Here is a 115,343-nt window from a genome sequence, read left to right on the forward strand (position 1 = left end):
GATACCGGTGAGAACCTGACCTTCAACGCTGGCGACGCCGGTGCTATCGCAGGCGTCAAGGTTGCCACCCTGGATGGTACCGGTACTGCCGGCACTGCCGTTGCTCTGGCTAACACCGCTATCATCGCAACCGGCGCAGTTTCCCTGAACTCCTCCAGCAGCTACTCGCTGAGCGGCGCTGGCGTGACGGGTCTGTTCGCAGCTACCGGTACTGCTGCCAACTCCACCAAAACCACCGTCAACAACACTGACATCACCACTGCTGCCAACGCACAGAACTCGATCGACGTGATCACTCAGGCGATCTCCGACATCGACTCCCAGCGTGCCGGCCTCGGTGCTGTACAAAACCGTTTCGACAACACCGTTGCCAACCTGCAGAGCATCTCCGACAACTCCAGCGCCGCTCGCGGTCAGATCCAGGACGTTGACTACGCTGCAGAAACTGCTCAGCTGACCAAGCAACAAACCCTGCAACAGGCTTCCACTGCGATCCTGTCCCAGGCCAACCAACTGCCATCCGCTGTACTGAAGCTGCTTCAGTAATAGCCATCGGTAGATGACTGACGGAAGGGCGCGTTTACGTGCCCTTTTGTCTTTTGCGTGATGAGGAGATTGGACATGGACATGAGCGTCAAGTTGAACCTGTCTTATCCAGCAGCGGCGCCGCAGAGCGCGCCTGCCCCTGTGACAGCCGACCCGCAGAAAACCAAGGTAGACCCCACGGTTGCCACGGGCGAGCCCAAGCAAGACTCGAAATCCTCCGACCTTGAACAGGCGGTAACGGATATTCGCAAATTCGTCCAGGCTGCCCAGCGCAACCTGGATTTTTCCATTGATGACTCCACCCATCAGGTGGTGGTCAAGGTCATTGCGACCGACAGTGGCGAGGTCATTCGTCAAATCCCTTCGGAAACGGCATTGAAACTCGCACAAAGCCTTCACGATGCCAGCAGTGTGTTGTTTGACGCTAAAGTCTGAGCTGGCATGAATTTTGTTGCTGTAGCTGCTTTAGGCGTCGTCCGTCAATAAAGCGCCAGCCCCGGATCAGGAGAAGAATCATGGGTGATATATCAGTTAGCGGCCCCGTTACGGGCATTGATACCCAGCAGATCGTGACGGCATTGGTGAACGCGGAACAGGCGCCGAAGCAGTCGCAGATCAACAAGCAGACGCAAACGTCGACTGCCCAGCTGTCCTCGATCGGCAAGATTCAAGCCGCGCTGGATGCCTTCCGTGGTGCCATGGACAACATGACCAAGGACGCCAGTATCGGCGGCCTGACCGCGACGACGTCGGATGCCAACGTGTCTACCGTTACCCTGGGTGCCGGTGCCTCCGCGGGCAGCTACCAGCTGATAGTCAACCAGTTGGCGACCGCCTCGAAGGTTGCTACCCAGAATTATCCAACCGGCGCGAAGACCGTCGTCAATACCGGCACCACCGCGACGACCCTGGAAATTTCCCAGTCAGGTCAGAGTTACGGGGTCAGTGTTCCGCCAGGCGCGACGCTGCAGCAAGTGCGTGACTCGATCAACGCGCAATACAGCAGTGCTGGCCTGAGTGCCAACATTCTGACTGATGCCACCGGTTCTCGCCTGGTGATGACGTCGACCAATACCGGCGCCGGCACGGACATTACCCTGGGGGGTAACTCCGGCCTGGAAGCGGGTTCGTCGGTTGTGGGTGAACCACCGCAAAACGCTAAATACACCATTGACGGCACGGCTCAGGAATCCAAGAGTAATACCCTGACCGAGGCGATCAGTGGTGTGAGCATCAAGTTGACGGCGGTGTCGCCTCTGCCGGCCGGGATCACTGGGGCGCTCCCTGACGGCATGACGCGCGTGGCCTCGACCATTACGGTCACCCGCAGCAACGACACCCTCAAAAGCTCGGTAAAGGGTTTTGTCGACACCTACAACGCCTTGATGACTGCGATGAACACCGAAACTGCAGTGACTAACAACGCAGACGGTTCCACCACGCGCGCTGCGCTGACAGGTGATGCCACCATGCGCTCCCTGCAGACGGCTTTGCGTAGCGAGTTGAACGCGTTGACGGGCACGGGCACTTTGAAGTCTCTGGCCCAATTCGGAGTGAACACTGACTCGGGCACCGGCAAGTTGAGTATTGACGACAAGGTGTTCGGTGCGGCCATCTTGACCAACCCTACCGACATCGGCGGTATTTTCAACGGTGACAATGGCCTGTTGGCGCGCATGAAAACCGCGACCGACAGCTACGCGCTGAGCAACACCGGCGTGCTCGCCACGCGTTCGTCGACGCTGTCGGCCAACATCAAGGACCTGCAGAACCAGCAGGACACCCTGACCGCGCGCATGGCCGCGCTGAAAACCAGCCTGACCGCCAAATACACGACGATGAACAACCTGGTGGCCCAGCTCACCAGCCAGCGTTCCAGTGTCATGAGCACGCTCAACGCGCTGAACAAGTCGTCCTCGGACAGCTGATCCCGATGAAGCCGCCCGGTGGTGAATACCGCCACCGGGTGCCGCCTTCGACCGACTTGCGGGTTAAAGTTTTTTGCGACCCAGTCGACATATTAGTCATAGCCCATCCAATTTAGTTGTTGCCTGTCACGAGGTAGAAACATGAATCCCATGAGAGCCCTTCGCCAATACCAGAAGGTCAATTCCCATGCCCAGATCTCCGAAGCCAGCCCGCACCGTCTGGTGCAGATGCTGATGGAAGGCGCGTTGGACCGCATGGCTCAGGCCAAGGGCGCCATGGCTCGTGGTGATATCGCACAAAAAGGCCTGTTGCTGGGCAAGGCGATCGACATTCTGATCGGTTTGCGTGACGGCCTGAACCCGGAAAAAACCGATGATCCGGCCGCGTTGCAGCAATTGGATAACCTGTATGCCTACATGACCACGCGCTTGCTGGAAGCAAACAGCAAAAGCGATGTCGCCATGATCGACGAAGTAGCCGGCCTGATGATTACGCTTAAGGAAGGCTGGGACGGTATTGCAACACTGTAGGCCTTTGGCCTGAGGATGATGTCATGAGCCACGCCCTGCAACGGATTGACGAGACCCGCGAAGCCCTGGTTGACGCATTGGCCCACCGTAACTGGGACGCTATCGGCGAACTGGACATGGGGTGTCGTGCGGTGATCGATGAGGCGCTTAATAATGCGCCGGTGGACGAGGGTGCCCTGCGGGAAAAGCTGGAAAGATTGCTGGCGGTGTATCAGCAGTTGCTTGAAGTGACGACTGGCGAACGCCAGGCGATTTTCGAAGAGATGTCGCAGATCAACCGAGCGGAAAGTGCGTCAAAGGTTTACCATCTGTTCGGCTGAATGGGCTCAGTTAATCCGAACGGCGCGTCATATATTTGACTGTGCCAGCATTTTTGACTTAACTAGTGCTGTTTTCAGATTTCAGACGTCTAGTAGGGTAAGAAATCTTACAAACGTCTAGATTGCCCTCACTCTGGGGCAGAGCGTTTTACTAGGGAAGTTGCTATTGCATGTGGCGTGAAACCAAAATTCTGCTGATTGATGACGATAGCGTCCGCCGCCGCGATTTAGCGGTAATTTTGAATTTTCTTGGTGAAGAAAATTTGCCCTGCGGTAGCCATGACTGGCAGCAGGCGGTCAGCTCTTTGTCGTCGAGCCGTGAAGTCATCTGTGTGTTGATCGGGACGGTAAACGCTCCTGGCGCAGTTCTGGGCTTGTTAAAGACACTGTCAACCTGGGATGAGTTCCTTCCGGTGTTGCTGATGGGCGATATTTCTTCCGTGGACCTTCCGGAAGACCAGCGCCGCCGCGTGCTCTCCACCCTGGAAATGCCGCCCAGCTACAGCAAATTGCTCGATTCCCTGCACCGTGCCCAGGTCTACCGCGAGATGTATGACCAGGCTCGCGAGCGCGGTCGTCATCGCGAACCCAACCTGTTTCGCAGCCTTGTCGGCACCAGCCGTGCGATCCAGCACGTGCGCCAGATGATGCAGCAAGTGGCCGATACCGACGCCAGTGTATTGATCCTCGGCGAGTCCGGTACCGGCAAGGAAGTGGTCGCACGCAACCTGCACTATCACTCCAAACGCCGCGACGGGCCTTTCGTGCCCGTCAACTGCGGGGCGATCCCGGCAGAATTGCTCGAAAGCGAACTGTTCGGCCACGAGAAGGGCGCCTTTACCGGGGCGATCACCAGCCGTGCCGGGCGTTTCGAGCTGGCCAATGGCGGCACCCTGTTTCTTGACGAAATCGGCGACATGCCGCTGCCGATGCAGGTCAAGCTGTTGCGCGTGTTGCAGGAACGCACCTTCGAGCGTGTGGGCAGCAACAAGACCCAGAGCGTCGATGTGCGCATTATCGCGGCCACGCACAAAAACCTCGAAAGCATGATCGAGGTCGGCAGCTTCCGCGAAGACTTGTACTACCGCCTCAACGTATTCCCTATCGAGATGGCTCCGCTGCGCGAGCGCGTGGAAGACATCCCGCTGCTGATGAACGAACTGATTTCGCGCATGGAGCACGAAAAGCGCGGCTCGATTCGCTTCAACTCCGCCGCGATCATGTCCCTGTGCCGTCACGGCTGGCCGGGCAACGTCCGCGAGCTGGCCAACCTGGTCGAGCGCATGGCCATCATGCACCCGTACGGGGTGATTGGCGTGGTTGAGCTGCCGAAGAAATTCCGCTACGTCGACGACGAAGACGAGCAGTTGGTCGATAGCCTGCGCAGCGACCTGGAAGAGCGCGTGGCCATCAACGGCCATACGCCGGACTTCGGTTCCACCGCCATGCTGCCGCCCGAAGGCCTGGACTTGAAGGACTACCTCGGTAGCCTCGAACAAGGCCTGATCCAGCAGGCGCTGGACGATGCCAATGGCATTGTCGCGCGCGCCGCCGAGCGCCTGCGCATCCGTCGCACCACCCTGGTAGAGAAAATGCGCAAGTACGGCATGAGCCGTCGCGAAGGTGATGAACAGGCGGATGATTGACGCCTGTTTTTCAACTGACTGATATATAGGTCTATTTTTTTCGGCACGGGTATTGCTACAGCCCTCGCAACGTTCCGTTTAACTGACGGTCAGCCAGCGAGAGAGCATGATGCCCCACGCCGCCAAACTTTCTTCAGCCCCTGCTATTCCTGGGCTGGTTCCGTGTGCAGAGCCGTTGACCCGGCAGGGTCTTGAACAGGCGTTCTCGCAGTTCAACCAGATGTCGAGCCAGCTGACCGACTCCTACAGTCTGCTGGAGGCGCGGGTTTCCGAGCTTAAAGGCGAACTGGCAGTGGTCAGCGCCCAGCGCATGCAAGAGCTGGCCGAGAAAGAGCGTCTGGCCAACCGCCTACAAAACCTCCTCGACCTGTTGCCCGGCGGCGTAATCGTCATCGATGAAATGGGCCGTGTCCGCGAAGCCAACCCGGCCGCGCGTGATTTGCTGGGCGAGCCGCTGGAAGGCGAGTTGTGGCGCCACGTGATTACACGCTGCTTTGCGCCACGCGAAGACGACGGCCATGAAATTTCCCTCAAGGATGGCCGGCGCCTGTCCATCGCCACCCGTTCCCTGGACGCCGAGCCCGGCCAACTGGTGCTGCTCAACGACCTGACTGAAACCCGTCACTTGCAAGACCAGTTGGCGCGCCATGAGCGTTTGTCGTCGCTGGGGCGGATGGTCGCTTCTTTGGCGCATCAGATCCGCACGCCATTGTCGGCAGCGTTGATCTACGCCAGTCATTTGACTGATGAGCAACTGCCAGCCGCCACCCACCAGCGATTTGCCGGGCGCCTCAAGGAGCGCCTGCATGAATTGGAGCATCAGGTGCGCGACATGCTGGTGTTTGCCCGCGGCGAATTGCCGCTGACCGACCGCGTCACGCCATCGGCGCTGATGCAGTCGCTGCAAGCGGCAGCCGCCATGCATATCCAGGACGTCAATGTGCGCTGGCAGTGCGACAGCCACTTGGGCGAGTTGCTGTGCAACCGCGACACGCTGGTCGGCGCCTTGCTCAACCTGATCGAAAACGCCACCCAGGCCAGCGGCCCGGGTGCGCGGCTCAAAGTGCACCTCTACACCCGCGACCAAACCCTGCGCCTGTGCATCAGCGACAGCGGGAGCGGCATCGACCCGGTCGTGCTGCAACGCCTGGGCGAACCCTTTTTTACCACCAAGACCAACGGGACGGGCCTGGGCCTGACCGTGGTCAAGGCAGTGGCGCGTGCACATCAGGGAGAATTGCAACTGCACTCCCGGTTGGGGCGTGGCACCTGTGCATTGATGACCTTGCCGCTGTTTTCCAGCGCGGCAAGCGCGGAGTAAAAGGACTATGGCTATCAAGGTTTTATTGGTCGAAGACGACCGCGCCCTGCGTGAAGCATTGGCTGACACGCTGCTGTTGGCGGGCCATGACTACCGCGCGGTCGGATCTGCCGAGGATGCCTTGGAGGCCGTTGAGCAAGAGTCCTTCAGCCTGGTGGTCAGTGACGTGAACATGCCCGGCATGGACGGCCACCAGTTGCTTGGCCTGTTGCGCGCACGTCAGCCGCAACTGCCGGTGCTGCTGATGACGGCGCATGGCGCCGTCGAGCGGGCGGTGGACGCCATGCGCCAAGGGGCGGCGGATTACCTGGTCAAACCCTTCGAGCCCAAGGCGCTGATCGAGCTGGTCGCCCGGCATGCGCTGGGCGTGGTGTCGAATGCCGAGGGTGAAGGCCCGATTGCCTTCGAGCCGGCCAGCGCGCAGTTGCTGGAGCTGGCAGCCCGGGTGGCGCGCAGCGACTCCACCGTGTTGATTTCCGGCGAGTCCGGCACCGGTAAGGAAGTGTTGGCGCGTTACATTCACCAGCAGTCGGGCCGCGCCAAACAACCGTTTATTGCGATCAACTGCGCGGCGATTCCCGACAACATGCTCGAAGCCACGCTGTTCGGCCATGAAAAGGGCTCGTTCACCGGCGCTATCGCGGCGCAGGCCGGCAAGTTCGAACAGGCCGACGGCGGCACCATCCTGCTCGACGAAATTTCGGAAATGCCCCTGGGCCTGCAAGCCAAGCTGCTGCGGGTGCTGCAGGAGCGCGAAGTCGAGCGCGTCGGCGCACGCAAGCCCATCCAGCTGGACATCCGCGTGGTCGCCACCACCAACCGCGACCTCGCGGGTGAAGTGGCGGCAGGGCGCTTTCGTGAAGACTTGTTCTACCGGCTCTCGGTGTTCCCGCTGGCCTGGCGCCCGCTGCGTGAGCGCCCGGCGGACATCATTCCGCTGGCCGAGCGCTTGCTGAACAACCACGTCAAAAAAATGAAGCATGCCCAGGCGCGGCTGTCGGCTGAAGCCCAGGCCTGCCTGATCGGCTATCCATGGCCAGGCAATGTGCGGGAGCTGGACAATGCCATCCAGCGCGCGCTGATTTTGCAGCAGGGCGGGTTGATTCAGCCGCAGGACTTCTGCCTGGCCATGGGCAGTGGCGCGGCGCCGTTGCCGAGCCTGGCGCCGGCACCGGTGGTCGTGGCCGAAGCCGAGTCTGGCGGTGCCCTGGGCGACGACCTGCGTCGCCGCGAATTCCAGATGATTATCGACACCCTGCGTGCCGAACGCGGCCGCCGCAAGGAAGCCGCCGAGCGCCTGGGCATCAGCCCGCGCACCTTGCGCTACAAGCTGGCGCAGATGCGCGACGCGGGGATGGATGTCGAAGCCTACCTGTTCGCGACCTGACAAATCGCTGTCTTAGAAATACTCAGGCTGACAGGGTTTGTCGCCTTTTCTTACGAATAGCCACGGAGCTGGCACCCTTGTTGCTACCACCCCTAGTAACCGCTGCGTAGTGTCAAAAAATTGCGGGTCGTCGGAGAGAGAAGGTCATGAGCCAGGGTATTGAGTTCAATCGGTTGATGTTGGATATGCGCTCCATGCAAATGGATGCCATGGCTCAACCGAAATCCGTCGCGCCAGCGCCGGAATTGGGCCAAAGCAGTTTTGCCGACATGCTCGGTCAGGCAATCAACAAAGTCAGTGATACCCAGCAAGCCTCGAATCAGTTGGCTACCGCCTTCGAGATCGGCAAAAGCGGCGTGGACCTCACCGATGTGATGGTCGCTTCGCAAAAGGCCAGCGTTTCCTTTCAGGCCTTGACCCAAGTGCGTAACAAGTTGGTTCAGGCTTATCAAGACATCATGCAGATGCCGGTTTAAGGACGAGATTTAAGTCATGGCAGAAGCAGTCGTGGACAACGTACCCGCCAAGGCAGACGGCAAGCCGCCGCTGTTTGGCCTGTCGTTCCTGGAAAACCTTTCCGAAATGACCATGTTGCGTCAGGTGGGCCTGATGGTCGGCCTGGCTGCCAGCGTGGCGATTGGTTTTGCCGTGGTGCTGTGGTCGCAGCAACCTGATTACCGCCCGTTGTACGGCAGCCTGGCCGGGATGGATTCCAAGCAGATCATGGAAACCCTGGCCGCCGCCGACATCGCCTACACCGTGGAGCCCAATTCCGGGGCCTTGCTGGTCAAGGCCGATGACGTGGCGCGTGCGCGCATGAAGCTGGCGGCCGCCGGCGTTACGCCGTCCGACAGCAATATCGGTTTTGAAATTCTCGACAAGGACCAGGGCCTGGGCACCAGCCAGTTCATGGAAGCCACGCGCTACCGTCGTGGCCTGGAAGGCGAACTGGCACGCACCATCTCAAGCTTGAATAACGTCAAGGGCGCCCGCGTGCACCTGGCGATTCCGAAAAGCTCGGTGTTCGTGCGCGACGAGCGCAAGCCAAGCGCCTCGGTATTGGTCGAGCTGTTTTCCGGCCGCTCACTGGAGCCTGGCCAGGTCCTGGCGATCATCAACCTGGTGGCCACCAGCGTTCCTGAATTGAGCAAGTCGCAAATCACCGTGGTGGACCAGAAGGGCAACCTGCTGTCCGACCAGGCCGAGAACTCCGCGCTGACCCAGGCCGGCAAGCAGTTCGACTACAGCCGCCGCATGGAAAGCATGCTCACTCAGCGTGTGCATAACATTCTGCAGCCGGTGCTGGGCAACGACCGCTATAAAGCTGAGGTGTCTGCCGACGTGGACTTCAGCGCCGTCGAGTCGACCTCCGAGCAGTTCAACCCGGACCAACCGGCCCTGCGCAGCGAGCAATCGACCAGCGAACAACGCACCGCCAGTAATGGCCCGCAAGGTGTGCCGGGTGCCCTGAGCAACCAGCCACCGGCCCCGGCCACGGCGCCGCAAACCACCGGTGGCGCGGCCGCGACGGCGGCTGCGATTCAGCCTGGTCAGCCACTGTTGGACGCCAACGGCCAGCAGATCATGGACCCGGCCACCGGCCAGCCGATGCTCGCGCCGTACCCGGCGGACAAGCGTAACCAGTCCACCAAGAACTTCGAACTCGACCGTTCCATCAGCCACACCAAGCAGCAGCAGGGCAAAATCAATCGCCTGTCGGTGTCGGTGGTGGTCGATGATCAGGTCAAGGTCAATGCCGCAGACGGCGCCGTCACCCGTGCGCCATGGAGCGCCGACGAATTGGCGCGCTTCACCCGCCTGGTGCAGGACGCTGTCGGTTTCGACGCCAGCCGTGGCGACAGCGTCAGCGTGATCAACATGCCGTTCTCCGCCGAGCGCGGCGAAGTGATCGCCGATCCGGCGTTCTACACGCAGCCGTGGTTCTGGGACATCGTCAAGCAAGTGCTGGGTGTGTTGTTCATCCTGGTGCTGGTGTTCGGCGTGCTGCGCCCGGTGCTCAACAACATCACCGGCCATGGCAAGAAGCAGCTGGCATTGGCTGGCAGTGACGTCGAGCTGGGTGGCATGGGCGGCCTGGACGGCGAACTGGCCAACGACCGCGTCAGCCTTGGCGGCCCGCAAAGCATCCTGTTGCCAAGCCCGAGCGAAGGCTATGACGCTCAGTTGAACGCAATCAAGAGTCTGGTAGCAGAAGACCCGGGCCGTGTGGCTCAGGTCGTGAAAGAGTGGATTAACGCAGATGAATGATCGAGCCGCTGTTGCCAAGCTCACCAAAGTCGACAAAGCCGCCGTGTTGCTGCTGTCTTTGGGTGAGACCGACGCCGCACAAGTGCTGCGCCACATGGGCCCCAAAGAGGTTCAGCGCGTAGGCGTGGCCATGGCGCAAATGCGCAATGTGCACCGTGAGCAAGTCGAGCAGGTGATGAGCGAGTTCGTCGAGATCGTCGGCGACCAGACCAGCCTGGGCGTCGGCTCCGACAGCTACATTCGCAAGATGCTCACCTCGGCCCTGGGCGAAGACAAGGCCAACGGCCTGATCGACCGCATCCTGCTGGGCGGCAACACCAGTGGCCTGGACAGCCTCAAATGGATGGAGCCGCGCGCCGTTGCCGACGTGATCCGCTACGAGCACCCACAGATCCAGGCCATCGTCGTCGCCTACCTGGACCCGGATCAGGCCGGTGAAGTACTCGGCCACTTCGACCATAAGGTGCGCCTGGACATCATTCTGCGCGTGTCGTCGCTGAACACGGTGCAGCCGGCGGCATTGAAAGAACTCAACACCATCCTCGAGAAGCAGTTCTCGGGCAACTCGAATGCCTCGCGTACCACCTTGGGTGGCATCAAGCGCGCGGCCGATATCATGAACTTCCTCGACAGCTCGGTCGAAGGCCAGTTGATGGACTCGATCCGCGAGATCGACGACACCCTGTCCGGCCAGATCGAAGACCTCATGTTCGTGTTCAACAACCTCTCCGATGTCGACGACCGTGGCATCCAGGCGTTGCTGCGCGAGGTGTCTTCCGACGTGCTGGTGCTGGCCCTCAAGGGGTCGGACGAAAACGTCAAAGAGAAGATCTTCAAGAACATGTCCAAGCGCGCCTCCGAGCTGTTGCGTGACGACCTGGAAGCCAAGGGCCCGGTGCGTGTCAGCGACGTGGAAACCGCCCAGAAGGAAATCCTCACCATTGCCCGCCGTATGGCCGAAGCCGGAGAAATCGTTCTCGGCGGGAAGGGCGGCGAAGAAATGATCTAAGGCGCTGCCCATGTCGAACAAAGATGAGACGCCCAGCGATCTGATTCGCGCACGGGATGTCGGCGGGTTCGACATCTGGTCGTTGCCCAGTTTCGATCCGCATGTGCCGGAACCTGAGCCAGAGCCGGTGATTGAAACACCGGCCGAAATGGAAGAAGTGCCGCTGGATGAAGTCCAGCCACTGACCCTCGAAGAATTGGAAGCCATCCGCCAGGAGGCCTACAACGAGGGCTTCGCGGCGGGTGAAAAAGATGGTTTTCGCAGCACCACCCTCAAAGTTCGCCAAGAGGCCGAGGAGGCGCTGAGCGTCAAGCTGGCCAGCCTGGAGCGCTTGATGGGCAACCTGTTCGACCCGATCGCCGAACAGGATTCGCAGCTGGAAAAATCCATGGTCGGGCTGGTCGAGCACATCGCGCGCCAAGTGATCCAGCGCGAACTGGTGCTTGATTCCAGCCACATCGAAAGCGTGATGCGCGAAGCCCTCAAGCTGCTGCCATTGGGCGTCGGCAATGTGCGGCTGTACATCAACCCGCAGGATTTCGAACAGGTCAAAGCCCTGCGCGAGCGCCATGAAGAAACCTGGCGCATTGTCGAGGACGCGGCGCTGCTGCCCGGTGGTTGCCGCGTCGAAACCGAGCACAGCCGCATCGATGCCACGGTGGAAACCCGCATCAGCCAGATCATGGCGAAAATGTTCGATCAATTGCATGAACAGTCCCTGCACCCGGCCGAGCCTGATATGAGTGTGGACCTGGACGCCGCCGATGCGCCTTGAACGCACCAGCTTCGCCAAGCGCCTGAGCGGCTACACCGAAGCCACCGAACTGCCCGGCCAGCCGATCCTCGAAGGGCGCCTGCTGCGCATGGTCGGCCTGACCCTTGAAGCCGAAGGCCTGCGTGCCGCCATGGGCAGCCGCTGCCTGGTGATCAACGACGACAGCTACCACCCGGTGCAGGTCGAAGCCGAAGTGATGGGCTTTTCCGGCAGCAAGATTTTCCTGATGCCGGTCGGCAGCCTGGCGGGCATCGCCCCCGGCGCCCGCGTGGTGCCACTGGCCGATACCGGCCGCCTGCCGATGGGCATGAGCATGCTCGGCCGCGTGCTGGACGGCGCCGGTCGCGCGTTGGACGGCAAAGGCGGCATGAAGGCCGAAGACTGGGTGCCGATGGATGGCCCGACCATCAACCCGCTCAACCGCAACCCGATCAGCGTGCCGCTGGACGTGGGCATTCGCAGCATCAACGGTTTATTGACGGTCGGCCGCGGCCAGCGTCTGGGCCTGTTTGCCGGTACCGGCGTGGGTAAGTCGGTGTTGCTCGGCATGATGACGCGCTTTACCGAGGCCGACATTATCGTGGTCGGGCTGATCGGCGAGCGGGGTCGTGAAGTCAAGGAATTCATCGAGCACAGCCTCGGTGAAGAAGGCCTCAAGCGTTCCGTCGTCGTCGCCTCGCCAGCGGACGATGCGCCGCTGATGCGTTTGCGCGCGGCCATGTACTGCACGCGCATTGCCGAATACTTTCGCGACAAGGGCAAGAACGTCCTGTTGCTGATGGACTCGCTCACGCGCTTCGCCCAGGCCCAGCGGGAAATCGCCCTGGCCATCGGCGAACCGCCGGCCACCAAAGGCTACCCGCCGTCAGTGTTCGCCAAGCTGCCCAAGCTGGTTGAACGCGCCGGTAATGCCGAGGCCGGCGGCGGTTCGATCACGGCGTTCTACACCGTGTTGTCCGAAGGCGATGACCAGCAAGACCCGATTGCCGACTCGGCGCGCGGCGTGCTCGACGGCCACATCGTGCTGTCGCGGCGTTTGGCCGAAGAAGGGCATTATCCGGCCATCGATATCGAAGCGTCGATCAGCCGGGTGATGCCGGCGGTGGTCACGCCGGAGCACATGGCCCGCGCGCAGCACTTCAAGCAACTGTGGTCGCGCTATCAGCAAAGCCGCGACTTGATCAGCGTTGGCGCCTACGTGGCCGGCGGTGATCGCGAAACCGACCTGGCGATTGCCCTGCAACCGCAGCTGGTGACCTACCTGCGCCAGGGCCTCAACGACAAGATCAGCATGGGCGAAAGCGAAGCGCATCTGGGCTCCATCTTTGCCCCGGCGCCAGGCGGTTAAGCCATGGCCAGCACCCGTTCCTCGCGCCTGGCCCCAGTGGTGGACATGGCGGAGAAGGCCGAAAAAACCGCCGCGCAACGCCTGGGCTACTTTCAGGGGCAGGTGCGCCTGGCGGAAAGCAAACTCGGCGACCTGGAGCGCTTTCGCAGCGAATACCAGCAGCAATGGATCGAGCGCGGCAGCAAGGGCGTTTCCGGCCAATGGCTGATGGGTTACCAGGGCTTTCTCAACCAGCTGGAAACCGCCGTAGGCCAACAGCGCCAGAGCCTGGCCTGGCACCAGAACAACCTCGATAAAGCCCGCGAGGCGTGGCAGGCGGCGTTTGCCCGGGTCGAAGGTTTGCGCAAACTGGTGCAGCGCTACATCGATGAAGCACGGGCGATTGAAGACAAGCGCGAGCAAAAGCTGCTCGACGAGCTGTCACAGCGACTACCGCGCCAATCACAGTACTAACGGCCACCACCGGCCTGTTGTGGGCGCCGGGCTTGCCCGCGACGCAGGCACCGAGGTGGATCAGGCACCCCGCAGTGATGCTCTCGCAGGCAAGCCAGCCCCCACATTTGATTTGCTGTGTTGCCCATACCCCGTTCACCTGCTAAACCTTGTTGCACATTGCCAATGACAAGGAAGCAGTCGCATGTCAGTCGTGTCAGAAGTGTCCCTGGATGGGAAAAAATTGACGATTACCGTCAAAGGGCGATTCGATTTCGGTAGCCACCAGGCCTTTCGTGATGCCTACGAGCGGTTCTACAAGGTGCCCGAGGTCTACGTGGTGGACCTCAAAGACACCACCTACATGGACAGCTCGGCCCTGGGCATGTTGCTGCTGTTGCGTGACCATGCCGGTGGCGACAATGCCGAAGTTCAGGTGATCAACAGCAACTCCGATGTGCGCAAGATCCTCGCCATTTCCAACTTTGACAAACTGTTCGATCTCAGTTGAGCAGCCTGGCCCCGGTCCTGGAACCGCTGACCATCCTGATCGCCGAAGACAGCGCTGCCGACTTGCTGTTGCTGTCGACCATCATTCGGCGTCAGGGGCATCAAGTACTTACCGCCACCAACGGCGCGCAAGCGGTCGAGCTGTTTACCCGCGAGCGCCCGCAACTGGTGTTGATGGACGCGTTGATGCCGGTGATGGACGGCTTTGAAGCCGCGCGGCGCATCAAGCAGCTTGCCGGTGAGGCGCTGGTTCCGATCATCTTCCTGACCTCGCTGCGCGAAAGCGAGGCGCTGGCCCAGTGCCTGGACGCGGGCGGCGATGACTTCCTGCCCAAGCCCTACAACCAGTTGATCCTGGCGGCGAAAATCAACGCCATGGACCGCCTGCGCCGGCTGCAGGCCACGGTGTTGCAGCAGCGTGACCAGATCGCCAGGCACCACGACTACCTGCTGCACGAGCAGCGCGCGGCCAAGGCGGTGTTCGATAAGGTGGCGCATTCGGGCTGCATCAATGCGGCGCCGAACATTCGTTACCTGCAATCGCCCTACGCCCTGTTCAATGGCGACCTGCTGCTGGCGGCGTACACACCCTCCGGCGACATGCATGTTTTGCTCGGCGACTTCACCGGCCATGGCCTGCCTGCGGCCGTGGGGGCCATGCCCCTGGCGGAAGTGTTCTACGGCATGACCGCCAAGGGCTACGGCCTGGCGCAGACCCTGCGCGAGATGAACGCCAAGCTCAAACGCATCCTGCCGGTGGACATGTTCTGCTGCGCCACGCTGCTGTGCCTGAGCGCCCAGCGGCGCGTGGTGGAGGTGTGGAACGGCGGGATGCCCGAAGGCTATGTGCATGAAGTCGCCACGGGCAAGCGCACGCCGCTGGTGTCGCGGCACCTGCCACTGGGTGTGTTGTCGGCACAGGCGTTCGATGACGGTACCGAGGTCTGGCCCATGGCGCTGGGCGATCGGGTGTTTTTGCTCTCCGACGGCGTGCTCGACACGGCTGACGCCAATGACCAGCTGTTTGGCGCCGAGCGCTTGCAGCAGGTGTTCGCGGCCAACCGCGAGCCCGACCGGTTATTCGAAGACATCGAGCGGGCGCTGGCGGCGTTTCGCGGCCAGGCGCGCGATGACGTCAGCATGGTGGAAATCACCTTGCAGGCCGGCCAGCCGTTGCGCGCGGCCGAGCCCCTCTACGCCGACAGCGGGCAGTCGTGCCCGCTGGATTGGTCGGTGAGTTTCGAATTCCGTGCGCAGACCCTCAAAAGCTACAACCCGCTGCCGTATCTGCTGCAGTTGCTGCTGGAGATTCACGGTCTGCGCGGGCAGAGCGGGGCGCTTTACAGTGTGATGGCCGAGTTGTATTCCAACGCGCTGGAGCATGGTGTGCTGGAGTTGGATTCGCGCCTCAAGCGGGATGCCCAGGGTTTCGCCGACTATTACCGCCAGCGCAATGAGCGGCTGGGGCAGTTGAACAGCGGTTACGTGCGGGTGCATGTGCAGGTGGTGCCGACCGCCACGGGCGGCAAAATGACGCTGCGCATTGAGGACAGCGGTCCGGGGTTTGACGTGGAACAGGTGCTGGCGCGGCCGATGGATGTTGACCGTCTGTCTGGCCGCGGCTTGAGCCTGGTGCGCCAGTTGAGCAGCGATGTACGCTGGTCCGATGGCGGGCGCAGTGTGTGCGTGGAGTTTTGCTGGGGGGCTCTGGCATAATCCGCCGATTCTTGATCAAGGAGCGAACAAGTGGCTGAGATTCATCTGGACCCCGATGTGTTGTCGGGTTTGCAGGAAGTGATGGAAGGCGAGTACCCGAAACTGCTGGATACCTTCCTTGACGATTCGCAGAAGCGTGTCGAAGCGTTGCGCAAGGCTCGCGACGATGCCAAGGCGCTGGGACGGATCGCGCATAGCTTCAAGGGCAGTAGCGGTAACCTGGGGGCGGTGCGGTTGGCAGAACTTTGCCGCCGGCTCGAAGACGGCTCTGCGCAACTGACACGCGTGGACCTGGATGAACTGGTAGACGAAATCGACCAGGAGTTCGCGCTGGTTCGGCCTTTATACGAACACGAGCGTCAGCGTTTTCAGCTGTGATTGAGGGTTCGAGGTAAACCTGGCCCAACTCTTGCTCTACCTCTGGTTACTGCATCCCCGATCCCAGTGCAGTGGAGACCCTTACCTATGCCAGTCGCCCCCAATTCGCTTCTTCAGGCTGCCGCTGCGGCCAAGCCTCAAGCGCCGGCCGCCACCCCCTCGGTAGCGGCTGCGGACCCACGAGGCAAGGGCCCTGGCTTCGCGCAAGTGTTTGCAAACCAAAGCCCGAAACCGACGCTCAAGAGCGACGATGCCCCGGCCAAAGTCACGCGTGACAAGCCCTCGGACACCCCATCCAAGCCGGCTGCAGGCAACGATAAGCCTGCCGCCAGCAAGCCGGCCGTTGCCGATAGCGGCAATCCCTTGCCTGCCAAGCCGCCGGCCAAATCCGACGACAGCGCCAGCAATGACGACGACAAAACCGCCGACCCGGCGGTGGCGCAGCAGCCTCCGGTTGATCCCGTGGTTGACCCGGCAGTGGTTGCCGCGGTCACACCGGTCCCCGTGCCGGTGCCGGTGCCGGTGGAAACGCCGGCACCTGTAGCCGCCAAGGACGACAAGGCCCAGCCAGTCGTCGCGCCCGCAGTGGCAGCCACCGATGACGCCAAACAGCTGGCTTTCGACCCGGAGGCGGATCCGCTGGACGCGATGCCTGCCGTGCGCCTGGCGATGGAGCAGGGCGGTCACGTCTCGGCCAGTAGCCAGACGCCGCAGAAAACCGCACCGACCACCACGCAGGATCAGCCGACCGCTGCGCAGAGCTTTGCTGCGGGCCTGGCGACTATGGTCGATCAGCAAGCCACCAAGGACAGCACCGACCAGGGCGGCGACAAAGCCTTCAGCGGGTTGATCGAAGGTGGCCTCAAGGATTTGAAAGACGCCAGCAGCGACACCCGCGTGGATGATTTCGCCAACCGCCTCGCTGCACTGACCCAGGCCGCCACGCCGAAAACCGCGAATGCCTTGCCACCGGTTGCGAATGCGCCGCTGGCCATGCACCAGAGCGGCTGGACCGAGGAAGTGGTCAACCGCGTGATGTACCTGTCCAGTGCCAACCTCAAATCGGCAGAAATTCAATTGCAGCCGGCAGAGTTGGGGCGCCTGGACATCAAGGTCAACATGACCGCGGACCAGCAGGCCCAAGTCACGTTCATGAGCGGTCACGCCGTGGTGCGTGAAGCACTGGAAAGCCAGTCCGGCCGTCTGCGCGAGATGTTTGCCCAGCAAGGCATGGGGCAGGTCGACGTCAACGTCTCGGATCAGTCGCGTGGGTGGCAGGGTCAGGGCCAGGATCAACAGCAGCAGAACCAGGCGCGCGGTGTGAGTGGCGGCGGCGGGCGGGGTGATGGCGGGGATGCCGGTGATCACGCTGAGGTGGCGGCAGCGGTCGCGCCAGTGACCCAGACAGTGATCGGCTCCAGCGCCGTTGATTACTACGCCTGACCCCTGTTGAAACCCGATTAATGTGGGGGCTGGCTTGCCTGCGATGGTGGTGTATCAGTCACACAGATGTGAGCTGAGCCACCGCCATCGCAGGCAAGCCAGCTCCCACATTTGATATGGGGTGTTCGCGCTTACCGGGTTAGCTGACAACTCTGGCATAACACTTGCTCTTGCCTTTCCGTAGATCTATGAATCCCAGAATAGTGACGGATTATTGGCATGGCGAAGAGCGACGACGCAGCAACTCCCCCCGCAGGCAAAGGCAAGCTCAAGCTGATCCTGCTGATCGTGCTGGGCCTGCTCCTGGCCATCGGCGCCTCGATTGGCGGCACCTGGTTCATCATGCACAGCAGTGCAAGCAAGCCGGCACCCGCCGCCGAAACCGCCAGTAACGTCAAGCAACCGGCAATCTTCGAACCGATGCTGCCGGCCTTTGTTGCCAACTTCAATCAGAACGGCCGTCAACGCTACCTGCAGGTGAGCATCACCTTGCTGGCGCGTAACCAGGCGGACCTGGATGCGCTCAAAGTGCACATGCCGGTGATCCGCAACAACCTGGTGATGCTGTTCTCCGGGCAGAGCTTTGACAGCCTGGCGACCCCGGTCGGCCAGGAAATGCTGCGCCAGAAGGTCACTGCCAGCGTGCAGGAAGTGGCCCAGAAAGAGCTCGGCAAAGTCGTGGTCGAGCAGGCGCTCTTCACTAACTTCGTATTGCAGTAGGATCACGACATGGCCGTGCAAGACCTGCTGTCCCAGGATGAAATCGATGCGCTGTTGCATGGCGTCGACGATGGTCTGGTACAGACCGAAATGGCTGCCGAACCCGGCAGCGTCAAAAGTTATGACCTCACCAGCCAGGATCGCATCGTCCGTGGACGCATGCCGACGCTGGAAATGATCAACGAACGTTTCGCCCGCTACACCCGTATCAGCATGTTCAACATGCTGCGCCGTTCGGCGGACGTGGCGGTGGGCGGTGTGCAGGTGATGAAGTTCGGCGAGTACGTGCACTCGCTGTACGTGCCCACCAGCCTCAACCTGGTCAAGATCAAGCCGTTGCGCGGCACCGCGTTGTTCATCCTCGACGCCAAGCTGGTGTTCAAGCTGGTGGACAACTTCTTCGGCGGCGACGGCCGTCACGCCAAGATCGAAGGCCGTGAATTCACCCCGACCGAATTGCGCGTGGTGCGCATGGTGCTCGAGCAAGCCTTCATCGACTTGAAGGAAGCCTGGCAGGCGATCATGGAAGTCAACTTCGAGTACATCAACTCGGAAGTGAACCCGGCCATGGCCAACATCGTCGGCCCCAGCGAAGCCATTGTGGTCTCCACCTTCCACATCGAACTCGATGGCGGCGGCGGCGACCTGCACGTGACCATGCCGTACTCGATGATCGAGCCGGTGCGCGAAATGCTCGACGCCGGTTTCCAGTCCGACCTGGACGACCAGGACGAGCGTTGGGTCAAGGCCCTGCGCGAAGACCTGCTCGACGTCGACGTACCTCTGAGCGCCACTGTGGCCCGTCGCCAGCTACGTCTGCGGGATATTTTGCACATGCAGCCGGGGGACGTGATTCCCGTGGAATTGCCGGAAGAGCTGATCATGCGTGCCAACGGCGTGCCGTCATTCAAGGTCAAGCTGGGTTCGCACAAAGGCAACCTGGCGTTGCAAGTGATCGAACCGATCAACCGCCGCTGATCAACAATTATTTTTGCTTCGCCGAGGACATGTAATGGCTACCGAACACGAAAACACTTCCGCCGAAGACCAGGCCCTGGCTGACGAGTGGGCTGCAGCGCTGGAAGAAACCGGCGATGTCGGCCAGGACGACATCGACGCGCTGCTGGCCGCCGACGCCGCCACCGCGCCGGCCGGCAAGCGCCTGCCGATGGAAGAATTCGGCAGCGTGCCGAAGAACAACGACCCGGTGACCCTCGACGGTCCGAACCTGGATGTGATCCTCGACATTCCGGTGTCGATTTCCATGGAAGTGGGCAGCACCGAAATCAACATCCGCAACCTGTTGCAGCTCAACCAGGGTTCAGTGATCGAACTCGACCGCCTGGCCGGTGAGCCGCTGGACGTGCTGGTCAACGGCACCCTGATCGCCCACGGCGAGGTGGTGGTGGTCAACGAGAAGTTCGGCATCCGCCTGACGGACGTGATCAGCCCAAGCGAACGCATCAAGAAGTTGCGCTGATATGAAGTATTCGATGGCGGGACTGTTTCTGGCGCTGCCATTGAGCGCCCTGGCGGCTGAGCCGGTTGCCCAAGCGGCGGCTGCGGCCCCCGTGGTCAGCAGCGGCATCGGCGGGCAATTGACCCAGTTGGTGCTGGGCCTGTTGCTGGTGGTCGGTCTGATTTTCGTGCTGGCCTGGTTGATGCGCCGCGTGCAGCGTATCGGCCCGGGCAATGGCCAGGTCATCGAGATGATCGGCTCGCGCGCCCTCGGCCCGCGTGATCGTCTGGTGCTGGTGCAAGTCGGCGAGGAACAGATTCTGCTCGGCATCACGCCTGGCCGTATCACCCCGTTGCATGTGCTCAAGTCGCCGGTGGAAGTGGCCAAGACCGAGGCCGCCACGCCAGAATTCGCCCAGCGCCTGATGGAGTTGCTGGGCAAGGATCAGAAGGATAAGAAGTAATGCGCGTTTTATTGACGCTCATGCTGTTGCTGGCCGCGCCACTGGCGTTTGCGGCCGACCCGTTGTCGATCCCGGCAATCACGCTGGGCACCAACGCCGCCGGCGCTCAGGAATACTCGGTCAGCCTGCAGATCCTGCTGATCATGACTGCGCTGAGTTTTATCCCGGCGTTTGTCATGCTGATGACCAGCTTTACGCGGATCATCATCGTCTTTTCGATTTTGCGTCAGGCCCTGGGCCTGCAGCAGACGCCGTCGAACCAGATCCTCACCGGCATGGCATTGTTTTTGACGCTGTTCATCATGGCGCCGGTGTTCGACAAGGTGAACCAGCAAGCCCTGCAACCCTACCTGGCGGAAAAACTCAGCGCCCAGGATGCGATCGACAAGGCCCAGGGCCCGATCAAGGACTTCATGCTGTCGCAAACCCGCTCCAGCGACCTTGAGCTGTTCATGCGCTTGTCCAAGCGCACCGACATCGCCACGCCGGATCAGGCGCCGCTGACCATCCTCGTGCCGGCGTTTGTCACTTCCGAGCTCAAGACCGCGTTCCAGATTGGCTTCATGATCTTCATCCCGTTCCTGATCATCGACCTGGTGGTGGCGAGCGTGCTGATGGCCATGGGCATGATGATGCTCTCGCCACTGATTATTTCGTTGCCATTCAAGATCATGCTGTTTGTGCTGGTGGACGGCTGGGCGCTGATTATCGGCACGCTGGCCAGCAGTTTCGGCGGAGTGTAGCGCCATGACCCCAGAAGTAGCGGTCGACCTGTTCCGTGAAGCGCTGTGGCTGACCACCATGATGGTCGCCGTGCTGGTGGTGCCGAGCCTGTTGGTCGGCCTGCTGGTGGCGATGTTCCAGGCGGCCACGCAGATCAACGAACAGACCCTGAGCTTCCTCCCGCGGTTGCTGGTGATGCTGATCACCTTGATCGTCGCCGGCCCGTGGCTGGTGCAAACCTTCATGGAATACATCCTGCAGCTGTACGGCAGTATTCCGCAGTTGATCGGCTGACCCCATGCAATCTGTGCTGGCACTGACCGACACCCAGATCAGCACCTGGGTGGCGTCTTTCATCTTGCCGATGTTCCGCGTCACGGCGGTGCTGATGACCATGCCGGTGTTCGGCACCACCCTGGTTCCGCGGCGTATCCGCCTGTATTTCGCCTTTGCCATTACCGTCGTGATCGTGCCCGGCCTGCCGCCGATACCGCCGGTGCATGCGCTGGACCTGAGTGCCTTGCTGCTGATCGCCGAGCAGATATTGATTGGCGCGCTGCTGGGCTTTTCGCTGACATTGTTCTTCCAGGCGTTTGTAATCGCCGGGCAAATTATCTCGATCCAGATGGGCATGGGCTTTGCGTCCATGGTCGACCCCACCAACGGCGTGTCGGTGGCGGTGATCGGGCAATTCCTGACCATGCTGGTGACCTTGCTGTTCCTGGCGATGAACGGCCACCTGGTGGTGTTTGAGGTCATGACCGAAAGCTTCACCACCTTGCCGGTGGGCTCGGGGTTGGTGGTCAGTCACTTCTGGGAACTGGTGGGGCGCCTGAGCTGGGTGTTGGGCGCGTCGCTGTTGCTGGTGTTGCCGGCGATCACCGCGCTGTTGGTGGTCAACATCGCGTTCGGCGTAATGACGCGCGCGGCGCCGCAACTGAACATTTTCTCGATTGGTTTCCCGCTGACCCTGGTGTTGGGCATGGGGATTTTCTGGATCGGCATGGCCGACATTCTCAATCAGTATCAACCGCTGGCGACCGACGCCCTGCAGTTCTTACGTGATCTGGCACGGGCGCGTTGAGCCATGGCCGAGAGCGAGAGTGGTCAGGACAAAACAGAAGACCCCACGGAGAAACGCAAAAAGGACTCCAGGGAAAAGGGTGAGATTGCGCGCTCCAAAGAGCTCAATACCCTTGCAGTGATGCTTGCCGGTTCCGGTGGGCTGCTGATTTACGGCGGTGGACTGGCGCTGGACATGATGGAGTTGATGAAGCTCAACTTCTCGCTGCCGCGTGAAGTGCTGCTCAGCCCCGGCGCCATGGGCCAGTACCTGCTGCACTCGGGCAAGATTGCGATTCTGGCGGTGCAGCCGGTGCTCATCACCTTGTTGCTGGCGGCGTTGATCGGGCCGGTGTCCCTCGGTGGCTGGCTGTTTGCTGCCGGCAGCATGGCGCCCAAGTTCAGCCGCATGAACCCCGGGCCTGGGCTCAAGCGCATGTTTTCCACCAAGGCGCTGGTGGAACTGCTCAAGGCGTTGGCGAAATTCATCCTGATTCTGTTTGTGGCGCTGACGGTGTTGTCGTCCGACATCGACGACTTGCTGCGCATCGCCCATGAGCCGCTGGAGTCGGCGATCATCCACAGCGTGCAGGTGGTGGGCTGGAGCGCGCTGTGGATGGCCTGCGGGCTGATCATCATTGCGGCGGTGGATGCGCCGATCCAGCTGTGGGAAAGCCACAAGAAACTGCTGATGACCAAGCAAGAAGTGCGCGACGAGCACAAGGACCAGGAAGGTCGCCCCGAGGTCAAGCAGCGCATTCGCCAGCTGCAGCGCGAAATGTCCCAGCGCAAGATGATGGCCGCGGTGCCGGATGCCGACGTCGTCATCACCAACCCGACTCACTACGCCGTGGCCCTCAAGTACGACCCGGAGAAGGGCGGCGCGCCGATGCTGTTGGCCAAGGGCAGCGACTTTACGGCGCTGAAAATCCGCGAAATTGCCGTGGCCAACGACATCCTGTTGCTGGAGTCGCCGGAATTGGCGCGGTCGATCTTCTACTCCACCGACCTCGACCAGGAAATTCCGGCGGGCTTGTACCTGGCCGTGGCGCAGGTGTTGGCCTATGTCTATCAGATCCGCCAATACCGCGCGGGCAAGGGCAAGCGGCCTGACCCGCTCAAGGATCTGCCGATCCCGCCGGATTTGCGCCGCGATTCCTGATTCTGAATGGTTAGCGAGCGGCTTCTTGTGGCGAACGGGCTTGCCCCGCGTTGGGCTGCGCAGCCGCCCCAATAGGCCACCGCATTCCCTCGGACCCACCGCAGCATCCGGTTTCAGGGCCGCTTCGCAGCCCAGCGCGGGGCAAGCCCGCTCGCGACAAAAACGTCTGCTCGCCACGATACGTTCGTCGCGCCATCGGCTACCACTCGTCGTTAACCCCCGTCTACCTGTCAACTCTGACAGTAGCCAGCGCCGCCTGCTCGCGGTTCCATGGCGGCACACTGCACACAGGTCGTTGTAAAGATGCAGAGGGAGCGGTAATGGAAGCGGTAACGGGCACGATCAAATCCTATAGCCGGAGAACCGGGGAAGGCTTGATTGCACTGGATGGCGGCGATGAGCCGGTGCACGTGGATCTCAAGAGTTCGTGCGGGGTTTGGTTGAGAAAGGGCCTGCGGGTGCAATTTGCGAGGATCCATCGGCCCAAGGGCGTCTTCGCGGCGCATATCAGGATTATCTAGCGACCCGTGCGGGTCGTGGAACCCGATCCAAGGAGAGCGGCAATGGCAACAGGCACAGTGAAGTGGTTTAACGCGGAGAAGGGGTTTGGTTTCATTACTCAGGATGGGGGCGGGTCTGACGTGTTCGTTCACTTTTCGGCCATCGTCAGTGAAGGGTTCAAGACGCTTGAGGAAGGTAAAAAAGTGAAATTCGACGTCGCTCAAGGGGCGAAAGGGCCGCAGGCTGAGCACGTTGAAGTCCTTTAGGCGCAGGTTTTCGGTGCTGATGCTGTCGGCGAGGGTGAAGAATACGGTGGGGGAGCGGTGTACGAAGACTAGAAAGCGAGTCTCCTAGGGACAACCTCAAAACCGTCTCGGAAATTTCCTCGATACCAGCAGATGTACACAGATCCAAATGTGGGAGCGGGCTTGCTCGCGAAAGCGGTGTGTCATTCAGCAATGTTCAAGCTGAACCACCGCCTTCGCGAGCAAGCCCGCTCCCACATTTCTGAATCGATTGACACCCGGTAGGCGCGGTCGCTTGTTCGGTCATCTGAGCCTCAAAGCAAAAGTTGGAAGGCTTCTTGCAATACCGCCTTCAGGACGCGCTTCAGCGTCAAAACTTTGCTTCAAGGAACACGAGGAATACCGGTGGTAGATCGCTCTCAAATGCTCAACACGGCCCGTGGCACCCTGACTGATCTGTCGCGGGGCAACCTGGGTGTGCCGTTGTTGTTGCTGGTGATGCTGGCAATGATGATGTTGCCGATGCCGCCGTTCCTGCTCGACGTGTTTTTCACCTTCAACATTGCCCTGTCCGTCGTCGTGCTGCTGGTCTGCGTGTATGCCCTGCGGCCGCTGGATTTCGCGGTATTCCCCACCATCCTGCTGATTGCGACCCTGCTGCGCCTGGCGCTGAACGTGGCGTCCACGCGGGTGGTGATGCTCCACGGCCAGGACGGCCATGCCGCCGCCGGTAAGGTGATCCAGGCGTTCGGTGAAGTGGTGATCGGCGGTAACTACGTGGTCGGTATCGTGGTGTTCGCGATCCTGATGATCATCAACTTCGTGGTGGTGACCAAGGGTGCCGGGCGGATTTCCGAGGTGAGCGCGCGCTTTACCCTCGACGCCATGCCCGGCAAACAAATGGCGATCGACGCCGACCTCAACGCCGGCCTGATCGATCAGGGCCAGGCCAAGGCCCGTCGTCTGGAAGTGGCGCAGGAAGCCGAGTTCTACGGTTCCATGGACGGCGCGAGCAAATTCGTGCGCGGTGACGCCATCGCCGGCCTGTTGATTCTGTTCATCAACCTGATCGGCGGCATGGCCGTCGGTATCTTCCAGCACGGCATGACCTTCGGCGATGCGGGCAAGGTGTACGCCTTGCTGACCATCGGTGACGGTTTAGTGGCGCAATTGCCATCACTGTTGTTATCCACAGCCGCCGCGATCATGGTGACCCGTGCTTCGGGCTCCGAAGACATGGGCAAACAGATCAGCCGTCAGATGTTTGCCTCGCCCAAGGCGCTGGCCGTGGCCGCCGGCATCATGGCGATCATGGGTATCGTGCCGGGCATGCCGCATATCTCGTTCCTGAGCATGGCGGCCATGGCCGCTGGCGGCGCGTACCTGTTCTGGCGCAAGCAAAACCTGGTCAAGGTGCAGGCCCAGCAGGAGATCGCCCGCCAGCAGGACCTGCTGCCATCGCCGGCCCGCGCCCAGGAAACCAAGGAGCTTGGCTGGGATGACGTGACTCCGATCGACATGATCGGCCTGGAAGTCGGCTACCGCCTGATTCCGCTGGTAGACCGCAACCAGGGCGGCCAATTGCTGGCGCGGATCAAGGGCGTGCGCAAGAAGCTGTCCCAGGACCTGGGCTTCCTGATGCCCACCGTACACATTCGCGACAACCTCGACCTGGCGCCCAGCGCCTACCGCCTGACCCTGATGGGCGTGATCCTCGCCGAAGCCGAGATTTACCCCGACCGCGAACTGGCGATCAACCCCGGGCAGGTGTTCGGCACGCTCAACGGCATAAACGCCAAAGATCCGGCTTTTGGCCTGGAAGCGGTGTGGATCGAAGTCAGCCAGCGCAGCCAGGCGCAATCGCTGGGTTACACCGTGGTAGACGCCAGCACGGTGGTCGCCACGCACCTCAATCAGATTCTGTACAAGCACTCCCACGAGCTGATCGGCCACGAGGAAGTCCAGCAATTGATGGGTTTGCTGGCCAAAGCCTCGCCAAAACTGGCCGAAGAACTGGTGCCGGGCGTGCTCTCGCTGTCGCAATTGCTCAAGGTGTTGCAGGCCTTGCTCGCCGAACAGGTGCCGGTGCGCGACATTCGCAGCATCGCCGAGGCCATCGCGAACAACGCCGCCAAGAGTCAAGATACCGCCGCGCTGGTGGCGGCGGTGCGGGTCGGATTGTCCCGTGCAATCGTGCAAAGCATTGTAGGGATTGAGTCTGAGCTGCCTGTGATCACCTTGGAGCCAAGGTTGGAACAAATATTGCTCAATAGTATTCAGAAGGCAGGACAAGGCCAGGAAGAGGGCGTTCTGCTGGAGCCAAGCATGGCGGAAAAACTGCAGCGTTCATTGATTGAAGCCGCGCAGCGCCAGGAAATGGCGGGTCACCCGGTGATTCTGCTGGTGGCGGGCCCGGTCCGCGCGATGTTGTCGCGGTTTGGACGTCTGGCAGTGCCGAATTTGCACGTTTTGGCTTATCAGGAAATTCCTGACAACAAGCAAGTGACTATTGTCGCGACAGTAGGGCCCAACGGCTGAGGTAGTGGGTTATGCAAGTTAAGCGTTTTTTCGCCGCCGATATGCGTCAGGCCATGAAACTGGTACGTGATGAGCTGGGCGCCGATGCCGCGATTATCGGAAACCGTCGTATTGCCGGCGGTGTCGAGCTGACGGCTGCCCTGGATTACACCCCCTCGGCGCTGGCGCCGCGTGTGCCGAACATGGAGCTCGAAGACGAGCTGCGCAAGACGGCCTCGCGGATTGTCTCGGCCCAGGCTGAATTGAGCATGCGTGGCGACAGCGATGCCAGCACCAACCGCCAGTTGTTCGCCGGCCTGCCGCTGACCGCTGCCGAGCCGCTGGTTGAACCGACCTTCAAAGAACCGCCACGTCCTGCAGCGCCGGCACCGGCTGCGGCAGTCGACCAGCGCGTGTTCGACTCGATGCGCTTTGAACTCAACGGCCTGCGTGAGCTGCTCGAAGTGCAGCTGGGCTCGCTGGCGTGGAACCAGTTGCAAGGCAGCAAGCCGCAACAAGCCAACCTGTGGCGTCGCCTGCAACGCATCGGTCTGTCTGGCCCGTTGTCCCGCGACCTGCTGGCGCTGACCGCCGAAGTTGAAGAACCACGCCAGGCCTGGCGCATGTTGCTGGCGCACCTGGCACGCATGATCGTCACCCCGGAAATCGAACCCCTGGAAGAGGGCGGTGTGATTGCCATGGTCGGCCCGGCCGGCATGGGCAAGACCACCACCCTGGCCAAGCTGGCAGCGCGTTATGTGCTCAAGTACGGCGCGCAGAATATCGCGCTGGTGAGCATGGACAGCTACCGCATTGGCGCCCAGGAGCAGCTCAAGACCCTGGGCCGCATCCTCAACGTGACGGTGACCCACGTTGACCCGGGCCAGTCGCTGGCCAATGCCCTCGACCCGCTGCTGCGCAAGCGCGTGGTGCTGATCGACACCGCCGGCCTGCAAGCCAGTGACCCGGCGCTGCGCATGCAGCTCGAAAGCCTGGCCGGGCGCGGTATCAAGTCAAAAAATTACCTGGTGCTTGCAACCACCAGCCAGAAACAGGTTCTTACCGCTGCATATCACAGCTACAAGCGTTGCGGCCTGGCCGGTTGCATCCTCACCAAGCTCGATGAAACCGCGAGCCTGGGTGAAGTGCTGAGCCTGGCCATCAGTCATGAATTACCGGTCGCCTACCTGACCGACGGGCCGCGGATCCCGGATGATCTCCATCTGCCGCGCCGTCATCAGTTGGTCAGCCGTGCTGTCAGCGTGCAAATGCAAGAAGAGCCTAGCGAGGAAGCGATGGCCGATATGTTCGCCGACCTTTACCACAACCCCGCCAAACGGGTCGGTTAAGGCCAGGATGAACACCATGAAATGTATCTACATCGATGGTCTGCAAGCGATTCACGCGGCCAAGCCATGTAGCCTGCGTCTAAGCAAGACAAGGTAAAGAAATAAAATGGGCAGCATGCATCCCGTACAGGTGATCGCGGTGACCGGCGGCAAAGGTGGCGTCGGGAAAACTAACGTGTCAGTGAATTTGTCCCTGGCCCTGGCAGAGCTTGGCCGTCGCGTCATGCTGCTGGATGCTGACCTGGGCCTGGCGAACGTCGACGTTCTGCTGGGGCTGACCCCCAAACACACCCTTGCCGATGTGATCGAGGGCCGCTGCGAGCTGCGCGATGTGCTGCTGCAAGGCCCCGGTGGCATTCGCATCGTGCCGGCCGCCTCGGGCACCCAGAGCATGGTGCACCTGAGCCCGGCGCAGCACGCCGGCCTGATCCAGGCGTTCAGCGATATCGGCGATAACCTCGACGTGCTGGTGATCGACACCGCCGCCGGCATCGGCGAGTCCGTGGTCAGCTTCGTGCGCGCCGCCCAGGAAGTGCTGCTGGTGGTCTGCGACGAACCCACTTCGATCACCGACGCCTATGCCCTGATCAAACTGCTTAACCGTGACTACGGCATGAACCGCTTCCGCGTGCTGGCCAACATGGCCCAAAGCCCGCAGGAAGGGCGCAACCTGTTCGCCAAGTTGACCAAGGTCACGGATCGCTTCCTGGATGTCGCCTTACAATATGTAGGCGCAGTTCCCTATGACGAGTGTGTACGCAAGGCTGTGCAAAAGCAGCGTGCGGTCTACGAAGCGTTCCCTCGTTCGAAGTGCGCACTGGCGTTCAAGGCTATTGCCCAGAAGGTCGATACTTGGCCGTTGCCCGCCAACCCTCGGGGGCATCTGGAGTTTTTCGTCGAGCGATTGGTGCATCAGACGAGCGCAGGACCGGTGCTATGACATCCAGCGGCTACAACCTTTACAAAAAGTCGGCACGTGACAGCCAGGGCGAATTGATCGAGCGCTATGCGCCCCTGGTCAAGCGCATTGCCTATCACTTGCTGGCACGCCTGCCGGCCAGCGTGCAGGTCGAAGACCTGATCCAGGCCGGCATGATCGGTCTGCTCGAAGTGTCGACCAAATACGACGCGAGCAAAGGCGCGAGTTTCGAGACGTATGCGGGTATCCGTATCCGTGGTGCGATGCTCGATGAAGTGCGTAAAGGGGATTGGGCGCCGCGTTCGGTACACCGCAATACGCGCATGGTCAGTGACGCAATTCGCGCAATTGAAGCAAAAACCGGTCGTGACGCTAAAGATCATGAAGTTGCGGCCGAACTCCAATTGAGTCTCGACGATTACTACGGGATTTTGAACGATACCTTGGGCAGCCGCCTGTTCAGTTTCGACGACCTGTTGCAGGACGGCGAACACGAAGGGCTGCACGAGGACGGCGCGAGTGCTCATCTCGAACCGTCACGCGACCTGGAGGACGAACGTTTCCAGGGTGCGCTGGCGGAAGCGATTGCCAATTTGCCGGAGCGTGAGCGACTGGTGTTGGCGCTGTACTACGACGAAGAGCTGAACCTCAAGGAAATCGGTGAGGTCCTGGGGGTCAGCGAATCGCGTGTCAGCCAGTTGCACAGCCAGTGCGCAGCCCGCTTGCGGGGGCGATTGGGAGAGTGGCGCGCGCGCTGACAGGCAGTGTGGGGACACTGCAGACGCTACCGCGAAGGCTTCATGCCTTCGCGGGTTCGTACCGTGGTGCCCTGGGCAGTCCTTTTTGTGTAACGCCTGTTGATTGAAATGGCGCGTCCAGGTGCTGGGCGCGTTTAAGACTGCTTGGAGGTCGAATTGGACAAGAACATGAAAATCCTCATCGTTGATGACTTCTCAACGATGCGGCGGATCATAAAAAACCTGTTGCGTGACCTTGGGTTCACCAACACGGTCGAGGCGGATGACGGCATTACGGCGATTCCGATCCTCAACAGCGGGAGCATCGACTTTCTGGTAACCGACTGGAACATGCCGGGCATGACCGGTATCGACTTGCTGCGTCACGTGCGCGCCGATGAAAAACTGCGCAGCCTGCCTGTGTTGATGGTGACCGCCGAAGCCAAGCGTGAACAGATCATCGAAGCCGCCCAAGCCGGGGTAAACGGCTACGTGGTCAAGCCATTCACTGCACTGGCCTTGAAAGAGAAGATCGAAAAAATCTTCGAACGCATCGGTCATTGATGCTGCCACGGGGGAGCTATGGAGCATAAAGAAACGTCACAGGGCGACTTTGAGTCGACCCTGAAAAAGCATGCTCACCAGTTGGTCGAAAGCCTTGAAAAAGGCCAGTTCGGCGACGCGGTGCAGTTAATCCATGAGCTTAACCAGACCCGTGACCGCGGCCTGTACCAGGAAGTGGGCAAGCTCACACGCGAGCTGCACAGTGCGATCGTCAATTTTCAGATTGACCCGCACATGCCCCAGGCCGAAGAAATTTCGCAAATCACCGATGCCACCGAACGCCTGTCCTATGTGGTCAGGCTGACTGAGGCGGCGGCCAACCGCACCATGGACCTGGTGGAAAACGCCACGCCGCTGGTCAATGGCATGGCCACCGAAGCTCAGGCGCTCAGCGTTGACTGGGGCCGCTTCATGCGTCGTGAAGTGGGGGCTGAAGAGTTTCGTGAGTTGGCGCGTCGGGTTGACGCTTTTCTGTCACGCAGCGAGCAGGAAAACCGCACGGTTTCCAGCAACCTCAATGACATTCTGCTGGCCCAGGATTACCAGGACCTCACCGGTCAGGTGATCAAGCGCGTGACCCAATTGGTCACCGAAGTGGAAAGCAACCTGCTCAAACTGGTGCTCATGGCCGGCCAGGTAGACCGTTTTGCCGGCATCGAACATGACCGCGAAGCGATCCTCTCGGAAAAAGATCCACAAAAACATCTCGCCAAGGGTGAAGGTCCGCAGATTCATGCCGATAAACGTGAAGACGTTATGTCAGGTCAGGATGACGTAGATGACCTGTTATCCAGTTTAGGCTTCTAAGGAGCACCCACATGAGCTTCGGCGCCGATGAAGAAATCCTTCAGGATTTCCTTGTAGAGGCCGGCGAAATTTTAGAGCAACTGTCCGAGCAACTGGTCGAGCTGGAAAGCCGACCGGATGATGCGAACCTGCTCAATGCAATTTTTCGCGGTTTTCACACTGTAAAAGGGGGCGCCGGCTTCCTCCAGCTCCATGAGCTGGTGGAGTGCTGTCACATCGCCGAGAACGTGTTCGACATCCTGCGCAAGGGTGAGCGGCACGTCGACTCGGAACTGATGGACGTGATTCTCGAAGCACTGGATGCGGTCAACGGCATGTTCAGCGAAGTGCGCGAACGTGCACCGATCACTGCGGCCACGCCGGAACTGCTGGCGGCCCTGGCACGCCTGGCAGAACCGGCCACGTCGGCGGCACCTGTGGCAGCGGCGCCTGAGCCGGCTGTCGAGGCTGAGCCGGATGTGACCGACAGCGAGTTCGAGCAGTTGCTCAACTCCCTCAGTGCGGTGAAGGCCGAAGCTGAAGCACCGCAAGCGCCCATTGCGCCTGCGGCGCCGACCAGCGAAGACATTACCGACGCCGAGTTCGAGTCCCTGCTTGACCAGTTGCATGGCAAGGGCCAGTTTGCCGCCGACGCCGTGGCACCTGCCGCTGCGCCGCAGGCACCAGCGGCGTCTGCCAACACCGACATTACCGACGACGAATTCGAAGCGTTGCTCGACCAGTTGCATGGCAAGGGCACCTTTGCGGCCGAAGCCTTGCCGGAAGTCGCGGCCACCGCCGCCGCACCTGCTGCCACGGCAGCACCGGCTGGCGACGGGCTGATCTCCGATCACGAATTCGAAGCCTTGCTGGATGAATTGCACGGCAAAGGCAAGTTCACCGAAGTGGCCCCGGCCGCCGCGGCGACTGCCACCCCGGTAGCCGCGAAACCTGCCCCAGCCAAAGCCGCCGCACCGGCCGCCGCCAAACCCGCTCCGGCCCCCGCAGCCGCCCCGGCGCCTGCACGGGCTGCCGCGGCGCCAGTGGCCGAGAAGCCTGCCAGTGAAGCCGAAACCACCGTACGGGTTGATACCGCACGCCTGGACGACATCATGAACATGGTCGGCGAACTGGTGCTGGTGCGTAACCGTCTGGTGCGCCTGGGCCTGAACAGCGGCGATGAAGCCATGCAAAAGGCCGTGTCGAACCTCGACGTGGTCACCGCTGACTTGCAGACCGCCGTGATGAAAACGCGGATGCAGCCGATCAAGAAAGTCTTCGGCCGCTTCCCACGCCTGGTTCGCGACCTGGCTCGTCAGCTCAAGAAAGAAATCAACCTGGAACTGGTGGGTGAAGAAACCGACCTCGACAAAAACCTGGTCGAGGCCCTGGCCGACCCGCTGGTCCACTTGGTGCGCAACGCCGTCGACCACGGCGTCGAAACGCCGGAAGAGCGCGAAGCCTCGGGCAAGTCCCGCAATGGCAAGGTGATTCTGGCGGCCGAGCAAGAAGGCGACCATATCCTGCTGTCGATCACCGATGACGGCAAAGGCATGGACCCGACGATTCTGCGCAATATCGCGGTCAAGCGTGGCGTGATGGACAAGGACGCCGCCGACCGCCTGACCGACACCGAGTGCTACAACCTGATCTTCGCCCCGGGCTTCTCGACCAAGACCGAGATTTCCGACGTGTCCGGCCGTGGCGTGGGCATGGACGTGGTAAAGACCAAGATCAGCCAGCTCAATGGTTCGATCAATATCTACTCGACCAAGGGCCAAGGCTCGAAGATCGTCATCAAGGTGCCGTTGACCTTGGCGATCATGCCAACCCTGATGGTGATGCTGGGCAACCAGGCGTTCGCCTTCCCGCTGGTCAACGTCAACGAGATCTTCCACCTCGACCTGTCGCGCACCAACGTGGTGGACGGCCAGGAAGTGGTGATCGTGCGCGACAAGGCATTGCCCCTGTTCTACCTCAAGCGCTGGCTGGTGGCTTCGGCCAAGCATGAAGAGCAGCGCGAAGGCCATGTGGTGATCTTGTCCGTGGGCACCCAGCGCATCGGCTTTGTTGTCGATCAACTGGTTGGCCAGGAAGAAGTGGTCATCAAGCCTTTGGGCAAAATGCTGCAGGGAACCCCGGGCATGTCGGGTGCGACCATCACCGGTGACGGTCGGATCGCGCTGATTCTCGATGTTCCGAGCATGCTCAAGCGTTACGCCGCACGGCGTATTTGATTCTGGTGGGGCAGGGCGGTAATGCCCGCCCCGCCTAACGGAGTGTTTATGGCAGTCAAGGTCCTGGTGGTGGACGATTCGGGTTTCTTCCGCCGCCGCGTCTCGGAAATTCTTTCCGCCGATCCAACGATTCAGGTGGTCGGCACGGCCACCAACGGCAAAGAAGCGATTGATCAAGCCATTGCGTTGAAGCCGGACGTGATCACCATGGACTACGAGATGCCGATGATGGATGGCATCACGGCTGTTCGGCACATCATGCAGCGCTGCCCGACTCCGGTGTTGATGTTCTCCTCGCTGACGCACGAAGGCGCCCGGGTCACCCTGGATGCGCTGGACGCGGGTGCCGTGGACTTCCTGCCGAAGAATTTCGAAGACATCTCGCGCAACCCCGAGAAGGTCAAGCAGATGCTGTGCGAGAAGGTGCACAGCATTTCGCGCAGTAACCGTCGCAGCCTGTTCAGTGCGCCGGCGCCGGCCCCGGTGGCAGCGCCTGCTGCGCCGACGTCGTCATTTGCGCGGCCGGTCCCTGCGCCCGTGGCACGCCCTGCGGCGCCGCCGGTGCGCGCCGCTGCACCGAGCGCGCATTCGCCTGCGCCCAAGCGCAAAGCCTACAAGCTTGTCGCTATCGGCACCTCTACCGGCGGCCCGGTGGCCTTGCAGCGGGTATTGACCCAACTGCCGGCCAACTTCCCTGCGCCGATCGTGCTGATCCAGCACATGCCCGCGGCTTTTACCAAAGCGTTCGCCGAGCGCCTGGACAAGCTGTGCCGCATCAGCGTCAAGGAAGCCGAGGATGGCGACATCCTGCGTCCTGGCCTGGCGCTGCTGGCCCCGGGTGGCAAGCAGATGATGGTCGATGGCCGTGGCGCGATCAAAATCCTGCCGGGGGACGAGCGCCTCAACTACAAGCCGTGCGTGGACATCACCTTCGGCTCGGCGGCCAAGTCCTACGGCGACAAAGTTCTGGCGGTGGTGCTCACCGGCATGGGCGCCGACGGCCGTGAAGGCGCACGCCTGCTCAAGCAGGGCGGCAGCGCCATTTGGGCCCAGGACGAAGCCAGTTGCGTGATTTATGGCATGCCCATGGCCATCGTCAAGGCTGACCTGGCCGACGCCGTTTACAGCCTGGACGACATCGGCAAGCATCTGGTGGAGGCCTGCCTCTGATGGATGTCTTGAGCCTGATTGGCATCACCATGGCGTTTGTCGCGATTATCGGCGGCAACTACCTTGAAGGCGGCCACCTTGGCGCCTTGGCCAACGGCCCGGCGGCACTGATCGTGATCGGCGGCACCGTGGGCGCCGCGTTGCTGCAGTCGCCCCTGAGTTCGTTCAAGCGCGCCATGCAGATTCTGGTGTGGATCATTTTCCCGCCACGCGTCGACCTGCCAGGCGGTATCGACCGCGTGGTCAACTGGAGCCTCACCGCGCGCAAGGAAGGCCTGCTGGGCCTGGAAGGCGTGGCCGATGCCGAGCCCGACAGCTACGCGCGCAAAGGCCTGCAATTGCTGGTGGACGGCGCCGAACCGGAGGCGATCCGCAGCATCCTCGAGGTGGATTTCTACACCCAGGAAAGCCGTGACATCAATGCCGCCAAAGTCTTTGAAAGCATGGGCGGCTACGCGCCGACCATCGGCATCATCGGTGCGGTGATGGGGTTGATCCACGTGATGGGCAACCTGGCCGACCCGTCGCAGCTGGGCAGCGGCATTGCCGTGGCGTTTGTCGCCACCATCTACGGCGTGGCGAGTGCCAACCTGGTGTTGCTGCCGGTGGCGAGCAAGCTCAAGTCGATTGCCATGCGCCAGTCGCGTTACCGCGAAATGTTGTTGGAAGGCATCTTGTCGATTGCCGAGGGTGAAAACCCGCGCTCCATCGAATTGAAGCTTCAGGGCTTCATGGATTGATGGGCATGCTTTGTGTAGGAGGGAGTTTGTGAGCCGTCGCCGCCGCGAGCCTGAAGAGCACGTCAACCATGAACGCTGGCTGGTGTCCTACGCCGACTTCATTACCTTGCTGTTCGCGTTTTTCGTGGTGATGTACTCCATCTCGTCGATCAACGAAGGCAAGTACAAAGTCATTTCCCAAGCGCTGATCGGCGTGTTCAACGACGCCGACCGTGCCCTCAAGCCGATCCCCATTGGCGAAGAGCGGCCCAAGACCGTGACCCCGGCCAAGCCGCTGGTCAACGACAGCGACGAAACCGCCGCCGGCATCGGTGGCACCAGTGACCCGCTCAAAAGCATTGCCGACGACATCAGCGCTGCGTTTGGCGACCTGATCAAATCCAACCAGATGACCGTGCGCGGCAACGAGTTGTGGGTGGAAATCGAATTGAACTCCAGCCTGCTGTTCGCCAGCGCCGATGCGATGCCGAGCGACCAGGCCTTCACCATCATCGACAAGGTGGCGGCGATCCTCAAACCGTTTGAAAACCCGATCCACGTGGAAGGCTTTACCGACAATTTCCCGATTGCCACCGCGCAGTACCCGACCAACTGGGAACTGTCCTCGGCGCGCGCCGCGAGCATCGTGCGCATGCTCGCGATGCAGGGCGTGAACCCTGGCCGGCTGGCGTCGGTGGGCTACGGTGAATTCCAGCCGGTGGCCAATAACGCCACTGCCGAAGGCCGCGCGCGCAACCGTCGTGTGGTGCTGGTGGTGTCGCGCAACCTGGATGTACGCCGCAGCCTGACCGGCACCGGCACAGCCAATGCAACACCGGACGCGGCACTGAAGCGGGCTGGCACACAAACTGCACCGCCAACCGTTAAGCCGTCGGTTCGTCAGAGCGCCGTCAATTCTCCGTCACCGGCTCAATAACTTATGCAATGTCTCGGTCGCGCCATCGCCTGCCGGGAGGAACCAACCGAATGAGAGTCTGGGCAGTTGCCAATCAAAAGGGTGGAGTCGGCAAGACCACCACCTCCATCGCCTTAGCCGGCTTGCTGGCCGAGGCGGGCAAGCGTGTGGTCGTGGTCGACCTCGACCCGCATGGCTCGATGACCAGCTATTTCGGCTACGACCCGGATGCGCTGGAACACAGTTGCTACGACCTGTTCCTGCACAAAGGCAGCGTGCCCGCCGACTTGCCGGGGCAATTGCTGCTGCCCACCAGTAACGAAAGCATTTCCCTGCTGCCGTCCAGCACTGCGCTGGCGACCCTGGAGCGGCAGTCGCCTGGGCAGAGCGGTTTGGGCCTGGTGATCGCCAAGACCCTGGCGCAGCTGTGGCAAGACTTCGACTACGCGATCATCGACAGCCCACCGTTGCTGGGCGTGCTGATGGTCAACGCCTTGGCGGCCAGCCAGCAGTTGGTGATCCCGGTGCAGACCGAGCACCTGGCGGTCAAAGGCCTGGAGCGCATGGTCAGCACGCTGGCGATGATCAACCGTTCGCGCAAGCAGGCGCTGCCGTTCAGCATCGTGCCGACGTTGTTCGACCGTCGTACCCAGGCGTCCCTTGGCACCTTGCGGGTATTGCGCGATGCCTACCCGGACACCATCTGGAATGGCTACATCCCGGTCGACACGCGCCTGCGCGACGCCAGCCGCGCAGGCCTGACGCCTTCGCAGTTCGATGGCAAAAGCCGTGGCGTGCTGGCGTACCGCGCGTTGCTCAAGCATTTGCTGTCGCAACAGCTTGTGGCGCAGGTGGCGTGATGAACCGTCCCGTTGAACTCAAGACCCGGCCGCAACTGGCGCTGGAATCCTACCTGGATGCCTTGCTGCAGGACGCGACCGCGGAGCAACTGCCGGAACCGATTCTGCTGCTTGAACCGGTGGTAGAAGCCGAAAGCGCGCTGGATGAGTTCCAGTTGGCAGTGCTCGAAGAACAAGCCCGCGATGCGCACCTGGCGCCTGTGGTTGAGCCGATAGAACCGATTGCGCCAGCGGTGATGGCGCCCGTGGTGGTCGAGCCGGTGGTGGAAGTCCATCTGCCGCCGAGCATCACCCCGCCGCCAGTCACCGGAGATGGCCGCCCGGCGTGGGCCGCCGAGCCGTTCGAATGCCTGTTGTTCGATGTCGCCGGGTTGACCCTGGCGGTGCCGCTGGTGTGCCTGGGCTCGATCTATTCGCTGGAAGGCCAGGAGCTGACGCCGCTGTTCGGGCAACCGGAGTGGTTTCTCGGCATCCTGCCAAGCCAGGCCGGCAACCTCAAGGTGCTGGACACCGCGCGCTGGGTAATGCCCGACCGCTACCGCGATGATTTTCGCCAGGGTTTGCAGTATGTGATTTCTGTTCAGGGCTACGAGTGGGGGCTGGCGGTGCATCAAGTCAGCCGCTCGTTGCGCCTGGACCCCAATGAAATCAAATGGCGCAGCCACCGGGGCCAACGGCCGTGGTTGGCCGGCACCGTGATTGAACACATGTGCGCGTTGCTCGACGTCGCCGAGCTGGCTGAGTTGATCGCCAGCGGCGCGGTAAAAGCGATGCCGCAGAACAAACGCAGTTGATTGAACAATAAGGCCCGCATGCAAGTGCGGTCAGCGAAGTACATACGCCGTGAAAACGGTATTTGAAGGGGTCCGAGGAATGAACAAGTCAGCATCCGCACAAGGTTTGGTCGATGATCCAATCCTGCAATGGGTAACCTTCAAACTGGACAACGAGTCCTACGGCATCAACGTGATGCGCGTGCAGGAAGTGTTGCGCTACACCGAGATCGCGCCGGTACCGGGTGCGCCGAGCTATGTGCTGGGCATCATCAACCTGCGCGGCAACGTGGTGACCGTGATCGACACCCGTCAGCGTTTTGGCCTGGTGCCGACCGAGGTTAACGACAACACGCGCATCGTCATCATCGAGGCCGACAAGCAAGTGGTCGGGATCATGGTCGACAGCGTGGCCGAAGTGGTTTACCTGCGCCAATCGGAAGTCGAAACCGCGCCGAACGTGGGCAACGAGGAATCGGCCAAGTTCATCCAGGGCGTGTGCAACAAGAACGGCGAACTGCTGATTCTGGTTGAGCTGGACAAGATGATGAGCGAAGAAGAATGGCAGGACCTGGAGAACATCTGATTGTTTCTTGAAGCGGCGGTGATTGTCCTGGCCCTGTTGTGGGCCGGGACCTTGGCGTTTCTGCTGCGCTATATGCGCCAGCAACGCGAATTGGCCCAGCAACAGGCCGAGCGCGATGCCGTGCGTGACCGGCGCATTCTTGACTTGGTCAAGCGCGTGGATCACTTCCAGCAGACTGCGGTAAAGGTCGGGGACGAGGTGCATGAACTGCGCGCGATTCTCGGGCCGCTGCCGGACAAACTGGCGCAGATCGAACAACGCGACCCTTCGAGCCTGTCGTTCGCCCAGGCGGCGAAGCTGGTGGGCATGGGCGCGACCGTGGATGAGCTGACGCAGTCGTGTGGCTTGACCCAGGCTGAAGCGCAATTGATGAGTAAGTTGCACAAAAGCTGACGCAGGTTGCTGCACCTGCCCGACGTTGCTGGCAGGCTTTGCTGTGGGAGCTGGCTTGCCTGCGATGCGGATACCTCGGTACACCAGGCACACTTGATAGATGCCATCTGACATTTGTGCCTCGCCCTGAGACGGATTAGAGAGTGCAGGCGAGCATTTGCGCCGACTGTTCAATCCAGCGGCATGCGCTGTCTGCCGACGGCAAGCAATGGGATGCCGTAGAACCTGTGTCCAACGGCAAGGTATCGATGTGCAACGCGATGGATAACTTCCAGGCGGCCAATAAATTTGCGTCTCCGATGGCTTTTTTTCCTCCGGCCAAGGTCCACATCCTTCAAGCACCTTTGAACCCAGGAGAATCCCCGCATGACCACCCCCAAGGCACTGTTGATCCTGCACGGCAAGCAAGCCCTCAACGAGGACGTGCGCGCCGCCGTGCAGGCCCGTCGTGAGCAGGGCTGGGAGCTGGCGGTGCGGGTCACTTGGGAGGGCGGCGACGCCCAGCGCATCGTCAATGAGGCCCTGGCCGACGGCTATACCCACCTGATCGCCGGTGGCGGCGACGGCACGTTGCGCGACGTGGCCGAAGCCATGGCGCTGGCCGAGACCGACGCCAGCCTGGTGCTGATGCCGTTGGGCACCGCCAATGATTTTGCCCGCGCCGCCGGTGTGCCGCTGCAGCCTGCGCATGCGCTGGCGCTGCTGGACGTACCGCCCAAAGCCATCGACCTCGGCCAGGCCGGTGGGCAAATGTTCCTCAATATGGCCACTGGCGGGTTTGGCAGCCAGGTCACGGCCAACACCTCCGAAGACCTGAAAAAAGTCCTCGGCGGCGCGGCCTACCTGTTCACCGGGTTGACGCGTTTCAGTGAGCTGAAGGCTGCCTATGGCGAGCTGGAAGGGCCGGGCTTCCATTGGAAGGGCGACCTGCTCGCGCTGGGGATCGGCAACGGTCGTCAGGCGGGCGGCGGGCATGTGCTGTGCCCTGGCGCGTTGGCCGACGATGGCTTGCTGGATATCAGCATTCTGCCGGCACCTCAGGAGGTGGTTGGCACGCTGATGACGCTGATGAGCGACGGCTGGGGCCTGGATAACATGTTCGTGCGCGCGCGCCTGCCGTGGGTCGAGATCAAAGTGGCCGAAGGGCTGTATATCAACCTGGACGGTGAACCGTTAAAAGGCGATGACCTGCGGTTCTCTGCACTGCCCAAAGCCTTGCGTGTGCACTTGCCGTTGAACTCGCCGCTAATCGTCCAGGCTGATGATCTGCTCGCGAACGGCGAATAGCACCAGGCCTGCCACGTCGAATATCTGCAGGCGCTTCATGATTTGCGAGCGATGCGCCTCCACGGTCTTGATGCTCAGGCCCAGGCCGTGGGCGATCTCCCGGGTGGATTTGCCGCGCACGATCAGGCGCAGAATTTCCAGCTGACGCGCCGTAAGGTTGTGGCTGTGGGCGACGGGGGACGTCGGTCCCTGGCTGCGGATCAGCGCCTGATTGATCACGGTGTGGGCAATCGCCGGGCTCAGGTAGCGCTCGTTGTTGCGCAAGGCGAGCAGGGCGTGTTCCAACTCGTTGGCGGTGGTGTCCTTGAGCAGGTAGCCATGGGCGCCGGACTCCAGCGCCCGCATGATCAGCTCCGGGTCGGTGTGCATCGACAGGATCAGTACTTTGCTTTTGGGGTAGGCCGCCTTGAGTTGCTGCAATGCGTCCAGGCCACCGACGTGCTTCATCGACAGGTCCAGCAGCACGATATCCGGCTGCAGTGCGCTGAATTTTTCCAGTAACTGCGCGCCGTCACTGGCTTCACCGATCACGGTGTAGCCGGGAATATCCTGGATCAGCGCGCGCACGCCGGCCCGAATCAGTGCGTGGTCATCCACCAGAAGTAAATTGCAGGTCACTCGAGAACCTTAGGGGAACTGGCCCGTTCGAGGGCGCGCGGCGCCCAGGGGAAAAGCGCGTCGATCCGGGTCCCTTTGCCAGGTTGGCTGTTGACGGACAAAGTGCCCCCCAACTGATCTATCCGCTCGGACATGCCGGCCATGCCCCGTTGGCCTTCCAGGCCGGGGTTGATGGCAGGCGAGAAGCCCAGGCCGTCGTCGCAGATCATCAGCGACAGGCCTTCGGGCAGGCGTTGCAGGCGCACCAGCAGGTTGTGCGCCTGGGCATGGCGAAGCATGTTGGTCACCGCTTCCTGGGTGATCCGAAAGGCCGCCACGGCCATCTCTTCGGGAATGCCGGTCAGCCGTTGCTGGCATTCCAGGCTCCAGTGCACCGGGGTGTTTTCCAGGGTCTTGAGCAGGTGCGCGCGCAGGCTGGCTTCCAACCCAAGGCTGGCCAGCTGCCTCGGGTTGAGAATGGCCGAGACGTCGCGCACTTTGGCCAGGGTTTCATTCAAGGTGTTGCACAGCACCGTGCACTGGCTTTGCAGGTCTGGCGGCAAGCGGCGCTTGAGCCATTCGCTTTGCAGCTTGGCGGCAGTGAGCAGTTGGCCGATGTCGTCATGCAATTCGCGGCTGAGGCGATGCCGTTCGTTTTCTTGCACTTGCAGCAAGCGATCGGCCAGTTCCTGCGGCTGGAATTTTATCGATTTGCGCGAGCGCCACTGTTGCACGCCCACCACCAGCAACGTGGCCAGGTTGAGCAAAGGGATCAATAACGGCAATGGTGCGGAACGGGTATAGGCCCACAGGCTGACCAGCAAGGAGCAAAGGCACAGGGCGAGAACGATGCGGCGGGCATTGCTGCGGGACACGGCTCTTGCGATGAGTGACTTTAGGCTGGCGTACATAGCGGATGGAGCCAATGAAGGTTCGCTGCGGGAAGACCGGTCACGGCGGCTGACGGGGCTCTGTTTGGAATGCGGTGCCGAAACATCTTTTATACATCATGAAGTTGAGTCACTTCGAGCGGGGCATAGTACCACCACTATTACCGTTGGTCGCCTGGCGACTCGCCTCATGGGTTATTAACCACGCATAAACTCCCAGGGCCCTAATCTGCGCGTTAAAGGGTCCCGGAGTTGAAACAGCAGGCCGTTGTATTAAGGAAGTGGGTGGGCAGAGTTATAGCGCTGATGGCTAATTGATATGTTGCTGTCGTTATTAGATAACTCACTGATTAAATACGACCTCTACGCTCATCACGAGGTGTGATGTAAGCGTTGCTGCGGTTTATAACCGAAGTCTTTTTGCGGGATCTGCAAGGTGACTGTCGCAATCAATTTAGTTTGTTCGCTTTCATCCAGGGCCAGTTCGCCGGTGCGGGTGTCGATCAATTCCAGTTGCCACGCCAGCAGTGTCAGGCAGTCATGCAAGGCATTGAGCGCCTGATCATGCAGTTCCATGGGGCAGGCGGCGTTGGCAATCAGGTATTGAATATGCCGAGAGAATTCGCTGATCGCCTGCAGGGCCAGGCCCTCGGCCTTTTCAGCCAGGTTGCTCAAACTGATTTTCATGCAGTCGATGGCATCGCTGTCGTTGCGGATCAGATGCAAGTGGTTCAAGCACTCTTGCGACTTGGCCAGGAGCATCTCGGCCTCAAGCAGGAATTCGGGAAGTGCAGTTTGCCATTCGTTTGCGTTATTCATCATGCATGTCTCCGTAACATAAGCTCGGGTGATGAGATGCCGCACCGGGTGAATGGCGTAAACCTACCGCTGAAATATGACTGAAATCTGTAGCCCGCTTCCGAAATTCCAGTAGGACCGTTATTTGAATGATCACGATAGCCGTGAGTGGCCCTGGTCATTCGGGTCGCTTGCACAACTTTGGATGCCGCCACGGCAATCTCTAAAAGACCCGTGGGCCGAGGGCTTGGGATGGCAAACAAAAGCGTGACTCCATTCATGCAATGAGAATGGCGTCACATTAATGGCTATTAGATATCGCGAATATCAGGTTGGGCCTGATTGTGCATAGGGGATTCCCTTACGCAGCGGAACCTCGCGTCGATTTGAAGGTCGCGCGACGTTGCTTGAGTGCCGTTTGAAGAGGCCGTTGCAGTAAACCATGATGTCAGTGTGACATCAATGAATTTACGTGGCATTTTACCGGGGTCAAGCTCTGGCGATCGCCGCCGATAACGAGCATAGGCGCAAGCGTGCTCGCGAACAATTCAAAGACGGCGCGTTGGTCGGCAGGGTCGCGATACCCGACCCGCTTGAACCAGCCGCACACACACCACATCAGGAGCTTTTAATGGCCGGCATTCTCGACACGGTAGATCAACGCACGCAACTGGTGGGTGAGAATCGCCTGGAGATTCTCATGTTTCGCCTGGCCGGGCGGCAGCTGTTCGCGATCAACGTGTTCAAGGTGCAGGAAGTCCTGCAGTTGCCCAAGCTGACCCTGATGCCCCAGCGTCACCCGTTTGTGTGTGGCGTGGTCAACCTGCGCGGCCAGACCCTGCCGGTGATCGACCTGTCGCAGGCGATTGGCATGCGTCCGCTGGTGCCGGGGCCCAACAGCACGATTATCGTCACCGAGTACAACCGCTCGGTGCAGGCATTCCTGGTGGGCGGTGTGGACCGCATCGTCAACATGAACTGGGAAGCCATCCTGCCGCCACCGGCCAGCGCCGGTCGCCAGCATTACCTCACCGCCATCAGCAAGGTCGATGACCAGTTGGTGGAAATCATCGACGTGGAAAAAGTCCTCGCCGAAATCGTGCCGTACAACGCCAAGGTCTCCCGCGAGAAACTCGAAGACCCGGTGCTGGAGCGCGCCCGTGGCCGCGAAGTGCTGTTGGTGGACGACTCCAATGTGGCACTGTCGCAACTGCGCGACACCCTTGGCCAGCTTGGGGTGAAGATGCACATCGCCAGTGATGGCCTCAAGGCGCTGAACATGCTCAAGGCCTGGGCCGACAGCGGCCAGGTGATGACCGACAAACTGCTGATGATCTTTACCGACGCCGAAATGCCCGAGATGGACGGCTACCGCCTGACCACCGAAATTCGCAACGATCCGCGCCTGCGGGGGCTTTACGTGGTGCTGCACACCTCGCTGTCGGGCAGCTTCAACGACTCGATGGTGAAAAAGGTCGGTTGCGATAACTTCCTGTCCAAATTCCAGCCCGACAAGCTGGTGGATGTGGTGCGCCAACGCCTGATGCTGGATGAAGTGCCGGCCTGATTCTTTGTGAGGAACTTAGGGTTGGGTGAGCCGGCTCTTTATGGTGAGCAGGCTTGCCCTGCGTTGGGCTGCGCAGCGGCCCCTTAAGGACGCTGCGGTGTCTCAGCAGAACTGCGGGGTCTGGCTTTGGGGCTGCTTCGCAGCCCAACGCGGGGCAAGCCCGCTCGCCACGGTAAGTTCGCTCGCCACAGTAAGTCGCTGGCCAGAGTAAGTCTGGGGGGCGCGGTGAGTCTGCGCGTTGCACCTGCTTGTTGACTGTGGGGGCGTCGCCCTTTGATTCCGGGGCTGCCTGCTATAGGGTGGCGCTTTGTCCCCTCAGGAACGCAGGCTCATGCTTCGTCTCAGCGCGTTGTACCGTTACCCCTTGAAGTCCGGCAAGGCCGAAGCCTTGCAGCAGGTCGGTCTGGATCAACTCGGGCTGGACGGGGATCGACGCTGGATGTTGGTCGACGAAGCCAGCGGGCGATTTCTGACGCAGCGGGCGGTGGCGAAAATGAGCCAGTTGTCGGCGTTGTGGAACAGCGCCGGTGGCTTGACCCTGAGTACGCCAGGCATGGCGCCGCTGGAGGTGGCCTTGCCTGGCAGCGACGCCGAACTGCGCGGGGTGACGATCTGGCGCGATACCCTGCGTGTGCCGGATGCCGGCGATGCGGCGGCGGCCTGGGTCAGTGACTTTATCGGCAAAGCCACGCGGCTGGTGCAGATGCCGCTGGCCCGTGCACGCACCACCGAGGCCGGTTTCGGCAAAGATGCCGACCAGGTGGCGTTTGCCGACGGCTACCCGCTGTTGTTGATCGGCCAGGCGTCCCTGGACGACCTTTCCCGGCAGGTTGGCCGGCCTATGGAAATGCTGCGCTTTCGTCCCAATCTGGTGATCGAAGGCAGTCAAGCGTATGCCGAAGATGGCTGGAAGCGCCTGCGTATCGGCGACGTTGAGTTCCGAGTGGTCAAGCCCTGTGCTCGTTGCATTCTCACCACGATCGACCCGGCGACCGGCGAACGCAGTGCCGATCGCGAACCCTTCGCCACGCTCGATGCCTATCGCAAGACGGAACACGGCGCCCTGTTCGGCCAGAACCTGGTCAACGATGACCTGGGCCTTCTGCAAGTGGGCATGCCCGTGACCATCATCGAGTAACACGTTCGCGCATAAAAAATGCCCGTCTCCTGCGAGACGGGCATTTTTTTGACCGGTGCAACCCTTAGCCGCGGTATTCGCACAGGTAAGCAGTGTCTACCGCGACCTTCAGCTGGAACTTGCTGTTGGCCGGTACGTTGAACTGGCTGCCGGCAGCGAAGGTTTCCCAGTCGGCGTCGGGCAGTTTCACGGTCAGGGCGCCGGACACCACGTGCATGATTTCACGCTGGGCGGTACCGAATTCGTATTCACCCGGGGCCATCACGCCGATGGTCGCCGGACCTTCTGCGGTGCCGAAAGCGATCGACTTGACGGTGCCGTCGAAGTATTCGTTGACTTTGAACATGGGTGAATCCTCGAAAAGTGGATTAAGGCTTCCTGCTCTGTATGGACGTGCTTGCCGGCGATGAGGCCCTTGGGCCTGGCTTCGCTCAGGCGCACGCCAAGACCGGCACGCCGGCCCCTACAGAACAGCAGGATATTGGAAAAGGCCGGCCAGTATGCCCAAGCCTTTGCGCGCTGCCTAGACCGGCAAAATCAACGGCAGCAGGCGCGCGGTGTTGCGCGCATCTTCCAGCGCCCGGTGTTGCTGACCCTGAAACTGCATCCCCGCCAATTGCAGCGCGCCGTTGAGACCCAGCGGCTTATCCAGGCGCCGGGCCTTGGCGAAGCGCTGCTTGAGGTTCACATGCGGCGTTTGCGCGAGCGCGCTGGCCAGGCCATGGCGTTGCCATTCGAGTTCAAGCTGCTTGCGATCGTAGTCGCCCCAGCTGGCCCAGCCTTCCAGGCGCGTGTGATGCTGGCCCAGCCAGCGTTCGAACAGTGGCCACACGTCGGTCATCGGTGCAGCGGCGTCGATGTTGGCCTGGGTGATGTGGGTGAGCTGTCGGCAGAACGGCGTCAGCAACGGCCGACGCAGCGGCCGCACAAAGCGCTGGAAGTGATCCAGTTCACGGCCTTGTCGGTTCACCAGGCTCGCGCCGATCTCGATGACTTCCATCTCCGTCACGGGCCAGCCGCCTTCATCCGTTGTGGCTTCAAGGTCAATAATCAGCCAATGAGGCATCGCGCAGGTTCCCGTACTCGTCCCTTCCTGATGGGGATAGAGCGTAGCCGGGCCGTGTAGTTCCGCCTAGGCCTTTTCGATCTCCAGTAAAACCTGGCGATTGTGCACTTGAGCGCCTGCAATCACCTGCACGTTTTTGATCACGCCGTCGATGCCGGCCGTCAGCGGATGCTCCATCTTCATCGCTTCGAGCACCAGCAGCAATTGGCCCTGGGTGACGCGCTGACCGGCGCTGACCCGAATGTCGACAATGGCACCGTCCATCGGCGCCTTGACGGTGCCGCTGCCGGCATCGACCTGGCGGCTGGCGACCTGCTGGGTACGGTTGATCACCCGCACGCCGGGCAGCCAGAGCTGGGCATCGTCGAGGTGGTAGGCGACGCGGCGGCGCACGCCGTTGATCTCCAGCGTGGCCCGGCGGCCATCGGTGCTGAGGTTGCGAATGTCGATGCCGTTGGCCTGCAGGTGGTTGGCGTGCAGCACGCTCACGGCGACCTCGTGGGGTGCGTCGTTAATATCCAGGCGATAAGTCCAAGGCACGCTGGCGTTGTTGCGCCAGCCCGTTAAACCTGAGTGGTGGGTACCGGCGCTGTGGTGATAAAACAGCGCGGCGGCCAGGGCGATCTGTTCATCTGTGGCTGCCTGACGGGGAATCTCGCTGAAGTGCTTGGCGATGAATCCGGTGCTGAAATCGCCGGCGATAAAGTCCGGGTGTTCAAGCAGATCGGCGAGCAGTCGCTGGTTGGTCGTTACGCCCAGCAATACCGTGTCTTGGACTGCTCGCAGCAGTTTGCGCCGAGCTTCTTCACGGGTGGCGCCGTGAGCGATGATCTTGCCGAGCATGGCGTCGTAGAACGGGCTGATGCGTTGGCCTTCGAGTACGCCGTGGTCGGTCCGCACGCCGACGGCAGGCTCCCAGCGCAGCACGTCACCGGTTTGCGGCACAAAGCCCTGCGCCGGGTCTTCGGCGTACAGGCGCACTTCCAGGGCGTGACCGCTTAAGGTCACGTCGGCCTGTGTAAGTGGCAGCGCTTCACCGGCTGCGATGTGCAGTTGCCAGGCCACCAGGTCGAGGCCGGTGATCAGCTCGGTAACGGGGTGCTCCACTTGCAGGCGCGTGTTCATTTCCAGGAAATAGAATTGGCCGTCGCGGTCGAGCAGGAATTCCACCGTGCCGGCGCCCACGTAATTGACCGCCCGCCCGGCTTTCAGGGCGGCTTCGCCCATGGCTTGGCGCAGTTGCGGGGTCATCACGGGGCAGGGGGCTTCTTCAATGACTTTCTGGTGGCGGCGCTGGATCGAGCAATCGCGTTCGCCCAGGTAGATGAGCTGGCCGTGGCTGTCGCCGAACAATTGAATTTCGACATGGCGCGGGTCGATCAGCGCGCGCTCGAGGATCAGTTCGTCGCTGCCGAAGGCGTTCATCGCTTCAGAGCGGGCGGTGCGCAGTGAGTCGAGCAGTTGGCTGCTGTCGTGCACCAGGCGCATGCCGCGCCCGCCACCGCCGGCGCTGGCCTTGATCATCAGAGGGTAGCCAATGCGCTTGGCTTGCTCTTGCAGGGTGGCGTCGTCTTGGCGGCCGCCTTGGTAACCGGGTATGCACGGCACGCCCGCCTCGAGCATGGCCAGTTTGGACAGGCGTTTGCTGCCCATCAGTTCGATGGCCTCAACGCTTGGGCCGATGAAGGTGATGTTCGCGTGTTGGCAGGCGCGGGCGAAGTCGGCGTTTTCGGAGAGAAAGCCATAGCCGGGGTGGATGGCGTCGGCGCCTGTGATGTTGGCTGCGTTGAGAATGGCGGCGATGTTGAGGTACGACTGCTGAACGGGCGCCGGGCCGATGTTGACGGCTTCGTCGGCCATCTGCACATGCAGGGCCTGGGCGTCGGCATCGCTGTAGACCGCCACGGTGCGGTAGCCCAGGGCCTGGGCGGTGCGCTGGATGCGACAGGCAATTTCGCCGCGGTTGGCGATCAGGATTTTGCTGAATGTGGGCATTGGTTTATCCCTTGGCGCACGGGGTGAATGTTCTGGCCCCATCGCAGGCAAACCAGCTCTCACCATGTGAAAGGCGTTCTCCCGGTGGCAGCTGGCTTGCCTGCGATGGCGTCATTTGCACCAACCTGGCTTACGCTTTTGCACAAAAGCCTGCGTCCCCTCTATCCCTTCCATGCCCGTCACCGCCTCGGCAAACCACTGCGCTCCGCGATCCAGCACCGCCTCAAGCGGCTCGTCGGCACTGGCGAGCAACAGCGCTTTAGTCCGCCCATTCGCGCCCGGCGCACACTGCAGCACTTGTCCCAACACCTCATCCAGGCGCTGTGCCAATGCCTGCGCATCGCTCTCGGCAAAATGCACCACGCCCAAGCGCTGCGCCTCAAGCCCATCAAACCGCGCCGCAGTCAGCGCCAGCCGGCGCGCCTGGGTCAGGCCGATCCGCTTGACCACAAACGGCGCAATCTGCGCCGGCAACAAGCCTAAGCTGGTTTCCGGCAAGCCGAATCGCGCCTGGTGATCGGCGATCGCAATGTCACTCACACACGCCAGCCCAAACCCACCCCCCAGCACTGCACCTTGCAGCACCACGATCACCACTTGCGGCACCGCTTCAACTTCTTGCAGCAAGGTGCCAAACGCGCGGTTCAGCGCCTGCAACTGCGCCGTGCCGCCGGCGGTGACCATGTCTTTCACATCCGCCCCCGCGCAGAAATGCCCACCCGCGCCGCTGATCACCAGCGCGCGCACCTGGCCGTCGAGCTGCGCCAACACCGCCCGCAGTTCGTTGACCATCTCCAGGCTCATGGCATTGCGATGCGCCGGGCGATTGAGGGTGATGTGCAGCACACCGTTATGCGGTTCGAGCAGCAAGGTGTTCATGATTTTTTCCCGGGCAGCGTGCCCATCAATTTGCAGATGATGCCCAGCATGATTTCGTCGGCGCCGCCGCCAATCGATACCAGCCGTACGTCGCGGTAGGCGCGGGCCACCGGGTTGTCCCACATAAAGCCCATGCCGCCCCAGTATTGCAGGCAGCTGTCGCTGACCTCGCGGCCCAGGCGCCCGGCCTTGAGCTTGGCCATGGAAGCCAGGCGGGTCACGTCCTGGCCTTTGATGTATTGCTCGGTGGCCTGGTAGACCAGCGCGCGCAGGCATTCGATTTCAGTGGCCAGCTCGGCGAGGCGAAAGTGAATGACCTGGTTGTCGATCAGCGCTTTGCCGAAGGTCTGGCGTTCTTTGCAGTACTCAATGGTGCTGTCGATGCAGTACTCCAGGCCCTTGATCATGTTGGCCGCGCCAAACAGACGTTCTTCCTGGAACTGCAGCATTTGCATCATGAAACCCGCCCCTTCGTGGCCGATGCGATTGCGCTGCGGCACGCGCACACCGTCGAAGAACACCTGGGCCGTCTCGGAACTGTGCATGCCGAGCTTTTCCAGCGGTGGGCTGACGCTGATGCCTGGCGTGTTCATCGGCACCATGATCAGCGACTTGTTGATATGCGGCTTGTCGTCGGAGGTGTTGGCCAGCAGGCAAATGAAGTCGGCGCTGGGCGAATTGGTGATCCACATTTTGCTGCCGTTGATCACGTAGTCGTCGCCGTCCTTGCGGGCATGGGTTTTCAGCCCGGCGACGTCGGAGCCGGCGCCGGTTTCCGAGACGCCGATGCAGCCGACCTGCTCGCCGTTGATGGCCGGGCGCAGGAACTCGTCGCGCAGTTCATCGCTGCCGAAGCGGGCGAGGGCGGGGGTGCACATGTCGGTCTGCACGCCGATGGACATCGGGATGCCGCCGCAGCGAATGGTGCCGAATTCTTCAGCTGCCACAATGGAATAACTGTAATCCAGGCCCATACCGCCGAATTGCTCCGGCTTGGAAATGCCCAGCAGGCCGAGATCGCCGGCCTTGCGAAAGATTTCGTGAATGGGGAAGCGCCCGGCTTTTTCCCATTCGTCCACATGCGGGTTGATCTCGCGATCGACGAAGGCGCGCACGGTGCGGCGCAGTTCCTGATGTTCCTGGGTAAAAATCATTGTGGTTGTTCTCCTTTAGAAACGCGCCACGCCGAAGCTGTTGGGTTGCAACTGCCGCATCTGGGCCTCATGGCAAATATCCAGCAGGTAACCCAGCAGCGTGCGGGTATCGCGTGGATCGATCAGCCCGTCGTCCCACAGATTTGCGCTGCCATAGAGCGCGGTGGACTGGCTGTCGAGCTTCTGCGCGGTGACCTGTTCGAGCATGTCGAGCACCTTGGGGTCGGGCACCAAACCCGCCTTCAATTGCTTGGCCTCGGTGACGATGCGCAGCACCTTGCCCGCCTGCGCGCCGCCCATCACCGCCGTGCGGCTGTTGGGCCAGGCGAAGATAAAGCGCGGGTCCAGGCCGCGGCCGCACATGGCGTAGTTGCCGGCGCCGTAGGAGCCGCCGACCACGACCGTGAGTTTCGGCACCCGCGCATTGGCCACCGCCTGGATCATCTTCGCGCCGTGCTTGATCACGCCGTGTTGCTCCGACTCGGTGCCCACCATGAAACCGGTGGTGTTGTGCAGGAACAGCAGCGGCGTGCGGCTCTGGTCGCACAGCTGGATAAATTGCGCGGCCTTGCTCGCGCCTTTGGGCGTGATCGGGCCGTTATTGCCGATCACGCCGACGGCGCGGCCCTGGATGTGCAAATGGCCGCAGACGGTGTGGGCGTCGAACTCGCCCTTGAATTCGAGGAAGTTGGAACCGTCGGCCAGGCGCGCGAGGATTTCGCGCACGTCGTAGGGCTTTTTCGGGTCGTCGGGGATCAGCCCCAGCAATTCTTCGATGGGGTACAGCGGTTCTGTATAAGCGCGTTTTGGCGCACGCGGCAGGCGCTCATCCCAAGGCAACAGGCTGACGATCTCGCGCACGATGCGCACGCCGTCGGCATCGTTTTCGGCCAGGTATTCGGCGGTGCCGGCGGTTTGCGCGTGCATCTGGGCGCCGCCGAGTTCCTCATCGGTGGCCACTTCGCCGGTGGCGGCCTTGAGCAGCGGCGGTCCGGCGAGAAACAGCTTGGCCTTGCCGCGCACCACCACCACGTAATCCGACAGCCCCGGCTGATACGCACCGCCGGCCGTGGCCGAGCCGTGTACCACGGTGATTTGCGGCAGGCCCATGGCCGACATGCGCGCCTGGTTGGCAAAGCTGCGGGCGCCCTCGACGAAAATCTCGGCGGCGTAGTTGAGGTTGGCACCGCCGCTTTCGGCGAGTGTCACCACCGGCAGTTTGTTTTCCATGGCGATCTGTTGCAGGCGCAGGGATTTTTTCAGCCCCGTGGGGGAAATGGTGCCGCCCTTGATCGCGCTGTTATTGGCCACCACCAGCATGCGCACGCCGCTGACGTAGCCAATGCCGGCGATCAAGCCGCCGCCGGCCGCGCTGCCGTCTTTGTCGTCGTGGAGTTTGTAGCCGGCCAGGCTGGCCAGCTCCAGGAACGGCGCGCCAGGGTCCAGCAGCAGGTTGAGGCGCTCGCGGGGCAGCAGTTGGCCGCGCGTGTCGAACTTGGGTTTGGCTTCCTGCGCCTTGCTTAGCAGGGCGTGCTCCAGCTGGCGCAGCTGCGCGATGGCGGCCAGCATCGCCTCGCGGTTTTGCGCGAACTGCGGGCTGTGGGCGTCGATCAAGCTTTCAATTGCCGGCATGGTTTATTGCTCCGCCTTGAGCACATCGGGCAGGTAGGCGCGGTGGAAACCATTGAACGGCTCGCTCGGCGGTTGCGCCTTGGGCAGCGGCCAGGCGCGGCTGCCCAGGCTGGCGGCGCCGTCGATGCGCAAGGTGCTGCCGCTGATGAACGCGGCGGCGGGGCTGAGCAGGAACACGATAGCCGCGCTGACCTCCGATTCGGTGCCGATACGCTTGAGCGGCACGTGCTCGCGCAGGGTCGGGATCACCGCCTTGAAGGCGCCTTCGTAGGTGTCCATGCCGCTGGAGGCAATCCAGCCCGGCGCCACGGCGTTGACGCGCACCCCGGCGTAGCCCCATTCGAAGGCGGCGGTCTTGGTGAAGTTGTCCATGCCCGAGCGCGCGGCGCCCGAGTGGCCCATGCCGGGCATGCCGCCCCACATGTCCGCGAGCATGTTGACGATGGCGCCGCCGTGCTTGCTCATCGACTGGTTGAACACTTCCCGCGCCATCAGGAAACCGCCGACCAGGTTAGTGCGCAGCACCGTTTCAAAGCCCTTTTGATTGATCGAGGCCAGGGGCGACGGGTATTGGCCGCCGGCGTTATTCACCAGCCCGTGAATCGACCCGTGTGCGTGGAGGAGCTGCGTGACCAGCGCCTTCACCGCCTCTTCATCGCGTATATCGCAAGCCTGCCAATGCGCCGTGCCGCCGTCTTCGGCGATTTCCGCGGCCACCGTTTGCAGTTTTTCCGGTTTGCGCCCCACCAGAATCACTTGAGCGCCGAGGGCCGCGAGTTCATGCGCGGTGCAGCGGCCAATGCCACTGCCGCCCCCGGTGACGATCACGGTTTGCCCGTGGAACAGGTCGGCTTTGAAGATTGAGTCGAAGGCCACGGCAACGCTCCTTTTATTTGAGTTGATCGGCGATGTGTTGCGGCACGGCAATGGGAATTTCCAGCAGTTGCTGGGCGAAGGCTTTGCCCTGCGGGTCGATGCGCAGGCTGGCGATACCGCCGCCGCCCAGGGCGTTTTCCAGCAGAAAATTCAGGCTGTGGCTGCCGGGCAAGTACCAGCGTTCAACGCGGCCGTGGAGGGGGTCGAGCACGTGGCTCATCCAGTCGACGATCACTTCCGGGGTCAACGCTTCGGCGATCCACGGCAGGTAGTCGGGGTGGCGGGCGATCACGCCGATATTGCTGTGGTTGCCCTTGTCGCCGGAGCGCGCCACGGCCAGCTTTACCAGCGGCACGTTGGCGTCGGCGCGGCCTTGGGGCTTGGGCGGGTCAATCGGCGCGGCCGGGGTGACCAGTGGCGCAGAGGCGGGCAGTTCAATGGCGTGACGCTGGCCTTGGAAGTCGATCACCAGCTCACAGGATGATTTATCGATCAGGAACGAAAACAGCCGAATCAGCGGATACACCGTCGGCCGCCCGCCAACGATGCCGGTCAAGCCGGGCGCCATGCCAGTGGCCGCCTGGGCGATCTCGCGGGCGAACAGCACCAGCGCCTGTTTGCTCGGGTGCCGCACCGCCAGTTTCATCACCACTTCGCGGCAATCCTGACGCTGGGCGTGGGCGCCGTAGGTGGCTTCGCTGCCGAGCAACTCGATGTTGAACTCGGTGTAGGGCGCCCAGCCGCGCTGGCTGAACAGTTGGGAGGTCTTGTTGATGATCGCCTGGCTGACGCGCTCGGCCTTGGCCACCGCGTCGATCCCGGCGATCAGGCAACTGGCGGTGCAACGAAAACCGTCCGGGTAGGTGGCGCTGACCTTGTACTGATCGGTGGGCGGCAAACCTTTGGCGCCGTGCAGGCGCACTTGGTTTTTGCCTTGCTGCTGCAGTTTGACCTGGCTGAAATCGCAGATCACATCGGGCAGCAGGTAGGCGCGCGGGTCGCCGATTTCATACAGCAGCTGTTCGGCCACGCTGAGTTCGCTGATCAGCCCACCCGTACCGTCGACTTTATTGACGGTGAACTGGCCGTCGGCACTGACCTCGACGATGGGAAAACCAATGTGCTCGTAGTCCGGCACGTCACGCCAATCGGTGAAGTTGCCACCGGTGCACTGTGCGCCGCATTCGATGATGTGCCCGGCGAGGGCGGCTTGGGCGAGGCGGTCATAGTCCTGCCATGACCAGTTGAATTCGTGCACCAGTGCGGCGCTGACCACCGCACTGTCGACCACCCGGCCGGTGATCACGATGTCGGCGCCCAATTCAAGTGCCTTGGCAATGCCTGGCGCGCCGAGGTAGGCGTTGGCCGACACGCACATCGGTGGCAGCGGCGCGCCGTTGAACATATCGGTGACGCCGTGCAGATGCTTGAGCTGCGGTTGCAGGTCATCGCCCAGCAGCACGGCGATTTTCAGCGGGATTTGCGCCTTGTCGCAGGCCGCTTGCAGGGCGGCGACGCAAGCGTGCGGGTTGATGCCGCCGGCATTGCTGATCACGCGGATGCCCTGGCGCTGGATGTCGCCCAGCAGCGGCGTGAGCACTTCGACGAAATCCGTGGCGTACCCGGCTTGGTGATCTTTCATCCGCGCACCGGCGAGAATCGACATCGTGACTTCCGCCAGATAGTCGAACACCAGGTAATCCAGCGCCCCGCCATGCACCAGCTGGGCGGCGGCGGTGCAGGTGTCACCCCAGAAGGCGCTGGCGCAGCCGATACGTACCGTCTTGCTCATGAGAAATCCGTCCTCGAATGGCTGGCGTCGAGACTACCAAGCAAGCGCTTGGTTTGTAAACTGCGTGCACAAGTTTTGCCCAAGCGCTTGCTTGGGTGGCGGCCACGGCCTAAATTGCCGCCCACGACGTCAGCACACGTGAAGGAGAGAGGCATGGATGAGCAAAAAGCCCTGAGGGTGATGCGCACCATGGTCGATGCCGGCCAATTGACCGACCCCGACAGTGCCCGGGGCAAATTGCTGCAAACCGCAGCTCACCTGTTTCGCAACAAAGGCTTTGAGCGTACCACCGTGCGTGACCTGGCCAGCGCGGTGGGCATTCAGTCCGGCAGCATCTTTCATCACTTCAAGAGCAAGGACGAGATCCTGCGCGCGGTGATGGAGGAAACCATCCACTACAACACTGCGTTGATGCGCGCTTCACTCGAGGAAGCGAGCAACGTGCGTGAACGCGTATTGGCGCTGATTCGTTGTGAATTGCAGTCGATCATGGGCGGCAGCGGCGAAGCCATGGCGGTGCTGGTTTATGAATGGCGTTCGCTGTCGGCCGATGGCCAGGCCCAGGTGCTGGCGCTGCGTGATGTGTACGAAGACATCTGGTTGCAGGTGCTGGGCGAGGCCAAGGCCGCCGGTTACATCAGGGGCGATGTTTTTATCACCCGGCGTTTCCTTACCGGCGCGTTGTCCTGGACCACCACGTGGTTCCGCGCCCAAGGCAGCCTGACCCTGGAGCAATTGGCCGAAGAAGCCCTGCTGATGGTGCTGAAGGCCGATTGAGGCGCAAGCCATTAATTTGCCGATGGAAAGTTGTCTCACCTGACAAAAACGCCTAGCTTATCGCCATCAGAGTATTAAACGGTGTGTGCCTCAATGTTTTCGCCATGGCGGCTGGCTGCAGGACTAACTTTATGGGCACTGGGCACCGCGGGGTGGATGCCGGCTTCGGCTGCGCAATTGGTGAGGATCGGCGCCGCGCATTTTCCGCCCTACACCGTACGCCCGGAGCAGGGTGCCGACACCGGTTTACTGCCGCAACTGGTCGAGGCGCTGAACGCCTCGCAAAGCGATTACCAATTTGTACTGGTGCCGACGTCTATCCCGCGGCGTTTTCGCGATTTCGAGCAGGGCCGGGTCGACATGGCGATCTTCGAAAACCCCGACTGGGGCTGGCAGAACATTGCCCACACTGCCGTGGACATGGGGCTTGAAGACGCGGAAATTTTCGTCGCCCAACGTGAGCCCGGTCGCGATCAGCGCTATTTCGCCGACCTAAACGGCAAGCGCCTGGCCGTGTTCAGCGGTTATCACTACGCCTTTGCCAACTTCAACCCCGACCCCAAGTACATGACCGAGCATTTCAACGCCACGTTGACCTATTCCCATGACAGCAACTTGCTGATGGTGGCGCGCGGGCGTGCGGACATCGCGCTGGTCACGCGTTCGTACTTGAGTGATTTCATGGTGCGCAACGCGGACATGGCCGGGCAGTTCCTGGTCTCGGAGCGGATTGACCAGGTGTACCACCACTACGCGTTGCTGCGGCCAAAGGCACCGATTACCGGGGCGGCGTTTGCCGAGATGCTCAAGCGCCTGCGTGATAACGGGCAGCTGTTGAAGATCTTCGAGCCGTATCGCATTGATGTGATGCCCGCGTCCTGAAGTCTTTTGTTGAGAGGCTGTTGTGGCGAGCAGGCTTGGTGTGGCGAGCAGGCTTGCCCTGCGTAGGGCTGCGAAGCGGCCGCGCTAAAGCCACCGCAGTTTTTCAGTCAGACCGTAGTGTCTGGTTCAGGGCTGCTGCGCAGCCCAACGCGGGGCAAGCCCGCTCGCCACAACAAGCCCGCTCGCCACACCAAGCCTGCTCACCAGAACAAGCTCGCTCACCACACCAAGCCCTTTCCCCACACTCAGACTCGCCGCGCAAACGTATCACTGTGGCTGCCCGACACCTTGCGGCAATGCACCAGCGCATCACGAATCATGAAGTTCACCAGGGTCGGCGAGACGCCGAGTTCCTTGGCGATGTCCTTTTGCGGCACGCCGTGCAGGCGATACATCTCGAACGCATAACGGGTGCGTTGGGGCAATTGCGTCAGGGCGTCGGCGATGTTTTCCAGGGTGTTGAAATTGATGTGCGAGGTTTCCGGTGAAGCGCCGTGAATGACCACATTCAAGCCTTCCTCCTCGGTCCCGGAGTATTTGAGTTCCAGGGCCTGCTTGCGGTAGTGATCGATCGCCAGGTTGCGCACGATCTGGAACAGATAACTCAGTTGGGCCTTGAACGATGAGGTGATCGTCGGCGCCGATTGCAGTCTGAAGTAGGCGTCCTGAACCACGTCTTCGGCGCGCGAGCGGCAGCCGGTAATGCGTGCCGCGATCTTCACCAGAATCAAACGATTGTCGACGAATGCCTGGAGAAGCGGTGAGTCGCACCTGCCTGTGGATACTTGTTCCGTCATGGAAATCACCTTGTCGCAAAAGAGGTTAGGGGAGGGCGTCCGTGCTGAGGCCTCCTACACATCGGGCAACAAATTATGCTTAATGATAATGATTGTCAAATGAGAAGACGAACTAATCTTATGCCTCTCTGAAAGGTGTGAACCCGGTCTCGCGCTTGCCCGCAGACTAATTATTTGCCGGCACCGTCCGTTCTCATGGGTGACAGGTCCGTTAACAAACGGCCAAGGATCAGCGCCCGCAGGAGGACGACATGGGTTTGTACGGTGCATACAGCATGTTTCAGTTTGGAGCCTTTAGCCTATCGGGCACCCTCAGCCTGATGAGAGCGCTCAACCGATGAGTGCCGCCACGCGACTGCGCCTGTTTTGCCTGCCCTATTCGGGGGCCAGCGCCATGGTCTATGCGCGTTGGCGTCGGGCTCTGCCGGAGTGGTTGCAAGTGTGCCCACTGGAATTGCCGGGGCGCGGCATGCGTATGGATGAGCCGTTGCAGCGCGACATCAAGGCTTTGGCAGCGCAGTTGGCAGATGAAATCAGCCGTGACCTGAACGGCCCGTATGCCCTGTTCGGCCACAGTCTCGGCGGCCTGCTCGCCTTCGAATTGGCCCACGCCCTGCGCGAGCGCGGTGTGCCTGAGCCGCTGGCGTTGTTTGCCTCCGGCACTGCCGGCCCGGCGCGCCGTGATGTGAGTGACTACGCCATTGAAAAAACTGACCAACAACTGATCGCCCGCCTGCGCGAACTGCAGGGCACTGCTGAAGAGGCCCTGGCCAACCCCGAATTGATGCGGTTGATGCTGCCGATTCTGCGCGCCGACTTCCTGCTCTGCGGCAGCTTCACTTACGGCCAGCGCGAACCGCTGGGCATGCCGATCCACGTGTTTGGCGGCAAGCAAGACAGCGTACGCGCCGACCAGTTGCTTGACTGGCAGGCCGACGCCGCCAGCGGCTTCTCTCTGGACATGTTCGACGGCCACCACTTCTTTCTCGTGCAGCACGAAAGCGCCGTGCTGCGTTGCCTGCGGCGCTACGCCGAGGAGCACCTCGCACGCTGGCGCAATGGCGCGGCGCGGCAGCTGGCCGCCGGCTAAGCGCTCTCTATTTCTCGATTTTCCCGTAAGCCGATTTCAGGCAGGAACCCCATGATGGACGCCTTCGAACTTCCCCGCACTCTGGTCCAGTCCCTTCAACGTCGCGCCGCGCAGACCCCGGACCAGGTGGCCCTGCGCTTCCTCGCCGACTGCGCCGAGCAAAACGTTGTGCTCAGCTACCGTGACCTGGACCAGCGCGCCCGCACGATCGCCGCCGCCTTGCAGGCCAATGTGGCGTTGGGCGAGCGCGCGGTGCTGTTGTTCCCCAGCGGCCCGGACTACGTCGCGGCGTTTTTCGGCTGCCTGTACGCCGGGGTCATCGCAGTGCCGGCGTATCCGCCAGAGTCCACGCGCCGGCATCACCAGGAGCGCTTGTTGTCGATCATCAGTGACGCCGAACCGCGCGTGCTGCTGACCATCGCCAGCCTCGGCGACGGCCTGGCGCAGATCGAAAACGCACCCCCGGTGCTGAGCGTCGACACCCTGGAGGCACAGCTCGCCGAGGGCTGGGTCGAACCCGAACTGCACGCCGATGACATCGCCTTCCTGCAATACACCTCCGGTTCCACCGCATTGCCCAAAGGCGTGCAAGTCAGCCACGGCAACCTGGTGGCCAACGAAGTGCTGATCCGTCGTGGCTTCGGCATCGACCTCAACCCGGATGACGTGATCGTCAGCTGGCTGCCGCTGTACCACGACATGGGCCTGATCGGCGGCCTGCTGCAACCGATCTTCAGCGGCGTGCCGTGCGTGTTGATGTCGCCGGCGTACTTCCTTGGCCGGCCGCTGCGTTGGCTGGAGGCAATCAGTGAATACCGCGGCACCATCAGCGGTGGCCCGGATTTCGCCTACCGCCTGTGCAGCGAGCGGGTCAGCGAATCAGCCCTGGAGTGCCTCGACTTGAGCACCTGGCGCGTGGCCTATTCGGGCTCTGAGCCGATCCGCCTCGATACCCTGGAACGCTTCGCCGAGAAGTTCGCGACGTGTGGCTTCACCCCGAACAATTTCTTCGCCTCCTACGGCCTGGCCGAGGCAACCCTGTTCGTCGCTGGCGGCACCCGCGGCCACGGCATCCCGGCCTTGCGCCTGGATGAACAGGCGTTGGCCGCCAACCGCGCCGAACCGGGGCAGGGCAACGCGATCATGAGCTGCGGCACCAGCCAGCCGGAGCACGCGGTGTTGATCGCCGACCCGCACACGCTGAGCGAACTGCCGGATAACCACGTCGGCGAACTGTGGGCCAACGGCCCGAGCATCGCCCACGGCTACTGGCGCAACCCGCAAGCGTCGGCCAAGACGTTTGTACAGCACGCCGGCCGTACCTGGCTGCGCACCGGCGACCTGGGTTTTATCCGTGAGGGCCAGGTGTACATCACCGGCCGCCTCAAAGACCTGCTGATCGTGCGCGGCCATAACCTGTACCCGCAGGACATCGAACACACCATCGAGCGCGAAGTGGAAGTGGTGCGCAAGGGCCGCGTCGCCGCTTTTGCAGTGAATGACCAGGGCCTGGAAGGCATCGGCATCGCCGCCGAAATCAGCCGCAGCGTGCAGAAAATCCTGCCGCCCGACGCGCTGATCAAAGCCATCCGCCAGGCCGTGGCCGAGGCGTATCAACAAGCCCCGAGCGTGGTGGTACTGCTCAACCCCGGCGCCTTGCCGAAGACGTCCAGCGGCAAGGTGCAGCGTTCAGCCTGCGCGATCCGCCACGCCGACGGCAGCCTCGACAGCTATGCGCAGTTCCCCGAGCTGCAAGCGCACGTGAGCGATGCGGTGTTGGAATCCGGCCTGCAAAACCAGATCGCCGCCATTTGGTGCGAGCAGTTACAGCTCGCAACCGTCGCGGCGGATGACCACTTTTTCCTGCTCGGCGGTAACTCCATCACCGCCACCCAAGTGGTCGCGCGCCTGCGCGAAACCTTGGGGCTGGAGCTGAACCTGCGCATGCTGTTCGAAGCGCCGACCCTTGCGAGCTTTGCCGCAAGCGTTGCGCAATTACAGCAGGACGGCGGCGTTGCTCAAGGCGCGATTCATGCCTTGTCGCGCCAGGACGACCTGCCGCAATCCCTGGCGCAAAACCGCCTGTGGATCACCTGGCAACTCGACCCGCAGAGCAGCGCCTACACCATCCCCGGCGCCTTGCGTTTGCGCGGCGAGTTGGACGAAGACGCCGTGCGCGCCAGCTTCCAACACTTGATCGAGCGTCATGAAGCCCTGCGTACGCGTTTCTACGAGCGCGACGGTCAGGCCTTCCAGCGTGTGCAGGCAAGCGCCGAATTCGACCTGCAAATTATCGACCTCAGCGACCTGCCTGACGCCGAGCGTGAGGCTCGCGCGCAGCAGATCCGCGAAGACGAAGCGCGCACCCAGTTCGACCTGGAAAAAGGCCCGCTGCTGTGGGTGACCCTGGTGCGCCTGGACGATGAAGACCACCAATTGCTGGTGACGCTGCACCACATCATCGCCGACGGTTGGTCGCTGAATATTCTCATCGACGAATTCTCGCGCCTGTATGCCGCCGCGACGCAAGGCCAGACTTTGGAGCTACCGCCACTGGCCCTGCAATACGCTGACTACGGCAGCTGGCAGCGCCAATGGCTGGCTGAAGGCGAAGGCCAGCGGCAACTGGCGTACTGGAAAACCCAGTTGGGCGAGGAGCATCCGAGCCTGAGCCTGGCCACCGACCATCCGCGCTCGGCGCAACAACGCCACAGTGCGTCGCGCCATAGCGTGCGCCTGGATGCCGGCCTCAGTGCAGCCGTTCGCCAGGCCGCCCAAGACCACCAAGCCACGCCGTTCATGCTGTTGCTGGCGGCGTTTCAAAGCCTGCTCTACCGCTACAGCGGCCAGCGCGATATCCGCATCGGCGTGCCGAATGCCAACCGGCCGCGCCAGGAAACCCAAGGCTTGATCGGTTTCTTCATCAACACCCTGGTGCTGCGCGCCGAGCTGGACGGGCGCCTGCCGTTCAATCAATTGTTGGCGGCCACCCGTCAGGCTGCGCTGGGCGCCCAGGCGCATCAGGACCTGCCGTTCGAACAACTGCTGGAAGCCTTCCCGCACGCCCGCGAACAGGGCCTGTTCCAAGTCATGTTCAACCACCAGCAACGCGACCTGAGTGCCTTGCGCCGCCTGCCGGGCATGCTCGCCGATGAGTTGCCCTGGCACAGCCGCGAAGCCAAGTTCGACCTGCAACTGCACAGCGAAGAAGACCGCAACGGGCGCTTGAGCCTGTCGTTCGACTACGCCGACGAATTGTTCGACCGCGCAACCATTCAGCGTCTCGCCGAGCACTACATCAACGTGCTGCACGCCGTGTGCGAGCAACCGCAACAGGCCATCGGCGACTTGCAGCTGATGCAAACCGACGAACAACAGCCGTGGAGTGGGGCGCCGTGCACGCCAGCGCAGCAGTGGCTGCCCGAGCTGCTCAGCCAACACACCGCGGACAACACCGCGCTGGTCTGGCACGACGGCAACCTGAGCTTCGCCCAACTGCACACCCAGGCCAATCGCCTGGCCCATTACCTGCGCGACAAGGGCGTTGGCCCGGATATGTGCGTGGCCATCGCCGCCGAACGCTCGCCGCAACTGTTGATCGGCCTGCTGGCGATCATCAAGGCCGGTGGCGCCTATGTGCCGCTCGACCCGGATTACCCCGCCGACCGCCTGGCCTACATGCTCCAGGACAGCGGCGTGCACCTGCTGTTGACCCAAACCGCACTGCTCGAGTTGCTACCGGCACCCGAAGGCGTGTGCGTGATCGCCATGGACAGCCTGCACCTCGACAGCTGGCCGACCCAGGCACCGGGTTTGCATCTGCAGGGCGACAACCTCGCCTACGTGATTTACACCTCCGGCTCCACCGGCCAACCCAAGGGCGTGGGCAATACCCATGCGGCGCTGGCCGAGCGTTTGCAGTGGATGCAAGCCACGTATCAACTCAACGACACCGATGTGCTGATGCAAAAAGCGCCGATCAGTTTCGACGTGTCGGTATGGGAGTGCTTCTGGCCATTGATCACCGGTTGCCGCCTGGTGCTGGCCGGCCCCGGCGAGCATCGCGACCCGCACCGCATCGCGCAGTTGGTGCAGGAACACGGCGTAACCACCCTGCACTTTGTGCCGCCGCTGTTGCAGCTGTTTATCGATGAGCCGCTGGTGGCCGATTGCACCAGCTTGCGCCGCCTGTTCTCAGGCGGTGAAGCCTTGCCCGCCGAACTGCGCAACCGCGTCTTGGCACAGTTGCCGGCGGTGAAATTGCACAACCGTTATGGCCCGACGGAAACCGCGATCAACGTCACCCACTGGCAGTGCCAGGCCGAAGACGGCGAACGCTCGCCGATTGGCCGGCCGCTGGGCAATGTGATCTGTCGCGTGCTGGACGAACACCTCAACCCATTGCCGGCCGGTGTGCCGGGCGAATTGTGCATCGGCGGCATCGGCCTGGCGCGCGGTTACCTCGGCCGCGCCGGGCTGACCGCCGAACGTTTCGTCGCCGACCCATCGGGCGAGGCGGGCACACGCCTGTACCGCACCGGTGACCGCGTGCGCTGGAGCGCTGACGGCGTACTCGAATACCTCGGCCGCCTCGATCAGCAGGTCAAGCTGCGTGGCTTTCGCGTGGAACCGGAAGAAATCGAAGCACGCCTGTTGGCCATGGACGGCATTGCCCAAGCCGTGGTGCTGGTGCGTGACCAGCAGTTAATCGGCTACTACACCGCCAGCACCGCACTGGACGAGCAGCAGGTAAAAACTGCCCTGGCCGCCGAGCTGCCGGAATACATGGTGCCCGCGCAACTGATGCGTCTGGATGCGATGCCGCTGAGCCCCAGCGGCAAACTGGACCGCCGTGCATTGCCGGCGCCGGTGTGGCAAACCCGTGAACACATCGAACCCCAGACTCCGTTGCAGCAGCAGATTGCGGCGATCTGGCGCGAAGTCCTCGGCCTGCCTCGCATTGGCCTGGGCGACGACTTCTTCGCCCTCGGTGGCCACTCGTTGCTGGCCACGCAAATCATCTCGCGCACCCGCCAGGCCTGCGACGTCGAGCTGCCGCTGCGCACCTTGTTCGAAGCCAGCGAGCTGGGCGCCTTTGCCGAGCAAGTCGGCCTGATCCAGGCCACAGGCCAGCGCAACCAGCAAACCGCTATCGCCAAGGTCGACCGCAGCGCGCCGGTGCCGCTGTCCTATTCCCAACAGCGCATGTGGTTCCTGTGGCAGATGGAGCCGGACAGCCCGGCCTACAACGTGGGCGGCATGGCGCGCCTGCGTGGCGTGCTGGACGTGGGGCGGTTCGAGGCGGCGTTGCAAGCCCTGATCATGCGTCACGAAACCTTGCGCACAACCTTCCCGAGCGTCGACGGCGTGGCCCAGCAAAAAGTCGCCAGGCAAACCGGACTGCGCATGGATTGGCAGGATTTCTCGGCGCTCAATGAAGCCGAGCGTCAGCTGCGCCTGCAACAACTGGCCGACCACGAAGCCCATACGCCTTTCAACCTGGAAACCGGGCCATTGCTGCGCGCGTGTCTGGTCAAGGCCGGCGAGCAGGAACACTACCTGGTGCTGACCCTGCACCACATCGTCACCGAAGGCTGGGCGATGGACATCTTCGCGCGTGAACTCAGCGCGCTGTACGAGGCCTTTATCGACGAGCGCGACTCGCCGCTGGCGCCGTTGCCGGTGCAGTACCTCGACTACAGCGTGTGGCAGCGCCAATGGCTGGAGTCCGGTGAGCGCCAGCGCCAACTGGACTACTGGATCGGGCAGCTTGGGCATGAGCATCCACTGCTCGAACTGCCCGGCGACCGCCCGCGTCCGCCGGTGCAAAGCCATCAGGGCGAGCTGTACCGCTTTGACCTGAGCGATGAACTGGCCGCCCGCGTGCGCGCCTTCAATGCCGAACGCGGCCTGACCCTGTTCATGACCATGACCGCCACCCTGGCCGTGTTGCTCTACCGCTACAGCGGCCAGACCGACCTGCGCATCGGCGCGCCGGTGGCCAACCGGATTCGCCCGGAAAGCGAAGGGCTGATCGGCGCGTTCCTCAACACCCAGGTGCTGCGTTGCCAGCTCAATGGGCAGATGAATGTCGCTGAATTGTTCGAGCAGGTACGCCACACCGTGATCGAAGGCCAGTCCCATCAGGACCTGCCGTTCGATCATTTGGTGGAAGCCCTGCAACCCCCGCGCAGCGCGGCCTACAACCCGCTGTTCCAGGTGATGTGCAACGTGCAGCGCTGGGAATTCCAGCAGAGCCGCCAACTGGCCGGCATGACCGTCGAGTACCTGGCCAACGATGCGCGCGCGACCAAGTTTGACCTCAACCTGGAAGTCACCGACCTCGACCATCGCCTGGGTTGCTGCCTGACCTACAGCACCGACCTGTTCGACGCGCCGCGCATTGCGCGCATGGCCGAGCATTGGCGCAACCTGCTGGAAGCGTTGATTGCCAACCCGCAACAGCTTCTCAGCGAACTGCCTCTGCTGACGGCCACCGAGCAGCGCGCGCTGCAAAACAGCTTGGGCATCGAGGCCGGTGAGCACCGCCTCGACCAGTGCATCCACCCGCTGTTCACGCAACAGGCGATTAATCGTCCCGATGCGCCCGCGCTGACCTTTGCCAGTGAAACCCTTACCTACCGCGAACTGGACGCCCGCGCCAATCGCCTGGCGTGGATGCTGCGCGAGCGTGGCGTCGGCCCACAGGTGCGCGTCGGCCTGGCGTTGCCGCGTTCTCTGGAAATGGTGATTGGCTTGTTGGCGATTCTCAAGGCCGGTGGCGCCTATGTGCCGCTGGACCCGGAATACCCGCTGGACCGCTTGCACTACATGATCGAAGACAGCGGCATCGGCCTGCTGCTCAGTGATGCGGCGATGTTCGAAGCCCTCGGTGAACTGCCGGCGACGGTGGCGTGCTGGTGCCTGGAAGATGACCTGCCGGTGCTCGCCAATTACCCGGCCGACGAGCTGCCCTTTATCAGCTTGCCGCAGCATCAGGCGTACTTGATCTACACCTCAGGTTCCACCGGCAAGCCAAAAGGCGTGGTGGTGTCCCACGGTGAAATCGCCATGCATTGCCAGGCGGTGATCGAGCGCTTTGGCATGCGTGCGGACGATTGCGAACTGCACTTTTATTCGATCAACTTCGACGCCGCCACCGAGCGTTTGCTGGTGCCGCTGCTCAGCGGTGCGCAGGTGGTTGTGCGGGCCCAGGGCCAGTGGGATGCCGAAGAAATCTGTGCGCTGATTCGCACCCATCGCATCAATATCCTCGGCTTCACCCCAAGCTATGGCAGCCAGTTGGCGCAGTGGCTGGCGACTCAGCAGCAAACCTTGCCGGTGCGCATGTGCATCACCGGCGGCGAGGCGCTGACTGGCGAACACTTGCAGCGTATCCGCGCAGCGTTCCAGCCCGAGGTGTTTTTCAACGCCTACGGCCCGACCGAAACCGTGGTCATGCCGCTGGCCAGTCTGGCGCCGGAGCAGTTGGAAGAGGGCGCTGGCAGCGTGCCAATCGGCAGCATCATCGGCGCCCGCGTGGCCTACATTCTCGACGCCGACCTGGCGCTGGTGCCGCAAGGTGCGACCGGCGAGTTGTATGTCGGCGGGGCCGGTCTGGCGCAGGGTTACCACCAACGCCCGGGCATGACCGCAGAGCGTTTTGTCGCCGACCCGTTTGCTACGAATGGCGGGCGTTTGTACCGCACCGGCGACCTGGTGCGCCAACGCGCCGACGGCCTGGTGGAGTACCTGGGCCGTATCGACCACCAAGTGAAAATTCGCGGTTTCCGCATTGAGCTGGGAGAAATCGAAACCCGCCTGCTGGAACACCAAGCGGTGCGCGAAGCGGTGGTGCTGGCACTGGATTCGCCGAGCGGCAAACAGCTGGTGGCTTACCTGGTCAGCGACGCCGACCACGCCACGCTGCGCGACGCGCTCAAGGCACACCTCAAGACGCAACTGCCGGACTACATGGTGCCTGCGCACCTGATCGTGCTGGACAGCATGCCGCTGACCGCCAACGGCAAACTCGACCGCCGCGCCTTGCCGCAACCGGACCCGGAGGCGAACCGCCAACACTACGTGGCGCCCCGCAACGAACTGGAGCACACCCTGGCCGCGATCTGGTGCGCCGTGTTGAACGTGCAGCAAGTCGGCCTGGACGATAATTTCTTTGAACTGGGCGGCGACTCGATTCTGTCGATCCAGGTGGTCAGCCGTGCGCGGCAGGCCGGGATTCACTTCAGCCCGCGCGACCTGTTCCAGCATCAGACCGTGCAAACCCTGGCGGCCGTGGCCACGCGGTCCGAGCGGGTCAGCGCCGAACAAGGGGTGCTGACGGGCAGCTCGGGCCTGACGCCGATCCAGCATTGGTTCTTCGATACCGCGATGCCGAATCGTCAGCACTGGAACCAGGCGTTACTGCTCAAACCGCTGCAATTGCTCGACCCTCATCGCCTGGAGCAAGCGCTGTTGGCGGTACTGGAACACCACGACGCCCTGCGCCTGAGCTTTACGCCGCGCGATGCCCAATGGCACGCCGAGCACATGGCCGTGCCGCAAGGTGGCGTGCTGATGCAGGCGCAAGTGCGCGATATGGCGCAGTGCACCGCGCTGTTCACCGACACCCAACGCAGCCTCGACCTCGAACACGGCCCGCTGCTGCGCGCTTTACTGGTAGATGGCCCGCAGGGTCAGCAACGCCTGCTGATCGCGATTCACCACTTGGTGGTGGATGGCGTGTCGTGGCGCGTATTGCTTGAAGACCTGCAAGCGGCCTATCGCCAACTGAGCGACGGCCAATCGGTCAGCTTGCCGGCCAAGACCAGCGCCTTGCGCGATTGGGCTGCGCGTTTGCAGGCCTATGCGAGCAGTGAATCCCTGCGTGAAGAGTTGAGCCTCTGGCAAGACCGGTTGGCCGGTCCTGCGGCGGTATTGCCGGTGGATCGCCCACACGGTTCGCTGCTCACTCGTGATGCCGACACGGTCAGCGTGCGCCTGGACGCGCAACATACCCGCCAGTTGCTGCAACAGGCGCCAAGCGCTTATCGCACTCAGGTCAACGACCTGCTGCTGACGGCCCTTGCCCGTGTGCTGTGCCGCTGGAGTGGTCACGATTGCGCGCTGATCCAGCTGGAAGGCCATGGCCGTGAAACCTTGTTTGATGACATCGACCTGACCCGCAGCGTCGGCTGGTTTACCAGTGCTTACCCACTGCGCCTGACCCCGCAAGCAGAGCAGGGCGCTTCGATCAAGGCGATCAAGGAGCAACTGCGCGGCGTGCCGCACAAAGGTTTGGGCTATGGCGTGCTGCGTTACCTGGCGGACGATCTGTGCAAGCAGACCATGGCTGCACTGCCAAGCGCCGACATCACCTTCAACTACCTCGGCCAGTTCGACCAGAGCTTCGGTGCCGATGCGCTGTTCCACCCGCTGGATGAGCCCGCCGGCCTGGCGCATGACTCAGAGGCGCCGTTGCCCAATGAGTTGAGCGTCGACAGCCAGGTGTACGGCGGCGAACTGGTGCTGCGCTGGACCTTCAGCCGCGAGCGCCACGATCAACAGACCATTCGCGAGCTGGCCCAGGCTTACCTGGACGAACTGCAAAGCCTGATCGCGCATTGCCTGAGCGACGCTGCCGGCGGCCTCACGCCGTCGGACTTCCCGCTGGCGCACCTGACCCAGCCACAACTCGACAGCCTGCCGGTGCCGGCCAGCGCCATCGAAGACGTGTACCCGCTGACGCCGATGCAGGAAGGCCTGCTGCTGCACACCCTGCTGGAGCCCGGCACGGGCCTTTACTACATGCAGGACCGCTACCGCATCAACAGTGCGCTCGACCCGCAGCGGTTTGCCCAAGCCTGGCAGGCGGTGATCGCGCGTCACGAAGCCTTGCGCGCATCGTTCTGCTGGAACGTCGGCGAAGACATGCTGCAAGTGATCCATAAGCCGGGCAGCACGCCGATCGAGTACCTGGACTGGAGCGCCGATCCGCAAAGTGAGCATGAACCCCGTCTGCAAGCCTTGCTCAAGGCCGAGCGGGAAGCCGGTTTCGATCTGCTCAACCAGGCGCCGTTTCACCTGCGCCTGATCCGCGTCGGTGAAGCGCGCTACTGGTTCATGATGAGCAACCACCACATCCTCATCGATGCCTGGTGCCGTTCGCTGCTGATGAATGACTTCTTTGAGATTTACATGGCTTTGGGCGAAGGTCGCGAAGCACAGTTGGCCACACCGCCGCGCTATCGCGATTACATTGCCTGGCTGCAACGCCAGAACCTCGCCCAGGCACGCCAGTGGTGGCAGCACAACCTGCAAGGTTTCGAGCGCACCACACCGATCCCGAGCGACCGGCCGTTCCTGCGTGAACATGCGGGCCACAGCGGCGGCATGGTGGTGGGCGACTGCTACACCCGCCTTGAGGCACGCGACGGTGCGCAACTGCGTGAACTGGCGCAGGCCCATCAACTGACCGTCAACACCTTCGCCCAGGCGGCGTGGGCGTTGGTGCTGCGTCGCTTGAGTGGCGAGCGTGACGTGTTGTTCGGCGTTACCGTGGCCGGGCGCCCGGTGGACATGCCCGAGATGCAACGCACTGTCGGCCTGTTCATCAACAGCATCGCGCTGCGGGTAAAACTGCCTGAAGACGGTCAGCGCTGCAGCGTGCGCCAGTGGTTGAGCGGCTTGCTAGACAGCAACATGCAGCTGCGCGAGTACGAGTACCTGCCGCTGGTGACCATCCAGGAACACAGCGAATTGCCCAAGGGCCAACCGCTGTTCGACAGCCTGTTCGTGTTCGAGAACGCGCCGGTGGAGGTCTCGGTGCTGGACCGCGCGCAAAGCCTGAACGCCACCTCGGATTCCGGCCGCACCCACACCAACTTCCCGTTGACCGCAGTGTGCTACCCGGGCGATGACCTCGGTTTGCACCTGTCCTACGACCAGCGTTACTTCGACGAAAGCACCGTGCAGGGCATGCTCGGCGAGTTCAAGCGCTTGCTGCTGGCGCTGGTGCAGGGCTTTCATGGCGACATGGCCGACCTGCCGCTGATCGGCGAGCAAGAGCGTGAATTCCTGCTGGAGGGGTGTAACCAGAGCGCGCATGACTACCCGCTGGAGCGCAGCTATGTCGAGCTGTTCGAGGCGCAGGTGGCCGAGCATCCGGAGCGCATCGCCGCCAGCTGCCTTGACCAGCAATGGACCTATGACGAGTTGAACCGTCGCAGTAACGGTTTGGGTCACGCGCTGATCGCAGCAGGCGTTGGCCTGGATCAACCGGTGGCGTTGCTGGCCGAGCGCAACCTCGACCTGCTTGGCATGATCATCGGCAGCTTCAAGGCCGGCGCCGGTTACCTGCCGCTGGACCCAGGCCTGCCCAGCCAGCGCTTGAGCCGCATCATCGACTTGAGCCGTACGCCGTTGCTGGTGTGCACCGAGGCGTGCCGCGAGCAGGCGATTGAGCTGCTGGACGGTACCGACTGCCAGCTGTTGGTCTGGGAGGAAGTGCCGGGCCGTGGGGAAAATCCAGGTGTCTACAGCGGCCCGGACAACCTCGCCTACGTGATCTACACGTCGGGCTCCACCGGCCTGCCCAAGGGCGTGATGGTCGAACAGCGCGGCATGCTCAATAACCAGTTGAGCAAGGTGCCTTATCTGGACCTGAGCCCGACGGATGTGATCGCCCAGACCGCTTCGCAAAGCTTCGATATTTCCGTGTGGCAGTTCCTCGCTGCGCCGCTGTTTGGCGCGCGGGTCGATATCGTGCCGAACACCCTTGCCCATGACCCGCAAGGTTTGCTGGCCCATGTACAGGCCCAGGGCATTACTGTGCTGGAAAGCGTACCGTCGCTGATCCAGGGCATGCTCGCCCAGGAACGCATGAGCCTGGACGGCCTGCGCTGGATGCTGCCGACGGGCGAAGCGATGCCGCCGGAGCTGGCGCACCAATGGATGCTGCGTTATCCAGACATTGGCCTGGTCAATGCTTATGGCCCGGCGGAATGTTCGGATGACGTGGCGTTCTTCCGCGTCGATCTGGCGTCAACCCAAGGCACTTATTTGCCGATTGGCACCCCGACCGACAACAACCGGTTATACGTGCTCGATGGCGCACTGGAGTTGGTGCCACAGGGCGCGGTCGGCGAGCTGTGTGTGGCAGGTACCGGCGTGGGCCGTGGTTACGTCAGCGACCCGTTGCGCACGGCGCAGGTGTTTGTGCCCAACCCGTTTGGCGCACCGGGCGCGCGTCTCTACCGCACCGGCGACCTGGCACGTCGGCGCAGCGATGGCGTGTTGGAATATGTGGGGCGTATCGACCACCAGGTGAAGATTCGCGGCTACCGCATCGAGCTGGGTGAAATCGAAGCGCGTCTGCATGAACAGCCGCAGGTGCGTGACGCCGCGGTGGGGGTACAAGAGGGCGTCAACGGCAAGCACTTGGTGGGTTACCTGGTGGCGGCGGATGAAAGCCTCAACCCGAGCGAGCGCCTGGACCGCATCAAACAACGCCTGCGTGCTGAGCTGCCGGAATACATGGTGCCACTGCACTGGTTATGGCTCGAGCGCCTGCCGCTGAACGCCAACGGCAAACTCGACCGCAAGGCTTTGCCGACCCTGGAGATCGGCCAGTTGCACAGCCAGGACTACCTGGCGCCGCGCAACGCACTGGAAACCACGTTGGCGGCTATCTGGGCCGAGGTGCTGAAAGTCGACAGGGTGGGCGTACAGGACAACTTCTTCGAGCTGGGTGGGCACTCGTTGCTGGCCACACAGATTGCCTCCCGGGTGCAGAAAAGCCTGCAGCGGGATGTACCGTTGCGGGCGATGTTCGAGTGCAGCACGGTGGCGGAGTTGGCCGAGTACATCGAGGGGTTGGCGGCGAATGAAATCAGCGCCGAGAAGGTGGATCGGTTGAGTGATTTGATGGCGGAGTTGGAGGGGCTTTAAGGAAACCCGGAGCGCCTGGCGGTGAGCGTGCTGTGAGTCGAAACGAAAACGACTTCCAGCATTGCTCAACGCAGCATCCACATCAGCGCCGATAGGGGCCTTTAGCCAGGTGGCACGTGGGTCTGCTGCCTCTCAGGATCACGCTGGCCTGCCGCATTCTTGGGTGAGTTGGGAGCATGAGTAATTGCGGCATCGACGAGGGTGCCTTGGCGCGGGCGCCGATCTGTCTCGCCGCCAGGCCAATGCCTCATCGCATGCACACGAGCATCACTTAGGAGAGGGCAAAGGCGATTTTGATCGAAAGTGTGGTTATTTGCGCCTTGATTTGTAGGAAATTGCCCTCTAGTTGCGTAGGTTATTTCCATAATACTGTTTTTATATACAGTGTTTTGGGGGTGGTCGTCTCATCAGAAGAAAATGAGCGAGAAACGGGCCGGTGGAAAAAAAAAGCAGCTTCGTTAGTTTGAGGTTCTCTCCTTCAAGAAAGGAGAGTTCTTAATCAAATCAATGGAGTCAAAAATGAACCAACCACAAACCCAGACACCTCTTCGTCATGGTCGTGTCACGTCCCCTTCCAGCCGTGGCGCCGTCGCCGTGGATCTCGGCCTGCTGGCTACCTGGCAGGTCAATGAAATGGAAGGCGGCAAGAACTTTCCGGCACTGATTGCCGGTCCGTTCCCGGCGCCTTATCAAACCGACAGTGACAGCGTCACCCCACCAGCCGACGGCTTCATCCTCAGCGGCGGCAAGACCGATGCCCGTGACTGCGTCAACTTCACCAACGAGGAAATGGCCAAGAAACTCAACCGCGCCTTCACCTGGCCGCTGCTCAATGTCGACCCGGGTCAGACCTTCAAGGTCACCTGGGAATACACCGCGCCGCACACTACCCGTGGCTATCGCTGGCTGATCACCAAGGATGGCTGGGATCCGAAACAGCGCATCACCCGCGCACAACTGGAAACCCAGCCGTTCGCCGAAGACTTCTATACCCAGGTGCCGTACTTCAGCCATGCAGGTGAACTGAAGGCCAAGGTCAATCACGAAGTGAAACTGCCGGCCAACAAGAAGGGCAAGCATGTGATCGTGTTGATGTGGATCGTCGCCAACACCGGCAACGCGTTTTATCAAGCCTTCGACGTGGACTTCAAATAAGCCCGCGCCGTTAAACCCATACGTTCTGAAGGATTAGAACATGACCAAGATTGACTTCACCTTATTGAAATCGCCGCTGAACGATGTCGCTTCGCTGATGCCGAGCATTGCCGGCAAAAAGATCCTCATGGGCTTCTGGCACAACTGGCCTGCCGGAGCGAGCGACGGCTACCAGCGTGGCCAATTCGCCAATATGAACCTGTCGGACGTGCCGAAGTATTACAACGTGGTGGCTGTGGCCTTCATGAAAGGCAACGGTATCCCGACGTTCAAGCCGTACAACCTTTCCGACGCCGAGTTCCGCCGTCAGGTGGGCGTGCTAAACAGCCAGGGCAGGGTGGTGCTGATTTCCCTTGGCGGCGCCGATGCACACATCGAGCTGCATAAAGGCAACGAACAGCCACTGGCCAACGAGATTATCCGCCTGGTGGAAACCTATGGCTTTGATGGCCTGGACATCGATCTTGAACAGAGCGCGATTGATTTCGCCGACAACAAGACTGTCCTGCCCGCCGCGTTGAAACTGGTCAAGGACCATTACGCCAGTGAAGGCAAACACTTCATTATCAGCATGGCGCCGGAGTTTCCTTACCTGACCACCGCCGGCAAATACGTCGGTTACATCCAGGCGCTGGAAGGCTACTACGACTTCATTGCCCCGCAGTATTACAACCAGGGGGGCGACGGGATCTGGGTGCAGGAGGTCAACAACGGCAACGGTGCCTGGATTGCCCAGAACAACGACGCGATGAAAGAGGATTTCCTGTTTTACCTGACCGAGAGTCTGGTGAGCGGAACGCGAGGGTTTACCAAAATCCCGGCGGACAAGTTCGTCATTGGTCTGCCGGCCAACGTCGATGCAGCCGCCACCGGTTATGTGATCAACCCTGCAGCCGTGACCAATGCATTCAAGCGTTTGTACGACAAAGGGTTGCCGATCAAGGGCCTGATGACATGGTCGGTGAATTGGGACAACGGGATCAGCAAAGACCATGTGCCCTACAACTGGGAATTCAGCCGCCGTTATGGGCCGTTGATCCAAGGCACTCATCTGTCTGGCCTCGGTGAGGATGAGGCGGATCTCGACGTCGCCAATCGGCGGTAGCGCAAAGAGACATCTGGCAGACGTGCCTGATCTCAAACAGCTGTGTTTATGATCTGATCGTTGGCTTTACGAAATAGAATCCGATGCCTGTTTGGGCATCGGATTTTCTGCGTCAAGGCTCAAGTCTTCATCAGTTTTTTATGAATTTGCGTTGCTCGTTTTATGTTGCGCAGGCCTGAAGCATTCTCAGGAAAACGCCGATTACTTCGGCCCCAGAATCTTCGCCAGTTTGTCCGGCGACGGCGCGCCTTGCTGTTGCTGCAACCCGCCCTTGTCATCCAGATAGAAAATCGCCGGCGTCGCCGACAATTCCAGCTCTTCCATCAACTTCATGTTGGCATCGAGCTTGGCTTCGATGTCCGCCGGGATCTTGTCCAACGCCTGCAATTTGCTGCCTTTACCGGCGGCTTCGTGTTCTTCCAGAGCTTTTTGCGGGTCTTTGGCGGCGAACAGCGCAGCCGACTTGCCCGGGCTGTCCTCACGGATAATGCCCACCATGATGTGGCGCAACTGCACCTTGCCGGCTTTTACCCACGGCCGTGCCTGTTCCCAGAACATGTTGCAGTACGGGCAGTTTGGGTCGCTGAACAGGTAGATGATACGTGGCGCGTTTTTATCGCCGTCCTGAATCCAGTTGCTGTGTTCCATCTTGGCCCAGACTTCCTTGGCCATCGGCGCGTACACCAGTTTTTCCAGGGGCGCGCTGCTCAGGTCTTTACCCTCGGCGTCGTACAGGTTGCCGGCGATCACACTTTTACCGTCGGCGGTCAGGTACAGCGCCATGCCACGGTTCTGGTATTGCGCGGCGTAGCCGGTGAGACCGCTGGGCGCATCGAACTTGCCAAGAATCTTGGCGCCTTTGGCTTCGATCTGTTTGATCGGTGCCGGCCAGTCTTCGGCCTGGGCCAGGGTGGCCGCGAGCGTCAGCGGCAGCAGGGTCAGCAGGTGGCGGAGGCTTGGCATGTCGGTTTCCTTTCAGGGGCGGTGTCGAAGGGTTCCATGGCGCGGGCCAGGCTGGCTTGGGACAGCTCACCGAGGTGGCTGTTGATCAGGCGCCCATCGGCTTGGTAGAACAGCGTGGTCGGCAAGGCCATGGAGCCCACGGCCTGGCCGAGTCGGCCGCTGGCGTCAAACAATACGTTGTCGAGGGTCAGGCCTTGGGTCGCGAGGAAGGTGCTGACGCTTTGCATGCTTTCGGCCTGGTTGACGAACAGGAAGGTCACGTCGGGGCGCTGGTGCTGGGCGCGCTCCAGTACCGGCATTTCCCGGCGGCACGGTGGGCACCAGGTGGCCCAGAGGTTGATCACCAGCGGGCCGCCTTTGTAGTCGGCCAGTTGCACCACGTCGCCATTGGCGTTGCGCAAGGTGATATCCGGCAGTTGCGCGCCTTTGTCGTACAGGCTCAGGGATAAGCTGGTCAGGCCCCAGAACACTAAACCGGTGACCACGCCGGCGCTCAACGGTTTGCGCAGGGCAGGGCGGCGCCAGCCGTATAACAGCGCGCCGAGTACCAGTGCAATCACGCCGGGCCAGGCGAGGAAACCGCCGTCGCGCAGGTCGACCATCTGCAGGGGATCGCGGCTGTAATCGCTCCAGTACATCACGACAAAGCTGACGCGCGCGGCCAGCATGCCCAGCAGGAACAGGGTGAACAGCACCGATTCTGGGTTTTCGCCGCCACGCTTGGCCACCCGCCAGCCCACCAGGGTGGCGAGTATCAACGCGCTGATCAGCAGGATGTGATTCAGGGCGATGGCGAAGGTGCCGATGGTCAGGGTCAGCATCAGCGTGCGTCTCGGGTTTGCGTCCAGCGTTGCAAAAAGGCGGCGGCATCCACTTCGCCGGTGATGCGTTGGGCGCGGCGTTCTTCACCGTCCGGGCCGATCCACACAAAGCTCGGTGGCCCCGGCACCTTGTAGCGACCGAGCAGTTCACGGCTGGCAGCGTTGTCGGCGGTGACGTCGAGGCGCAGCAGGCGCACATCTTTCAGGGCGTCCATCACCTCAGGTTGGCCAAATACCTGTTTTTCCATGATCTTGCACGACACGCACCAGTCGGCGTAGTAATCCACCAGCACCCATTGGCCCTGGGCTTTGGCACTGTCGAGCTGGGTTTGCAGCACGGCCGGGTCATTGATGGTCATGAACGCGTCATGGGCGCTCGGTGCGGCGGCAACCCGCGAGCCACCGTAGACCTTCAGCGGTTGCCAGGGGTCGTCGCTGCCACCGGCCGCGCCCACCACCAGCACTGCGCCCCAAAGGCCCAGCACCAGGGAGCCGGCGCCAAACACTTTGGCCGCCAGCCCGTATTCGCGCGCCAGGCCCCAGCCGCAGTAAGCCATCACCAGGGCCAATACGCCCCACAGGCCGAGCCACAGGCTTTCGCCGACCACCGGGCGAATCATCAGCACCGCGATGCCCAGGAACAGGAAGCCGAAGACGCCCTTGAGCACGTTCATCCAGGTGCCCGGTTTCGGCAGGAAGCGGTTGCCCACCGTCACCAGCAGCAACAGCGGGATGCCAATGCCGATGCCCATGGCGAAGAGGATCAGGCCACCGTGCAACGCATTGCCGCTCTGGGCGATATACAGCAGCGCGCCGGCCAGTGGCGCAGTCATGCACGGCCCCACCAGCAAGCCGGAGAGCGCACCGAGCATGCCGGCGCCCACCAGGCTGCCACCGCTTTGCTGACGGCTGACGTTGTCCAGGCGATCACGCAGGAAGGCCGGTAATTGCAGTTCAAAGAAACCAAACATTGGCAGGGCGAGGATCACAAACAGCGCGGCGAAACTGCCAAGGATCCAAGGCGTTTGCAGCCATGCAGCGAGGTTGCCGCCGAGCAGCGCGGCCAGTACGCCCAGCGCTGCATATACCAGCGCCATGCATATCACGTAGCTGCTGGCCAGGGCGAAACCACGACGCGGGCTCGCGCCACTGCCGACCACCAGGCCTGCCAGAATCGGCAGCATCGGCAGCGAACACGGGGCAAATGCCAGCAGCAGGCCCAGACCAAAGAACACCAGCAGGCTCCAGCCCAGGCTGCGCTGTTGCAGGCCGCTGGCCAGGCTCTGGTCCTGGGCTTGTGCGGTGGCGGCGACGGCGGGGTTGCCGCCCAGGTCCACGGTGATCGACTGCGGCGGGTAGCACAGCCCCGCATCGGCACAACCCTGCCAGCCGAGCTTGACCTGGCCGGTGGCGCCGGCCGGAATCTTCACTTCCAGGCCCTGGCGATACACTTGCTGTTCGCCAAAGAACTCGTCGCTGTGGGCTTCGCCCTGCGGTAACGCCGGTTTGCCGGCCAGGCCGTCGAACTTCATGCGTTGCTGGTACAGGTAGTAACCGTCGGCAATCTGCCAATACAGCTGGGTTTCGCCAGACTCCAGGCGTTCGGAGGTAAAGGTGAAGGCTTTGCCCACCGGGAGGAAATCGGGTTTGCTTTCAAAAGGGTTGCCCGGCGCGGCCTGGGCGAATCCCGCGAACATTACCAGTAGAAAGGTAAACAGATGCCGCATGGTCAAGCCTTAGTTTGGTGCAAGTTAGGGACACAATGTGTGGCGTTGATTAACCGATGATTAACCGGGGGCTATTCTAAAGTGAAGGGCGTGTCTGAGCGCGCCTCTTTTCACGGCATAATCGGCGCTTAATCCGCTGCACCTTTAATTCTCCCCATCTTTCATGAAGGGTTCACCATGCACGTACTGGTCTGTGAAGACGACGAACTGATCGCCAGCGGCATCGTGGCCGGCCTTGGCGCCCAGGGCTTTACCGTCGAACGCGTGGCCACGGCCGCGGCTGCGCGGGCGATGCTCAAGGCGGCCACGTTCGACATCATGGTGCTCGACCTCGGCTTGCCCGACGAAGACGGCCTCAAGCTGCTGCAACAACAGCGCAGCCAGGGACTGGAGATTCCGGTGCTGATTCTGACGGCGCGGGATTCTGTGACCAACCGTGTCGACGGCCTGCAGGCCGGTGCCGACGATTACCTGCTCAAGCCCTTCGACCTGCGCGAGCTTGCCGCCCGCCTGCAAACCCTGCTGCGGCGGGTGGCGGGGCGCCGGGTCAACCTGATCGAACACGGCCGCCTCGCCTACGACCCCAGCAGCCGCGAAACCTTCCTGGGCGGCGAGCCGGTGGATCTTTCCCGTCGCGAACAAGCGTTGTTGCAGGCCTTGTTGCATAACAAAGGCCGGGTGCTGTCCAGCGAACAGCTCAAGGACAGCGTCTACGGTTTCAACGACGAACTGGAAAGTAACGCCCTCAACGTGCATATCCATCACCTGCGGCGCAAATTGGGCAACGGCATCGTCGAGACCGTGCGCGGCCTCGGTTATCGCCTGGGCACGGCCGACGGTGGCGTGGCCGATGATGGAGAACACGCCTCGTGATGAGCCTGCGCCTGCGCCTGACGTTCAAGCTGGGCGCTGCTTTCGTGCTGATCTGGCTGCTGGCGGCGGCCTGGATGCTCAACGATCTGCGCAACCAGATGATGTTTTCCCTCGACCAGCGTCTGGTGGCGTCGGCGCGCATGGTCGCGGGGCTGACGGAGCAAATGCCGGGCCTGGCCAGTGTGAGTGGCGGTACGCACCTGCGCACCGAGCAACTGAATGTGCCGGGGGGCATGGCCTGCCAGGTCAGCTCCCTGCGTGGGGAAATTCTGGCGCGCAGCCACATGACCCCGGATGAAGGCCTGGAGTCGCGCAAGAGTGGCTTTCGCGATCAAGTCATCGACGGCGTCGGCTGGCGCAGTTTCACCCTGTCCCGGGGTGACTTGTTGATCACCACGGCCGACCGCCAGGTGGAGCGCGAGGCGCTGAACCTGTCGATCCTGCTGGCGGCTTCGGTGCCGGTCGGCGTGGCCTTGTTGGGTTGCCTGTGCCTGCTGTGGCTGGGCATCGGCCAGAGTCTGTTGCCGCTCAACCGCATGCGTGACGCGTTGATGCGCCGCAGTGCCGATTCGCTCGAACCCTTGCAGATTCACCCCCTGCCCAGCGAGCTTAAACCGCTGCTCGACACCCAGAACCAACTGTTGCAGCGCATCGCCAAGACCATCGAGCGTGAGCGCCGCCTCACCGGTGATGCCGCGCATGAGTTGCGCAGCCCGCTGACGGCGATCAAGACCCACCTGCAAGTGGCGCGCATGACCGACGGCGCGGCGCGCGACCAGTCTCTGGCCCACGCCGAGGAGGGCGCCGACCGCCTGCACCGCACCCTTGAGCAATTGCTGCTGCTGGCGCGGGTGGAAGGCAGCCTGTCGTTCGATGACGGCCTGCAATCGAGCGCTGAACAAGTCGCACGGCTGGCGATCCAGGATGCCAACGCCGGCGACAACCGGCGTATCGACCTGATCCTGTCGGCCAACCTCACCGAGACGCCGGTGGAAATGCCGGTGGCCCTGGCGGTCGCAGCCTTGCGCAACCTGCTGGATAACGCGCTGCGCCATACGCCGGCTGATACCCGTGTCGAACTGAGTGTGTTCACCACTGCCGACACGGTGGTGTTCCGCGTGCGTGATCATGGCAAGCAGATTTCCAGTGAGGACCTGCAATACCTGACCCAACGCTTCTGGCGCAATGGCAGCAGTGAGGGCTGCGGGCTGGGTCTGGCGATTGTTCAGGCGATCGTGCAGCGCTGTTCCTGCTCGCTGAAATTCGACAGCCAGGTGGATGGTTTGCGGGTCGACCTGGGGATGCCGTTGCGGCGCTGAGTACTTTTCTTCAAGCACCAAATAGTTACCGCCTGCCTGACATTCTTCCCTTCAGGATGGCGGTAATTTTTTTGCGCTTGAGCGGGCTGAATGACTCGGCCTGTACTGAAAAGGACGGTTCTTATGTTGGTGGTCGATAGCAGTTTCCCTGCCAGGGGTTTCAATGAGCGTAACGCTGAGCCCGTGCGGCACGTGGTTTTGCATTACACCGCAGCGCCCTTTGCTTCATCCCTGCGTACGCTCACGCAAGACGGTGTCAGCGCTCACTACTTGCTGCCGGATCCGGATGACCCTGGCTACCGCGCCACCGGATATGACGAATTGCGGGTGTTTCGGCTGGTGGACGAGGATAAGCGTGCGTGGCACGCCGGGGTCAGTCATTGGGGTGGGCGGGATGATCTCAATAGCCGGTCGATTGGTGTCGAGGTTGTTAATCTGGCGCGGGATGAGGGGGGCGTGTTTACGTTTCCAGCGTATGGCGAAGAACAGGTTGATGTGCTGATTGCGTTGGTTCGCGATGTGCTTGGGCGCTATCCGCAGATTGGGCCTGCCGATGTGCTCGGGCATTCGGATGTTGCGTATTGGCGCAAGAGCGATCCGGGGCCTCGGTTGCCTTGGCAGCGTTTGTTCGAGGCTGGGGTCGGGGCCTGGTTTGATGAGACGACGCGGGGCATGTATCAGCGGCGGTTTTGTCTTGGGTTGCCGCCGGAGGTTGAGGTGGAGCGGGCGTTTCAGCGGTATGGGTATAAGCCGGCCCAGAATCGCCGGGCGTTTGAGCTGAGGACGCGGGCGTTTCAGATGCACTTTCGGAGTCGGGATTATGGTGGGATTTTGGATGGGGAGACGTGTGCGATTTTGTATGCGTTGAATGATCGGTATCGGGGGCTTTGAGTGCGTTTTTTTGGGGGGGTGTGTATATATCCGTTGCTGCGGTAACGGCCGCTTAGGGTTCCGCTCTTACAGCGGGTCACTTTTGGCAAACGCCCCAAAAGTAACCAAAAGGTCTTTGCCCCACCACTCGGCCCCTCGCTTGGGCTCGGTGTGCCCTCACTCCGGCTTGAATCCGTGGGCCGCCGCGACGGGCCATCCATGGCCCAACGCGGCTAACCCGGCGTCCTGCCGGGTTACCCACGGATTCAAGCCTGCGTTCGGCCAGCGTGGTTGACGGGGCCTGTCAGATCAAAGTCAAAAGCAAAGCACGGCGGCCTAGTAGCCGACCTGAGTGGTTGAAGCAAAAGCACAGCAACACACCTCTATCTGATGCACTGCGATCCAAATGTGGGAGCGGGCTTGCTCGCGAAGGCGGTGTGCCAGCCACACATGAGCTGACTGACCCACCGCCTTCGCGAGCAAGCCCGCTCCCACAAGTTGACCGAGTTCAACCGCCAACACCGCTCTGCTTGGCTTTTCTGTGGGAGCTGGCTTGCCTGCGATGCAGACAACTCGGTGTGTCAGGCACACCGGGTTGATGCCATCGCAGGCAAGCCAGCTCCCACTTTTGACTGAGTTCAGCCTTCAAGATCAGGCCGCCCCGCTTTCGCTTTTGATCTAACCACAAGGCCGCCGTAAGAGCGGAATCCCTATCCGCCATTACCAAAAAGCCGGATATACCCCGACCTCAAAAAACCACAACAAGCCTAAATCCCCCACCGCCTGGTGCGTCTCCAGAACATGAAATCCGCGCGCGCGCGGATCGCCAGTTTGGTCACCCCACCCGCGTATTGAGGGATCGAGAGATGTCAGTCGCTACCAGCCGTATCGAAGACGCCCCGGTGCACGCCAGCCCGGCGTCCGCAGAAACACTCTACCAATTCGAAGAAACCCCGATACTGGCCCGCCAACGCCAGCAGGAATCCAATGCCCGCAGCTACCCTCGGCGTATCCCGCTGGCGCTCAAGCGCGCCAAGGGCATCTATGTGGAAGACGTCGAAGGCCGCAGTTTTATCGACTGCCTGGCCGGCGCTGGCACCCTGGCGTTGGGCCACAACCACCCGGTGGTGATCGACGCCATTCAGCAGGTACTGAGCGACGAACTGCCGCTGCACACCCTCGACCTGACCACTCCGGTGAAAGACCAGTTCGTGCAAGACCTGTTCGGCCTGCTGCCCACCGAACTGGCACGTGAAGCAAAAATTCAGTTCTGCGGCCCCACCGGCACCGATGCCGTCGAAGCCGCACTGAAGTTGGTGCGCACCGCCACCGGGCGCAGCACCGTGTTGTCTTTCCAGGGTGGTTATCACGGCATGAGCCAAGGCGCGCTGAGCTTGATGGGCAGCCTGGGGCCGAAAAAGCCCTTGGGCGCTTTGCTCGGCAATGGCGTGCAATTTCTGCCTTACCCTTACGACTACCGTTGCCCCTTCGGCCTGGGCGGCGCCGAAGGCGTGCGGGTCAACCTGCATTACCTGCAAAACCTGCTCAATGACCCGGAAGCCGGCGTGTTGTTGCCGGCGGCAGTGATTGTCGAAGTGGTGCAGGGTGAAGGCGGCGTGATTCCGGCCGATCTCGACTGGCTGCGCGGCCTGCGACGCATCACCGAGCAAGCCGGTGTGGCGTTGATCGTCGATGAAATCCAGAGCGGCTTCGGGCGTACCGGCAAGATGTTTGCCTTCGAGCACGCCGGCATCATCCCGGATGTGGTGGTGATGTCCAAAGCCATCGGCGGCAGCTTGCCACTGGCGGTGGTGGTGTATCGCGACTGGCTCGACACTTGGTTGCCGGGCGCACACGCCGGAACATTCCGTGGCAACCAGATGGCGATGGCGGCGGGATCGGCGGTGATGCGCTACCTCAAGCAACACGACCTGGCCGGCCACGCCGCCGCCATGGGCGAACGTCTGGGCGAGCACTTGCGCATTCTGCAGCGCGACTTCCCGCAGTTGGGGGATATTCGTGGGCGTGGGCTGATGCTCGGCGTGGAACTGGTAGACCCGAGCGGCGCAGTCGATATCCAGGGCCATCCGCCTGTGCATCGCCAACTGGCGCCGCTGGTGCAGCGCGAATGCCTCAAGCGTGGCCTGATTCTGGAGCTGGGCGGCCGGCACGGCAGTGTGGTGCGCTTCCTGCCGCCGCTGGTGATTACCGCCGCCGAAATCGACCGCGTTGCCGAGATCTTCGGCCGCGCCCTGGCGGCAGCGGTCGCCACCCTCTAATTTTTCGCACGCTTGGTACGTTTCTACAGATATCAGCGCTGCGCGTGGTGCGCAGCCAGTTCTATGAGCGATGGAGAACAGCAATGACCTCAGTATTTGACCGCGACGACATCCTGTTTCAGGTAGTGGTCAACCACGAAGAGCAGTATTCCATCTGGCCCGACTACAAGGCGGTGCCGGAAGGCTGGCGCACCGTGGGCAAGAGCGGCATGAAGAAAGAGTGCCTGGCTTACATCGAGGAAGTCTGGACCGACATGCGCCCGCTGAGCCTGCGCCAGAAGATGGATGGCGCTGCGCTGGCGGGCTGACCCGCTGCAAATCCAATGTGGGGGCGGGCTTGCTCGCGAATGCGGTGTATCAGCTGGCCCATTCGGTGACTGGCCTGCCGCATTCGCGAGCAAGCCCGCTCCCACATAAAGCGTTATTGCGGTGGGTTGGTGTACAGGTAATCCGTCGCCAACGACGCCAACGTGCGTACCCCCACTACCAGCGCCGACTCATCCACAAAGAAGCCCGGATTATGATTCGGCGCCGCTTTGCTCATGTCCTGATCCCTCGGCGTCACCCCCAGAAACACAAACAGCCCCGGCGCTTGCTTGGCATAAAACGAAAAGTCCTCTGCGCCGCCCACCAATGGGGCCTGCACCACATCATCCCTGGCCGCCCAGCGCAGGCTTGGCAGCATGCGCTCGGTCAGCGCCGGGTTATTGATGGTCGGGTCGTACTTCTCGATGATCGTGACTTCGGCCTTGGCGCCGCCACTCTCGGCGATTTTCTCTACCGTCTGGCGCACGTCGGCGTGCAGCTTCTGACGAATGCCGTAGTCGTAGGAGCGGATGGTGCCGGTCATGTCCACCGACTCGGGAATGATGTTGTAGCGCGTGCCGCCGTTGATGGTGCCAATGCTCACCACCGATGGAAATGACGAGATGTCGGTGCGACGGCTGACCACGGTTTGCAGGCCGACAATGGTCTGCGCGCCGACGGTGATCGGGTCGATGCCGTCCCACGGGCGGCCGGCGTGGGTCTGTTTGCCGAGGATCTTGATGCGCAGGTCATCGGAGCTGGCCAGGGTCGGGCCCGAGCGGTAGGCGATTTGCCCGGCAGGCACGCCGGCCCACACATGCAGGCCGAACACGGCGTCGGGCTTGGGCGCTTGCATCACGCCTTCCTGCACCATCATCTTCGCGCCCCAGGTGTTTTTGCCGTCGGGGATAAAGTCGCTTGGGCCTTCTTCGGCCGGCTGGAAGTAAAACACCACCGTGCCCGGCAGACGGTCGCGCATGCCAGTGAGAATCTTCGCCGTGCTCAGCAGGATTGCGGTGTGGGCGTCGTGGCCGCAGGCGTGCATCACGTCGACTTCCTTGCCCAGGTAGGTGCCCTTGGCTGTGGAGGCGAAGGGCAGGTCGGCGACCTCCTTGACCGGCAGCGCGTCCATGTCGGCGCGCAGGGCGACGGTGGGGCCGGGCAGTGCACCTTTGAGGACGGCGACGACGCCGGTGCGGGCCGCGCCGGTTTTTACCTCAAGGCCCAGGTCGCGCAGTTGCTTGGCAACCAATTGGGCCGTGCGCGTTTCGGTGTTGCCCAATTCGGGGTGGGCGTGGATATCGCGGCGCGTTTCCAGCAGGGCCGGTTCGAGGATTTTGGCCTGGGCGGCGATGTCCTCGCGGGCACTGTCCTGGCCGCTGCTGGCGGCAATCACGGCGCTGCTGGCGACCGCGCACAGTGCACCGAAAACCCAGGGGTGTGTCAGACCATTCAAACGCATAAGCAGCTCTTCCTTTTTATTGTTGTGGATCTTTCTCCTGCACGGAGCCTGCGGTCACCACCTGCACGCTCAAGCGCGGCGTGGCCAGATCCAGCCCGGCCTCGTCCAGATGGCGCTTGAGCGACAGGTTGAAAGCCCGCGAGACTTCCCACTGCTTGATCGGCGCAGTCTTGAAGCGCGCCCGCAGGATCGCGCTGCCGGATTCAAAGCTTTCCACGCCCTGAATCTCCAGCGGCGACCAGATGTTGCGGCGTTGCAGTGGGTCGTTGCGCATTTTCTGGCCAACATCGCGCATCAACTTGATCGCGTCGTCGATTTCCATGTTGTAGGGGATCGCCACGCGGAAGATCGCGTAGCCGAATTCACGCGAGTAGTTCTTGATGCTCTTGATTTCGCTGAACGGGATGGTGTGCACGATGCCGTCGATGTCGCGCAGGCGCACGGTGCGGATGGTCAGGCCCTCGACCGTGCCGAGGTGGCCACCGACGTCCACGTAGTCATCAATCGCCAGGGAGTCCTCGATGATGATGAACAGGCCGGTGATCAAGTCCGCCACCAGCGACTGCGCACCGAAACCGATGGCCAGGCCGATCACACCGGCACCGGCCAGCAAGGGCGTGACGTTCATGCCCATGTTCGCCAGCGCGACGATGGCGGCAATGATAAAGATGGTCACGAACAGCACGTTGCGGATCAGCGGCATCATGGTCTGCGCGCGAGCGTTGGCCAGGCCTTTTCGCGAACGGGTCAGGGCATGGTGGATGGCGGTGTCGCTGAGGATCCAGATCAGCCAGGCAAACAGCAGCGTGCCGCCGAGGCCGAACAGCTTGACGCTGATTTCATGGCCGTCACCTTCGGTAAACCGGATCAGCGACAAGCCCCATACGCGCAGGCCCAGTTCGATAAACACCAGCCACACCACCAGATGGGCCAGGGTATAAACGAAGCTTTTCAGGCGCTCGGAGTACAGCGCATGGCGCTTGTGCCCACGCTGCGGCTTGAGCGCGTGACGACGCACCAGGCCATTGATCACCATGCACAACACCAGCAACACCGTGCACAACAATGACTGACGCAGGGCCGTGCTGGTGTCGCCGGCGGACAGGAAGGTGGCAAACAGCGAGATGCCCACCAGCAGCAGCGCCGGCAAATACCAGAAGCTGCCGATGATCGAGAGTGTGTCGGTGAGGGCACGACGGGTCAGGCGGCGCGACAATGGCTGGTTGCGGATCAGGTGCGCGATGGGCCGGCGGAACCGCAGGATAAACACGCCGGTGGACAGCGCGGCCATCACATTGGCGATGGTCGCCGCCGTGTGGGCGAGATGCTGACCGAGGGCCTGCATCATCCGCGGGTCGCTCAGCGCCTCGCCAAAAGCGGCAAAGCTGCCGATCAGCCACAGCGGGCGAAAGGCCTGATGACGCAGGATGTACAGCGCGCGGTGGCGGTGCGGGCCGTCGAGTACCGAAAAGGCAATCACGCAGATGGCCGAGAAGCAGGTACCGACCACCAACGCGTAAGCCAGCACCATCGCCAAGGATTTACCCAGCGAAGAAGGCAGGGCGTAACTCAGGTACACCGTGATCACCAGCGCGATCAACCACGGCCCCAGTTTGCGCAGGGCGAAGCGCAGCATGTCCCAGGTGCGCGGGTGTTGCGGCAGTTCCTCGGGCAGCCCGAAGCGCTCGCGCACACGGTGGCTGAGCCAGATCAGCGCCGCGGCCAGCAGGCTCCACACCGCCAGGATCACGGCAAAACCGAAAATGATTGGCAGCCATTCACTGGCGGGCAGCATCAGGGCGCCGAGTTCATCCTTGGCCAGGTCGACCTCGTTCGACCAGCGTTGCACCGGGCTGTCGGCGCCGGAGAACTGCTGCTCGAGGCCGGACAGCGTGCTGCCGATCAACCCGAGCACGCCTTGTTCGGCGGCGGGTTGGGCTTTTTGCGTGGCTTCGCGCAGTTTCTTCAGGTCGCTCAACAGCTGGGTGCGCTGCTGGTCGTTTTCGAGGGTCTTGATCACTTCGTCCAGCGACTGCCCCAGCGGCACATCGGCCTGGGGTTGAGTCTTGTTGGCGCTGCCAAGCAGGCCGGGCAAGCCCACGGCTTGGGCAGGCGCAATTGGCAGCAACATCAGCAGGGCGATCAGGCAGTAAGAGGGCAGAGCAAAAAGACGCGAGAGCACGAGGCGGTCAACCTTGAAAACGACGAATTGACCGAGTGTACGAGGCCGTTATGCCCAATGCGAGTGCATTTGTCATTCCGCCAGTTTGGCGAGGATCTTGTACACCACGGTGCCGAGGATCAGCAGCATGCCAATCCACATGCCAAACACGCCGACCGGCTTGTCGCGAAAGTTGAAGCCGACGGTCAGCAGGATCATGCCGATGATGATCGGGATGAGCATGGCGTGGAAGGAGGACATGGAGATCATGGGGCGACGGCCTTGTCAGAGTGGGAATACTGACAAGTCTAGGTCGGATTGCTAGAAGTGGGCGTGATATGGGTCAGGTTTGTGCCTGACCAAATGTGGGAACGGGCTTGCGCGCGAATGCGCAGCGTCAGTCACTGAATCTGTTGACTGATGTACCGCATTCGCGAGCACGCCCGCTCCCACATTTTTGACTGCGTTCAGCCTTTCAGATCAGGGCAGATCGCGGCTCGCATAGAACGCGCCCAGCACCTTCACCAGGTGCGCCAGGTCGTGGCTGCCGCACAGTTCACGGATCGAGTGCATGGCAAACGTCGGCAGGCCGATGTCTACAGTGCGCACGCCCAGGTGGCTGGCGGTGATCGGGCCGATGGTCGAGCCGCAGCCCATGTCGCTGCGCACCACGAAGCTCTGCACCGGTACTTCCTGGGCCATGCACAGGTGGCGGAAGAAGCCGGCGGTTTCGCTGTTGGTGGCGTAACGCTGGTTGCTGTTGACCTTGATCACCGGACCCGCGTTGAGTTTCGGGCCGTGGTTGGCGTCGTGTTTCTCGGCGTAGTTGGGGTGCACACCGTGAGCATTGTCCGCTGACACCAATAGTGATTTCTGAATGGTGCGTACGAATTCATCACCCTCAGGCAACAGGCGGCGCAATGTCTGTTCCAGCATCGGGCCATCGGCACCGCACGCCGAGCAGGAGCCGACTTCTTCGTGGTCGTTGCACACCAGCACGCAGGTTTCGTCGGTTTCGCTGGTGAGCAAGGCTTGCAGGCCGGCGTAGCACGACAGCAGGTTGTCCAGGCGCGCACCGGCGATGAAGTCACCATTGAGGCCAATCACCGCCGCGCTTTGGGTGTCGTAGAAGCTCAGCTCGTAGTCGAGCACCACGTCGGCGTTCAAACCATGTTCACGCGCCAGTTGCTCGGTGAGCACGGCGCGAAAGTCCACGCGTTCGTCACCGGCAAATTGCGCGAGGATCGGTGGCAGCTCGGTCTGCGCATTGATCGCCCAGCCCTGGTTGGCTTCACGGTTCAGGTGAATGGCCAGGTTGGGGATGATGGCGATGGGCAGCTTGAAGTCGATCAGTTGGCTTTCGACTTTGCCGTCACGGCGGAAGGTCACGCGGCCGGCCAGCGACAGGTCGCGGTCGAACCACGGCGCCAGCAGCGCGCCGCCGTAGACTTCCACGCCCAATTGCCAGAAGCCTTGGCGTTGCAGCTCCGGCTGGGGCTTGACGCGCAGGCACGGGCTGTCGGTGTGGGCGCCGACCAGGCGAATCCCGCCTTGCAGCGGCGAATGACGACCGAGCTTGAAGGCGATGATCGACGAATCGTTACGGGTCACGTAGTAACGACCGTTGGCCTCGGTGGTCCAGGTTTCGCGCTCGTCGAGACGCTGATAACCGGCCGCTTCCAGGCGCTGGGCGAGGGCGGCAGTGGCATGAAAAGGAGTAGGGGAGGCCTTGAGGAAGTCGATCAGGCCTTGATTCAACGCTTCGCGCATAAATAGCTCCAGACAGCAATGCGCGGAGTTTACCGTTCGATGGCGAGAACTGCACATAACAAATGTGGGAGCGGGCTTGCTCGCGAATGCGCTGTGTCAGTCACTGAATGTGTATCTGATACACCGCATTCGCGAGCAAGCCCGCTCCCACATTTAATGCATTGCCAACTTTAGAACGGTGCAGGGCACTCAAAGCGCAAACGCTCGCCACTTTGCGGATGGGTAAAGCTCAGCATGCTCGCGTGCAGGCACAGGCGTGGCCAGGCGGCCAGCGCTTGTTCGTGGGCGTACAGGCCATCACCGAGCAGTGGATGCCCGATCGACAGCATGTGCACGCGCAACTGATGCGAACGCCCGGTGATCGGCGTCAGCTCGACGCGGCACCAGTCGCCGCGACGCTCCAATACCTTCCAGAAGGTCAGCGCGTGTTTACCGAACTCGTGGTCGACCACATGGCGGGGTTTGGTCGGCGGGTCGTAGCGCAGGGGCAGGTCGATGCTGCCGCTGTCCAGTGCCGGCTGGCCCCACGACAGGGCGGTGTAGGCCTTTTCGGTTTCGCGGTCGTGAAACTGGCGCGACAGTTCGCGGTGGCTATCGGCGTCCCGCGCGAGCAGGATGATCCCTGAGGTTTCCCAGTCCAGGCGATGGACAATACGGGCTTCGGGGTAGCCGTTTTCCTGCAGCCGGGTGATCAGGCAGTCCTTGTTGTCATCGGCACGGCCGGGCACCGAGAGCAGCAGGGTCGGCTTGTTCACCACCAGGACAGCGTCGTCCTGGTGCAGGATATGGATAGTGGACAGCGGCATTAAACAGCCTCGTAACAAACGCCAACGGCGGCTCGCCCACCCGGCTCCCCAACAGGGATCAAGGTGACCGAGCCGCCGTGGCGGCCGCCTGTTCGATTAACGATCAGGCAGGGTGATATTGAGTTCCAGAATCGAGCAGCTGCCGTCGTTTTCCAGGGCGACATGCACGTCATCGTTGCCGATATTGACGTACTTGCGGATCACCTCGACCAGTTCCTTCTGCAAGGCTGGCAGGTAGTCCGGGGTGCTGCGTTGGCCGCGTTCGTGCGCCACGATGATCTGTAGACGCTCTTTCGCTACCGACGCGGTACTTGGCTTTTTGTTGGCGCGAAAGAAGTCGAGAAATTTCATTGTTTAGTTGCCTCCAAAGATACGCTCGAAGAATCCCTTCTTCTTAACATCGAGGAAGCGATGTTCCACGGTCTTGCCCAGCAAGCGATCAACGGCATCGCTGTACGCCTGGCCGGCGTCGCTCTGGTCGTCAAGAATCACCGGAACGCCCTGGTTGGAAGCCTTCAGGACGGCCTGGGATTCCGGGATCACGCCCAGCAGGGTCACTGCGAGGATTTCCTTCACGTCTTCAACGCCAAGCATTTCGCCGTTACTGACGCGCTCAGGGTTGTAGCGGGTGAGCAGCAAGTGCTCCTTGATCGGGTCCTGGCCTTCTTCGGCGCGCTTGGACTTGCTGGCCAACAGGCCCAGCATGCGGTCCGAGTCACGTACCGAGGAGACTTCCGGGTTGGTCACCACGATGGCTTCATCGGCAAAGTACATCGCCAGGTGAGCACCGGTTTCGATACCGGCCGGCGAGTCACATACCACGTATTCGAAAGTTTCTTTGAGTTCGGCGAGTACTTTGCCTACGCCTTCTTTGGTCAGCGCGTCTTTGTCGCGGGTCTGGCTGGCGGCCAGTACGTACAGGTTCTCAAGGCGCTTGTCCTTGATCAAAGCCTGTTGCAGGTTGGCTTCGCCGTTCACCACGTTGACGAAGTCGTACACCACGCGGCGTTCGCAGCCCATGATCAGGTCGAGGTTACGCAAACCGACGTCGAAGTCGACGATGACTGTCTTGTGGCCGCGCAGAGCGAGGCCGGTACCGATAGCGGCGCTGGTGGTGGTCTTACCCACACCACCCTTGCCGGATGTAACCACGAGAATCTTGGCCAAGGTGTTTCACCCCTAAGGAAAAAGGACTTTTCAGCCCCTGAAAAACATCTCTTGGAACTCGCTGCAGGCGGACAGCCTTTGTAGGAAAAGATGTGGTTTCCCAAGGGGAAACGCCAACTTCGAATATTCCTACGCAAATCTTGCCGGTTTCGCTGTGCTATCAGAGTCTAGAGATGCTTGGAAAATGCGGCAGTATCCGTTAAAGACGGATGATGTTCAACACATCGCCCGACAGGCTGACTTGTACCCCGGCCCCCCACAGCGGATCACGGCGCAAATCTTCTGAAACCTTGTACTGGCCTGCGATGGACACTAGCTCAGCGGTCAACTGCTGGCAAAAAATACGCGCCTTGGTATCACCCTTGATGCCGGCGAGGGCACGTCCGCGCATCGGGCCGTATACATGGATGTTGCCATCGGCGAGAAGTTCCGCGCCCGGACTGACAGGCGCGATCACCACCAGGTCGCCGCCTTGGGCGTAAATCTGCTGCCCGCCGCGTACGGGAGAGGTGATGATCTTTGTAGGCTTGACGGTGGGCTCCGGCGGTTTCTCCGGTTTTTTCTTCACTTCACCTTCGCTCGGGTCCAGCGGTCGCTCGCGGGCACCCGACGGCGGCAGTACTGGCAGTTCAATAGCGATTGCCGCAGCGATGTCTTCAATACGGCTGGCGCGAATCGCCAGGGTGCGCAAACCATGCGAGCGGCAAACGCGCATCAGCCCGGGCAAATCAATCGCGCCCTGGCCGGCCGGGAGTTTGTCCAGGGCCAATACCAGCGGGGCATTGTTGAAGAAGTTCGGCGCCAGGGCGACCTTGGCGGCCAGTTGGCGGTCCAGGGCATCGAGGTCATTGCGGGCCAGTTCCAGCACGGTGATGGCGAGCATGCTGCCTTTCAGCTGGAACACGGGATCTTGGTCTAGCGGTTCGGTTTGGCTCATGGTCGGCAAAAGCGGCTTGTCACGAAAAGTGTCGAGACTTATAACGAGAACATCCACGGGCCGCAAGCCGAGTCGAACGTTGTAGAATGCGCGGCCCTGTCTTTACCGGAATCTGTAATGGATCGCCCGCGTTTTCGAGCTGTATTTTTTCACCCGCGTTTTTGGCTGCTATGGCTGGGGCTCGGCCTGCTGTGGCTGATCACCCAGTTGCCATACCGCGCGTTGTTGACCATTGGTCGTTTATTAGGCGCGGGCATGTACCGCGTGGCTGGCGAACGCCGCCGCATCGCCGCGCGCAACCTGGAACTGTGCTTTCCGGAAAAATCCGCCAAAGAGCGCAAGAAGCTGCTCAAGGAAAATTTCGCCTCCACCGGCATCGCGTTTTTCGAGATGGCCATGAGCTGGTGGTGGTCACGTCAGCGCCTGGCACGCCTGGCCCATGTCGAAGGGCTGGAGCACCTCAAGCAGGCGCAGCTGGATGGCAAGGGTGTGATTCTTATGGCCCTGCACTTCACCACGTTGGAAATCGGTGCGGCGCTGCTCGGCCAGAAACACACCATCGATGGCATGTACCGCGAGCACGGCAACCCGCTGTTCGACTTCGTTCAGCGCCGTGGCCGCGAGCGGCATAACCTCGATTCACTGGCGGTAGAGCGCGAAGACGTGCGCGGCATGCTCAAGTTGCTGCGCGCCGGCCGCGCCATCTGGTACGCACCCGACCAGGACTACGGCGCCAAGCAAAGTATCTTTGTGCCGCTGTTCGGCATTCAGGCCGCCACCGTCACCGCCACCAGCAAATTTGCCCGCCTGGGCAAGGCGCTGGTGGTGCCGTTCACCCAGGAACGCCTGGCCGATGGCAGTGGTTACCGCCTGGTGATCCACCCGCCGTTGACCGACTTCCCGGGCGAAACCGATGAGATCGACTGCCTGCGCATCAACCAGTGGGTCGAGGCGTCGGTTCGCGAATGCCCGGAGCAATACCTGTGGACCCATCGGCGTTTCAAGAGCCGGCCACCGGGTGAACCCAAGCTGTACGAAAAACGCCGTCGATAACGCTTTCTGCCCCACATGGAGTGATGCAATGCGCCCAACTGAACCGGTCACAGGCTTGATTCTTTCCGGCGGCGGGGCGCGCGCGGCGTATCAGGTGGGGGTCCTGGCAGCGATTGCCGAATTGCTGCCGCCAGGGGCGCCCAATCCCTTTCCGGTGATCGTCGGCACGTCAGCAGGGGCGATCAATGCGGTGAGTCTTGCCAGCGGCGCGACTGATTTCACCGCTGCCATCGAGCGCCTCACGGCCTTCTGGCAGGGCTTTCGCAGCCATCGGGTGCTGCGCAGCGACTGGCCCGGGGTTATCCGCCAGGCCAGTCGTTTCTTGATCCACAGCTTGCTCGGCCTGGGGGCTCAGGTGCCGGTCGCGTTGCTCGACAGCACGCCGTTGCGCGCATTGCTCAAAGACAAGCTGCACCTGGACGGCATCGATGCGGCCATCCGTAACAACCACCTGCGCGCGGTCGCGGTCACGGCTTTCGGCTATGAGTCCGGGCAGGCAGTGACGTTCTATCAGGGCGGCGGCACTATCGATGCGTGGCTGCGCCATCGGCGTATCGGCATGCCCACCCAACTCACGGTTGAACACTTGCTGGCCAGTTCGGCGATCCCTTTGCTGTTTGCTCCGGTCAAACTCGATCAGGAGTATTTCGGCGATGGCGCGGTGCGCCAATCCGCGCCGATCAGCCCGGCCTTGCACCTGGGCGCCAGTCGGGTGCTGGTGGTGGGCGTGAGTGGCAATCCGCGCGGCAATGAGCCTTCCACGCAACGCACCTACACCGGCCAGGAACCCACCCTGGCGCAGATCGGTGGGCACATGCTCAACAGCACGTTCATTGACAGCCTGGAGAGCGATATCGAATTGCTCGAGCGTCTGAACCAGTTCAGCCACGTGTTGCCGGTGGATGCAGCGATCCAGGGCCTGGCCCCGGTGGAGGTGTTGGTGATTGCGCCGAGCCAGCCGATCGACGAGATCGCCGCGCGGCATCGCCAGGAATTGCCGGCGGCGTTGCGCCTGTTCCTGCGCGGGCCGGGCGCGACCAAAACCAGCGGGGCAGGGGTGCTGAGTTACCTGTTGTTCGAGGCGGGGTATTGCAGCGAGTTGATCGAGTTGGGCAGGAAGGATGCGTTGGCCAAGCGCGCGGAACTGTCGAGGTTCTTGGGCCTGTCGCCGCTATAAAGGTGGGAGCGGGCTTGCTCGCGAAGGCAGTGCATCAGCCCGCAGATTGAGTGACTGATACACCGCTTTCGCGAGCAGGCCCGCTCCCACCTTTGTTTTGCCGTGTTATTTAGAAGTGGTACTTGACCAGGAAGCTTGCGGTGTCCTGGTTGGTCTTGAACGCGCCGGAATCTTCAATCCCGTACTTGTTCTTCCAGTAGTCGTATTCAAAACCCACATACAACTGTTTCTCGCCCCAGTGCAGCGCCTTGCCCAAATCGTATTTAACCTGTGGGTTGAAGTGCAGGTTGGCGTGGTAAGTGCCACGGGCGTTCTTGTCGTTGTCCACCACCCAGTCCATGAAGCCGTCGATCAACACGTTGGAGTTGCCCACTGGAAGGGTGTACGACCAGACCGGGGTGATCTGCCAGACGCCATCACCCGGGCGATTGCCTTCGGTTTGACGTTGATAGAAGTTCAACTGGAAGTAGTCGAAACCCGGGATGTTCAAGTCAAAACCCGGGCCCAACAGGTACGACTCGTTATCGCCTTCGCCGAACTCGTAAGTGAAGGCCAGCAATACATCTTTGATCGGGCCGAATGACAAATCCTTGTCGAAAATCTTGCCGAACGACAAACGCGGGCTGAACTCGCCGTAGTAGGTACTTGGGCCGACGTTGCCGTCTTCCTTGCCGTTGTAAAAGATGCGGTCGACGAACAAGAAGTTGTCGCCGTACTTCCAGGCATCGGCATGTTCAAACGTGACGGTCTGCTGAATCTGCGGGTTGACGGTGAAGTTCTTGCCCCATAGATACGTCAGGCTGTTGTTTTGCCACTGCAACAGATCGCCCGCCACGGCTTGGCCACCGGCCAGCAGGGATCCTGCCAGCATCAGGCCTTTCAACATAGGTTTCATTCGGTTGCTCCCGAGTCAAAGTTTTATGGTTGTTTTTCTACGCAGGCGCTCTGGTGTGGCGCCTTTTGGTTCGCTGCAAAAATCGTCTGTCTGGTCAGCTTTAATGCTTTTAGCAAGAGCTGCGCCAAGGTGTTTAAAAAGCCAAAAAATCCCCGTCGGCTGCAGAAACTGCAGTCGAATTCCGGGGACTTTTGCGCACTTTGGCAGCCACTGCGGGGCCGGGATAAGTTGGCCCTGCAGTCAGCTTTTACATTCGCTGTTTTTTTTTGAGTCGATTCGAGCGGGCGCGGAGAATACTGGCTCCCAGGCCTTGGCTCAAGTGCGCTGTTAGAGAGCGCGTGGGGCAAGAATAGGGCGCGGCGTGTGGCCGGCCCCGGGTGGATGGCGTGCATGTGCGTGGTTCCTGTTGTTTATTATTTTTGTTGTTTTTAAAAACAGGTGGAATCAATGCGTGTGGGCGACAACGGGGCGTTCAGCACCTCCCAGAATGTTGAACAGTACATTCAGCGACAGCGCGCTGAGGGTGGCCATGGCAATTCCGCTGTGGGTAATCGGGCTCATCCATAAGGGCAATTGCGCGAAGAACTCTGGACGCACCACCGGGATCAGGCCCATGCCGATACTCACCGCCACCAGCAACTGATTACGCCGGTCGGTGATATCGGCTTCCTGCAGGATTTTGATCCCGGTCGCCGCGACCATGCCGAACATGGCAATTGCCGCGCCGCCGAGGACCGCCGGTGGAATCGAGGCCACCAGAAAGGCGGCTTTGGGCAACAGGCTGAGCACAATCAAAAACGCGCCGGCCATGATCGTCACCGAGCGGCAACGCACGCCCGTCATCTGCACCAGGCCAATGTTCTGCGCGAACGAGGAATGGGTAAACGTATTGAAGAAGCCGGCAAAAAACGAGGCGCCGGCATCACACAGCAGGCCACGGCGCAGCATTTTTGGGGTGACGTCCTGACCGGTGATTTTGCCCAGGGCGAGGAACATGCCGGTGGACTCGACAAAGATGATGACCACCACCAGGCACATCGACAGGATTGGCGCCAGCTCGAACCGGGGCATGCCGAAATGCAACGGCGTCACCACCTGCACCCACGGCGCCTGGGCCAGGCCACTGAGGTCAACCATGCCGATCATGCCGCACAGGCCATAGCCGAGCGCCATGCCGATCAGCACCGAGATGTTCACCCAGAAGCCGCGCATGAAACGGTTGATCAGCAGGATGGTGCCCAATACCAGCGCGGCAATCGCCAGGTAGACCGGCGAGCCGAACGTGGCGGCGGCGCTGCCTCCGCCGGCCCAGTTCACGGCCACTGGAAACAGCGACAGGCCGATGGCGGTGATCACGGTGCCGGTGACCAACGGCGGGAAAAAACGCACCACCTTGGACATGAACGGCGCGATCAACAGGCCGAAGAACCCGGCGGCAATGGTTGCGCCGAAGATCCCCTGCAAGCCGATACCGGGCATGCCCGCCATCGCCACCATGCTGCCGACGGCGGCAAAACTGGCGCCCATCATCACCGGCATGCGGATGCCCACCGGGCCGATGCCGAACGACTGCACCAGGGTGGCGATACCGGCAACCAGCAGGTCGGCGTTGATCAGAAAGGCGATTTCTTCACGGCTCAAACCGGCGGCTTGGCCAATGATCAGGGGCACGGCGACGGCGCCGCCGTACATCAGCAAGACGTGTTGCAGGCCTACCAGAATCAGTTGCAAGAGGGGCAGCCGCACCATGGCGGGCGCGGCAGGAGTCTGCGGTTCTAACTGGGACATGCAACACCTCGAATCTTTTTATTTTTGTGTTGTTTGGCATTCAATTGCCATTTGGAACGCGATCGGTAAATCGGCGCAAATCCCCTGTGGGAGCGGGCTTGCTCGCGAAAGCGGTGTGTCATTCAACTCATCAGTGACTGAACGATCGCATTCGCGAGCAAGCCCGCTCCCCCATTTGGATCTGCATCAGGCTGTCAGTTTGTACGCGCCCCCTGATTGATCCAGGTGCCGATCAGGTCGCGCTCCTGCTGAGTCATCTGGGTGATGTTGCCCAGCGGCATGATCTGGCTGGCGACGGCTTGCGCCTGAATGCGCGGGGCCAATTGCTGGATCTGCTGCGGCGTATCGAACATCACGCCCGCCGGCGCGGTACTGAACAAGGGGCTGGTCGGCTTGGCCGAGTGGCACACGGCGCAGCGTTCCTGAATCACCCCATGCACCTTGTCAAAATCAATCGATGCCTGGGCCGGTGCTGCTTCGGCGGGGGCCGGTGCGGGTGCCGCTGGCGCAGCCGGTTTGAGCCCGCCACCCAGTGCCGTTTCCGGCAGCGGCTGGTACTCGATGGCCGCCGGAGCCTTGGCCACTTCCGGAGCAGTCGACACCGGTTTCGGGCCGGTCACGTACGCCAGGCAAATCATCGCCAATGCGCCAACCGGCAAGGTCCACGCGTACTTCTGGCTGTTGTGACGGGTGTTGAAGTAGTGCCGCACCAACACGGCCGCCACCGCGATACCTGCGAGGATCAGCCAGTTGTATTGGCTGCCGTAGGTGCTCGGGAAGTGGTTGCTGATCATGATGAACAGCACCGGCAAGGTGAAGTAGTTGTTATGACGCGAACGCAGCAAACCCTTGGCCGGCAGGGCCGGGTCAGGCGTGCGGTTCTCGGCAATGGCCGCTACCAGCGCACGCTGGGCCGGCATGATGATGCGGAACACGTTGCCGACCATGATGGTGCCGATCACGGCGCCCACGTGCAGGTACGCACCACGGCCGCTGAACACTTTGCTGAAGCCGTATGCAGCGCCAATCAACAGCACGAACAGGATCAGGCCGAGCAGGGCAGGGCGCTTGCCCAGGGCCGAGTCGCACAGAAAGGAGTAGATGAACCAGCCGGCCAGCAGCGAGCCGAGGCCCAGCAACACACCTTCCGGACCGCTGAGGCTGCTGCCCGGGGCCAGCAGGTACAAGGTCGGGTTGGCGTAGAACACCACGCACAGCAGCGCGATGCCGGACATCCAGGTGAAATAGGCTTCCCATTTGAACCAATGCAGGTTGTCCGGCATGGTCGGCGGGGCCAGTTTGTATTTTTCCAGGTGGTAGATACCGCCACCGTGGATCGCCCACAAGTCACCGGCGAGGCCGTCCTTGGGGTTGACGCGATTGAGGTTGTTTTCCAGCCAGACGAAGTAGAACGAAGCGCCGATCCAGGCGACGCCGGTGATCATGTGAACCCAGCGCACGCTCAGGTTCAGCCATTCCATCAAATGTGCTTCCACAGTCTTTACCTCTCGCCTGTCACTCTGTTGTCGAGTGATCAGACCTTCTCTTATTGGTGGGGGGCGAGGATCAACCGCTCATCCTCTTTGAAAAAATGCTCATCGCAGTTATTGCCGGTGCCACTGCGATCAACCACCAGGAAGTCATCCCGCTTTTCGATCGTCAGCACCGGGTGGTGCCAGACGCCGCGATGGTAATTAATGCCCTGCCTGCCGTTGGTGACGAAGGCGCGGACCAAGCCCGATACAGGTGCATCGCCAAGTGGCGCGACCACGATCAGAAAGGGGTTGCCGAGCAGCGGAATGAAAGCCTGGCTGCCCAGCGGGTGTCTCTCCAGCATGCACACGGTCAGCGGCATGTCCTGCGCGTCGGCGCGGAAGATGCTGATGATCGCGTTGTCTTCAGGCTGCGCGGTTTCTACCGTTGCCAGCTTGTGAAAGCGCATGGTCGACCCGTTGTTGATCATGAAGTGATCGCTGCCATCGGTTTCGATAACGTCTCCGAAAGGGGCGAAGGCTTCTTTGGTCAGGGGTTCGATCACTAGTGTGCGCATGGCTGTCTTCTTATCCGGATTCTGTGTTGTGTGTTCTGGCGCCTTCGCGAGCAAGCCCGCTCCCACCTGTTGATGTGCGAATACATTCAGATGTGGGAGCTGGCTTGCCTGCGATGGGCTCACCGCTTATTTAGCTACTTTGCCCAAAACCCGCAGGCGGCTCACACCACCATCCGGGAACACATTCAGGCGAATGTGAGTGATCGGGCCCAGCGCCTTGATCTGCTCGGCGAAGGTGTGTTCAGCGTGCATTTCCAGTTTCTGCGCCGGCAGCAGTTCGCGCCAGAACAGCGATTGGGTTTCGATCTGGCTGTCGGTGCCGCCCTTCACGAACGCGCCCTGGATAGAGCACGTGTCCGGGTAGTTGCCCTTGAAGTGCAGGGTGTCGACGATGATTTTTTCGATCTCGCCCGGGTGACCCAGCGCGACGATCACCCAGTCATTGCCTGGCGTGCGACGACGTGCGGTTTCCCAGCCATCGCCCATGTTGATGCCACGTCCAGGGTTGAGGATGTTGCTCATGCGGCCGAAGTGTTCATCGGAGCAGGCCAGCGCACGACCACCGTTCAAGGCAGCGGCCAGGTCGACTTGTTCGTTGTCGCCCACCGACGACCAGTCGCGGAACGGCACGCCGTAGACGCGCAGACGGGCTACGCCGCCATCCGGGTAGATGTTGAAGCGCAGGTGGCTGAACGCTTTGTCGTTGTTGATCTCGTGGTAGTGGTGGCTGTTGCCTTGCAGCTCGACGGCCGACAGCACTTCCACCCACTGCGTGTTTTCATCAGGATCGCCCGAGGCCAGGAAGCACGCCTCCAGGGACGCCGACGGTGGGAAGTTGCCGGTGAAGAATGAAGTGTCGATGTCCACGCCTTTGATCGAGCCGGGCACGCCCAGGCGGATCACCGCGCTGTCGTAGCCTTCGAAGCGCTTGCGGCGCGACTCCCAGCCGTCCATCCACTTGCCGTTGTCATCGAAAACGCCCTCCTTCCACACAGCCGGGGTCGGCTGGAACAGGCGGTTGGCGTCAGCGAACCAGTCATCGGTCACCGAAAGGATCTTGGTGCCCAGACGGGCGTCGGCCAGGTTGACGAACTTCTCGAAAGGTACGGCGTAAGCTTTCATTCTTCTTGTCTGCCTTAAATAGAGTGGCTTGGGATGCTCGCCAGGCCCTGGGCGTCATGAGCGCTCGGGCCAGGTCTGCTAAAGGGTCAGTAATCGGAACAACGCGATTTTGTTGATCTCGGCCAGGGCGCATTTGAACTCGGCGTCCACCGAGTTGTGAATGCGCGTTTCGAACGCGGCGAGGATCTGGTGCCGGTTGCTGCCTTTTACCGCCATGATGAAGGGAAACTTGAACTTGGCCTTGTAGGCATCGTTCAGCTCGGTGAAGCGAGAAAACTCCTCGCTCGAGCATTGGTGAATACCGGCGCCAGCCTGTTCATGGGTGCTGGCTTCGGTCAGTTGGCCCTGGACGGCAGCTTTGCCGGCCAGGTCCGGGTGAGCGTTGATCAGGGCCAACTGGCTGGCATGATCGGCGCTCAACAGGATGTCGCTCATGCGCTGGTGCAGGGTTTCGATCTGGTCGATCGACGCGTCCTGGCCCAGGTCGAAGGCCTTTTCGGCCACCCATGGCGAATGTTCGTAGATGTCGGCGAAGGCTGTCACGAATGCCTCGCGGCTCAGGCTCGACGGTTTCAAGGTCTGGAACGCAGTCATTTCGCCGCTCCCGTGTACGGGTGGGTTTCGTGCCAGTGGCGGGCAATGTCGACGCGGCGGGTGAACCAGACGTGCTCATGGCCCTTGGCGTATTCGAGAAACCGCTTGAGGGCGGCGAGGCGCGCCGGGCGGCCGATCAGGCGGCAATGCAGGCCGATGGAAAGCATCTTCGGTGCGTCGGCGCCTTCGGCATACAGCACGTCGAAGGCATCCTTGAGGTACTCGAAAAAGTCATCGCCCTTGTTGAAACCCTGCACCTGGGTGAAGCGCATGTCGTTGGTGTCCAGGGTGTAGGGGATCACCAGGTGCGGCTTGCCGGTGGGGTTGTTGGGTTCCCAGTAGGGCAGGTCGTCGTCATAGGTGTCGCAGTCGTAGAGGAAGCCGCCTTCCTCCATTACCAGTCGGCGCGTATTGGGGCCGGTGCGACCGGTGTACCAGCCCAATGGGCGCTCGCCGGTCAGCTCGGTGAGGATGCGGATGGCTTCGAGCATGTGCTCGCGCTCCTGGGCCTCGTCCATGTACTGGTAGTCGATCCAGCGATAGCCGTGGCTGCAGATCTCATGGCCGGCGGCGACCATCGCGCGGATCACATCCGGGTGGCGCTGGGCGGCCATGGCCACGGCGAAGATGGTCAGCGGGATGTCGAATTCTTTGAACAATTTGAGGATGCGCCACACGCCGGCACGGCTGCCGTATTCATACAGCGACTCCATGCTCATGTTGCGCTCGCCTTGCAGCGGCTGGGCCGAGACCATCTCCGAAAGGAATGCCTCGGACTCTTTGTCGCCGTGCAAAATGTTGCGCTCACCGCCTTCTTCGTAGTTGAGTACGAAAGACAGCGCGATGCGTGCCTTGCCCGGCCAGTGGGGGTGAGGAGGGTTACTGCCGTAACCGATCAGGTCGCGTGGGTAGTCAGCGCTCACTGCAGTCTTCCTTCTTGTTCGTCGTAGTAGCGATGAGTGATTGTATACAACTTATCGCCGACTTTGTAAGCCCGCATTTCTGCATTTTTTCTGAACGGCTTGCGTTCAAGCTACTGCAAGAAACCTGCCTGACTGGTCAGCTAAACGCTAAAAAGATTTTCTCGGATGCGCAGCGGTGGGCGCTGGCTGGCCGGCGATCGTCTGAATTGGTTTTATCGGCTGTAACGCTGTGGTCGGCGAGCCGGCGGCAGCGAGGCGCGGGATATTTGTTGAATTTATTGTGTACAATTTTTTTAGAAAGTGTCTTAATCAGCCGTCACCGGCTTTTTCACTGCCCTGAAGAAGTGCGGATCACTTTTCTACTGCCTACGGGAGGCGCAAAGACGCCATGGGACGCTTGACCACACACGTTTTGGACGCCGCACATGGCTGCCCCGGCAGCGCAATCAAGGTCGAACTGTACCGCGTCGAGGGCGCGCAGCTGGAACTGGTCGCCACCGCCGTGACCAACAGCGACGGCCGTTGCGACGCGCCTTTGCTGCAAGGTGACGATTACCGCAGCGGTGTGTACCAGGTGCAATTCAGCGCCGGCGATTATTACCGGGCCCGCGGTGTGCAGCTTCCCGAGCCGGCTTTTCTGGATGTGGTGGTGCTGCGTTTTGGCATCAGCGCCGAACAGGACCATTACCATGTACCCCTGCTGATTTCGCCTTACAGCTACTCCACCTATCGCGGTAGCTGAGCGTCACCTCGCTTCACACCCCCAAAGCTCTTCGTTGGTTTTTCGCCCGCCCACACTGCGGGCTTTTTTTTGCCTGTTGCGCGTTCAACTATCTAGCCCCTCTGCATGTCGGTGATGCCTAGGCTGGCGTTTTCCTCAGAAGAAAACACAAATGGCCTCGTCCCCAGATCACCCAGGCGTTTTGCCCTCTTTCAGTTCCGTGCCCGAAGACGTTGACGCTGTCGCCGCCGCCGAAGCTCAATCGCAGGCCATTCGAGATCAACTGACCCGGCGGATCAACCGGTTTACCCATCCCAGCCGTCTGATCAATCAGCTCGCTCTTGCCGATTGGCGCTTAAGCGAATCGGTGCGCGCACTGGCACAGCTGATAGGGCGCTCGCCCAAAATCCTGCGCGTGATCCGTGCTCAACTGCGCAAAGCATTTGAGATTGAACCGGACACTCTGCTGTTTACCGAGCCCAAGCGCCCGGGCGCACCGCAGATCATCAACAGCTTGACCGAGCGGGCCTTATCACTGCTGGCGCGGCCCTCGGTGCCTATCAATGTCAATCAATTCACCACGCTCAGCATAAAAGGGCAGCCAAGCCGTCGGTTGCCCTATACCCCTTTGCAAGCGTTGCAGCGAGTCATCGCGATGCGCCTTTTTGAGCGGCTGGCGCAGGTGGCAGACCGCTATTGGGACACATTGGCGCAAGGCTCCTGGCTCACACGCCGCGAGCGCTGGGTTGAGCTGCACGCAGAACTGTTCGCTGACCGGGCCTTCATGGCGCGGCAATTGGATGAGCTATCACCGGCGGGCATGGGCCTGGTGCAGGCGGTGATCGATGCCCCGACCGCGCCTGCACGCCACCGTGCAGGCGGGGATTGGGCCAGCGTACGGGTAGGGCAACTGATGTGGCCCGGCACGCCTGCGGTGGTAATCCCTGGCGTATTGCACCTTTATCGTGAGGGTGATCCCGCACAGTCGCCGCAGGTGGTGTACCTGCCGGGTGTGGCCCGCACGTTCTACGAGTACCCGTCTTTCGCCGCCCTGCAGGAGGGCCTGTTGCGGCTGGACCGTGCGCAGTTGCATGTCCTCTGGCAGTGCTTGGCGTCAGGTCGTCGCACGGGGTTATGCCAGCCCGCGCAGTTGTCTGCGGCGAGCGGTTTTGTGCGCGGCCTGGAGGTGCTCGACGATGCGTTGGCGCTGGGCGCGCAAGCGTTGTTGCGCGGGCAATGGAACAACGAATTGGCGTGTGCCGTGAGCATCGATCCCCCCTTTGTTTTATCGGCACAACCGCCTCGGCCGGTGGCTGTCGCAGCGTTACTCGCGCAGGTGGAAGGGGAGCGAAAACAATGGGTCGGCAGCACCCGGCTTGGCGCTCTTGCCGAGCCGTTACTCAAATGGGACCAGCAACGACGCAGCGCGGAAATAATCTTTGCCAGTACCTCACCCGGCTTGGCCTTGCGCACCGCGCAGCAGCAGGTCAAGCGTTACGAAAAAGGTCTGCTGGCCTTGCTGGATCCGTATGAACCCGGCATCGAGACCCTCGCTTATCAGCAATTCATCACGCTGAAGGGGCAGCACGCGGTGCATGCCCAGGCGCTGAATTCGTTGCTGCAGGGTGCAGAGCAACAACTGCTCGACCTGAAATTCTGGGCCGCGCGCCCCGGCGGCGCGCAGACGCCCAGGCGTGCCTGGTTGTTCATGCATGCTCAAACCGAGGCGCTGCGCTGCGAGGTTCAGGTGCAACACCGTCTCAAGCTGCTGGGCACCGCCCACCGCGACCTAATGATCGACGTGCTGGACCCGCCTCCGCCCTCGGCGCGCCCGGGCAATCAAACCCAGGTGCTTTCAATCGCCGTGGGCAGTGAGCCCGATGCTTTTTATCCACTGCATAATGTGTGGCTGGTGACCACAGCGGCCGCGCTGAGGGTGCCGACCCGTCAGCTCCCCGTGGTGCTCTACGCCTTTGGGGAAGAGGGCGGGGTACTCGGTTTTGCCGGGCTGGAGGCCTTGACCCGAAGCGTCAAGGCGAGCCTCGGCAGCCGGGACGGCTCGGTGCTGTGGCGCTGTGTCGAGCATGACAAGCGCAGCGATTTGCGCGCACATGCGCTGCGTGAAACCTTGGCTGTGCGCTACGTTCCCATCGACGGCAAGCCTGCACTGGCGGCGTTGAAAAAATTGCTGGGTTGCTACGATCGCCTGCACAAAAGCACTGAAGACATCACGCGTATTTTCAGCGAAGTGACGGGGGTCGGGTTCAGTCGCGCGCTGCTGCTGGCGGCGTTGGCGCAACAGCTCAAGGTGCCGGCCAATAATGCCCTGAGCCAGGCCCAGGCGAACATCGAATTACTGCGCAAGGCCGCATCTGACGCGCAGAAATTGCCGGCGGGGTGGGTGGGCGCCACGCGTGCCCAGCGCAAAGACTTCAAACGTTCGCAGCGTCTTTACCTCAGCAGTGCGTTGGCCTTCCAGACGCGGCTTGAGCAGCACCTGCCCGATTTGGACACGTTTGCCCGCCGTGCCTTGACCGCCCGTTTGCAGCAGGACGGTGTCCCTGCGTCGTGGCTGATCGACCAGCCTTTTATTGAAATGCCCGACGATGTTCATGGCCGCTTTTGTGGATGGGCAAGCGGCTGCACGGTCGGCAATCGCGGCATTGTCCTCACTGCCACCTCGACGCGTACCTCCTTCAGTCTGCTGCAATTGGCGCTGCACAACCTCGACCCACTGGCACCCTGGACGCAATGGCGATTGAACCGCGCCCGCTTTCTGCAACCTGAATGGCGACACCGGCTCAATGCCGGCTATTTGATCCAGATGGTCGCTTCGCTGGACATCGGCGGGCAGTACGACGCATTGATCAACCGCGCTTTTTATCCGCCTGCCGGCACCGACCGCGCGCTCAGCGAAGCACGCATCCCGCCCTTATTGAATCGCGCGTTGCACGCAGGCGTTGACCATCACCTGTTCCTGGCGCGGCAAGGCGGGCTGTCGGCGAACGCGCAAAGTGTGTTTAGCACCGCCATGGCGGCCCGCATGCCGCCCGACTTGCTGAAAAACCAGCATGAGTTGCAACTGCACGTGGTGCATCTGGTGGGCCATACGATGCAGCACGACCGCTATGTCGCAGGCATTGTGGTGGTGCAGGACCAGCGTTCCGAATGTTGCGTGGTCTACTGGCCCGATGCGCCGCAAGCCTGGGTCCTCACCGAGTACAGCGACCTGCAACAGGCCCAAGCCGCATTGAACCGTGTCGGCGCATCGGCGGATAACGCCAAAGTGCTCGCGCGACAAGTCGCACCTGGCTGGGCATTTGAGGCAATCACCCATCATCCGGACCGCGCCGATAGCCCAGGTCACCTGTTCAGCACACTTGATCTGCCGCCTGCATTTTTTATGGTGAAGGGGATTTGGCGGGGGCTCGGCTTTATTCGCTCCTTCAGCATCAAGCATCTGGAGCCGACGGCGTTGCTGGATGAGATTGAAGCCCAGGCCCGTGAGCAGATTGCCAGTGACCCGCAGGGCTGGCTGGCGATTGTCGCCACCTCTCACAGCGATGCTCGCGCATTGCTCTACCACGCCAGCGTGCTTGACCTGCAGCGCCGCACGCAAGCCGCCAGCCATTCTGGCAAGGCGCTGCAGGCTTATCGGGCCCGTCGCCTAGGTGAGCAAAGCGAGACACGTACGCGGGCGCTGGTGGGTTTTTTCTGCCCGCTGTACGGGATTTTTAATCAATTCCATGAGCTGCTGCTTATGGCGCGGCGCTATCACCGCTTTGGCGACGCCCACGCTGCGGTCGATGTGGGCTTTATGAGCACGTTTCTGGCGATCGATGTGTTGCTTAACTTTATTCCCGGCCCCAAGAGGATGCCGGTGGCGGCGGCCCGAATGGTGCGGCCGGCCACGCGGGCAGTGCTGGGGCGTATCCATCGGCTGCGCATGACGGCCCGCGGACTTGAGCGCCTGGCGCCGCCACCGGTGGCTCAACTCAAGGGGCTGGAGCGTTTCAAGATCAACGGGGTGCCTCAAGGGGCCGTGGCATTGAAAGGTGTTGGTGAAAAAGGCGTGTATGTACTGGATGGCGAGCTGTTCGTGGCGGACGACTCACACCATTACCCGCTTTACCGGCGTGGCAACGAACACGCGTTGCGCCTGAAAAACCGGCAGGCGCCAGGGCAAGACGAACTGATTGTGCACGTGCACCAGCCCAGGGAATGGTTGCTGGGTGCGGATGCGCCTCAGCCGGTGGCGGGGTCGAGCTCGACGGTGCTCAGCCCGTGGCGTGCGCCCGTGCAGGCGCCACCGGAATGGCAGCCACCCACGGTGCGCGCCGCCACGCAAAACCGCATTTATCGGTCACCGGCGCCCAACCCCTATTGGTTCGAGTGGCGTGTTCAGGATGCGACGGGGCACGTGTCCGGCCTCTCGGCGTTCGGCACGTTTCATGTGCACAGGGAGCCGCCGGGCTTTCCCTACGATGCGGTCTACATCGGGCCCAACTATGACAGCCTCGCCGCATCGGGGGCGGGTTATTACAGGGTGCTTCATCAGGGCGACAATGCACCCTGGAATGGCATCGCGTTCATCACCCGCAATGAGCCGCTGGTTTCGCTGGCCCGTGTTGATATTGAGCGTTGGACCAGCACTGCGATGGGCGAACAGCCCATTCCGGTATCACGCAGCGTATCGGGTGAGTGGCAGGTGCATGCCCCTTTGTTTGACCGGCCGCTGGAGCAATCAGTGGGGCAGGCGTTTCCCAGCATGACCCGCCGCAGCCAGACATTGGCCGCCGCAAGGCTGATTGAACTGACCGACTCTTCGCGCTCGGCGACGGCCACGCACCTGCTCAATATCCGCTCGACGCTGGACAATTGGCTGGTTTCGACCCCCAACGGGCCGGGTCAGACCGATGATTTACTGAGAATGTTACGGCCCACCGAAAGGACGGGCAGGTCGCTGCACATTGGTTACGAAGGCAAGGCCCCGGGCTTCACGCGGGTCGACTTCCGGGCCGCGGGGTTGGACGCTGCGTTGCAATCCGGCGGTCGTGAGGTCAAGCCTCAGCGAATCTTGGCGCAGCGTGCCGCAGTCAAGCGTGCGCTGGAGCAGCAGGGGTTCAACGTGCAGGAGCTGCAACTCAGGCACGGGCGCAAGCCGACGCATGAGTTGATCGCGACCCATCCTTCCTCGCCTTCGAACACGCTGTACTACGTGTCCATCCACTGGATCGAGAAAGGCTCAGTGAGGCTGGAAACCAGGCTGACGGACCGTTGGTTTGACGCCGCAATCAACGCACATCCCCGGTCGGTTGCCTTGATGGGCGTCAAGAGCGCCATGAACGAAAATCGCCTGGCTCGGATCGTTGCCGGCATTCAATGGCCCACCACGCCGGCGGCCCGCCCGAGCGTCTACTTTGTCAAAGTGAGCCCGTCCTCGCCTTGATCAGCGACACCATGCCAGCGGCGCCGAACAGTGCGGCGCTGACGCGGTTGAACCAGCTCTGGCCACTGCCGCTGCGCAGGTAGCGCGCTGCCCCATGGGCGCCCAGGCCGTAGGCCAGCTTGCACAGCAAGTCGAGTACGGTCCAGGTGGCAATCATGATCAGCAACTGCGGCAGGAACGCGTGCTCGCTGCTGAGAAACTGCGGCAAGAAGGCGGCAAAGAACAGGATGTCCTTGGGGTTGCTGGCGCCCAGCACAAATGCGCGACCGAACAAGGCGCGAAAACGCGGTGCGGCCACGGCCTGGGGCACCACGGCGCCCTGGGCCGGTTGGCGCGATTGCTGCCAGCTCTGCCAGGCCAGGTAAAACAGGTACAGCGCACCGACAACCTTCAGGGCGCTGAACAACTGCTCCGAGGCCAACAGCAACGCACCCAGCCCCAATGCCGAGGCACTCAACAGGCAGATCGAGGCGAACACGCCGCCCAGAAACGCCGGATAGGAACGGCGCAGGCCGTAGTTCAGGCTGTTGCTGATCATCAACAGCGACAGCGGGCCGGGGATCAGGATCACGATCAATGCAGCGCCACTGAACAGCAGCCAGGTTTCCAGGGTCATTTACAGTCCTCCATTCGTACAAAAGCCCCACCCGAAGGTGAGGCGGTTTTCGGCCGTTTCCTGCGAACTACAGGAAGATAAACTTCGCGATGAAAATCGCGCACAGCACCCACAGGCTGATGGAAATCTCGCGGTACTTGCCGGTGCCGGCCTTGAGCGCCACATACGTGATGAAGCCCAGCGCGATACCGTCGGCGACCGAGAACGTCAGCGGCATCATGATCGCGGTCACGATGGCGGGGATGCTGTCGGTGGCTTCGTCCCAATTGATATGGGCCATGCTCGCCATCATCAGCATGGCGACGTAAATCAGCGCGCCGGCGGTGGCATAGGCGGGAATCATGCCCGCCAAGGGCGCGAAAAACATTGCCGCCACAAACAGCACGCCCACGGTCACGGCTGTCAACCCGGTGCGACCGCCCGCGGCGACACCGGCAGCACTTTCCACATAGCTGGTCACCGGCGGCACGCCGACCATGGCGCCAAACACGCTGGAGGCACTGTCGGCCTTCAGCGCGCGGGACAGGTTATGAATCTTGCCATCGGCGCCCACCAGCCCGGCGCGTTGCGCAACGCCCATCAGTGTACCGGCAGTGTCGAACATGTGTACAAAAAGAAATGCAAACACGACGCTGATCATGCTGACATTGAATACACCTTTGACGTCCATGGCCATCCAGGTCGGCGCCAGGCTGGGCGGGGTGGAGAGAATGCCGTTGTAGTGCACCAGGTCCAGGCCCCAACCGGCCAGGGTGACCGCGATGATGCTGATGAGGATTGCGCCGAACACCCGGTGGTAGCTGAGGATCGCGATCAGCAAAAAGCACACCGCCGCCAGCAGTGGCGCGGGCTGGTGCAGCGACCCCAGCTTGATCAGCGTGGCCGGGCTGTCGACGATGATGCCGGCGGTTTTCAGGCCGATCACCCCCAGAAACAGACCGACGCCGGCGCCCATGGCGTGGCGCAGGCTGACGGGAATACTGTTGAGCAGCCACTCACGCACACGGGACAGGGTCAGGCCCATGAACAACACCCCGGAAACAAACACCGCGCCCAGCGCCGTTTCCCAGTGATAGCCCATGGTGCCGACCACGGTGTAGGTGAAAAACGCGTTCAAACCCATGCCCGGCGCCAGGCCCACGGGCCAGTTGGCGTAAAGGCCCATCAACAGGCAACCGAGCGCAGCGGCGATGCACGTGGCCACAAACGCCGCACCGTGGTCGATGCCGGCATCGGCCATGATGTTCGGGTTGACGAAGATGATGTAAGCCATGGTGATGAACGTGGTGAGGCCGGCGATCAGTTCGGTCTTCACTGTGGTGCCATGCAAACGCAGTTTGAACAGGCGTTCGAGCCAGCCGCCGTGCGGCGGGGAGAGGTCCAGCGTTGGGGCTTCGGATTTGCGGCTTTCCACAGCGAGTACTCCTCAAGAGTTTTATTGTTATTTCCAGCGCCGGTCACAGGTGTGGGCAACAGCGCTTTGAGGTACTGGCGGGTTTTTGTTGACCAATAGGTCAGGAACTCGCACGAAGCGAATTATGCTTTTGTATACAAATAAAGCAAATAATGTTTTCGGTTGTGTATGCGAAACAAGATGAAAGGCTAATTCGCGGCACTCAGCGCCTGATTCACCGCCAGCCATCCCGCCACCGCGTCTTCGCCGGCTTCGCTGAAGGCGCGCTGCAACAATTTCACCTGTTCACGGCGCAAGGACTGCTCGAAGCGCTGGCCTTCCTCGCTCAATTCCAACAGGCGTTTACGCTTGTCAGCCTCGGAGGCCACGCTGTTTACCAAGTGCATTTCCTGCAGCTGTCGCAACGGCATGTTCAACGCCTGCTTGCTCACGCCGAGCAACTCCAGCAGTTGCTTCACGCTCAAGGCGGGGTAGCGCGCGATAAAAAACACGATGCGCTGGTGCACACGGCTCAAGCCTCGGCGCTCGAGCATCTCGTCGGCCTTGGCGGTAAAAGCCTGGTAGCCGAAAAAGAACGCTTCCATGGCCTGTTGCTGGCTGTTCTGGGTTTTAAGGTCAAGCATATTGACGTATCTACTCAAGTCGTCGTAATTTCGGTCAAGCAGTTTGACGTATTTTTCATGCGCTTTGCCACCGGTGACCTTATGGCCTTCTCTGAACGTGTTACGCGCCTCAAAAGCTCCTTGATCCGTGAAATCCTTGCCGCAGCCCAGCGCCCGGAAGTGATGTCGTTCGCCGGTGGCCTACCGGCCGAAGCCATGCTGCCCGCACTGAACTGGGACAGCATGCCGCTCACCATCGGCCAATATGGCATGAGCGAAGGCGAACCGCAGTTGCGCGAACTGCTCGCCGCCCAGGCCCGCGCGTTGGGCGTACCGTGCCAGGCGAGCCAGGTGCTGGTGGTCAGCGGTTCCCAGCAAACCCTGGACCTGGCCGCCAAACTGTATATCGACAAAGGCACCAAGGTTCTGCTGGAAGGCCCGACTTACCTGGCGGCGTTGCAGATCTTCCAACTGTTCGGCGCCGATTGCCTGACCGTGCAACTGGAGGCCGACGGTCCCCACCTGGGCACCTTGCGCACCCTCCTTGAACGCCATCGCCCGGCGTTCATCTACCTGATTCCGACGTTCCAGAACCCTTCGGCCGTACGCTACAGCGAGGCCAAGCGCGCTGCCGTCGCCGCGATGCTCGATGAGTTCGGCGTCACCCTGATCGAAGACGAACCCTACCGCGAACTGACCTTTGACGGCGCCAGTGCGCAGCCCATCGCCGGGCGCCTGAAAAAAGCCAGCTGGATCTACACCGGCACCGTCTCCAAGACCCTGCTGCCGGGCCTGCGCGTCGGCTACCTGATCGCCAGCCCGGATCTGTTCCCGCATCTGCTCAAGCTCAAGCAATCGGCCGACCTGCACACCAACCGCGTCGGCCAGTGGCAGGCCATGCAGTGGATCGGCACCCAGAAGTACCAGCAGCACCTGGCTGAACTGCGCCGCTTTTACCGCGAGCGCCGCGATGCATTCCAGGCCGCGCTGGAGCGTCATTTTGGCGATCTGGCTGACTGGCAGACGCCTCAGGGCGGATTATTCTTCTGGCTGACCTTGAAACAACCGCTCGACACCCGCACCTTGTTGGCGCAAGCATTGGATCAGGACGTCGCGTTCATGCCTGGTGAACCGTTCTTTTCCGAGCCCGATCAACACTTCGGCTCGTTGCGCCTCAATTTCAGCCATATCGACCCGGCCCGTCTGGACGAAGGTCTCAAGCGCCTGGCCGCGGTGGTCCGTCAAGCACAGCACGCGCAAGCGGCATAAGGGGAGCCCCATGTACAAGGTTTATGGCGATTACAAGTCGGGCAACTGCTACAAGGTCAAGTTGATGCTCAATCTGTTGGGCATCGAGTACCAATGGATTGATGTCGATATTCTCAAGGGCGACACCCAGACCGCTGAATTCCTGGCCAAGAACCCCAATGGCAAGATCCCGGTGCTGGAACTGGAAGATGGCACCTGCCTGTGGGAATCCAACGCGATCCTCAACTTCCTGGCGGACGGCAGCGAGTTTCTGCCGGCTGAGCCACGCCTGCGTACCCAAGTGCTGCAATGGCAGTTTTTCGAGCAATACAGCCATGAGCCGTATATCGCGGTGGCGCGGTTTATCCAGTTCTACCTGAACATGCCGGAAGACCGGCTGGAGGAATACAAAACCACCCATAAGGGCGGCTACAAGGCCTTGAGGGTGATGGAGCGTCAGTTGCAAGCCACGCCCTACCTGGTGGGCGAGCGATATTCGATTGCCGATATCGCGCTGTATGCCTACACCCACGTGGCCCACGAAGGGGGTTTTGACCTGACGCCATACCCGGCGGTGCAGGCGTGGCTCAAGCGTGTGGCCAGCCATCCAAAACATGTGGCGATGCTGGACTGAACATAGGTCCACAGGTGGGAGCGGGCTTGCTCGCGAAGGGAGGGCAGTCACTGATGATTGGACTGATCCACCGTTTTCGCGAACAAGCCCGCTCCCACCTTTAGCTGTCCCTTGTGGCAGACAGTTGATCCTTCAGCAAGTCAAAACAGCGCAGCGCCGCCGGGCTCAAGCCCATGCCGCTGCGCCTGATCAAGCCGATCTCCCGGTTCACCCCGGGATGATCGATGGTGATGCGCTTTAACCCCTCCAGGCTGTCCGCCGCCGACTCCGGCAACACACTGATGCCCAGCCCTTGGCGCACCAGCGCCAGCACTGTGGACATATAGTTGGCCTCCATGCCGGCGTTCATGCTCAGGCGCGTCTCGTCGAACAACGCATCCACCTGCTCACGCACACTGCTGTCGCGTCCAGTAAGAATGATCGGTTGATCCGCCAATTGCTCCAGGGTCAACTGAGGATGGCGGGCGAGGGGATGATCCAGCGGTACAAACGCACACAGCCGATCATTCAACACCGGCTCGAACGCCAGGCCATGGCTCAACCGTGCGCGCACACCGATACCGAAATCCACCTCGCCGGCGCGAACTTCGGCATGAATACGGTGAGCCACCAGGTCATGCAGGCGCACCTCGATGCCGGCGAAGTGCTCGCGAAACTGGCGCAAGGCCGGGGGCAGGGCACCGGCGCACACCGAGGGCAGGGCGGCGATAGTCACTACACCACGGCGCAACGCGGCGAGGTCGCGCGAGCCGGTGACGATGTTGTCCAGGTCCAGCAGCAGTTTTTCCATGGGCCCGCGCGCTTCCTGGCCGGCGGCGGTGATGCTCACGTGGCGCGGGCTGCGGTCGAGCAGGGCGACGCCGAGCCAGTCCTCCAACTGCTGAACTTGCACGGTCAGTGCTGACGCAGACAGATGCAGTTCATTGGCGGCCTTGGTGAAGCTGCCGGTGCGCGCCACGGCCAGGAAAGCCTGAATATGCTGGATGCTGTTTTTCATGGGAGCAGCTTCATTTTGTTTTTCCGAACGTGAGCGGCTGAATATTCCAATTTACAAAGACTAACCCGCTTCCAATACTCCGGGGAAAACAATAACCGGCCACCAAGGCCGCTCTGGAGTAACCCATGCTCGCTACCCTGGGTGTCATTACCATCCTGTGCCTGCTCGCCGCCGTCATGAGCAAACGCCTCTCGCCACTGGTGGCGCTGATCGCCTTGCCGATCATTGCCGCCTTGCTCGGCGGGTTCGGCCTGCAAACCAGCGCCTTCATCATTACCGGTATCAAGAACGTCGCCCCCGTGGTGGGCATGTTTGTGTTCGCGATCCTGTTTTTCGGGATCATGACCGACGCCGGCATGCTCGATCCCATCATCGACCGTATCCTGCGCACAGTCGGGACGCGCCCTACGCGCATTGTCGTCGGCACCGCAACGCTGGCGCTGCTGGTGCACCTGGACGGCTCGGGGGCGGTGACGTTTCTGGTGACCGTGCCGGCGATGCTCCCGCTGTATACACGGCTGGGCATCGACAAACGTATCCTCGCCTGTGTGTGCGCGATGGCCGCCGGGGTCAACTTCCTGCCCTGGACCGGCCCCGTGCTGCGCTCGTCGGCCGCCTTGCACGTGCCGGTGGCCGACCTGTTCCAGCCGCTGATCCCGGTGCAGATCGTCGGGCTGATGTTTGTATTCGCCTGTGCCTGGTGGCTGGGCCGCCGCGAAGAAAAACGCCTGGGCCTGGGTGCCGGTTCCACGGTCGATGCGGTGCCGCAACGCGTGCTCAGCGACGCTGACAACCTGTTGCGTCGCCCACGCCTGTTCTGGGTCAACCTGATGCTCACCGTGCTGGTGATGGTGGTGATGATTGCCGGCTGGGTCGACCCGGTGGTGATGTTCATGCTCGGCACCGTGGTGGCACTGTGCCTCAACTACCCGAACGTGGACGCCCAGCGCGCACGCATCGATGCGCATGCCAAGACCGCCCTGACCATGGCCAGCATCCTGCTTGCCGCCGGGGTGTTCACCGGCATCATGCAAGGCACCGGCATGCTCAAGGCCATGGCCGAAGTGGCGGTGGCGCAGATTCCAGCCGGCCACGGCAAGTTGATCCCGGCGGTGGTGGGCTTCATTTCCATGCCGCTGAGCCTGCTGTTCGACCCCGATTCCTACTATTTCGGCGTGATGCCGGTGATCGCCGAAGTCGGCAAGGCCCTGGGCGTCGACCCGTTGCAAGTGGCCCAGGCCTCATTGCTGGGCGTGCACACCACCGGCTTTCCGGTCAGCCCGCTGACCCCCGCGACGTTTTTGTTGGTGGGCCTGTGCAAGGTCGAACTGGCCGACCACCAGCGCTTCACCATTCCTTTTCTGTTTGCCGCGTCGGTGTTGATGACCCTGACCGCGTTGCTCCTGGGAGTGATTTGAGATGAAAACCTTGCGCATCGGTTCCGGCGCCGGCTATTCCGGCGACCGTATCGAACCTGCCGTGGAGTTGGCCAGCCGGGGCGACCTGGATTATCTGGTCTTCGAATGCCTGGCCGAGCGCACCATCGCGCTCGCGCAGCAGGTGCGTATCAGCGATCCACAGGGCGGTTATGACCCGTTGCTGAGTGAACGCATGCGTCGCGTGCTGCCGTTTGTGGGCCAGCGTGATGGCCAGCGTCGACTGCGGGTGATCACCAACATGGGCGCCGCCAACCCGGTGTCAGCGGCCATCGAAGTGCGGCGGATTGCCGATGAATTGGGCCTGCACCTCAACGTCGTGGCGGCGGTGGGCGATGACGTGCTGCAGGTTTTGCAGCCCGAGCTAATGCTGGACAACGGCCAGACCCTCGGCTCGTTGGGCGAGCGGCTGATTTCGGCGAATGCCTACTTGGGCGTCGACGCCATACTGGAGGCGCTGCACGCCGATGCCGATGTGGTGATCACCGGACGCGTGGCCGACCCCTCGCTGTTTCTGGCGCCGCAGATGTTCGAGTTCGGCTGGGCCGCGCACGATTGGCAACGCCTGGGCCGCGGTACGCTGGTGGGGCATTTGCTCGAATGCGCGGGTCAGGTCAGCGGCGGTTATTTTGCCGACCCAGGTTTCAAGGACGTGGATGACTTGGCGCGCCTGGGCTTCCCGTTGGCCGAGATCAACGCCGACGGCGAAGCGGTGATCACCAAAGTGGCGGGTTCTGGCGGGCGGGTCAGCCGCGCTACCTGTACTGAGCAACTGATCTATGAAGTGCATGACCCGGCGGCCTACCTGACGCCGGACGTCACTGCCGACTTTTCTCACGTGAGTTTTGTCGAGGAAGGCCTCGACCGCGTGCGCGCCCTGGGCGCCGATGGCCGTGCGCGGCCTGAGCAATTGAAGGTCAGCGTCGGCTATTTGGACGGTTGGATCGGCGAGGGACAGATGTCCTACGGCGGTCCGGGAGCTGTCGCACGGGCGCAGTTGGCGCGGGATATCGTGCTCAAGCGGCTCGAGTTGATGGGCGTCAACATGCAGGAGGTGCGCGCCGAGTTGATCGGCATGGATTCACTGCACGGCCCACGCAGCGACGTCGAACCCTGGGAAGTGCGCCTGCGCGTGGCCGCGCGCTGTGAAGCACGCAGCGACGCGGTGCGGGTCGGCAATGAAGTGGAAACCCTTTACACCAACGGCCCGTCGGGCGGCGGCGGCGCGAGCAAAAGCGTGCGGCAAGTGGTAGCGGTGGCGTCGTTATTGCTGGCGCGAAGCGCGGTCAACCCGAGGATCGAAGCATGAAACTGCACACCCTGGCCCATTCCCGCACCGGCGATAAGGGCGACACCTCGAACATCTCGATCATTGCCTATCGTGCTGAGGATTATCCGCTGCTGTGCGAGCAGCTCACGGCGGAGCGCGTCGCCGAGTTTTTTGCCGGTTTGCGCGAACCCGGCGCGGCGCCGGTGCGGCGTTATGAACTGCCGAATGTGCAGGTGCTGAACTTTGTGTTGCCGGGGATCTTGCGCGGCGGCGTTACCCGCTCGCTGGCGCTGGATGCCCACGGCAAGTGCCTGGGCTCGGCCTTGTTGGCTATCGAATTGGCGATGCCGAACTAATGTGGGAGCTGGCTTGCCTGCGATGCAGACACCTCGATTTATCAGTTACACCGAGGGGATGCTATCGCAGGCAAGCCAGCTCCCACATTGACCGCGGTGTTTATCAGACCGCGGCGAACCGCTTGTCGAGGTAGTCAATGATCACTTTGGAGTCATACATCCAAGTGGTCTGGCCATTTTCTTCAATGCGCAGGCACGGCACTTTGATCTTGCCGCCTTGCTCCAGCAGGGTCTGGCGATCTTGCGCATTGTTCTTCGCATCCTTCAACGCCACCGGCACATTCAGACGGTGCAACGTACGACGGGTCTTCACGCAGAACGGGCAGGCGTGGAACTGATACAGGGTCAGGTCCTTGGCCGCAGCGTTCACCTGCGCCTGTTGTTCGGCGGGGCGCTGCTTTTTGCGTGGGCGGGTAATGAAGTCGCCCGCGATGATGACGTGGCCGAGGCCCACTCGAAGTGCTTTGACGAACATGGCTGAAAACCTCTTGCCCATGAAGAAGGGGCCGCAGCTTACCTGAAATTTGCAGGCGAAAAAAAACCGGCGATGAACGCCGGCTTTTTCCTACGCAGCCTGTTACTTGATCAGGCTGAGAAACTCGCTGCGCGTGGCCGCGTTTTCGCGGAACTCACCCAGCATCACCGAGGTGATCATCGAGGAATTCTGTTTCTCTACACCGCGCATCATCATGC

The 115,343-nt window shown here is 61.7% G+C and carries 99 protein-coding genes and 1 pseudogene (2 of these 100 cut by a window edge); 64 read left to right on the plus strand and 36 right to left on the minus strand.

Annotated elements, in window-relative coordinates; all coding sequences use genetic code 11:
* From AACV02_RS23415 to yegS, 42 genes are all read left to right on the plus strand, one after another.
* Positions 1-546, plus strand: partial view of a flagellin N-terminal helical domain-containing protein gene (locus AACV02_RS23415; RefSeq protein ID WP_119742291.1) — the 3' end only. 900 nt of this gene lie to the left of the window's left edge; 546 of the gene's 1,446 nt are visible here — the last part of the coding sequence; the start codon falls outside the window, past its left edge; the stop codon is at positions 544-546.
* 75 nt (positions 547-621) lie between these two features.
* Positions 622-981, plus strand: a complete 360-nt coding sequence (locus AACV02_RS23420) for a flagellar protein FlaG (RefSeq protein WP_106576448.1) — start codon at positions 622-624, stop codon at positions 979-981.
* 80 nt (positions 982-1,061) lie between these two features.
* A complete protein-coding gene (fliD, locus tag AACV02_RS23425) occupies positions 1,062-2,474 on the plus strand; it encodes a flagellar filament capping protein FliD (RefSeq protein ID WP_106576449.1) in 1,413 nt (470 codons plus the stop codon).
* A 141-nt stretch (positions 2,475-2,615) separates the two neighbouring features.
* Positions 2,616-3,005, plus strand: a complete 390-nt coding sequence (gene fliS / locus AACV02_RS23430; RefSeq protein ID WP_106576450.1) for a flagellar export chaperone FliS — start codon at positions 2,616-2,618, stop codon at positions 3,003-3,005.
* A gap of 23 nt (positions 3,006-3,028) precedes the next feature.
* Positions 3,029-3,325, plus strand: a complete 297-nt coding sequence (fliT, locus tag AACV02_RS23435) for a flagellar protein FliT (RefSeq protein WP_119742293.1) — start codon at positions 3,029-3,031, stop codon at positions 3,323-3,325.
* Between the two features lie 170 nt (positions 3,326-3,495).
* Positions 3,496-4,971, plus strand: a complete 1,476-nt coding sequence (locus tag AACV02_RS23440) for a sigma-54 dependent transcriptional regulator (RefSeq protein ID WP_071483261.1) — start codon at positions 3,496-3,498, stop codon at positions 4,969-4,971.
* A gap of 109 nt (positions 4,972-5,080) precedes the next feature.
* Positions 5,081-6,292: a sensor histidine kinase gene (locus AACV02_RS23445; protein ID WP_119742295.1), complete on the plus strand. Its 1,212-nt coding sequence runs from the start codon at positions 5,081-5,083 to the stop codon at positions 6,290-6,292.
* Positions 6,293-6,299: 7 nt separating this feature from the next.
* Entirely contained in the window at positions 6,300-7,679 is a 1,380-nt protein-coding gene (locus AACV02_RS23450) for a sigma-54-dependent transcriptional regulator (RefSeq protein ID WP_106576453.1), read from the plus strand.
* Positions 7,680-7,825: 146 nt separating this feature from the next.
* A complete protein-coding gene (gene fliE / locus AACV02_RS23455; RefSeq protein ID WP_016972029.1) occupies positions 7,826-8,155 on the plus strand; it encodes a flagellar hook-basal body complex protein FliE in 330 nt (109 codons plus the stop codon).
* A 16-nt stretch (positions 8,156-8,171) separates the two neighbouring features.
* The gene (gene fliF / locus AACV02_RS23460) at positions 8,172-9,947 is read left to right on the plus strand and encodes a flagellar basal-body MS-ring/collar protein FliF (protein WP_106576454.1); all 1,776 of its coding nucleotides are present in this window, start codon (positions 8,172-8,174) and stop codon (positions 9,945-9,947) included.
* Positions 9,940-10,956: a flagellar motor switch protein FliG gene (gene fliG / locus AACV02_RS23465; protein ID WP_106576455.1), complete on the plus strand. Its 1,017-nt coding sequence runs from the start codon at positions 9,940-9,942 to the stop codon at positions 10,954-10,956. Before fliF ends, fliG begins: the two co-directional genes overlap by 8 nt.
* A gap of 10 nt (positions 10,957-10,966) precedes the next feature.
* Entirely contained in the window at positions 10,967-11,731 is a 765-nt protein-coding gene (fliH, locus tag AACV02_RS23470; RefSeq protein ID WP_106576456.1) for a flagellar assembly protein FliH, read from the plus strand.
* Positions 11,721-13,079, plus strand: a complete 1,359-nt coding sequence (fliI, locus tag AACV02_RS23475; RefSeq protein WP_106576457.1) for a flagellar protein export ATPase FliI — start codon at positions 11,721-11,723, stop codon at positions 13,077-13,079. Before fliH ends, fliI begins: the two co-directional genes overlap by 11 nt.
* A gap of 3 nt (positions 13,080-13,082) precedes the next feature.
* Positions 13,083-13,532, plus strand: a complete 450-nt coding sequence (gene fliJ / locus AACV02_RS23480; RefSeq protein ID WP_119742297.1) for a flagellar export protein FliJ — start codon at positions 13,083-13,085, stop codon at positions 13,530-13,532.
* Between the two features lie 184 nt (positions 13,533-13,716).
* Positions 13,717-14,022 carry an STAS domain-containing protein gene (locus AACV02_RS23485; RefSeq protein ID WP_106576459.1) on the plus strand — a complete coding sequence of 102 codons (306 nt, stop codon included), beginning with the start codon at positions 13,717-13,719 and terminating at the stop codon, positions 14,020-14,022.
* Positions 14,019-15,737 carry an ATP-binding SpoIIE family protein phosphatase gene (locus tag AACV02_RS23490; protein WP_119742299.1) on the plus strand — a complete coding sequence of 573 codons (1,719 nt, stop codon included), beginning with the start codon at positions 14,019-14,021 and terminating at the stop codon, positions 15,735-15,737. The genes AACV02_RS23485 and AACV02_RS23490 overlap by 4 nt, the downstream gene beginning before the upstream one ends.
* 30 nt (positions 15,738-15,767) lie before the next feature.
* Positions 15,768-16,115 (plus strand): Hpt domain-containing protein, encoded by a 348-nt coding sequence (locus tag AACV02_RS23495; protein ID WP_106576461.1) that lies wholly within the window; start codon positions 15,768-15,770, stop codon positions 16,113-16,115.
* Positions 16,116-16,202: 87 nt separating this feature from the next.
* Complete coding sequence (locus AACV02_RS23500; protein WP_119742301.1) at positions 16,203-17,558, plus strand: flagellar hook-length control protein FliK; 1,356 nt, start codon at positions 16,203-16,205, stop codon at positions 17,556-17,558.
* Between the two features lie 219 nt (positions 17,559-17,777).
* Positions 17,778-18,278 carry a flagellar basal body-associated protein FliL gene (fliL, locus tag AACV02_RS23505; RefSeq protein ID WP_106576463.1) on the plus strand — a complete coding sequence of 167 codons (501 nt, stop codon included), beginning with the start codon at positions 17,778-17,780 and terminating at the stop codon, positions 18,276-18,278.
* Positions 18,279-18,287: 9 nt separating this feature from the next.
* Entirely contained in the window at positions 18,288-19,256 is a 969-nt protein-coding gene (gene fliM / locus AACV02_RS23510; protein WP_010166091.1) for a flagellar motor switch protein FliM, read from the plus strand.
* A gap of 34 nt (positions 19,257-19,290) precedes the next feature.
* Positions 19,291-19,758 (plus strand): flagellar motor switch protein FliN, encoded by a 468-nt coding sequence (gene fliN, locus AACV02_RS23515; RefSeq protein WP_057700902.1) that lies wholly within the window; start codon positions 19,291-19,293, stop codon positions 19,756-19,758.
* Position 19,759: 1 nt separating this feature from the next.
* Positions 19,760-20,200 (plus strand): flagellar biosynthetic protein FliO, encoded by a 441-nt coding sequence (gene fliO, locus AACV02_RS23520; RefSeq protein WP_106576464.1) that lies wholly within the window; start codon positions 19,760-19,762, stop codon positions 20,198-20,200.
* Positions 20,200-20,943 (plus strand): flagellar type III secretion system pore protein FliP, encoded by a 744-nt coding sequence (gene fliP, locus AACV02_RS23525; protein WP_106576465.1) that lies wholly within the window; start codon positions 20,200-20,202, stop codon positions 20,941-20,943. Before fliO ends, fliP begins: the two co-directional genes overlap by 1 nt.
* Before the next feature lie 4 nt (positions 20,944-20,947).
* A complete protein-coding gene (fliQ, locus tag AACV02_RS23530; protein WP_003214552.1) occupies positions 20,948-21,217 on the plus strand; it encodes a flagellar biosynthesis protein FliQ in 270 nt (89 codons plus the stop codon).
* A 4-nt stretch (positions 21,218-21,221) separates the two neighbouring features.
* Positions 21,222-22,007, plus strand: a complete 786-nt coding sequence (fliR, locus tag AACV02_RS23535; protein WP_119742303.1) for a flagellar biosynthetic protein FliR — start codon at positions 21,222-21,224, stop codon at positions 22,005-22,007.
* Between the two features lie 3 nt (positions 22,008-22,010).
* On the plus strand, positions 22,011-23,147 hold the full coding sequence (gene flhB / locus AACV02_RS23540; RefSeq protein WP_106576466.1) for a flagellar biosynthesis protein FlhB: 1,137 nt from the start codon (positions 22,011-22,013) through the stop codon (positions 23,145-23,147).
* A gap of 563 nt (positions 23,148-23,710) precedes the next feature.
* On the plus strand, positions 23,711-23,914 hold the full coding sequence (locus AACV02_RS23545; protein WP_106576468.1) for a cold-shock protein: 204 nt from the start codon (positions 23,711-23,713) through the stop codon (positions 23,912-23,914).
* Between the two features lie 402 nt (positions 23,915-24,316).
* On the plus strand, positions 24,317-26,431 hold the full coding sequence (gene flhA / locus AACV02_RS23550; RefSeq protein ID WP_119742307.1) for a flagellar biosynthesis protein FlhA: 2,115 nt from the start codon (positions 24,317-24,319) through the stop codon (positions 26,429-26,431).
* Between the two features lie 11 nt (positions 26,432-26,442).
* Positions 26,443-27,759: a flagellar biosynthesis protein FlhF gene (flhF, locus tag AACV02_RS23555; protein WP_106576470.1), complete on the plus strand. Its 1,317-nt coding sequence runs from the start codon at positions 26,443-26,445 to the stop codon at positions 27,757-27,759.
* 106 nt (positions 27,760-27,865) lie between these two features.
* Complete coding sequence (gene fleN / locus AACV02_RS23560; RefSeq protein ID WP_003192912.1) at positions 27,866-28,699, plus strand: flagellar synthesis regulator FleN; 834 nt, start codon at positions 27,866-27,868, stop codon at positions 28,697-28,699.
* Positions 28,696-29,436: an RNA polymerase sigma factor FliA gene (fliA, locus tag AACV02_RS23565; protein ID WP_016973417.1), complete on the plus strand. Its 741-nt coding sequence runs from the start codon at positions 28,696-28,698 to the stop codon at positions 29,434-29,436. Before fleN ends, fliA begins: the two co-directional genes overlap by 4 nt.
* 168 nt (positions 29,437-29,604) lie before the next feature.
* A complete protein-coding gene (locus AACV02_RS23570) occupies positions 29,605-29,979 on the plus strand; it encodes a chemotaxis response regulator CheY (protein WP_005790040.1) in 375 nt (124 codons plus the stop codon).
* 18 nt (positions 29,980-29,997) lie between these two features.
* A complete protein-coding gene (locus tag AACV02_RS23575; RefSeq protein ID WP_106576471.1) occupies positions 29,998-30,786 on the plus strand; it encodes a protein phosphatase CheZ in 789 nt (262 codons plus the stop codon).
* Positions 30,787-30,797: 11 nt separating this feature from the next.
* Entirely contained in the window at positions 30,798-33,002 is a 2,205-nt protein-coding gene (locus tag AACV02_RS23580; RefSeq protein WP_119742309.1) for a chemotaxis protein CheA, read from the plus strand.
* 48 nt (positions 33,003-33,050) lie between these two features.
* A complete protein-coding gene (locus AACV02_RS23585; protein ID WP_119742312.1) occupies positions 33,051-34,172 on the plus strand; it encodes a protein-glutamate methylesterase/protein-glutamine glutaminase in 1,122 nt (373 codons plus the stop codon).
* Positions 34,172-34,912: a flagellar motor protein gene (locus AACV02_RS23590; RefSeq protein ID WP_005790033.1), complete on the plus strand. Its 741-nt coding sequence runs from the start codon at positions 34,172-34,174 to the stop codon at positions 34,910-34,912. The genes AACV02_RS23585 and AACV02_RS23590 overlap by 1 nt, the downstream gene beginning before the upstream one ends.
* Positions 34,913-34,940: 28 nt before the next feature.
* A complete protein-coding gene (gene motD / locus AACV02_RS23595) occupies positions 34,941-35,828 on the plus strand; it encodes a flagellar motor protein MotD (RefSeq protein WP_106576474.1) in 888 nt (295 codons plus the stop codon).
* 50 nt (positions 35,829-35,878) lie between these two features.
* The gene (locus AACV02_RS23600) at positions 35,879-36,667 is read left to right on the plus strand and encodes a ParA family protein (RefSeq protein WP_014719332.1); all 789 of its coding nucleotides are present in this window, start codon (positions 35,879-35,881) and stop codon (positions 36,665-36,667) included.
* A complete protein-coding gene (locus tag AACV02_RS23605; RefSeq protein WP_119742314.1) occupies positions 36,667-37,461 on the plus strand; it encodes a CheW domain-containing protein in 795 nt (264 codons plus the stop codon). The genes AACV02_RS23600 and AACV02_RS23605 overlap by 1 nt, the downstream gene beginning before the upstream one ends.
* A 79-nt stretch (positions 37,462-37,540) precedes the next feature.
* Entirely contained in the window at positions 37,541-38,026 is a 486-nt protein-coding gene (locus AACV02_RS23610; protein ID WP_106576477.1) for a chemotaxis protein CheW, read from the plus strand.
* Positions 38,027-38,419, plus strand: a complete 393-nt coding sequence (locus tag AACV02_RS23615; protein ID WP_106576478.1) for a DUF2802 domain-containing protein — start codon at positions 38,027-38,029, stop codon at positions 38,417-38,419.
* Between the two features lie 366 nt (positions 38,420-38,785).
* Positions 38,786-39,706, plus strand: a complete 921-nt coding sequence (gene yegS, locus AACV02_RS23620) for a lipid kinase YegS (RefSeq protein ID WP_119742318.1) — start codon at positions 38,786-38,788, stop codon at positions 39,704-39,706.
* On the opposite strand, the gene AACV02_RS23625 is transcribed toward yegS, so the two are convergent.
* The 3 genes from AACV02_RS23625 to AACV02_RS23635 form a co-directional block, all read right to left on the minus strand.
* Positions 39,665-40,324 carry a response regulator transcription factor gene (locus AACV02_RS23625; RefSeq protein ID WP_119742320.1) on the minus strand — a complete coding sequence of 220 codons (660 nt, stop codon included), beginning with the start codon at positions 40,322-40,324 and terminating at the stop codon, positions 39,665-39,667. The genes yegS and AACV02_RS23625 overlap by 42 nt on opposite strands.
* Positions 40,321-41,214, minus strand: a complete 894-nt coding sequence (locus AACV02_RS23630; protein WP_106576482.1) for a sensor histidine kinase — start codon at positions 41,212-41,214, stop codon at positions 40,321-40,323. Before AACV02_RS23630 ends, AACV02_RS23625 begins: the two co-directional genes overlap by 4 nt.
* Positions 41,215-41,565: 351 nt before the next feature.
* Positions 41,566-42,015, minus strand: coding sequence for a hypothetical protein (locus AACV02_RS23635; protein ID WP_177413708.1), 450 nt, complete (start codon positions 42,013-42,015; stop codon positions 41,566-41,568).
* Between the two features lie 607 nt (positions 42,016-42,622).
* Here AACV02_RS23635 and AACV02_RS23640 point away from each other — a divergent pair.
* Together AACV02_RS23640 and AACV02_RS23645 are read left to right on the plus strand one after the other, a co-directional pair.
* Entirely contained in the window at positions 42,623-43,558 is a 936-nt protein-coding gene (locus tag AACV02_RS23640) for a chemotaxis protein CheV (RefSeq protein ID WP_017134971.1), read from the plus strand.
* Positions 43,559-43,889: 331 nt separating this feature from the next.
* Positions 43,890-44,696, plus strand: coding sequence for an MOSC domain-containing protein (locus AACV02_RS23645; protein ID WP_119742322.1), 807 nt, complete (start codon positions 43,890-43,892; stop codon positions 44,694-44,696).
* Positions 44,697-44,760: 64 nt separating this feature from the next.
* Here the strand turns inward: AACV02_RS23645 and ppnP are convergent, their stop codons facing one another.
* The 8 genes from ppnP to AACV02_RS23685 form a co-directional block, all read right to left on the minus strand.
* Positions 44,761-45,042 carry a pyrimidine/purine nucleoside phosphorylase gene (ppnP, locus tag AACV02_RS23650; RefSeq protein WP_106576484.1) on the minus strand — a complete coding sequence of 94 codons (282 nt, stop codon included), beginning with the start codon at positions 45,040-45,042 and terminating at the stop codon, positions 44,761-44,763.
* Positions 45,043-45,219: 177 nt separating this feature from the next.
* Positions 45,220-45,762 (minus strand): exonuclease domain-containing protein, encoded by a 543-nt coding sequence (locus AACV02_RS23655; protein ID WP_119742324.1) that lies wholly within the window; start codon positions 45,760-45,762, stop codon positions 45,220-45,222.
* Positions 45,763-45,828: 66 nt separating this feature from the next.
* Positions 45,829-47,757, minus strand: a complete 1,929-nt coding sequence (locus AACV02_RS23660; RefSeq protein ID WP_119742326.1) for an acetyl/propionyl/methylcrotonyl-CoA carboxylase subunit alpha — start codon at positions 47,755-47,757, stop codon at positions 45,829-45,831.
* Positions 47,758-47,868: 111 nt separating this feature from the next.
* Positions 47,869-48,636 (minus strand): enoyl-CoA hydratase/isomerase family protein, encoded by a 768-nt coding sequence (locus tag AACV02_RS23665; RefSeq protein WP_119742328.1) that lies wholly within the window; start codon positions 48,634-48,636, stop codon positions 47,869-47,871.
* Positions 48,633-49,790 (minus strand): citronellyl-CoA dehydrogenase, encoded by a 1,158-nt coding sequence (gene atuD / locus AACV02_RS23670; protein ID WP_119742330.1) that lies wholly within the window; start codon positions 49,788-49,790, stop codon positions 48,633-48,635. The genes AACV02_RS23665 and atuD overlap by 4 nt, the downstream gene beginning before the upstream one ends.
* A gap of 15 nt (positions 49,791-49,805) precedes the next feature.
* A complete protein-coding gene (atuC, locus tag AACV02_RS23675) occupies positions 49,806-51,422 on the minus strand; it encodes a geranyl-CoA carboxylase subunit beta (protein WP_119742332.1) in 1,617 nt (538 codons plus the stop codon).
* Positions 51,423-51,425: 3 nt separating this feature from the next.
* On the minus strand, positions 51,426-52,298 hold the full coding sequence (locus AACV02_RS23680; RefSeq protein WP_119742334.1) for an SDR family oxidoreductase: 873 nt from the start codon (positions 52,296-52,298) through the stop codon (positions 51,426-51,428).
* A 13-nt stretch (positions 52,299-52,311) separates the two neighbouring features.
* Positions 52,312-54,090 (minus strand): acyclic terpene utilization AtuA family protein, encoded by a 1,779-nt coding sequence (locus AACV02_RS23685; RefSeq protein ID WP_119742336.1) that lies wholly within the window; start codon positions 54,088-54,090, stop codon positions 52,312-52,314.
* 153 nt (positions 54,091-54,243) lie between these two features.
* On the opposite strand from AACV02_RS23685, the gene AACV02_RS23690 reads away from it, so the two are divergent.
* Both AACV02_RS23690 and AACV02_RS23695 read left to right on the plus strand, forming a co-directional pair.
* Positions 54,244-54,867, plus strand: a complete 624-nt coding sequence (locus AACV02_RS23690; protein WP_106576492.1) for a TetR/AcrR family transcriptional regulator — start codon at positions 54,244-54,246, stop codon at positions 54,865-54,867.
* A 93-nt stretch (positions 54,868-54,960) separates the two neighbouring features.
* Positions 54,961-55,749 carry a substrate-binding periplasmic protein gene (locus AACV02_RS23695; RefSeq protein WP_106576493.1) on the plus strand — a complete coding sequence of 263 codons (789 nt, stop codon included), beginning with the start codon at positions 54,961-54,963 and terminating at the stop codon, positions 55,747-55,749.
* Positions 55,750-55,994: 245 nt separating this feature from the next.
* Here AACV02_RS23695 and AACV02_RS23700 read toward each other — a convergent pair whose 3' ends face one another.
* Positions 55,995-56,546, minus strand: coding sequence for an RNA polymerase factor sigma-70 (locus tag AACV02_RS23700; RefSeq protein WP_032904207.1), 552 nt, complete (start codon positions 56,544-56,546; stop codon positions 55,995-55,997).
* A 337-nt stretch (positions 56,547-56,883) separates the two neighbouring features.
* Here AACV02_RS23700 and AACV02_RS23705 point away from each other — a divergent pair, with 337 nt between their 5' ends.
* From AACV02_RS23705 to AACV02_RS23720, 4 genes and pseudogenes are all read left to right on the plus strand, one after another.
* Positions 56,884-57,636, plus strand: a complete 753-nt coding sequence (locus AACV02_RS23705) for a thioesterase II family protein (protein WP_119742339.1) — start codon at positions 56,884-56,886, stop codon at positions 57,634-57,636.
* A 51-nt stretch (positions 57,637-57,687) separates the two neighbouring features.
* Positions 57,688-70,584, plus strand: a complete 12,897-nt coding sequence (locus AACV02_RS23710) for a non-ribosomal peptide synthetase (protein WP_119742341.1) — start codon at positions 57,688-57,690, stop codon at positions 70,582-70,584.
* A 519-nt stretch (positions 70,585-71,103) separates the two neighbouring features.
* Positions 71,104-71,739, plus strand: coding sequence for a lytic polysaccharide monooxygenase auxiliary activity family 9 protein (locus AACV02_RS23715; RefSeq protein ID WP_119742343.1), 636 nt, complete (start codon positions 71,104-71,106; stop codon positions 71,737-71,739).
* A gap of 40 nt (positions 71,740-71,779) precedes the next feature.
* Positions 71,780-72,778, plus strand: a pseudogene (locus AACV02_RS23720) (chitinase); the annotation flags it as partial.
* A 267-nt stretch (positions 72,779-73,045) separates the two neighbouring features.
* Here the strand turns inward: AACV02_RS23720 and dsbG are convergent.
* The 3 genes from dsbG to dsbD are packed head-to-tail and all read right to left on the minus strand — an operon-like array spanning position 73,046 to position 76,355.
* Positions 73,046-73,807 carry a thiol:disulfide interchange protein DsbG gene (gene dsbG / locus AACV02_RS23725; RefSeq protein ID WP_119742347.1) on the minus strand — a complete coding sequence of 254 codons (762 nt, stop codon included), beginning with the start codon at positions 73,805-73,807 and terminating at the stop codon, positions 73,046-73,048.
* Positions 73,783-74,628, minus strand: a complete 846-nt coding sequence (locus AACV02_RS23730) for a TlpA disulfide reductase family protein (RefSeq protein WP_106576499.1) — start codon at positions 74,626-74,628, stop codon at positions 73,783-73,785. The genes dsbG and AACV02_RS23730 overlap by 25 nt, the downstream gene beginning before the upstream one ends.
* Entirely contained in the window at positions 74,628-76,355 is a 1,728-nt protein-coding gene (gene dsbD / locus AACV02_RS23735) for a protein-disulfide reductase DsbD (RefSeq protein WP_119742349.1), read from the minus strand. The genes AACV02_RS23730 and dsbD overlap by 1 nt, the downstream gene beginning before the upstream one ends.
* Positions 76,356-76,532: 177 nt before the next feature.
* On the opposite strand from dsbD, the gene AACV02_RS23740 reads away from it, so the two are divergent.
* The 5 genes from AACV02_RS23740 to AACV02_RS23760 all read left to right on the plus strand — a co-directional run bounded on the left by AACV02_RS23740 (position 76,533) and on the right by AACV02_RS23760 (position 82,004).
* A complete protein-coding gene (locus tag AACV02_RS23740) occupies positions 76,533-77,228 on the plus strand; it encodes a response regulator (RefSeq protein WP_106576501.1) in 696 nt (231 codons plus the stop codon).
* On the plus strand, positions 77,228-78,547 hold the full coding sequence (locus AACV02_RS23745) for an ATP-binding protein (RefSeq protein ID WP_119742351.1): 1,320 nt from the start codon (positions 77,228-77,230) through the stop codon (positions 78,545-78,547). The genes AACV02_RS23740 and AACV02_RS23745 overlap by 1 nt, the downstream gene beginning before the upstream one ends.
* Positions 78,548-78,670: 123 nt before the next feature.
* Complete coding sequence (locus AACV02_RS23750; protein ID WP_119742352.1) at positions 78,671-79,438, plus strand: N-acetylmuramoyl-L-alanine amidase; 768 nt, start codon at positions 78,671-78,673, stop codon at positions 79,436-79,438.
* A gap of 845 nt (positions 79,439-80,283) precedes the next feature.
* A complete protein-coding gene (locus tag AACV02_RS23755) occupies positions 80,284-81,696 on the plus strand; it encodes an aspartate aminotransferase family protein (protein ID WP_119742353.1) in 1,413 nt (470 codons plus the stop codon).
* Positions 81,697-81,779: 83 nt separating this feature from the next.
* A complete protein-coding gene (locus AACV02_RS23760; protein ID WP_028617283.1) occupies positions 81,780-82,004 on the plus strand; it encodes an MbtH family protein in 225 nt (74 codons plus the stop codon).
* 113 nt (positions 82,005-82,117) lie between these two features.
* On the opposite strand, the gene AACV02_RS23765 is transcribed toward AACV02_RS23760, so the two are convergent.
* The 8 genes from AACV02_RS23765 to minC form a co-directional block, all read right to left on the minus strand.
* On the minus strand, positions 82,118-83,464 hold the full coding sequence (locus AACV02_RS23765; RefSeq protein WP_119742355.1) for an amidohydrolase: 1,347 nt from the start codon (positions 83,462-83,464) through the stop codon (positions 82,118-82,120).
* Positions 83,465-83,480: 16 nt separating this feature from the next.
* A complete protein-coding gene (locus tag AACV02_RS23770; RefSeq protein WP_106576506.1) occupies positions 83,481-85,646 on the minus strand; it encodes a mechanosensitive ion channel family protein in 2,166 nt (721 codons plus the stop codon).
* 72 nt (positions 85,647-85,718) lie between these two features.
* Positions 85,719-85,895, minus strand: coding sequence for a hypothetical protein (locus tag AACV02_RS23775; protein WP_164487957.1), 177 nt, complete (start codon positions 85,893-85,895; stop codon positions 85,719-85,721).
* Positions 85,896-86,105: 210 nt separating this feature from the next.
* Complete coding sequence (locus tag AACV02_RS23780; protein WP_094951467.1) at positions 86,106-87,395, minus strand: M18 family aminopeptidase; 1,290 nt, start codon at positions 87,393-87,395, stop codon at positions 86,106-86,108.
* 170 nt (positions 87,396-87,565) lie between these two features.
* A complete protein-coding gene (locus AACV02_RS23785) occupies positions 87,566-88,201 on the minus strand; it encodes an RluA family pseudouridine synthase (RefSeq protein ID WP_119742356.1) in 636 nt (211 codons plus the stop codon).
* 96 nt (positions 88,202-88,297) lie between these two features.
* Positions 88,298-88,552, minus strand: a complete 255-nt coding sequence (minE, locus tag AACV02_RS23790; protein WP_003175252.1) for a cell division topological specificity factor MinE — start codon at positions 88,550-88,552, stop codon at positions 88,298-88,300.
* Between the two features lie 3 nt (positions 88,553-88,555).
* On the minus strand, positions 88,556-89,368 hold the full coding sequence (minD, locus tag AACV02_RS23795; RefSeq protein ID WP_003175251.1) for a septum site-determining protein MinD: 813 nt from the start codon (positions 89,366-89,368) through the stop codon (positions 88,556-88,558).
* 199 nt (positions 89,369-89,567) lie between these two features.
* On the minus strand, positions 89,568-90,305 hold the full coding sequence (gene minC, locus AACV02_RS23800) for a septum site-determining protein MinC (RefSeq protein WP_106576509.1): 738 nt from the start codon (positions 90,303-90,305) through the stop codon (positions 89,568-89,570).
* Between the two features lie 117 nt (positions 90,306-90,422).
* On the opposite strand from minC, the gene AACV02_RS23805 reads away from it, so the two are divergent.
* Positions 90,423-91,358 carry a lipid A biosynthesis lauroyl acyltransferase gene (locus AACV02_RS23805; protein WP_106576510.1) on the plus strand — a complete coding sequence of 312 codons (936 nt, stop codon included), beginning with the start codon at positions 90,423-90,425 and terminating at the stop codon, positions 91,356-91,358.
* 28 nt (positions 91,359-91,386) lie between these two features.
* A complete protein-coding gene (locus AACV02_RS23810) occupies positions 91,387-92,535 on the plus strand; it encodes a patatin-like phospholipase family protein (protein WP_119742357.1) in 1,149 nt (382 codons plus the stop codon).
* Positions 92,536-92,644: 109 nt separating this feature from the next.
* Here AACV02_RS23810 and AACV02_RS23815 read toward each other — a convergent pair whose 3' ends face one another.
* From AACV02_RS23815 to puuE, 7 genes are all read right to left on the minus strand, one after another.
* Complete coding sequence (locus AACV02_RS23815) at positions 92,645-93,430, minus strand: outer membrane protein OmpK (protein ID WP_119742358.1); 786 nt, start codon at positions 93,428-93,430, stop codon at positions 92,645-92,647.
* Between the two features lie 444 nt (positions 93,431-93,874).
* Complete coding sequence (locus AACV02_RS23820; protein ID WP_106576513.1) at positions 93,875-95,218, minus strand: nucleobase:cation symporter-2 family protein; 1,344 nt, start codon at positions 95,216-95,218, stop codon at positions 93,875-93,877.
* Between the two features lie 194 nt (positions 95,219-95,412).
* Positions 95,413-96,714 carry a urate hydroxylase PuuD gene (locus AACV02_RS23825; protein ID WP_119742359.1) on the minus strand — a complete coding sequence of 434 codons (1,302 nt, stop codon included), beginning with the start codon at positions 96,712-96,714 and terminating at the stop codon, positions 95,413-95,415.
* Positions 96,715-96,764: 50 nt separating this feature from the next.
* Positions 96,765-97,268, minus strand: a complete 504-nt coding sequence (locus tag AACV02_RS23830; protein WP_106576515.1) for an ureidoglycolate lyase — start codon at positions 97,266-97,268, stop codon at positions 96,765-96,767.
* 126 nt (positions 97,269-97,394) lie between these two features.
* Positions 97,395-98,390 carry an allantoicase gene (gene alc, locus AACV02_RS23835; RefSeq protein WP_119742360.1) on the minus strand — a complete coding sequence of 332 codons (996 nt, stop codon included), beginning with the start codon at positions 98,388-98,390 and terminating at the stop codon, positions 97,395-97,397.
* Positions 98,391-98,468: 78 nt separating this feature from the next.
* A complete protein-coding gene (gene uraD / locus AACV02_RS23840) occupies positions 98,469-98,984 on the minus strand; it encodes a 2-oxo-4-hydroxy-4-carboxy-5-ureidoimidazoline decarboxylase (protein ID WP_106576517.1) in 516 nt (171 codons plus the stop codon).
* Positions 98,981-99,907 (minus strand): allantoinase PuuE, encoded by a 927-nt coding sequence (puuE, locus tag AACV02_RS23845; protein ID WP_119742361.1) that lies wholly within the window; start codon positions 99,905-99,907, stop codon positions 98,981-98,983. Before puuE ends, uraD begins: the two co-directional genes overlap by 4 nt.
* 388 nt (positions 99,908-100,295) lie before the next feature.
* On the opposite strand from puuE, the gene uraH reads away from it, so the two are divergent.
* On the plus strand, positions 100,296-100,649 hold the full coding sequence (gene uraH / locus AACV02_RS23850) for a hydroxyisourate hydrolase (protein ID WP_106576519.1): 354 nt from the start codon (positions 100,296-100,298) through the stop codon (positions 100,647-100,649).
* 151 nt (positions 100,650-100,800) lie between these two features.
* Entirely contained in the window at positions 100,801-106,077 is a 5,277-nt protein-coding gene (locus AACV02_RS23855; RefSeq protein ID WP_119742362.1) for a dermonecrotic toxin domain-containing protein, read from the plus strand.
* Here the strand turns inward: AACV02_RS23855 and AACV02_RS23860 are convergent.
* The 3 genes from AACV02_RS23860 to AACV02_RS23870 all read right to left on the minus strand — a co-directional run bounded on the left by AACV02_RS23860 (position 106,052) and on the right by AACV02_RS23870 (position 108,730).
* Positions 106,052-106,693, minus strand: coding sequence for a LysE family translocator (locus AACV02_RS23860; protein WP_106576521.1), 642 nt, complete (start codon positions 106,691-106,693; stop codon positions 106,052-106,054). The two genes, AACV02_RS23855 and AACV02_RS23860, sit on opposite strands and share 26 nt — an antisense overlap.
* Positions 106,694-106,760: 67 nt before the next feature.
* Positions 106,761-108,107 carry an NCS2 family permease gene (locus AACV02_RS23865; RefSeq protein WP_106576522.1) on the minus strand — a complete coding sequence of 449 codons (1,347 nt, stop codon included), beginning with the start codon at positions 108,105-108,107 and terminating at the stop codon, positions 106,761-106,763.
* 188 nt (positions 108,108-108,295) lie between these two features.
* Positions 108,296-108,730, minus strand: a complete 435-nt coding sequence (locus tag AACV02_RS23870) for a MarR family winged helix-turn-helix transcriptional regulator (protein WP_106576523.1) — start codon at positions 108,728-108,730, stop codon at positions 108,296-108,298.
* 81 nt (positions 108,731-108,811) lie between these two features.
* Here AACV02_RS23870 and AACV02_RS23875 point away from each other — a divergent pair, with 81 nt between their 5' ends.
* Together AACV02_RS23875 and AACV02_RS23880 are read left to right on the plus strand one after the other, a co-directional pair.
* Complete coding sequence (locus AACV02_RS23875) at positions 108,812-109,978, plus strand: aminotransferase-like domain-containing protein (RefSeq protein ID WP_119742825.1); 1,167 nt, start codon at positions 108,812-108,814, stop codon at positions 109,976-109,978.
* Positions 109,979-109,988: 10 nt separating this feature from the next.
* On the plus strand, positions 109,989-110,591 hold the full coding sequence (locus AACV02_RS23880; protein ID WP_106576524.1) for a glutathione S-transferase family protein: 603 nt from the start codon (positions 109,989-109,991) through the stop codon (positions 110,589-110,591).
* 100 nt (positions 110,592-110,691) lie between these two features.
* On the opposite strand, the gene AACV02_RS23885 is transcribed toward AACV02_RS23880, so the two are convergent.
* A complete protein-coding gene (locus AACV02_RS23885) occupies positions 110,692-111,588 on the minus strand; it encodes a LysR family transcriptional regulator (RefSeq protein WP_119742363.1) in 897 nt (298 codons plus the stop codon).
* A 125-nt stretch (positions 111,589-111,713) separates the two neighbouring features.
* On the opposite strand from AACV02_RS23885, the gene AACV02_RS23890 reads away from it, so the two are divergent.
* The 3 genes from AACV02_RS23890 to AACV02_RS23900 are packed head-to-tail and all read left to right on the plus strand — an operon-like array spanning position 111,714 to position 114,650.
* Positions 111,714-113,006: a CitMHS family transporter gene (locus AACV02_RS23890; RefSeq protein ID WP_119742365.1), complete on the plus strand. Its 1,293-nt coding sequence runs from the start codon at positions 111,714-111,716 to the stop codon at positions 113,004-113,006.
* A gap of 1 nt (position 113,007) precedes the next feature.
* On the plus strand, positions 113,008-114,333 hold the full coding sequence (locus tag AACV02_RS23895) for an acyclic terpene utilization AtuA family protein (protein WP_119742367.1): 1,326 nt from the start codon (positions 113,008-113,010) through the stop codon (positions 114,331-114,333).
* On the plus strand, positions 114,330-114,650 hold the full coding sequence (locus AACV02_RS23900) for an AtuA-related protein (RefSeq protein ID WP_119742369.1): 321 nt from the start codon (positions 114,330-114,332) through the stop codon (positions 114,648-114,650). Before AACV02_RS23895 ends, AACV02_RS23900 begins: the two co-directional genes overlap by 4 nt.
* 103 nt (positions 114,651-114,753) lie before the next feature.
* Here the strand turns inward: AACV02_RS23900 and AACV02_RS23905 are convergent, their stop codons facing one another.
* Entirely contained in the window at positions 114,754-115,125 is a 372-nt protein-coding gene (locus AACV02_RS23905) for a glutathione S-transferase N-terminal domain-containing protein (protein ID WP_094951448.1), read from the minus strand.
* Between the two features lie 102 nt (positions 115,126-115,227).
* Positions 115,228-115,343: the final stretch of a GTP cyclohydrolase I FolE gene (folE, locus tag AACV02_RS23910; protein WP_003442011.1), read on the minus strand. Its footprint extends 430 nt past the window's final position; only the last 116 of its 546 coding nucleotides appear in the window; the start codon falls outside the window, past its right edge; it ends in the stop codon at positions 115,228-115,230.

It is taken from the genome of Pseudomonas sp. Larv2_ips (assembly GCF_963879675.1).
Taxonomy (GTDB): Bacteria; Pseudomonadota; Gammaproteobacteria; order Pseudomonadales; family Pseudomonadaceae; genus Aquipseudomonas.

What these genes read in the sequence shown, in the direction of transcription:
- AACV02_RS23420 (WP_106576448.1), top strand. Translation starts at nt 622, where the DNA reads ATGGACATGAGCGTCAAGTTGAACCTGTCTTATCCAGCAGCGGCGCCG.
- fliD (WP_106576449.1), top strand. Translation starts at nt 1,062, where the DNA reads ATGGGTGATATATCAGTTAGCGGCCCCGTTACGGGCATTGATACCCAG.
- fliS (WP_106576450.1), top strand. Translation starts at nt 2,616, where the DNA reads ATGAATCCCATGAGAGCCCTTCGCCAATACCAGAAGGTCAATTCCCAT.
- fliT (WP_119742293.1), top strand. Translation starts at nt 3,029, where the DNA reads ATGAGCCACGCCCTGCAACGGATTGACGAGACCCGCGAAGCCCTGGTT.
- AACV02_RS23440 (WP_071483261.1), top strand. Translation starts at nt 3,496, where the DNA reads ATGTGGCGTGAAACCAAAATTCTGCTGATTGATGACGATAGCGTCCGC.
- AACV02_RS23445 (WP_119742295.1), top strand. Translation starts at nt 5,081, where the DNA reads ATGCCCCACGCCGCCAAACTTTCTTCAGCCCCTGCTATTCCTGGGCTG.
- AACV02_RS23450 (WP_106576453.1), top strand. Translation starts at nt 6,300, where the DNA reads ATGGCTATCAAGGTTTTATTGGTCGAAGACGACCGCGCCCTGCGTGAA.
- fliE (WP_016972029.1), top strand. Translation starts at nt 7,826, where the DNA reads ATGAGCCAGGGTATTGAGTTCAATCGGTTGATGTTGGATATGCGCTCC.
- fliF (WP_106576454.1), top strand. Translation starts at nt 8,172, where the DNA reads ATGGCAGAAGCAGTCGTGGACAACGTACCCGCCAAGGCAGACGGCAAG.
- fliG (WP_106576455.1), top strand. Translation starts at nt 9,940, where the DNA reads ATGAATGATCGAGCCGCTGTTGCCAAGCTCACCAAAGTCGACAAAGCC.
- fliH (WP_106576456.1), top strand. Translation starts at nt 10,967, where the DNA reads ATGTCGAACAAAGATGAGACGCCCAGCGATCTGATTCGCGCACGGGAT.
- fliI (WP_106576457.1), top strand. Translation starts at nt 11,721, where the DNA reads ATGCGCCTTGAACGCACCAGCTTCGCCAAGCGCCTGAGCGGCTACACC.
- fliJ (WP_119742297.1), top strand. Translation starts at nt 13,083, where the DNA reads ATGGCCAGCACCCGTTCCTCGCGCCTGGCCCCAGTGGTGGACATGGCG.
- AACV02_RS23485 (WP_106576459.1), top strand. Translation starts at nt 13,717, where the DNA reads ATGTCAGTCGTGTCAGAAGTGTCCCTGGATGGGAAAAAATTGACGATT.
- AACV02_RS23500 (WP_119742301.1), top strand. Translation starts at nt 16,203, where the DNA reads ATGCCAGTCGCCCCCAATTCGCTTCTTCAGGCTGCCGCTGCGGCCAAG.
- fliL (WP_106576463.1), top strand. Translation starts at nt 17,778, where the DNA reads ATGGCGAAGAGCGACGACGCAGCAACTCCCCCCGCAGGCAAAGGCAAG.
- fliM (WP_010166091.1), top strand. Translation starts at nt 18,288, where the DNA reads ATGGCCGTGCAAGACCTGCTGTCCCAGGATGAAATCGATGCGCTGTTG.
- fliN (WP_057700902.1), top strand. Translation starts at nt 19,291, where the DNA reads ATGGCTACCGAACACGAAAACACTTCCGCCGAAGACCAGGCCCTGGCT.
- fliO (WP_106576464.1), top strand. Translation starts at nt 19,760, where the DNA reads ATGAAGTATTCGATGGCGGGACTGTTTCTGGCGCTGCCATTGAGCGCC.
- fliP (WP_106576465.1), top strand. Translation starts at nt 20,200, where the DNA reads ATGCGCGTTTTATTGACGCTCATGCTGTTGCTGGCCGCGCCACTGGCG.
- fliQ (WP_003214552.1), top strand. Translation starts at nt 20,948, where the DNA reads ATGACCCCAGAAGTAGCGGTCGACCTGTTCCGTGAAGCGCTGTGGCTG.
- fliR (WP_119742303.1), top strand. Translation starts at nt 21,222, where the DNA reads ATGCAATCTGTGCTGGCACTGACCGACACCCAGATCAGCACCTGGGTG.
- flhB (WP_106576466.1), top strand. Translation starts at nt 22,011, where the DNA reads ATGGCCGAGAGCGAGAGTGGTCAGGACAAAACAGAAGACCCCACGGAG.
- AACV02_RS23545 (WP_106576468.1), top strand. Translation starts at nt 23,711, where the DNA reads ATGGCAACAGGCACAGTGAAGTGGTTTAACGCGGAGAAGGGGTTTGGT.
- flhA (WP_119742307.1), top strand. Translation starts at nt 24,317, where the DNA reads ATGCTCAACACGGCCCGTGGCACCCTGACTGATCTGTCGCGGGGCAAC.
- flhF (WP_106576470.1), top strand. Translation starts at nt 26,443, where the DNA reads ATGCAAGTTAAGCGTTTTTTCGCCGCCGATATGCGTCAGGCCATGAAA.
- fleN (WP_003192912.1), top strand. Translation starts at nt 27,866, where the DNA reads ATGGGCAGCATGCATCCCGTACAGGTGATCGCGGTGACCGGCGGCAAA.
- fliA (WP_016973417.1), top strand. Translation starts at nt 28,696, where the DNA reads ATGACATCCAGCGGCTACAACCTTTACAAAAAGTCGGCACGTGACAGC.
- AACV02_RS23570 (WP_005790040.1), top strand. Translation starts at nt 29,605, where the DNA reads ATGAAAATCCTCATCGTTGATGACTTCTCAACGATGCGGCGGATCATA.
- AACV02_RS23575 (WP_106576471.1), top strand. Translation starts at nt 29,998, where the DNA reads ATGGAGCATAAAGAAACGTCACAGGGCGACTTTGAGTCGACCCTGAAA.
- AACV02_RS23580 (WP_119742309.1), top strand. Translation starts at nt 30,798, where the DNA reads ATGAGCTTCGGCGCCGATGAAGAAATCCTTCAGGATTTCCTTGTAGAG.
- AACV02_RS23585 (WP_119742312.1), top strand. Translation starts at nt 33,051, where the DNA reads ATGGCAGTCAAGGTCCTGGTGGTGGACGATTCGGGTTTCTTCCGCCGC.
- AACV02_RS23590 (WP_005790033.1), top strand. Translation starts at nt 34,172, where the DNA reads ATGGATGTCTTGAGCCTGATTGGCATCACCATGGCGTTTGTCGCGATT.
- AACV02_RS23600 (WP_014719332.1), top strand. Translation starts at nt 35,879, where the DNA reads ATGAGAGTCTGGGCAGTTGCCAATCAAAAGGGTGGAGTCGGCAAGACC.
- AACV02_RS23605 (WP_119742314.1), top strand. Translation starts at nt 36,667, where the DNA reads ATGAACCGTCCCGTTGAACTCAAGACCCGGCCGCAACTGGCGCTGGAA.
- AACV02_RS23610 (WP_106576477.1), top strand. Translation starts at nt 37,541, where the DNA reads ATGAACAAGTCAGCATCCGCACAAGGTTTGGTCGATGATCCAATCCTG.
- yegS (WP_119742318.1), top strand. Translation starts at nt 38,786, where the DNA reads ATGACCACCCCCAAGGCACTGTTGATCCTGCACGGCAAGCAAGCCCTC.
- AACV02_RS23630 (WP_106576482.1), bottom strand. Translation starts at nt 41,214, where the DNA reads ATGTACGCCAGCCTAAAGTCACTCATCGCAAGAGCCGTGTCCCGCAGC.
- AACV02_RS23635 (WP_177413708.1), bottom strand. Translation starts at nt 42,015, where the DNA reads ATGATGAATAACGCAAACGAATGGCAAACTGCACTTCCCGAATTCCTG.
- AACV02_RS23640 (WP_017134971.1), top strand. Translation starts at nt 42,623, where the DNA reads ATGGCCGGCATTCTCGACACGGTAGATCAACGCACGCAACTGGTGGGT.
- AACV02_RS23645 (WP_119742322.1), top strand. Translation starts at nt 43,890, where the DNA reads ATGCTTCGTCTCAGCGCGTTGTACCGTTACCCCTTGAAGTCCGGCAAG.
- ppnP (WP_106576484.1), bottom strand. Translation starts at nt 45,042, where the DNA reads ATGTTCAAAGTCAACGAATACTTCGACGGCACCGTCAAGTCGATCGCT.
- AACV02_RS23655 (WP_119742324.1), bottom strand. Translation starts at nt 45,762, where the DNA reads ATGCCTCATTGGCTGATTATTGACCTTGAAGCCACAACGGATGAAGGC.
- AACV02_RS23660 (WP_119742326.1), bottom strand. Translation starts at nt 47,757, where the DNA reads ATGCCCACATTCAGCAAAATCCTGATCGCCAACCGCGGCGAAATTGCC.
- AACV02_RS23665 (WP_119742328.1), bottom strand. Translation starts at nt 48,636, where the DNA reads ATGAACACCTTGCTGCTCGAACCGCATAACGGTGTGCTGCACATCACC.
- atuD (WP_119742330.1), bottom strand. Translation starts at nt 49,790, where the DNA reads ATGATTTTTACCCAGGAACATCAGGAACTGCGCCGCACCGTGCGCGCC.
- atuC (WP_119742332.1), bottom strand. Translation starts at nt 51,422, where the DNA reads ATGCCGGCAATTGAAAGCTTGATCGACGCCCACAGCCCGCAGTTCGCG.
- AACV02_RS23685 (WP_119742336.1), bottom strand. Translation starts at nt 54,090, where the DNA reads ATGAGCAAGACGGTACGTATCGGCTGCGCCAGCGCCTTCTGGGGTGAC.
- AACV02_RS23690 (WP_106576492.1), top strand. Translation starts at nt 54,244, where the DNA reads ATGGATGAGCAAAAAGCCCTGAGGGTGATGCGCACCATGGTCGATGCC.
- AACV02_RS23695 (WP_106576493.1), top strand. Translation starts at nt 54,961, where the DNA reads ATGTTTTCGCCATGGCGGCTGGCTGCAGGACTAACTTTATGGGCACTG.
- AACV02_RS23700 (WP_032904207.1), bottom strand. Translation starts at nt 56,546, where the DNA reads ATGACGGAACAAGTATCCACAGGCAGGTGCGACTCACCGCTTCTCCAG.
- AACV02_RS23705 (WP_119742339.1), top strand. Translation starts at nt 56,884, where the DNA reads ATGAGTGCCGCCACGCGACTGCGCCTGTTTTGCCTGCCCTATTCGGGG.
- AACV02_RS23710 (WP_119742341.1), top strand. Translation starts at nt 57,688, where the DNA reads ATGATGGACGCCTTCGAACTTCCCCGCACTCTGGTCCAGTCCCTTCAA.
- AACV02_RS23715 (WP_119742343.1), top strand. Translation starts at nt 71,104, where the DNA reads ATGAACCAACCACAAACCCAGACACCTCTTCGTCATGGTCGTGTCACG.
- dsbG (WP_119742347.1), bottom strand. Translation starts at nt 73,807, where the DNA reads ATGCCAAGCCTCCGCCACCTGCTGACCCTGCTGCCGCTGACGCTCGCG.
- AACV02_RS23730 (WP_106576499.1), bottom strand. Translation starts at nt 74,628, where the DNA reads ATGCTGACCCTGACCATCGGCACCTTCGCCATCGCCCTGAATCACATC.
- dsbD (WP_119742349.1), bottom strand. Translation starts at nt 76,355, where the DNA reads ATGCGGCATCTGTTTACCTTTCTACTGGTAATGTTCGCGGGATTCGCC.
- AACV02_RS23740 (WP_106576501.1), top strand. Translation starts at nt 76,533, where the DNA reads ATGCACGTACTGGTCTGTGAAGACGACGAACTGATCGCCAGCGGCATC.
- AACV02_RS23745 (WP_119742351.1), top strand. Translation starts at nt 77,228, where the DNA reads ATGAGCCTGCGCCTGCGCCTGACGTTCAAGCTGGGCGCTGCTTTCGTG.
- AACV02_RS23750 (WP_119742352.1), top strand. Translation starts at nt 78,671, where the DNA reads ATGTTGGTGGTCGATAGCAGTTTCCCTGCCAGGGGTTTCAATGAGCGT.
- AACV02_RS23755 (WP_119742353.1), top strand. Translation starts at nt 80,284, where the DNA reads ATGTCAGTCGCTACCAGCCGTATCGAAGACGCCCCGGTGCACGCCAGC.
- AACV02_RS23760 (WP_028617283.1), top strand. Translation starts at nt 81,780, where the DNA reads ATGACCTCAGTATTTGACCGCGACGACATCCTGTTTCAGGTAGTGGTC.
- AACV02_RS23765 (WP_119742355.1), bottom strand. Translation starts at nt 83,464, where the DNA reads ATGCGTTTGAATGGTCTGACACACCCCTGGGTTTTCGGTGCACTGTGC.
- AACV02_RS23775 (WP_164487957.1), bottom strand. Translation starts at nt 85,895, where the DNA reads ATGATCTCCATGTCCTCCTTCCACGCCATGCTCATCCCGATCATCATC.
- AACV02_RS23780 (WP_094951467.1), bottom strand. Translation starts at nt 87,395, where the DNA reads ATGCGCGAAGCGTTGAATCAAGGCCTGATCGACTTCCTCAAGGCCTCC.
- AACV02_RS23785 (WP_119742356.1), bottom strand. Translation starts at nt 88,201, where the DNA reads ATGCCGCTGTCCACTATCCATATCCTGCACCAGGACGACGCTGTCCTG.
- minE (WP_003175252.1), bottom strand. Translation starts at nt 88,552, where the DNA reads ATGAAATTTCTCGACTTCTTTCGCGCCAACAAAAAGCCAAGTACCGCG.
- minC (WP_106576509.1), bottom strand. Translation starts at nt 90,305, where the DNA reads ATGAGCCAAACCGAACCGCTAGACCAAGATCCCGTGTTCCAGCTGAAA.
- AACV02_RS23805 (WP_106576510.1), top strand. Translation starts at nt 90,423, where the DNA reads ATGGATCGCCCGCGTTTTCGAGCTGTATTTTTTCACCCGCGTTTTTGG.
- AACV02_RS23810 (WP_119742357.1), top strand. Translation starts at nt 91,387, where the DNA reads ATGCGCCCAACTGAACCGGTCACAGGCTTGATTCTTTCCGGCGGCGGG.
- AACV02_RS23815 (WP_119742358.1), bottom strand. Translation starts at nt 93,430, where the DNA reads ATGAAACCTATGTTGAAAGGCCTGATGCTGGCAGGATCCCTGCTGGCC.
- AACV02_RS23820 (WP_106576513.1), bottom strand. Translation starts at nt 95,218, where the DNA reads ATGTCCCAGTTAGAACCGCAGACTCCTGCCGCGCCCGCCATGGTGCGG.
- AACV02_RS23830 (WP_106576515.1), bottom strand. Translation starts at nt 97,268, where the DNA reads ATGCGCACACTAGTGATCGAACCCCTGACCAAAGAAGCCTTCGCCCCT.
- alc (WP_119742360.1), bottom strand. Translation starts at nt 98,390, where the DNA reads ATGAAAGCTTACGCCGTACCTTTCGAGAAGTTCGTCAACCTGGCCGAC.
- uraD (WP_106576517.1), bottom strand. Translation starts at nt 98,984, where the DNA reads ATGACTGCGTTCCAGACCTTGAAACCGTCGAGCCTGAGCCGCGAGGCA.
- uraH (WP_106576519.1), top strand. Translation starts at nt 100,296, where the DNA reads ATGGGACGCTTGACCACACACGTTTTGGACGCCGCACATGGCTGCCCC.
- AACV02_RS23855 (WP_119742362.1), top strand. Translation starts at nt 100,801, where the DNA reads ATGGCCTCGTCCCCAGATCACCCAGGCGTTTTGCCCTCTTTCAGTTCC.
- AACV02_RS23860 (WP_106576521.1), bottom strand. Translation starts at nt 106,693, where the DNA reads ATGACCCTGGAAACCTGGCTGCTGTTCAGTGGCGCTGCATTGATCGTG.
- AACV02_RS23870 (WP_106576523.1), bottom strand. Translation starts at nt 108,730, where the DNA reads ATGCTTGACCTTAAAACCCAGAACAGCCAGCAACAGGCCATGGAAGCG.
- AACV02_RS23875 (WP_119742825.1), top strand. Translation starts at nt 108,812, where the DNA reads ATGGCCTTCTCTGAACGTGTTACGCGCCTCAAAAGCTCCTTGATCCGT.
- AACV02_RS23880 (WP_106576524.1), top strand. Translation starts at nt 109,989, where the DNA reads ATGTACAAGGTTTATGGCGATTACAAGTCGGGCAACTGCTACAAGGTC.
- AACV02_RS23885 (WP_119742363.1), bottom strand. Translation starts at nt 111,588, where the DNA reads ATGAAAAACAGCATCCAGCATATTCAGGCTTTCCTGGCCGTGGCGCGC.
- AACV02_RS23890 (WP_119742365.1), top strand. Translation starts at nt 111,714, where the DNA reads ATGCTCGCTACCCTGGGTGTCATTACCATCCTGTGCCTGCTCGCCGCC.
- AACV02_RS23895 (WP_119742367.1), top strand. Translation starts at nt 113,008, where the DNA reads ATGAAAACCTTGCGCATCGGTTCCGGCGCCGGCTATTCCGGCGACCGT.
- AACV02_RS23900 (WP_119742369.1), top strand. Translation starts at nt 114,330, where the DNA reads ATGAAACTGCACACCCTGGCCCATTCCCGCACCGGCGATAAGGGCGAC.
- AACV02_RS23905 (WP_094951448.1), bottom strand. Translation starts at nt 115,125, where the DNA reads ATGTTCGTCAAAGCACTTCGAGTGGGCCTCGGCCACGTCATCATCGCG.